Source organism: Inquilinus ginsengisoli (assembly GCF_031453975.1).
Lineage (GTDB): Bacteria > Pseudomonadota > Alphaproteobacteria > DSM-16000 > Inquilinaceae > Inquilinus > Inquilinus ginsengisoli_A.
In genome coordinates, this window is record NZ_JAVDPW010000007.1 from 394,956 (window position 1) to 478,253 (window position 83,298).

Below are 83,298 nucleotides of genomic sequence, written 5' to 3' on the forward strand. Positions count from 1 at the left end.
CGTCGAGGCGGCCGGTCTCGATCCCGATCCGCTCCACCGCCGCGACCAGCGAGGCGTCGTCGGTCAGGTCCAGCGCGACCGGCCGGGCGCCGGCGGCGGCCAGCGACAGCAGGCGGTCGGTCCGCCGCGCCGCGGCGTAGACGGTGTAGCCATCCGCCAGAAGCCGCTTCACGGTCGCCTCGCCGATCCCGGCCGAAGCGCCCGTCACCAATGCCGTCCGGTCCATGTCTTCCTGCTCACCATCCGAGGGAGCTGTCTCTATAAGTGTGGACCTAGGTCCATGGTCAAGGGGCGTTCGGCATGCTGATCTCGGAGTTCGCGCGGGCGGCGGGCCTGAGCACGGACACGGTGCGGTTCTACGTCCGCCGCGGGCTGCTGGCGCCCGAGACCAATGGCAAGGGCGGCCGCAACCCCTACCAGGTCTTCACCGCCGAACATGTGCGCACCGCACGGATCATCCGCCTGGCGCAGTCGCTCGGCATGTCGCTGAAGGAGATCGCCGCGATCGGCGAGGAGTATCGCGACGGCGGCATCACCCGCGAGCGCAGCATCGAGCTCATGAGCGCGCAGCTCGCCCGGCTGGAGCGGAAGGCGGCGGCGCTGGAGGCCGTGACCGGCTATCTCCGCGCCAAGGTCGCCTGGCTCGAGGGCGGCGAACAGGGGCCGGAGCCGGATTTCCCGATCGGAGGCCCGGACGGCGGATGCGCCTGAGGCGGCGATCCTAGCCCAGCCGCGCCCGCAGCCGGCGCAGCATCTTCGGCACGTCCGGCGGCTGCACGCTGGCGCCGCGGATCAGGCTGTCGAAATGCTCCGACAGCGCGCGGATGTGCTCGGTCGAATTGAACAGAAAGTACATGCCGCCGAGATAGATCACCGCCCGCAGCGGCCCGAACACGGTCAGCGGCACCGAATAATGCTGCCGCCCGTCGTAGAAGAACCAGCGGAAGGTCGGGTACAGCTCCTCCACCAGGGCGATCATGTGGTCGAGCTGGCGGGCCCGGATCGAATCGTCGAGGTCGTGCCAGATGCCCTCGCCGCGGGCGAAGCCCTCGATCGCCTGGATCGAGTTGCAGACCTCCATGTCGGTCTCCGGCCGCCGCTGATAGGCCAGGCGGGCGGCCGCGGTCTCGATCCGCTGCTCCGGCCGCGTCGCGGTGAAGTGCTCCAGCTCGTGCCGGATCACGTCGCGGTTCTTCAGCAGGTCGGGCAGGGTGGTGGGGACGTGGCGGATCTTGTAGCCGATCGCCTCGCGGTGCCACGCCACCAGCCGCTCGTCATCGGCCCATTGCGCGTCGCGCTCGATCGCCATGCGCTCGGGCAGGATGTCGGCCGACAGGGGGCCGCGCTGGCTCAGCCCCAGCAGCCAGTCGATGCTGACCTGGCGGGCGGCGGCGATCGCCGCCAGGGTCTCGGCCCGCGGCAGCCGGTCATTGGTCGGCGACAGGATCTGCGACAGGGTCGACCGGTCCATGCCGGCCGCGGCGGCGAAGGCGCTGCGGCTCTGGCCGGAGGCGGCGATGATCTCCTCCAGCCGGCCGCGGAAGGTCTCGATCATCTCGTGCCGGGTCTGTGCCATTGCGGTGTTTCCGAAACAATTCGTGCGAGATATCAACAGTTCGTTTGAGTATACAGCAGTCGAGTTGTTTCGTGCGCATTCTCGCGTTGTTCAGCATGGCATTTGGCGAGAGTCTTGATCCGAAGGGGACGGATCAATGGCGGAGACGGTGAAGAGAGCTCGGATCGAATGGCCCACTTGGGCGGTGGCGGCCGCGGCCTATGGCGGCTGGGTGGCGCTGCTCTCGTTCCACGCCTGGCTGCCCTGGCCGGCCTTCATCGCCATCGGCGCGGTGCTGCTGGCCTGGCACGGGTCGCTGCAGCACGAGACCATCCACGGCCATCCCACACGGTCGCGCCGGATCAACGCCGCGATCGGCTGGGTGCCCCTGTCGCTGTGGCTGCCCTATGCCAGCTATCGCGACCTGCACCTGCACCATCACCGCGAGGCGCATCTGACCTCGCCGGTCGAGGATCCGGAAAGCTACTACGTCACCGATGCCCGCTGGTCGTCGCTCAGCCCAGCGGGGCAGGCGGTGCTGCGCTTCAACCGCACCCTGCTGGGCCGCTTCCTGGTCGGCCCGGCCCTGGCTTGGTACGGGCTGTGGGCGGCGGAGCTGCCGCTGCTGCGCCGTGACCGGAAGGTCCGCGCCGTCTGGGCGCTGCATCTGGCCGGGGCGGCCGCCATCCTCGCCATCGTCACCGGCGTCTTCGGCGTCCCGCTGATGGTCTATGTCGCGACCTGCTACGCCGGCACCGCCCTGTCGCAGCTGCGCTCCTTCGCCGAGCACCGGGCCGGGCCGGAAGGCCTGCGCACCGCGGTGGTCTCGTCCGGGCCGTTCTTCTCGCTGCTGTTCCTCAACAACAACCTGCATGTGGCCCACCACGCCCGGCCTGGTCTGGCCTGGTACCAGCTGCCGCGCTTCGCCGCCGCCAACGACTCCGCCGCCGTGGCGCAGCGCGGCGCCGGGTTGTATCGTGGCTATGGCGAGATCGCCCGGCGCTACCTGTTCCGCCCGGTCGACGCGCCGGTCCATCCCGATTTCGACGAAGAGCGCCGCGCCCGATGACCTCCGTGCCCGGCACGGCCAGCCTGCTCCAAGCCAGTCCGCTCCAAGCCAGCTTGCCGATGTACGACCTGCCGGAGGTGCGCTGGGCCACCGATGCGCTGTGGTCGGCGGTGGCCGAACGCCTTTCGGCGGACCATGTCGCGGCGCCGCCGGCGCTGACCCGTGGCCCGGCGTTGCCCGATCTGTGGACCGACCCGGCGCTGCTGTTCAGCCAGACCTGCGGCAACCCCTATATCAGGCGCTTCCGTGACCGGCTGCGGCTGGTGGCGACGCCATGCTACGCCGCGCCCGGCTGCGACGGGCCGCGCTACCGCAGCCAGCTGGTGGCGCGGGCGGGCGGGCCGGAACGGGCCCTGGCGGATTTCCGCGGCGCCGTCTGCGCCGTCAACGAATGGGACAGCCTGTCCGGCTGGGTCGGCTTTGCCGCGGTGCTGCCGGAAGCGCCGGACCGGTTCTTCGCCGGCGCGGTGGTCACCGGCGCCCATGTCGCCAGCCTGGCCGCCGTGGCCGCTGGTGAGGCCGACATCGCCGCGATCGACTGCGTCACCCATGCGCTGCTGCAGCGCCACCGACCCGCCGCCCTGGCGGGGCTGCGCGTGATCGGCACCACCGCCCCGGCGCCCGGGTTGCCCTATGTCACGCGGCGGGGGATCGACGACGGCACCGTCGCGGCCCTGCAGCGGGCGCTGCGCGACGTGCTGGCCGACCCGGCGACGGCCGAGGCGCGGGCGGCGCTGCTGCTCGACGGGATCGAGATCCTGGGCGAGGCGGATTACGACGCCATCCCGGCGGTGCCGGTCAGCATTCCTCCTCCCGCTCCAGCTCCTCTTCGCCGCCGCGCCACATCGCCAGCGCCCTGAGGGTTTCGGCAACGCGGGCCTTGACCACCTTGGCCAACTCCTGCGGCCGGCCGGGCTGGCTTTCCGCCTTGCCGGCCAGGGTGTCGGCCAGGTCGATCAGGGTGCGGGCGCCGCAGATCGCGGCGCAGGATCGCAGGGCGTAGGCCTCCAGCGCAACCGCCTCGCGGTCGCCGGAACCGGCCGCGGCGCTGATCGCGGCGGCGCGCTCACCCAGCTCCTCCACCAGGTCGTCGATCATGGCGCGGCGGGCCGCCCCGTCGAAGCCCTGGAGGTTGCGCTCCAGCGCCGCAGGGTCGAACAGGTATCGCGGGTCGCTGCTGGTCGTCATGGCCGTGCTCCTCCGCCTCCCCTTCATATCGCTTCGCCGGGCCGGGAGTTCCAGGCGGCATGTGCCGCGATGCGGGTCGGCTTGACTTCCGGAACGACCAGTCCATATATCCGGCCATGGCTCAAACGCTCGGACGCCCCCGCGAATTCGACCCCGACGCCGCCCTCGACGCGGCGATGGCGGTGTTCTGGCGCCAGGGCTACGAAGCGACCTCGCTGGATGACCTGACGCGGGCGATGGGCCTCAGCCGCAGCAGCTTCTACGGCTGCTTCGGCTCGAAGCGTGACACCCTGGTTGCGGCGATCCGCCGCTACGGCGATCTGCGGCTGGCCGACCTGGAAAAACTGGTCGAGGCCGAGCCGGATGCCGGGCGGGCGCTGCGCACCGCCGTGGCCGCGCTCGCCGGTGTCGGCGGCGGCCGCGAGGGCTGTTTCCTGATCAACTGCACGGTCGAGCTGGCGCGGCAGGACCCGGAGGTCGAACGCCTGGGGCGCCGGCATCTCGAACGGCTCGAGGCCGTGCTGGCCAGGCTGCTCGCCCGCCATGTCGGGGCCGCGGACGCCGCCGCAGTCACGGCGCAGGCCCGGGCGCTGCTGTCGCTGGCCACCGGCGCGTCCGTCATGCGCAAGGCGGGCGCCGAGCCCACCACGATCGACGAACTTCTGGCCGCCGCCGAACCGCTGATGCGGTAGCGCGGGCCGGGGATTTTTGCGTTAACCCTTGCTCAATTATGGACTGACCAGTTCAAAAAGAGCGTCGACCTGGAGAGATTGATGTCCGTACCGAAGCTGTTCACGCCGACCCGGATCGGCGACCTGGAAGTGCCGAACCGGCTGGTGATGGCGCCGCTGACGCGCAACCGGGCGCTGCCCCAGGGCGACGTGCCGCACGCGCTGAACGCCGAATACTATGCCCAGCGCGCCACGGCAGGGCTGATCATCAGCGAGGGCACGCAGATCTCGCCGGAGGGCAAGGGCTATGCCTGGACCCCGGGCATCCACAGCGCGGAACAGGTCGCCGGCTGGCGGCTGGTGACCGACGCCGTGCACCAGGCCGGCGGCCGGATCGCGGCGCAGCTGTGGCATGTCGGCCGGGTCTCGCACACCGTGCTGCAGCCGGACGGCGCCGCGCCGGTCGCGCCATCGGCGATCACGCCGAAGGCGCGGGTCTATGACGGCGAAGGCTTCGTCCCGTCCTCGGCGCCGCGGGTGCTGGAGACCGATGAGATGCCGCGGCTCGTGCGGGACTTCGTCCATGCCGCGAAGCAAGCCCGCGACGCCGGCTTCGACGCGGTCGAGATCCACGCCGCCAACGGCTACCTGCTCGACCAGTTCCTGCGCGACGGCAGCAACCGGCGCACCGACGCCTATGGCGGCTCGATCGCCAACCGGGCGCGGCTGCTGTTCGAGGTGGCGGAAGCGGTGGCGGCGGTGTGGGACCCCGGCCGGGTCGGCGTCCGTCTCTCGCCATTCTCCAATTTCGGCGACATGACCGACAGCGACCCGGTGGCGACCTTCGGCCATGCCATCGAGGGGCTCAGCGGCCTCGGCATCGGCTACCTCCACATGGTCGAGGGCCAGACCGGCGGCACCCGCGAGCTGCCGCCCGGCGCCGACATCCAGGCGCTGCGCCGGCGGTTCAAGGGCAGCTACATCGCCAACAACGGCTATGACCGTGACCTGGCGATCGAGGCGGTGGAGACCGGCCGCGCCGACGCGATCGCCTTCGGCCGGCTGTTCATCGCCAATCCGGACCTGGTCGACAGGCTGCGCCACGGCGCGCCGCTGAACCCGGCCGACCAGGAGACCTTCTACGGCGGCACCGCCAAGGGCTACACCGACTATCCCGCCCTGAGGCAGGCCGCAGCCTGACCCTGGCTACTCCGACTTCGGCGCCAGTGCGGACGCCGCGTCACGCGCCGTGCTGACGCCGAGGTTGAAGCCGATGTAGAGGCCGATGCCGAGGCCGAAGATCAGGGCCCAGACGGCGAACCAGCGCATGCCGCGCAGCCGCTGCTGCAGCTTTTCGATCTCGGTCATCGGTGCTTCCCCCAAACGTCCTGAGCCGTGGCCCGTCACACCGGCCACGGCGACAGCTCCTCGTCATCGGCGGTCTGCAGCGCCCACAGCCGGGCATACAGGCCGCCGCCGGCGATCAGCTCGGCATGGCTGCCGATCTCGGCGACGCGGCCATGGTCGAGCACATAGATCAGGTCGGCGTTGCGCACGGTCGACAGGCGGTGGGCGATCATCAGCGTGGTGCGGCCGGCCATCAGCTGGGTCAGGGCCGCCTGGACCTGCCGCTCGCTTTCGGTGTCGAGCGCCGAGGTCGCCTCGTCCAGCAGCAGGATCGGCGCGTTCTTCAGCATGGCGCGGGCGATCGACAGGCGCTGGCGCTGGCCGCCGGACAGCTTCACCCCCTGTTCCCCGACCAGGGTGTCGTAACCCTTGGGCAGGCGCAGGATGAACTCGTGCGCCGCGGCGCCGCGGGCCGCGGCCTCGACCTCCTCCTGCGTCGCCGAGGGGCGGGAATAGGCGATGTTGGCGCGGACCGTGTCGTCGAACAGGGTGATCTCCTGGCTCACCAGCGCCATCTGCCCGCGCAGCGAATCCAGGGTCAGGCTGCGCACGTCGTGGCCGTCGATCGCGACCGAACCCCCGGTCGCGTCGTAGAAGCGCGGGATCAGGTTCAGGATGGTCGACTTGCCGGCGCCGGACGGGCCGACCAGCGCCGCCGTCTTGCCGGCCGGCACCTCCAGGGTCACGCCGCGCAGCGCCGGGATCTTCGGGCTGTAGGAGAACTGGACGTCGGTCAGGGTGATGCGGCCGCGGCAGCTTTCCAGCGCGATGGCGTCGGGCGCGTCGCGGATCGTCGGCACCTCGTCGATCGTCTCGAACACCCGCTCGGCGGCGGCGAAGCCGGAGGACAGGGTGTTGTGCAGGCTGGCCAGCCGCTTCAGCGGCTCATAGGCCATCAGCAGCGCGGCGATGAAGGAGAAGAACGACCCGGGGGTGCGCGAGCCGGAGACCACCTCGTTGCCGCCGTAGAGGATGACGATGACGATGGCCAGGCCGGACAGGGTCTCCAGGATCGGGTTGGTCGCCGAGCTGACCCGCATCGCCTTCTGCCGCAGCCGGGACACCTCGTTGATGATCTTGGCGGCCCGGTTGGTCTCGCGCTCCTCGGCGTTGTAGGCCTTGACGTGGCGGATGCCCTGGAAGACCTGGCCGAGATGGTTGTTGAGCGAGCCGTACTGGGTGAAGGTCTTGCCGGTGATCTTGCGGATGCGCTTGCCGATCTGCAGCACCGGCAGCACGGTCAGCGGGAAGATCACGAAGGTGGCCGCCGCCAGCTCGATGTCGGTGTAGAACATCACCGCGATCAGGGCGATCAACGACAGCAGGTCGCGGCCGATGCCGGTGATGCCGGTCGCGACGGCGCCGTACATCGACTGCACGTCGTTGGTGAAGTGGCTGACCATCCGGCCTGAGCTGGTGTCGTGGAAGCTGGCGAGGTCGGCCCGCACCCGGTTGCGGAACATCCGCACCTGCAGCTCCGCGATGATCAGCCGGCCGACATTGTTCAGGATCACGCCCTGGGCGTAGCCGGTGACGCCCTTGACCAGGAAGATCACCATCACCGCCGTGGCCAGCGGCCACAGCAGGGCGCCGTTCCGCTCGGTGAAGATGCCGTCGATCACCGGCTTCATCACCCAGGCCGAGGCCGCGGTGGTCGCCGCCGTCAGCGCCATGCAGACCAGCGCCATGACCACCTTCGGCCAATGCGGCCGGATGTAGTTGCGCAACAGCCGCTGCGAGATCTCGCGGTCGCTCAACCGCCGCGGCTGCGGCTTCTTGTCCTTGCGCTGGGCCAAGGTGATCCGTGGGCTGGTGTCGGGCGGGCCGTTAAACCACGCTATCGGCTGCCGTTCAACCTTGCGGCCGGAACCGATCGCCGATTACATCGCTGGGATAAGGCCGCGCGCCGGCCGGGTAAAGATCGTTTGGGGGAGAGACCGACATGACGGACGTGGCTGCCTCGGACCGCCCGCCCGCCTGGGCCAGGCTCTACCCGCCCGCCATCTCCTGGGACCGGCCGATCGAACCGCGTCCGCTCTACGCCATCCTCGACGACGCCGTCGCGCAGTTCGCCGGCCGGCCCTGCGCCACCTTCATGGACAAGACCTTCACCTACGGCCAGATCGGCGATCTGGTGGCGCGCGCCGCCAAGGGCTTCCAGGCCGCGGGCGTCATCAAGGGCAGCCGGGTCGGCCTGTTCCTGCCCAACTGCCCCTATTTCGTGATCTGCTACTTCGCGCTGCTGAAATGCGGCGCCGTCGTCGTCAACTTCAACCCGCTCTACGCCGAGCGCGAGCTGATCACCAACATCGACGACAGCGGCGTCGAACTGATGGTGACGCTCGACCTGGCGCAGCTGCACGCCAAGCTGGCGCCGCTCTTGGGACGCACAGCGCTGAAGCGCATCCTGGTCTGCCCGATGGCGGGCATCCTGCCGTTCCCCAAGAACCTGCTGTTCCCGATCGTCAAGCGGCGCGAGGTGGCGAAGGTGCCGCGCGACGGGCGATACCTGCGCTGGGCCGAGCTGGTCGGCAATGACGGCCGCTTCGCCCCGGTGCCGATCGCGCCGGTGGACGATCTGGCGGTGCTGCAATACACCGGCGGCACCACCGGCACGCCGAAGGGCGCGATGCTGACCCATGCCAACCTCTATGCCAACACGGTCCAGGCCGGCTGCTGGTTCGAGGGCATGGTGCCGGGCCAGGACCGCATGCTGGGCGTGCTGCCGTTCTTCCACGTCTTCGCCATGACCGTGGTGATGAACCTGTCGATCTGGGCGGGGGCGGAGATCATCATGCTGCCGCGCTTCGAGCTCGACACCGTGATGAAGACCATCGACGAGAAGAAGCCGACCCTGTTCCCGGCGGTGCCGACCATCTACACCGCGATCGCCAACTACCCCGACCGGGCCAAATACGACCTGTCGTCGCTGAAGCGCTGCATCTCCGGCGGGGCGCCACTGCCGCTCGAGGTCAAGAACGCGTTCGAGGCGGCGACCGGCTGCAAGCTCGTCGAAGGCTACGGCCTGTCGGAAAGCTCGCCGATCGCCACCTGCAACCCGCTCTACGGCATCAACAAGGCGGGGTCGATCGGCATCCCGCTGCCGCAGACCATGATCGAGATCGTGTCGCTGGACGACCGCACCACCGTGATGCCGACCGGCGAGCGCGGCGAGGTCTGCATCAGCGGCCCGCAGGTGATGAAGGGCTACTGGCACCGGCCAGAGGAATCGGCCGATGCGCTGTTCGGCGGCCGGCTGCACACCGGCGACGTCGGGTACATGGACGAGGACGGCTACACCTTCATCGTCGACCGGATCAAGGACATGATCCTGTGCTCCGGCTTCAACGTCTATCCGCGCAATGTCGAAGAGGCGATCTACCTGCACCCGGCGGTCGAGGAATGCGTGGTTGCCGGCCTGCCCGACGCCTATCGCGGCCAGACGGTGAAGGCCTATGTCCGGCTGCGGGCCGGCCAGGCGCTGACGGCCGAGGGGCTGGTCGCCTTCCTGCACGACAAGCTGTCGCCGATCGAGATGCCGAAGCTGATCGAGTTCCGCGACAAGCCGCTGCCGAAGACGCTGATCGGCAAGCTGTCGCGCAAGGCGCTGCTGGAGGAGGAGGCGGCGAAGGCGGCCCAGCCGGAGGTGGCGCGGGCCGCCACCTGATCGCCGCCGATTGACCGGATGCTCCGGCTGCGCTACTTTACGTTTACGTAAACGGCATGCCATCGCAACGCAGTCGGAGGCGGATCGGCCATGGAGGCGGAAACCCAGGAGAAGCGCGACGTCGAGCAGCGCAGCTACTCGATCGGCGACCTCGCCGCCGCGTTCGACATCACCCCGCGCAGCATCCGGTTCTATGAGGATGAAGGCCTGCTGTCGCCCGAACGGGCCGGGCTGACGCGCATCTACAGCCATCGCGACCGGGCCCGCCTGGCCCTGATCTGCCGCGGCAAGCGGCTCGGCTTCTCCCTGGCCGAAATCAAGGAGTTCCTCGACCTCTACGCCCGCGACCACCGCAAGGTCGAGCAGATGAGCTTCTTCCTCGGCCGCGCCCGCGCCCGACGGGCCTCGCTCGAGACCCAGCTGGTCGACGTGCAGCAGACCATCGAGGACCTGCGCGGCATCGAGGCCGAGATCACCGATTTCCTGAAACGCGAAGGGGCGCTGCCGGAAGGCTGAGCCGCCCGCCACCCGATCCGCACGGGGCGTGTTCGCGCGCCCACGACAAGAAGAGCTGAGGAGCCTGAGACCATCATGGACACGAGCGTCGTCATCGCCGGCTTCAAGCGGTCGCCCTTCCATCTCGCCAACAAGGGCGAGCTGCGCCGGGTGCGGCCCGACGATCTGGTCGCCACGGTCGTCAAGGCGCTGGTCGCCGAGACCGGGGTCGACCCCGCCGCGATCGAGGATCTGATCCTGGGCTGCGCCTTCCCGGAGGGCGAGCAGGGCTTCAACATGGCCCGCATGGTGGTGTTCCTGGCCGGCCTGCCGCAGTCGGTCGGCGGCGTCACCGTCAACCGCTACTGCGGGTCGTCGATGCAGGCGATCCACCAGGCCGCCGGCGCCATCCAGATGGGCGCGGGCGAGGCCTTCCTGTGCGCCGGGGTCGAGAGCATGACCCGGGTGCCGATGATGGGCTTCAACCCGGCGCCGAACCCGAAGCTGGCCGCCGAGATGCCGCAGGCCTACTTCAACATGGGCGTGACCGCCGAGAACCTCGCGGTGAAGTACCAGATCACCCGCGAGAGCCAGCAGGACTTCGCCATCCGCTCGCAGCAGCGCGCGGCCAAGGCCTGGACCGATGGCAAGTTCGCCGCAGAGGTCGTGCCGATCGCGACCCGGGACGGCACGGTCGAACGCGACGGCACCATCCGCCCCGACACCAGCCAGGAAGGCCTGTCGGGCCTGAAGCCGGCCTTCGACCAGAACGGCACCGTCACCGCCGGCACCTCAAGCCCGCTGACCGACGGCGCCTCGGCGACGCTGGTCACCAGCGAGGCCTTCGCCAAGGCCGCCGGCCTGCCGATCCTGGCCCGCATCAAGTCGATCGCGGTGGCGGGCTGCGCGCCGGAGATCATGGGCATCGGCCCGGTTGACGCCAGCCGCAAGGCGCTGAAGCGCGCCGGGCTGACCATCAAGGACATCGACGTGGTCGAGCTGAACGAGGCCTTCGCCGCCCAGGCGCTGGCGGTCGGCCATGACCTCGATCTCGACTGGGCCAAGACCAACATCGACGGTGGCGCCATCGCGCTGGGCCACCCGCTCGGCGCCTCGGGTGCCCGGATCACCGGCAAGGCGGCCTCGCTGCTGCAGCGCGAGGGCGGCCGGCTGGCGCTGGCCACCATGTGCATCGGCGGCGGCCAGGGCATCGCCACCATCCTCGAAGCCGCCTGACCATCTGACGATTTCCGTCCCACCCTTTCCCGTCATTCCCGCGCAAGCGGGAGTCTCGTCCAGGTCTGCATGAGATCCCCGCTTGCGCGAGGATGACGGCCAGGGGAAGCGAGGGCGACCAGGGAGCTGAGACCATGGATATCAAGCAAGTCGCGGTGATCGGCGCCGGGGTGATGGGCAGCGGCATCGCCGCACACTTCGCCAATGCCGGCGTGCCGGTGCTGCTGCTCGACATCGTGCCGAGGGATGCGCAGAACCGGAACGTGATCGCCGAAGGCGCGCTGGCGCGCATGGCCAAGACCGATCCGGCGCCCTTCATGTCGACGGCGGCCGCCAGGCTGGTCGCCACCGGCAACACCGAGGACGACCTCGGCAAGCTGGCCGGCTGCGACTGGATCGTCGAGGCGGTGCTGGAGGACCCGAAGGTCAAGCAGGACCTCTATGCCCGCATCGAGCAGGTGCTGAAGCCGGAGGCGGTGATCTCCTCCAACACCTCGACCATCCCGCTGGCGATCCTGACCGAGGGCCGGTCGGAGCCCTTCCGCCGCGCCTTCATGGTCACCCATTTCTTCAACCCGCCGCGCTACATGCGCCTCTTGGAGCTGGTGGTCGGGCCGGACAGCGACCCGGCCCTGGTCGCCGGCATCCGCCGCTTCGCCGACATCGCGCTCGGCAAGGGCGTGGTCGACTGCAAGGACACGCCCGGCTTCATCGCCAACCGCATCGGCACCTACTGGATCCAGGCCGCGGTCAACGCCGCCATCGATCTGGGCCTGACGGTCGAGGAGGCGGATGCGGTCGCCGGCCGGCCGATGGGCGTGCCCAAGACCGGCGTGTTCGGGCTGATCGACCTGGTCGGGCTCGACCTGATGCCGCACATCGCCAAGAGCCTGCTGGCCACCCTGCCGAAGGACGACCCGTACCGCGACATCTATCGGGTCGAGCCGGTGATCGAGAACCTGATCGCCGACGGCTACACCGGGCGCAAGGGCAAGGGCGGCTTCTACCGCCTCAGCAAGGCCACCGACGGTGCCCGGGTGAAGGAAAGCGTCGACCTCAAGACCGGCGCCTGGGCGAAGTCGGACAAGCCGAAGCTGGACAGCGTCGAGGAGGCACGCCGGGGCGGGCTGAAGGCGCTGGTCGGGTTCGACGACAAGGCCGGCCGCTTCGCCGCGACGGTGCTGGGCCAGACCCTGTCCTACGCAGCCGGGCTGGTGCCGCAGATCGCCGACACCGTGGTCGCGGTCGATGAGGCGATGCGCCTGGGCTACAACTGGGGCTTCGGCCCGTTCGAGCTGATCGACCAGGTCGGCGCCGACTGGCTGATCGGCTGGCTGGAAACCCAGGGCAAGCCGGTGCCGGCGCTGCTGAAATCCGCGCAGGGCCGCAGCTTCTACCGGGTCCAGGATGGCCGCCTGCAGTACCTTACCACCGGCGGCGACTACGCCGAGGTGAAGCGGCCGGACGGCGTGCTGCTGCTGGCCGACATCAAGCGCACAGCCAAGCCGATCGCGAAGAACGGCTCGGCGGCGCTGTGGGACATCGGCGACGGCGTCACCTGCTTCGAGTTCATCTCGAAGATGAACAGTCTCGACGACCAGACCATGGCCTTGCTGGGCGAGGCGATCCGCATCACCGCGTCGAAGTACAAGGCGATGGTGATCTACAACGAGGGCACCAACTTCTCGGTCGGCGCCAATCTCGGCCTCGCCCTGTTCGGCATCAACATCGCGCTGTGGCCGCAGATCGAGGCGCTGATCAAGGGCGGGCAGGACGCCTACAAGGCGCTGAAATTCGCTCCGTTCCCGACCGTGGCGGCGCCCGCCGGCATGGCGCTGGGCGGCGGCTGCGAGATCCTGCTGCATTCCGCCGCGATCCAGGCCCATGCCGAGACCTATTGCGGCCTGGTCGAGGTCGGGGTCGGGCTGATCCCCGGCTGGGGCGGCTGCAAGGAGATGCTGCTGCGCGCCAACGCTCAGCCGAAGCGCCCGGGCGGCCCGATGCCGCCGCTGGGCCAGGTGTTCCAGACCATCGGCACGGCCCAGGTGGCGAAATCGGCCTTCGAGGCGAAGGATCTGCTGTATCTCCGCCCCGCCGACGGCATCACCATGAACCGCGACCGGCTGCTGGCCGACGCCAAGGCCAAGGCGCTGGCGCTGGCCGAAGGCTACCAGCCGCCCAAGCCGGCGGTGGAGATCCGCCTGCCGGGCCCGACCGCCCGGACCGGCTTCGCGCTGGCGGTGGGCGACCTGGCGCGCACCGGCAAGGCGACGCCCTACGACGTCGTGGTCTCGGACAAGCTGGCCTATGTGCTCTCGGGCGGCGACACCGACATCACCGAGACGCTGACCGAGGATGACGTGCTGGCGCTGGAGCACGAGATGTTCAGCCAGCTTGTGCGCCTGCCCGGCACCATCGCCCGCGTCGAGCACATGCTGACCACCGGCAAGCCGCTGCGGAACTGAGAGGACTCGAGAGATGCCCAGCTACAAGGCCCCGCTCGACGACATCCGCTTCGTGCTGCACGAACTGCTCGATGTCGGCCAGCTCGCCAAGCTTCCCGGCTATGAGGAGGCGACGCCTGATACCGTCGACGCCATCCTGGAGGAGGCGGCGCGCCTCGCCGAGAACGAGCTGACGCCCCTGAACCAGCCCGGCGACGAGGAGGGCTGCCGCTTCGAGAACGGCGTCGTCTACACGCCGAAGGGCTTCAAGGAGGCGTACCGCACCTTCACCGCAGGCGGCTGGACCGGCCTGTCGGCCGACCCGGCCTATGGCGGCCAGGGCATGCCCAAGGCGGTCAACTTCGTGATGGAGGAGGTGCTGTCCTCGGCCAACATGTCCTTCGGCATGTATCCCGGCCTGTCGCAGGGCGCCTACAACGCGATCGAGGCCTATGGCGACGAATCGCAGAAGGCGACCTATCTGCCCAAGCTGGCCGACGGCATCTGGTCCGGCACCATGTGCCTGACCGAACCGCATTGCGGCACCGATCTCGGCCTGATTCGCACGAAGGCCGAACCTGCGGCTGACGGCGCCTGGAGCATCACCGGCACCAAGATCTTCATTTCGGCCGGCGAGCACGACCTGACCGAGAACATCATCCACCTGGTGCTGGCCCGGCTGCCCGACGCGCCGCCCGGCATCAAGGGCATCAGCCTGTTCGTGGTGCCGAAGTTCCTGCCGAAGGAGGAGGGCGGGTCGGTCGTCGCCGGCCCCCGCAACGGCATCGCCTGCGGCTCGATCGAGCACAAGATGGGGGTCAAGGCGTCGTCCACTTGCGTGATGAATCTCGACGGCGCCACCGGCTGGCTGGTCGGCGAGAAGCACAAGGGCATGCGGGCGATGTTCGTGATGATGAACACCGCCCGGCTCGGCGTCGCGCTGCAGGGGCTGGGCGTGGCCGAGGTCGCCTACCAGAACGCCGTGACCTATGCCAAGGACCGGCTGCAGGGCCGCTCGCTGGCCGGCACCCAGGCGCCGGACAAGCCGGCCGACCCGATCATCGTCCATCCCGACGTGCGCAAGAACCTGCTGACCGGCAAGGCCTTCGCCGAAGGCGCGCGGGCGCTGGGCTACCTGGTCGGCATCAACATCGACCTCTACACCAGGCATCCCGATCCGGCGGTGCGGCAGCAGTCGAACGACTTCGTGTCGCTGATGACGCCGATCCTGAAGGCCTACTTCACCGACATGGGGCTGGAGGTCGCCACCCGGTCGCAGCAGGTGCTGGGCGGCCACGGCTACATCAGGGAATGGGGGATGGAGCAGTTCGTCCGCGATGCTCGCATCGCCCAGATCTACGAGGGCGCCAACGGCATCCAGGCGCTCGACCTGGTCGGCCGCAAGATGCCGCAGGACATGGGCCGGCTGCTGCGCAGCTTCTTCCATCCGGTCGACGCCTTCATCCGCGAGGAGGCCGAGAACCCGGCGATGCTGGAATTCGTCGGCCCGCTGGCAAAGGCCTTCGGCAAGCTGCAGCAGGCCACCGCCTGGATCGCCCAGAAGGGGCTGAAGGACCCGGAGGAGGCGGGGGCCGCGTCGACCGACTACCTCAAGCTGTTCGCCCTGGTGGCGATGGGCTGGATGTGGGCGCGGATGGCCAAGCTGGCGCTGGAGAAGGCGCCGAAGGCCGAGGGCCGGGCCGGATTCTACGACGCCAAGCTGAAGACGGCGCGGTTCTTCATTCAGCGCATGCTGCCGGAGACCGGGTCGCTGTTCATCCAGATCATGGCCGGCAAGGCGCCCCTGATGGCGCTGGAGGCGGAGGCGTTCTGAGGGGCCTCTTCGCGCCGCGTGTAACTCTGACTGTCATTGCCCGGCTTGACCGGGCAATCCAGGGGCCACGAAGAGCCGCTCTGGTGGCCCCTGGATGCCACGGTCGAGCCGTGGCATGACAAACGGGCGGATGGGACGCCGATGAACCTCTATCTCCGCCTCATCCGGGTCATGCTGGCGGCGCTGTTCGGGCGCCGCATCGGCATGTTCGACGACAGCGTGGTCGCGTTCCGGGTGTGGCCGAACGACCTCGACCTCAACCTGCACCTCAACAACGGCCGCTACCTCACGGTGATGGACCTCGGCCGCACCGACCTGATGATCAGGGCCGGGCTGGTCGGCATCATCCGCCGCCAGGGCTGGATGCCGGTGATCGCGGCGGTGACCATCCGCTACCGCCGCTCGATCCCCGCCTTCGCCCGCTACAGCCTGCGCAGCCGGCTGCTGGGCTGGGATGGGAAGTGGCTGTATCTCGAGCAGAGCTTCGAAAATGCCTCCGGCGCGGCCGCGGCCCATGCCGTGGTCAAGGCCGCGTTCCGCCGCCGCGGCGGCGCCGTGCCGACCGCCGAGATCGCCGCCGCCTTCGGCTGGCAGGGCGACGCCCCGGACCTGCCGGCCTATGTGCTGGCCCTGCGCGACGGCGAGGAAGCGATGCGCGACGGCCTGCGCGGGGCGTCCCGGGCCGCCTGACCGCCTGCCTTGTTCTTGCCCCGACGCCGCGTCAGGCTGGCGCCGGAGTCGGATGGGGAGGGATGGATGAGGACCCTGGCGCATCTCGTCATCGGCGCGTCGCTGGCCGCCACCCTGGCCGCGGGCACGGCCCACGCGGCCGGCAGCCCCGATCCCAAGGCCGCGGCCCAGGCCATCACCACCGTCTATGTCCCGATCGGCCTGACCCGGGCGGTCGCCGCCAGCTGCGACAAGGTCGATGCGGCCGGCGCCGCGGCGCATGCGGCGGCGCTCGACGCCTGGCGCCGCGCCAACGACGCCGATCGTCTGGAGCGGCTGCTGGAGCGGGCGATGGCTGGGTTCGGCACCCTCGACCAGAACCGGTCGAAGCTCGACGGCGCGCTGACGGCCCAGGCCGACGCCCTGATCCAGAAGACGCCGCTCCTGTGCGCCGCCCTGCCGGCGCTGTTCGGCGACAAGACCTTCGCCCTGGCCGACAAGGCGCCGGCGGCCCGGGCGGTGCTGGAGGCGATGGCCGGGACGATGCCGCAGCCGAAGACGCTGTACACCGCCGGCCAGCTCTCGGCTCTGGCGGCCGAAGGGTGGCGCCAGGCGCCGCCCGGCGACGACACCGACCGGACCGACTGGGTGTCCAAGGTGCTGGGCCGGACCGGACTGATCGCCGTCTCCGGCCGGGCCATCGACAGCGACACCATCCAGCAATGGACCGCCGACCGGCAGTCGCTGTGGAGCGTCCGCTGCGACTTCGCCGACGACACCGAGGAGCGGCTGTTCCGGCAGCAGGAGGGGCGCGACGTCGTCGTCTCCGGCCACATCGACCGGGTCTACGACTTCGAGCTGGTCACGCTGGACGGGTGCCGGCTGCTCGACGGTGCCGACGGCATCGCCAAGGCCAACCTGCCCGACGATGCCGGCCTGACCCCGAAGCCGAAGACGCTGTTCAGCGTCGGCCAGCTGTCCGCGCTCGGCGCCGGCCTGCTGCAGCGCGTGCCGGGCAAGGACGACGACGAGAAGTCCGAGGCCGCCGTCGCTGCGATGCAGCAGCTCGGGCCTGTCGCGGTCGCCGGCCGAGTGATCGGCAGCGACGACCTGCAGCAATGGCTGCCGGAGCAGCGGTCGATCTGGACCGTCTCCTGCGACTTCGCCGACAAGACGGAGGAGGCGCGGTTCGAGCAGGCGCGGGGGCGGGACGTCACCATCCTCGGCCAGGTCAGCCGGGTCTACGCCTTCAAGGTGATCAAGCTGTCCGGCTGCCGGCAGCTGGCGGATGCGGGCGGCATCGCCCGGTCGGACCTGCCGGAGACGGACCTCCTGGAATACCGGCCGCCCAGCGCCGAGGAGGTCTATGCCGGGGCGGACAAGGGCGTGCCGGCCGACCAGATCGAGGCGGTGCTGTTCCGCGAGCAGTTCCAGATCGGGATCAATCCGATGGGCGGCGGCACCTACACCGACCGCAACGAGGAGAGCTACCTGCTGCTGAAGGACGGCACCGGCTACCGCTACGATTTCGCCTATCCGCCGACCGACCTGGACGCGGCGCAGGTGCGGCGCCGGGCGCCGCAGGACTGGTCGCGCTGGGAGCATCCGGACGACACCTATGTGATGACCGCGGCGGCGGGGCCGAAGGCGGACCTGCCCAGCTTCACCGTGCTGAAGCCGTTCCCGGCCGATGCCCGGCTCGACCATTCCTACTACTACCTGAACGTGTCGCAGGGCGGTGTCACCACGCGCATCACCTATGTCTTCCGGCCCGATGGGACCTTCGAGCGGCACCAGTCCGGCAGCTTCTTCATGCACAGCCTGGCAGGCACCGGCCCCGATGGCGGCTCGGTCGGGGTCTCGGGGGGCGGTTTCGGCGCCGTCATGAACGAGAATGGCTTCTCCGTCGGCGGGGCCACCAAGTCACATGATTCGGCCGGGCGCTATCGGCTCGACGGCTACGCGCTGCAGCTGACGGCGGAGGACGGCACGGTCACCCGGCTGCGGATCGGCGTCGCGGTCGGCGACGCCGCGGCGCCGGACACGCTCAACATCGGCGGCACCAGTTACTGGGACGCGGCGAAGGAATAGCCGGGCGGCGCGTGGAGAGCCTTACTCCACGTGCTCCTTCTTCCACTTCAGGACCTTCTTCAGGATCATGTTCCGGCGCAGCGCCGACAGGTGGTCGACGAACAGCACGCCGTCGAGATGGTCGATCTCGTGCTGCACGCACACCGCCAGGATGCCGGTGGCGTGCCGCTCCTGCTTCGCCCCGGTCTCGTCGAGATAGCGGAACTTGACCTCGGCCGGCCGCACCACCTCGGCCCATTGCTCGGGCAGGGACAGGCAGCCCTCCTCGGCGGTCTGCAGGTCTTCCGACGCCCAGGTGATCTCGGGGTTGATCAGGCGCAGCGGTGCCCGCGGCTCGTCCTTGCCGGCGACGTCGATCACCACGATCCGCTCCAGCACGCCGATCTGCGGCGCGGCCAGGCCGATGCCGGGCGCGTCGTACATGGTTTCCAGCATGTCGTCGGTCAGCTTGCGGACGCGGTCATCCACCTGCGCGACGGGCTTGGCCCTGGTCTTCAGGCGGGAATCGGGGGCGACGAGGATGGGAAGTTTGGACATCGTGCGGACCAGATAGGCATGTGCCGGACGGGGGTCAAGCTTCGCCATCGGCGGGGGGCTTGTGCTAGGGTGCCGCCGCGCCGCCGGGGCGCGACAGACAGGACGACCGACGTGACTGCGATTGCCAAGCCTGAGACGTCTTTGCTCGCCGATATGGCGCCGGAGGAACAGGAGCGGCTGCGGTCGATCGCCGAGGAGATCCGCAGCGGGGCCAACTGGGTGGTGCGCAAGCGCCGGCTGCTCGACACGCTGCTGGCGATCGAGGCGGCGATCGGCGGCAGCCCGAACGAGGCGCTGATCGGCGAGGGCAGCGACTTCGCGGCCCTGCGCGCCGAGATCCAGAAGATGGAGGAGGACGCGCACGCCGCCGCCGTCGCCGCCGGCGAGGCGCCGGACGAGCCGCTGGACGATGCCGAGCTGGCCGCCGCAGCGAACGAGATCGCCTTCCTCACCGGCCTGCCGACCTATGTCGGGTCGGTGCTCGAGCTCCTCGACGAGAGCGAGATCAACAGCGTCGAGCAGGCCGCCTTCTATCACCTGTCGGCCCATGGCGAGCACCAGCGGGCGGCCGATGCCTGGTTCGAGGCGGACCACCGCCACGACACCGCCTTTCGCAAGTTCCTGCGCGCCAACCGCGACTATTCCGACCTGCTCGACCGATTCGAGGAGATGCTCGATGTGGTCGAGGACGGCGCCGACGACGAGGATGATTTCGACGCGCCCGAGGTGACCAAGCACTGACCTTGCCCCGGCCCGTCGACCGTCCCGAAAGCGCATGATGAAGCCCGGAAACGCCCTCTTCTCCGGCCTTGGCACCACGGTGTTCGAGGTCATGTCCCGGCTGGCGCGCCAGCATGGCGCGGTCAATCTCGGCCAGGGCTTCCCCGACGGCCGCGGGCCGGAGGATGTGCTGCGGGTCGCGGCCACCGCCGTCACCGATGGCTGGAACCAGTACCCGCCGATGCTCGGCCTGCCCGAGCTGCGCAAGGCCGTGGCCGACCACGACAAGCGCTTCTACGGCCTCGAGGTCGATCCCGAGGCCGAGGTGGTGGTCACGTCGGGCGCCACCGAGGCGCTGGCCGCCGCCCTGTTCGCGCTGATCGAGCCGGGCGACGAGGTGGTGCTGTTCGAACCGCTCTACGACGCCTACCTGCCGCTGGTCCGCCGTGCCGGCGGCGTGCCGAAATTCGTGCACCTGACCCCGCCCGACTGGTCGTTCGACCGGGCGGCGCTGGCCCGCGCCTTCTCGCCCCGCACCAAGGCGGTGCTGTTCAACAACCCGCTGAACCCGGCGGCCAAGGTGTTCGGGGCGGCCGAGCTCGACCTCCTCGCCGAATTCATCACCGGCTCGAACGCCTATGCCATCTGCGACGAGGTCTATGAGCACCTGGTGTTCGACGGCCGGCGGCACCAGCCGCTGATCGCCCGGCCCGGCATGCGCGACCGCTGCCTGAAGATCGGATCGGCCGGAAAGACCTTCTCGCTGACCGGCTGGAAGGTCGGCTACGTCACCGCGGCGCCGCCTCTGGCGACGCTGCTGGGCAAGGCGCACCAGTTCCTGACCTTCACCACCCCGCCGAACCTGCAGGCCGCCGTGGCCTATGGCCTGGCCAAGGGCGACGACTACTATGACGGCGTGATTGCCGAACTGCAGGGCAAGCGCGACCGCTTCGCCGCCGGGCTGCGGCGGCTGGGGCTCGGCGTCCTGCCCTGCGACGGCACCTATTTCGTCAATCTCGACATCGGCTCGACCGGCTTCAACGGCGACGACCAGGCCTTCTGCCGCCACCTGATCGAGGATGTCGGCGTCGCCGCCATCCCGGTCTCGGCCTTCTATGCCGAGGATCCGCTGGCGACCGTGGCGCGGTTCTGCTTCGCCAAGCAGGATGCGGTGCTGGACGACGCGCTGGGGCGGCTGGCGAAGCGCTTCGGCTGAGCCGGCCGGATCGCCCGGCGCCACGCTTCCCCGGTGCCACGCTTCAAGGAGGCTGCCCTGCCCGAGCTGATCCGGAACCACCTGCGGCACCACCTCCGCTTCTATGCCGCGGCCCTGCTCGGGCTGGGGCTGTGGGTGGCGCTCGGCCGCCACAACGGCGCCCCGCTGTCGGTGATCGTCGCCGGCGACGGCTTCTTCGGCCTCTACCTGATCTGGACGGCGGTGCTGGTCCGCCGGGCGACGCCGGATGTGATCCGGCGCAAGGCGGATATCGAAGACGAGGGGATGCCGCTGATCGCGGCGATCACCGTGATCGGCATCGGCCTCAGCGTCGCCTCGATCTTCAGCCTGCTGAACCAGTCCGACTCGTCGACGCTGCATCTGCTGCTGGCGATTGCCAGCGTGCTGCTGGGCTGGGTCACCCTGCACACCATCATCGCCTTCCGCTACGCCCATCTCTACTACGCCCGGGCCGGGGGCGAGGGCGCGCCGGGCAAGCGCCGCGACGCCAAGGGGCTGGAGTTCCCCGGCGACGACGCGCCCGGGATCTGGGATTTCCTGTACTATTCCTTCGTCGTCGGCATGACGGCGCAGGTGTCGGACGTGCAGGTCACGAATTCCTACATGCGCCGCCTGACCCTCGGCCACGGCGTCGCGTCCTTCCTGTTCAACACCGTGATCCTGGCGCTGGCGGTCAATGTCGCGGCCGGTCAGGCCCATTGAGGCACCGGGGTTGACATCGCCGCCGTCACGTCCGACCTTTGTCGCAGGTGCAAACAACCGAAAGGAGGTGATCCGATGTCTAGCGCTCTGGTGAACCAGATCTCCGCGGCGGCCCTGATGGGACGTGCGTCGGATCGAGCGGCGTCGGCGACCTCCGGTCTGCCGGCCTGATATCGATCTCTTCGGCGCGGTGATCCGCGAGCGTCGGCATTCCAAGACCGGCGCCTCACCGAACGTTGAACTGGAGACCGCCGCCCCTCGGGGCGGCGGTTTTCCGTTGGTGGGCAGGGCCCTCGAAGCGGGCCGAGCCCGACCCCGAGACCAACCATTGTGCAATGCACCCATGCGAAGGGTCAGCGGCATTGACTTTTGATGCCGGCACCGCCACTTCTACGATCGAATTCAATCACCATCCCGGCATGGTTTTGCCGCTGCCCGCGAGACGCGACCCGCAGCGCAGGACGGCGACGTGCGCGCGTCCGGAAGGCGGCCATCTGGATCCAACGGGGATCCGCCGGGACCGGCTGATCAGCCGGCTTAACGAGGGAGAATAATACATGCAGCAGGACAAGCCTCTCGCCGGGAAGACGATTGCCATCCTCGTTTCCAATGGTTTCGAGGAAATCCAGATGACCGAGCCGCAGCGCGCTTTGCTGGCCGCCGGCGCCACGCTCAAGATCGTCTCGACCGAGCAGGGGCTGGTCAATGGCTGGCATGACAAGTCCTGGGGCCACTACTTCGCGGTCGACGTGCCGCTGTCGAACGCCCTGGCCGCGGATTTCGACGCGGTGCTGATCCCGGGCGGCGAGCGCGGCATTGCCAAGCTCTCCGCCAACCCGCACACCAAGCGCATCCTCCGTGGCTTCGCCGACGCCGGCAAGCCGATCGCGGCGCTCGGCGACGGCCCGCAGCTTCTGGCGCTGGCCGAACGCATCCAGGGCCGCACCGTCGTGGCCAGCGATGCGTCGCGTGAGATCCTCGAGGCCGCCGGCGCCAAGCTGGCCGACGACAGCGTGCTGGTCGAGGGCAACCTGATCACCGCGCGCGACGACCTCGACATGGACGCCTTCAAGGGCGCGATCGTCGAGCACTTCACCACGGTTGTGGCCTCGCTGGCCGCCGCCGCCTGATCCTCCGGGACAGGACGAACGCCAAAGGGCGCCGGATTTTCCGGCGCCCTTTTGCTATGCGGACGATGGCTCAGCGCGGCCGCGCGGCGCCAGATGGGCATAGGTGGCGTCGAGCCGCGACTGCAGGTAGTCCGCGCCCAGCACCGGCGGATAGCGCGCCGGCCGGTCCGGGGTGACGCAGCCGGGCAGGGATTCGACCCGGGCGTCCGGGTTGGGGTCGAGGAAGAAGACGACCGAGAAGCGCTCCCGCTCCGGCGGCTGCACGCGATGCGGCGTCGAGACGTAGACATCGTTGGTCCAGCGCATCAGGCAGTCGCCGATGTTGCACAGGAAGCCGCCGTCGACGGCCGGCGCGTCGAGCCACACCCCATCCCGACGCCGCACCTGCAGCCCCGCCACGCCGTCGGTCGCCAGGATGGTGACGTTGCCGTAGTCGGTGTGGGTGCCGGCTCCCATCTGGCCCGGCGCCACCTGCCCGGGCCGCGGCGGATAATGCAGCAGGCGCAGGATCGCCATCGGGGCGTCCAGCCGGCTCTCGAAATGGTCGGGGTCGAGGCCGAGATCGCTGGCGAAACCGCGATGCAACTGCCGGCCGAGGCGCCAGGCCGCGTCGAAATAGGCCAGCATGGCCTCGCGCCAGCCGGGAATGCCGGGCCACAGGTTGACCCCGCGGAACGGGCGCCCAGCCACCACCTCGGGGTGGTCCGCCGGCAGGTCGAGGCCGATGTTGAAGGCTTCCTTCAGATCGCTCGGCCGGGTCGTGTCCAGAGTCTCGGCGCCGATGCCGACATAGCCGCGGTTGTGGGGCGAGCCGGTGATCGACAGCGCCGTCTTCTCGGCCGCGGACCGGGCGAAGAAATCCCTTGAGGCGGCGAAGACCCGGCCGGTCAGATCCGAATCGATGCCATGGCCGGTGACGGCGAAGAATCCGACCTCGCGGCAGGCCTGGCCGAGCTGCCGCGCCACCGTCTTCAGCCCCGCCGCCCCGCCGCGGCGGAGCGGCGCCAGGTCGATCACCGGGATGTCTGTGGTCATGCGCGGCCCCGGCTGCGGAGGGGAGGTCCGATTACAGCGGGAATCGCGCGGACCACGCAAGCGTCGGCGGCGGACGGAGCGGCCTAAGCCGCCTCTTCCTGCCGCCGGGCCGGGGTCGGCGTGTCCCAGAAGTGGCAGGCGGCCTGGTGGCCGGGGCTGCCGACATCGATCAGCTGCGGCGCCACCTGGGCGCACAGATCCTGCGCCTTGGGGCAGCGGGTGCGGAAGTAGCAGCCGGTGGGCGGGTTCAGCGGGCTCGGCAGGTCGCCGGTCAGCACAATCCGCTTCTTCGCCCGCTCCGCATCCGGGTCGGGCAGGGGCACCGCCGAGATCAGCGCCTGGGTATAGGGATGGCGCGGATTGTCGTAGATGTCGTCGCGGTCGGCGACCTCCACCAGCTTGCCGAGATACAGCACCATGATGCGGTGGCTGATGTGGCGCACCACCGACAGGTCGTGGCTGATGAAGATCAGCGACAGGCCGAACTGGCGCTGCAGCCGCATCAGCAGGTTGACGATCTGGCTCTGGATCGAGACGTCCAGCGCCGAGACCGGCTCGTCGCAGATGATCAGCTTGGGGTTCAGGATCATCGCCCGGGCGATGCCGATGCGCTGGGCCTGGCCGCCGGAGAATTCGTGCGGGTAGCGGTTGATCATCTCGGGCCGCAGGCCCACCAGCGCCATGATCTCCTCGACCTTGGCCCGGCGCTCCTTCTTGGTCAGCTTGGCCTCGAACACGTCCAGCGGCTCGCCGATGATGTCGCCGACCGTCATGCGCGGGTTCAGCGAGGCCAGCGGATCCTGGAAGATGATCTGCAGGTCCTGGCGCTTCTCGCGCATCGTGTTGCTGTCGAGATTGGCGATGTTCTCGCCCATCCACACCACCTGGCCCGCGGTCGGCGGGATCAGCTGCAGCACGGCGCGGCCGAGGGTCGACTTGCCGCAGCCGGATTCGCCCACCACGCCCAGCGTCTCGCCGGCCTTGAGGTCGAAGCTGACGCCGTCGACCGCCTTGAGGTAGTCGCGGTGGCCCGACCACATGTGCCGCTTCGGCATGGCGAAGTGCACGCGCAGGTCGCGCACCGAGAGGATGGGCTTGCCGTCGGACTGGAAGCTGTCTGTCATGGCACGGGCCTCAATGACGGGTGCGGGCGGCGCGGTCGGCGTCGATGACGGCGCGGTCGGCCTCGGTCAGGGGCAGCTGCTCGAGATGGCAGGCCTTGGCGCGCAGGGCGGCCGGGTCGCCGCAGGGGCGCAGCGCCGGCTCCTCGGCCAGGCAGCGCGCATGGGCGTAGCGGCAGCGCGGCTGGAAGTTGCAGCCCGGTGGCAGGTCCTGCAGGTTCGGCGGCTGGCCGCCGATCGACGGCAGCTCGGCATGCCGGTCCGAGTTCAGCCGCGGCATGCTCTGCAGCAGGCCTTCGGTGTAGGGGTGCTGCGGGTCGTAGAAGATGTCCCGCACCGACCCGGCCTCGATCACATTGCCGGCATACATCACCATCACCCGGTCGGCGAGGCCGGCGATGACGCCGAGATCGTGGGTGATCAGCACGATCGAGGTGTTGAACTCGCGCTTCAGGTCGCGCATCAGGTCCAGGATCTGGGCCTGGACGGTGACGTCGAGCGCGGTGGTCGGCTCGTCGGCGATCAGCAGGTCCGGCTGGCACAGCAGCGCCATGGCGATCATCACGCGCTGGCGCATGCCGCCGGAGAATTCGTGCGGGTACATGCCGATGCGCCGCTTGCCCTCGGGGATGCGGACCAGGTCCATCATCTCGATCGACCGCTTCATCGCTTGGGACTGGGTCATCCCCTTGTGCTGCACCAGCACCTCGGTCATCTGCCGGGCGATGGTCAGATAGGGGTTCAGCGACGTCATCGGGTCCTGGAAGATCATCGACATCTTCGAACCGCGGACCCGGTTCAGCTTGGCCGGCGGCAGGCCCAGGATCTCCTGCCCGCGGTACTTCACGCTGCCGGTGGCGCGGCCGTTGGAGGCCAGGAGGCCCATCACCGACATGAACAGCTGGCTCTTGCCCGAGCCGGATTCGCCGACGATGCCGATGGTCTCTCCCGCGGCGATGTCGAGCGAGATGCCGTTCACCGCGGCGACCATGCCGTCGCCGGTCTTGAACCGGGTGACGAGGTTGCGGATCGCCAGGATGGTCTCGGTCTGGACGGCCGGGGTGGCCACGGTGCCGGTCATGGCGCTCGGGGGGGTGAGGAGTGTTGCGGTCATGGTTCCGATGGCCTTGGGCTCAGCGATCGCGCGGGTCGAGGGCGTCGCGCAGGCCGTCGCCGATGAAGTTGAGGCAGAATAGGGTGACGGCCAGGAACACGGCCGGGAACACCAGCATCCACCAGGCGATGGTCATGCTGCGGGCGCCTTCGGAGATCAGCACCCCCCAGCTGGTCATCGGCTCCTGCACCCCGAGGCCGAGGAAGGACAGGAAGCTCTCCAGCAGGATCACCTGCGGCACGGTCAGGGTCATGTAGACGATGACCGGGCCGAGCGTGTTCGGGATGACGTGCTTGCGGATGATGCCCCAGCTCGACACGCCGCAGGCATGCGCCGCCTCGATGTATTCCTTGCGCTTGATCGACAGGGTCTGGCCGCGGACAATGCGCGCCATGTCCAGCCAGTTGACCGCGCCGATGGCGACGAAGATCAGCAGGATGTTCCGGCCGAAGAACACCATCAGCAGGATGACGAAGAACATGAAGGGCAGGGAATAGAGCACGTCGACCAGCCGCATCATCATGCTGTCGACCCGCCCGCCCAGGAAGCCCGAGGTGGCGCCGTAGGTGACGCCGATGATCAGGCTGACCAGGGTGCCGACGATGCCGACCATCAGCGAGATCTGGCCGCCGTACAGGGTGCGGACCAGCAGGTCGCGGCCGTTGGCCTCGGTGCCGAAATAATGCGCGGCCGTGCCGTCGGCCGAGGCCGCGAAGCTGGGCGCCGTGGTGAAGGCGGCGTAGTCGACATCGTCCAGCCCGTAGGGCAGCAGGTACGGCCCGACCACGCAGGCGACGGCGATCAGGGCCAGCACTGCGAGGCTGACGATGGCGGCCTTGTTGGTGCGCAGGCGCCGCCAGGCGTCCTGCCACAGGCTGCGGCCCTTGATCGGCTTGGCGGCCGGGGGAAGGGATCCGATGGTGGCGTCGGTCATCGGCGCGTCCTCAATCGTAGCGCACGCGCGGGTCGAGTGCGCCGTACAGCAGGTCGACCAGCAGGTTGAACAGGATGATCAGGACGGCGAAGAAGATCACCGTTCCCATCACCAGCGTGTAGTCGCGGTTCAGCGCGCCCTGGATGAAATAGCGGCCGATGCCGGGGATGCCGAAGATCTGCTCGATCACGATCGAGCCGGTGATGATGCCGGCGGTGGCGGGGCCGAGATAGGAGACCACGGGCAGCAGCCCGGCCTTCAGCGTGTGCCGCATGATGGTGATCCGCTCCGGCAGGCCCTTGGCCCGGGCGGTGCGGACGAAGTTCGAGCGCAGCACCTCGATCATGCTGGCGCGGGTCAGCCGGGCGATGTAGGCAGTCGGCGGCAGCGACAGTGCCACGATCGGCAGGATGAACGAGGTCCAGCCGGCGGTGATGCCGCCGGCCGGCAGTATTCGCCAGGTGACGGCCAACAGCAGGACCAGAAGCGGGGCGACGACGAAGTTGGGTATGGTGATGCCGATCATGGCGATCGCCATGGTGCCGTAGTCACCGGGCGTGTTCTGCTTCAGGGCCGCGATGGTGCCGAACAGGATGCCGAAGAAGCTGGCGATCACCACCGCGATCAGGCCGATCTGCAGCGAATACGGGAAGCCCTGGCGCAGCAGCTCGTTCACCGAATAGTCGCGCATCCGGAACGAGGGGCCGAAATCGCCCTGCAGGACATTGCCCATGTAGCGGCCGAACTGCATGTAGAGCGGCTCGTCCAGATGGTACGCCTTTTCCAGGTTGCGCTTGATCTCGATCGGCAGCGGCTTGTCGCTGGCGAACGGGCCGCCCGGCGCCAGGCGGATCATGAAGAAGGCGAGCGCGATGATCGCCAGGATGGTCGGGATCGCGCCCAGGATGCGGCGCACGGCATAGCTCAGCATGGCATCAGATCCTCGCCCGGCGGGAGATGTCGGACGTATCCCGGGGGCCGAAAAGGTCGATGCCCGCCCTCCGGCGGGTCCGGTGGGCGGGCATCGTCACAGACTCATCCTCAGCGCTGGACGGACAGCCAGCGCGACAGGTGGTAATCCGACACGTTGTCCACCCAGCCCTTCAGGGCGGGGGAGACGGCGTGGTGGGTGGTGTAGAAGTACAGCGGCAGCACCGGCAGGTCGGCGATCATCAGCTTCTCCGCCTCCTGCATCAGCTCGCCGCGCTTGGTCGCTTCGGTCGCCTTGGCGGCCTGGGCCATCAGGTCGTCGAACTTCGGGTTGGAGTAGCCCGAGGTGCTCTGCTCGCCGACATCGCCCAGCTCGAGCTGCAGGAAGCCATAGGCGTCGTTGTAGTCGCCGATCCAGCCATGGCGCGCGATGTCAGGGAATTCCTTCTTGTCGCGGGTGTCCTGGAAGGTGCCCCATTCCTGGTTCACCAGGCTGACGTTGACGCCCAGCTTCTGCTTCCACATGGCGGCGATGAACACGGCCACCTTCTTGTGGTTCTCGCTGGTGTTGTAGGTCAGCTCCAGCTTCAGCGGCTTGTCCGGGCCGTAGCCGGCCTTGGCGTACAGCTCCTTGGCCTTGGCGTCGCGCTCGGCCTGGGTCAGCTTGGCGACATCCGGCTCCCAGGTCGGGAAGTTGATCGTGCCCGGCGGCACGAAGGTGTAAGCCGGGATCTGGCTGGCCTGGGTGACGTTCTTGATCAGCGAGTCACGGTCGACCGCGAGCGACAGGGCCTGGCGCAGCTCCGGGCTGCTCTTCCACGGCTCATGGGTCAGGTTGTACGCGTAGAAGTAGACGCCGAGATACGGGGCGATGTGGATCTGGTCCGGCATTTCCTTCTGCAGCGTCGGGATCTGCTGGCTCGGCAACTCGTAGGTCATGTCCAGCTCGCCGGCCTTGAAGCGCTGCAGCTCGGCGTCGATGTCCTCGGTGGGATAGACCATCACCGTGTCGATCTTGACGTTGTCCGCATCATGGAAATGCGGGTTCTTCGTCAGCTTGATGTAGCCCTGCGGCACGGCCTCGGCCAGCTGGTAGGCGCCGTTCGAGATCAGGTTGCCGGCCTTGATGAAATCGTCGCCGAACTTGTCGTAGTTGGCCTTGCTGATGGCATAGGTCGACTGATGCACCAGGGACGACAGGAAGTACGGCGTCGGGGCAACCAGCTTCACTTCCAGCGTGTGGTCGTCGATCGCCTTCACGCCGACCTGGTCCACCGACCCCTTGCCGAGACGGGCATCCTTGGCGCCGACGACCTGGTCCAGGAAGTAGGCGTAGTCGGCAGCGGTCTTCGGGTCGATCAGGCGATGCCAGGAGAACACGAAGTCGGCGGCGGTCACCGGGGTGCCGTCGGACCACTGCTCGTTCTGGCGCAGCTTGAAGGTGTAGGTCAGGCCATCGTCCGACACCGTCCAGCTTTCCGCCGCGCCCGGCGAAGGCTCGCCCTTGGCGTCGGGCGTCAGCAGGCCCTCGAACAGATCCATGGCCACGTTCGATTCCGGCACGCCGGACAGCTTGTGTGGGTCGAGCGTCAGCGGCTCGGCGCCATTGCCCTTGTTGAAGACGATTTCGGCCATCGCAGCGCTCGAGACGCCGCCCATCAGGGCAGCGGCGAGCAGCCCGCGCGCCAGGATCTTGGTGAAACTGTGCATGTGTTCGCCCCTACTGTTTCCGGTTTCGGTCCCGGTCGCTGGTTTGTTTGCATCAAACGCGTCGCAATCAGACGCGCATTTCGTCCGTCTCCCACCAGCGAGGAGTGATGGCGTGGACGGTATCGACTCGACCGCCCTTCGGCAATCGAATTCGCGGGTCTGCTATGATTCTGGAGCAGGTTTGGCGCCTTGCAAAAGTCGCAAAAAGGAAAGTGTCGAATCAGCCCTTCGGTTGTACTTTAAGTTCTTCTTGGGCTCATTTGGGCCGTGATTCCGAAACCGGCCGGGTTACGAAACGCAACGCCAGCAGCAGGGCCAGCAGCACCAGGGCCCCCGCCTGGTGCATCGCGCCCAGCCCGACCGGCACCTGCGTCAGCAGGGTGGAGATGCCCAGGCCCACCTGGACCAGCACCATCAGCCCGACCAGATGGCCCCAGCCGGCGACGGGCGTGCGGGTGGTGCGGACCGCCAGGGCCAGCACCACCAGGGCGGTGCCGATCGCCAGCCAGCGATGGGTAAACTGGACCAGGGCGGTGTTGTCGAACAGGTTCAGCCAGCCCGGGATGATGCTGAACGCCTCGGGCGGCAGGAAGCGGCCGTCCATCAGCGGGAAGGTGTTGTAGACCTGCCCCGCATCCAGCCCGGCGACGAAGGCGCCCCAGCACATGGTGACGGCGACGCAGCCGATGGCGATGGCGGCGTGGCGGCGCAGCGACGGCGCGGCGGCGAAATTGCCCTGGCGGGTCAGCACCAGCCCGTAGGCGGCCCACAGGATCAGGGCGTACAGCAGAACGGCCAGGCCGAGATGCGCGGCCAGCAGGTAGTGGCTGACCGACGGCCGGTGGTCCAGCCCGCTCCGCACCATCACCCAGCCCAGCACGCCCTGCAGCCCGCCGACCACCAGCAGGGCCAGCAGGCGCAGGCCCAGGTTCCAGCCCAGCGCCCGGCGCCAGGCGAACCAGGCCAGGCCGGCGGCGAAGACCAGGCCGCTCAGCCGGTCCCATGCCCGATGCAGCCATTCCCAGAAGAAGATCCCCTTGAACGCGTCCAGCGACATGCCGCTGTTGGTGTAGAGGTATTGCGGCGTCGCCTTGTAGGCGGCGAAGGCGTCGACCCAGGCCTGGTCCGACAGGGGCGGCACGATGCCCTTGATCGGCGCCCATTCGACGATCGACAGGCCGCTCTCGGTGAGCCGGGTGATGGCGCCGATCACCGCCGCGGCGAAGACCATGGCGGCGGACAGGAACAGCCAGGCGGCGACGGAGCGTCTGGCCGGTTGGGCAACAGTGGGGCGCAGGGCCGCGGCGGCTGGGGTCGATTGCATGGGGCCGGCTTATCGCGCCGGCGTGCCGCCGCGTCAAACCTGCAGATGTCGCAGGGCAGGAGGGGCCGTCGCGGTCGCGGATCAGATGCCGGTTTCGACCAGATCCAGCCGCCGTTCGATCCGCTCCAGGCGCGCCTCGACGCGGTCGATGCGCCGATGGACGCCGGCGAGGTTCTCTTCGACCGCCGTCATCCTGACCTTGAGGTCATGCACGTCTTCCGCCAGCCGATCGACCTTCTGATCGATCTGGCGGAGATAGCGCAGGACCAAGCTGTCGGGTGCGTCGGTCATGGGAAGAATATGGCGATTGCGGGCCCGCCTGTCCATGCGGGCCCGCCATGCCTCAGCGCGCCTTGCCGGCGCGGGGGTCGTAGGGATGGGCCACGGCCCACTCCTCGAGGAAGCGGGCGAGGTCCGGGTCCATCGGGTCCGGCAAGGTCACGGCGAGCCGGACATACTGGTCGCCGCGGCTGTCGCCGGTGGGGTTGCGCACGCCCTTGCCCTTCAGCCGCAGCACGGTGCCGCTGTTCGACCCCTTGGGGATGGTCACCACCACCGGGCCCAGCAGCGTCGGCACCTCGACACGTCCGCCCAGCACCGCCTCCGGCAGCGACACCGGCAGGATCATGCGGATGTCGTTGCCGTCGCGCTCCAGCACCGGGTCGGGGATGATGCGGACCTCGATCAACGCGTCGCCGGCGACGCCGCGCGGGCCCTTCTCACCCTGGCCGCGCAGGCGGATGGTCTGCCCGTCGGTCAGGCCGACCGGCAGGGTGACCTTGAGCGAGCGGCCGTCGGCCAGGGTCACTGTGGTCTCGCCGCCCTCGATGGCGCGGCGGAACTCGACCCGCAGCGCATAGGTGACGTCGCGGCCCTTGCCGCCGCCGGCGCGCGCATTCGCGCCCTGGCCGAACATGCCGCGCAGCACGTCGTCGAGGTCGCCGGCGTCGGTGAAGGCGTCGTAGTTGTCGTAGCGCTGGTAGCGGGTGCCGCCTCCGCCCATGCCGGCGCCCATCCCCGGTCCCGGGCCGGCGCGGCGGGCATAGGGGCGCTCGGCCCCGGTGGCGTCGATCTCGCCGGCGTCGAAGCGTTTGCGCTTGGCGGCGTCGCCCAGCAGGTCGTAGGCGGTCGACACCGACTTGAAGCGTTCCTCGGCCCGCGGGTCGCCCTGGTTCAGGTCGGGGTGGTGCTTCTTGGCGAGCTTGCGATAGGCCCGCCGGATGTCGTCGTCGCTGGCGGTACGGGGCACGCCGAGCACGGTGTACGGGTCATCCATGAAGGGGATCTCGGGGGAACGGATCTTGGGAGATAAGCCTTTGATCCAGATAGATGATGTCGCACCCCTTCGGTTTCAACGCATCCCCCTTCGCCCACGCCTTCAATTTGCAGTTGCGTCGCCGTCCTCGAAGCGCCGACGCCAGTCGGCCAGCTGGTGCGTGATCTCGAGGGCGGCAGCCAGCGCGGCCCGGCCCTCGGGGCCGCTGACCGCCGGCGGGCCGCCATTGCCGACGCTCTGCAGGAAGCTCTGGATCTCCAGCTTCAGCGGGTCGCCGGCCTCGAACTGCTGTTCTTCCTGGTACAGCTCCGGCTGGCCGTCGCGCCCGCGGGTCTTGCGGATGAAGGTCAGCTTGGCCTCGCTCAGGTCGACCATGATGTAGCCGTCCTGCTGGAAGATCCGCATGGTGCGGTGGCGCTTCCAGCTGACCCGGCTGGCGGTCACGGTCGCGGTGCAGCCATTGGTGAATTGCAGCCGGGCATTGGCGATGTCGTCGGCCTCGCTCAGCACCGACGCGCCGACCGCGTCGATCCGCTCCAGCGGCGCTCCGACGATCTTCAGCACCAGGTCGATGTCGTGGATCATCATGTCGAGCACGACATTGACGTCGGTGCCACGCGGCTTGAACGCCGAGATGCGCTGGCATTCGATGTAGCGCGGCCGGTTCAGGATCTTGGCCAGGCCCTGCACCACCGGGTTGAAGCGCTCGAGATGGCCGACCTGCAGCACCAGCTTGCGGTCGGCGGCCAGGCGGCTCAGCGCGTCGGCCTCGTCCAGCGTGTTGCTGATCGGCTTCTCGATCAGCACATGGATGCCGGCCTCCAGGCAGATCCGGGCGGTGTCGAAATGGGCGTTGGTCGGCACCGCGACGCTGACGGCGTCGACCTGGCCGATCAGGTCGGCCAGCGCGGTCACCGGCCTGGCGCCGTGCTTGGTCGCCAGCGCCTCGGCCCGGCTGGGGTCGGTGTCGCAGATCGCGACCAGTTCCGCCTCGGGCAGCTCCGCGTGCTTGGCTGCGTGCAGGCTGCCGAAATAGCCCGCGCCGATCACCGCGGTCCGATACCGCTTCATGACGTCTCCACGCTCATCACCGACTATGCTCCGCTTTCCTAGCGCCGATGCCCAGGCTTTGACCAGCGATGATGCGCTTCCGGCTTGACGGCGGCCATGCCTCGGGGCGAGGAATACGTCCGACTTAACAACGGGGCATCCGAAGATGGCTGGCAGGCTGGCGGGCAAGACGGCGGTGCTGACCGCGGCGGGGCAGGGGATCGGCCGGGCGGTGGCGCTGGCCTTCGCCCGCGAAGGCGCGACGGTGCATGCCACCGACATCAACGCGGCGGCGCTGGAGACCCTGGCGGCCGAGGTGCCCGCGATCAAGACCACCCGGCTCGACGTGCTGAGCCACGACGCGATCAAGGCCTATGCCGCCGAGCGCGGCGCGGTCGACGTGCTGTTCAACTGCGCCGGCTTCGTCCATGCCGGCACCATCCTCGACTGCGAAGAGAAGGACTACGACTTCTCCTTCGACCTCAATGTCCGCTCGGCCTACCACATGTGCCGGGCCTTCCTGCCGGCGATGATCGCGGCCGGCGGCGGCTCGATCGTCAGCGTCGCCTCGGTCTGCTCCTCGATCAAGGGCCTGCCCAACCGCTTCATCTACGGCGCCACCAAGGCGGCGCTGCTGGGCCTGACCAAGTCGATCGCCGCCGATTTCGTCGGCCAGGGCATCCGCTGCAACGCCATCTGCCCCGGCACGGTCGAGACGCCCAGCCTGCACGACCGCATGGCGGCGCAGGGCGATGTCGAGAAGGCGCGGGCCGCCTTCGTGGCGCGCCAGCCGATGGGCCGCCTCGGCACCGCCGAGGAGATCGCCTCGCTTGCGGTCTACCTCGCCTCGGACGAGAGTTCCTACATCACCGGCCAGGCCATCGCCGTCGACGGCGGCATCACCATCTGAACCAGGCCCGTGAGGCCTGCCATGAGAGTTCCAGGGAGCGAACACCGATGAAGCTGCTGCGCTATGGCCCCGTGGGCCAGGAGAAGCCCGGCCTGCTCGATGCCGAGGGCCGCATCCGCGACCTGTCCGGCGCCGTGCCCGACATCGCCGGCGAGGCGCTGACCCCGGCCGGCATCGCCCGGCTGAAAGCGATCGACCCGGCCACGCTGCCGGTGGTCACCGGCAACCCGCGGCTCGGCCCTTGTGTCACCGGCACCGGCAAGTTCATCTGCATCGGGCTGAACTACTCCGACCACGCCGCCGAGACCGGCGCCACCGTGCCGCCCGAGCCGATCATCTTCATGAAGGCCACCAGCGCCATCGTCGGGCCGAACGACGACGTCGAGATCCCGCGCAACAGCGAGAAGACCGACTGGGAGGTCGAGCTCGGCATCGTCATCGGCAAGCCGGCGAAGTATGTCTCCGAGGCCGATGCGCTCAGCCACATCGCCGGCTTCTGCGTGATCAACGACGTGTCCGAGCGCGCCTTCCAGACCGAGCGCCACGGCCAGTGGACCAAGGGCAAGAGCGCCGACACCTTCGGCCCGACCGGCCCGTGGCTGGTGACGCCGGACGAGGTCGGCGACTACGACAACCTGCACATGTGGCTCGAGGTCGACGGCCACCGCTACCAGAACGGCTCGACCAAGACGATGGTCTACAAGGCGCCGTTCCTGGTCAGCTACCTCAGCCAGTTCATGAGCCTGCGGACCGGCGACATCATCTCCACCGGCACGCCGCCGGGCGTCGGCATGGGGCAGAAGCCGCCGAAGTACCTCAAGGCCGGCCAGACCATCCGCCTCGGCATCGAGAAGCTGGGCGAACAGGCCCAGAAGACCGTCCAGGCCTGAGCCGCCGGGGCGCATTTCGCGAAGCAAAGGGCGTCGTCCAGTGGGCGGCGCCCTTTGTGTTACGGCATTAAATTCCATTCATTCCTTGTCACCGGCGACGGCGAGACCCCATCTCTTCGTGTAGGACACAGAGACACGCCCCGTCCGGCGTGCCGCGTTCAGCAGAGATGGTGTTCACCATGTTGAAGGTGCTCCACGTCAACCCCCGCCGCGCCGCGGTCTTCGCGGCCCTCGGCGCCGCGCTGGCCCTTCCGATGATGATGTCGACCCCGGCCGAGGCCTGGTGGCGCGGCGGCGGATGGGGCGGTGGCTGGCATGGCGGCGGCTGGTGCTGCCATTCCGGCGTCAGCATCGGCATCGGCCTGCCGCTGGTGGCTCCGCCGGTCTATTACGCCCCGCCCCCGGTCTACTACGCGCCGCCGCCGGTCTATGCCCCGCCGCCCGTGGTCTATCAGCAGGCGCCAGTCTACGGGCAGGCGCCGGTCTACGCCCAGCCGCGGGTGGTCTATCAGCAGGCACCGCAGCGGATCTGGGTGCCGGGCTACTGGCGCGGCGGTGGCTGGGTCGAGGGCCATTGGCGCTGACGCGCCGGCCCCTGGTCCTGCCCTCCTGACGTGACGGCCTGAGCCTGCCTCGCCCTGCTTCCGCGGGGCGAGGTCGGGTGCCGTCGGCTCCAGGACCTGCGGCCGACGGCACCCGACCTTCCGAATTTCCGCAAAAATCTGCTTTCGCGGCCCTCGTCTGTGGCGCAGGTCACACCCTCGGGCTGCCGGAACCGTCATATCTGGTGGTGCGCGTCGGCCGAGGACATCCGGGACCGGGGCGCAGCATTGCAGATTGATGTGCGGAGAGTGAGATGAGCCTCATCGGAATGACCGGCGTCGAGCCGGACGATTCGGTGGTGCAGAGATGCCGCCGAGTGGCGTCGGAGACGCGGTCCCCCACCGTGTCATGGTCGGAGGTCGCGGCCGCCTGGGTGATGGCTGCGGTCGGCCTGGCCGGACTGGCGGCGGTTTGCCTCGTGGTGACGGCCGTCGCCCAGCTGTGGTGACGGCCGCCCGTTCCCCCATGTGAGCACCCTTTAGCGTCCACCGCCGCGGCAGGCCCCGGAGCCCGATGCCGCAGAATTCCCAAATCCATCCAAGCCCTTGTCCGGCCACGCCCAGGTTAGGCGGTGGCCGACTGCCTCGGCGGGCCGGCGGGCTTGGCTATGCCTCCAGCGTCGCGGCGAAGCGCAGCCGGACGTAGTCGGCGGTCCAGCGGCCGGACTGGTCGCGCAGGCTGGGCGCCAGCAGCGCCGCGACCTCGTCCAGCACCGCGACCCGCGCCGGCCCGTCGAGGCCTTCGAGGAACGGGCTGGCGAAGGTGTCCAGCCAGCCGCGCATGCCGGTCGGCAGCGGCGTCGGGCGCGGCACCAGGCCGATGGTCTCGACGGTGAAGCCCTGCGCCTCCAGCTTCGCGGCGTATTCGGCCGGGGTCGGGAAGAACCACGGGACGCGCGCGGCGCCGTCGATGCCGCGGGCGCTCAAGGCCGCGATCAGCGCGGTGGCGATGGCCGCGACATTGCCGTGGCCGCCGAATTCGCCGACGAAGCGGCCGCCCGGCTTCAGCGCCCGTTTGACCCCTGCGATGACCGCGTCGGCGTCGCGCATCCAGTGCAGCGCGGCGTTGGTGAAGACGGCGTCGAACTCGGCGTCGAAGGCCAGGGCCTGGCCGTCGGCGATGCGGGCGTCGAGGCCCAGCGCCCGGGCCGCGGCCACCAGCTCGGCCGAGGCATCGGCGCCGACCACGGTGGCGCCGGCGGCGACCAGCTTGGCCGTCAGGGCGCCGTCGCCGCAGCCGAGGTCGAGGATGCGCTCGCCCGCCTGCGGCGCCAGCAGGTCGAGCACCGGCTGGCCCAGATCGGCGACGAAGCGCGCGTTGCGGGCATAGCCCTCGGCGCTCCACGACTGCACTTCCTTGATCCCGCTCATGGCAGTTCCCCCTGTTTTGCGGCCCGCATCATCGCGCCCGGCGCGGCCGGACACCAATGCCGCGCCGGTGTATCGGACCGGACGGCGCAATCGGCCCCCGATCCGTAGCCAGGCGGCCCACGGGATGTGTACGATCGCCGCGCCTGTCGCAGAGCATGGGTGGCTGCTTTGGCCGATGATGCCGCGGAGACCGGGCCAACACGAACGCGGCGCCGCCGACGCCAGGAGGTTTCCGTTCCCGGATATGCTAGCGGGGCGGATGCACCGCTGCGGGCGACCGCCGATGCGCTGGAGCGTGCCCGGAACGCCCGCTCCGTCGTGCTGGTCGAGGGCATCAGCGACCAGATCGCGGTCGAGACCCTGGCCGGCCTCCAGGCCAGGGACCTGGCGAAGGAGGGCGTGGCGGTGGTGCCGATCGGCGGCGCGCAATCGGTGGCGAAGTTCCTGGCCCGTTTCGGGCCTGCCGGCGTCGGGCTGCGCGTCAGCGGCCTGTGCGATGCCGCCGAAGCCCGGCACTTCTGTCGCGCCCTGGCGCGGTCCGGCCATACACAGCCCGAGACGCGCAGCGACCTCGAGCGCGAGGGCTTCTTCGTCTGCGACCGCGACCTGGAGGACGAGTTGATCCGCGCCGTCGGGCCCGACGCCATCGAGGCGATCCTGGCGGAAGAGCGGGACCTCACGGCGTTTCGCACGCTGCAGAAGCAGGCGGCCTGGCGGGACGCCGGCTTCGTCGACCAGTTCCGCCGGTTCCTGGGTGCGGGCGCACGCCGGAAGCTGCGCAATGCCGGCCTCTTCGTCGGCGCGCTGGACCTCGACCGCCAGCCCCGGCCGCTGCGGGATGTCCTGAGCCGGGCCTGGCTCTACGGATAGGCCTCCCTGCCCACCGCCATGATGGTGTCGCACAGCCAGCGATGCGCGGGGTCGGCATCCAGGCGGGGATGCCAGATGGCGGAAATGGCGAATTCGGGCGTCCGGACCGGTAGCTCGAAGCTCTGGAGCCCCAGAATGGCGGCGTGATCGGCCGCCAGGGCATTCCCCAGGCACGACCGCGGCACCAGCGCGACCAGGTCCGAGCGGCTGGCGATCCGCATCGCATCGGGATGTCCCGGGACCACGAGGCGCACCGTCCGCTTCAGGCCCAGGGCCTCCAGGGCATGGTCGACCGGTTCGATGAAGTCTCCCTCGCGCGACGCCACGACATGGCTGCAGGCGGCATAGCGCTCCGGCGTCACGCCCCCGGGCCCCAGCAGCGGATGCCCGGTCCGGGCGACCCCGACGGACCTGTCCCGGAACAGCAGCTGGGTCCGCACCTCCGGCGCCGCGGTTCCGAGCACCCCGATCTCCAGATCGATCCGCCCGTCCCGCAGCGGCTGGGCATCCTTGTCGGGCTTCGGCGCGAAGCGGAGGCGGACATGCGGCGCGGCCCGGGTGATCGCCGCCATCAGCGGGGCGGACAGCAGCTCCACGAACCCCTCGCCGGCGCGGATGGTGAAGGTGCGATGCAGGGCCGCCAGGTCCAGCCGGCTGGCCGGCGGCCGCAGCACCGCCTGGACGTCCCGGGTCAGCGCGGGAACCCGCCCGCCCAGCTTTTCGGCATAGGGCGTGGGGACCAGGCTGCGGCCGGCCTGCACCAGCAGCGGATCGCCGGTGGCATGGCGCAGCCGTGCCAGCGCCCGGCTCATGGCGGAAGGGCTCAGGCCCAGCCGGCGGGCCGCCCCGGTCACGCTGCGCTCGGTGAGCAGCGCGTCCAGCGCAATCAGCAGGTTCAGATCCACGCTTTGCATGGCCCAGGATAGGCCGCGGGCGCATGCAGGCATAGCGCCACATGCAATCGTTCATTGAATCTTGTGCGTCTGGTGCAAGCCCGCGCGGTCCGCCACATCAGCGGCAGACCCCACCAGCGAAAGCATCGACCCCATGCCCCTCTCTGAACCCCATCAGCCCCGCCGCACCCTTCTGCTCATCGGCGCGTCCCGCGGCCTCGGCCACGCCATGGCGGCTGAATTCCTGAAACACGGATGGAACGTCATTGGCACGGTGCGCGGGGAAAGCCGCACCCTGCTGCACGACCTGGCGGACGAGCACCGCGGCCGGGTCGAGATCGAGACCCTGGATATCTGCGACCCCGATCAGCTCGCGGCGCTGCACCACCGCCTGTCGGGGCGGGTGTTCGACATGCTGTTCGTCAATGCCGGGACCGCCAACCGGGACCCGAACCAGACCATCGGCGAGGTCTCGACCGACGAGTTCGTGCACCTCATGGTCACCAATGCCCTGAGCCCGATGCGGGTGATCGAACGCCTGGAGCCCTGCGTCGCGGCGACCGGCCTGATCGGGGTGATGTCGTCCGGGCAGGGCAGCATCGCCAACAACGAATCCGGCCAGCGGGAGCTGTATCGCGGCACCAAGGCGGCGCTGAACATGTTCATGCGCAGCTTCGCGGCCCGCCAGGCCGGGACGGCGCGCGCCATGGTGGTGATGGCGCCGGGCTGGGTCCGCACCGCCCTGGGCGGCCCGGATGCAAAGCTCTCGATCGAAGAGAGCATTCCCAGCCTGGTCAACGTCCTGCTCGCGAAGCAGGAGACGCCCGGGCTGCAGTATCTCGACTATCTCGGCCGCACCGTCCCGTGGTGAGCTGCCTCTAGGGATAACGCCCGCGCTCTCGCACCATTCGGCGGAAGCGACGGCCCTTTGGACGCTAAGGAATCTCGTAGAGCGTCAGCTCGTCCGCGATGCCGCGCAGCGTGTGGCGTTGTGCGACCGGCTCGATGCCGCTGGTCTGCAGCAGTTTTGCGGTGGCGGAATCGGTCACGACCGACTCCGTCGCGAAGATGGCGCGCGAATTCACCAGGGTCTGCACGCGGGCGGCGATGTTGACGGTCTGGCCGAAATAATCCTGCCGCTCGTTGAGCGAGACCGCGAGGCACGGCCCTTCGTGGATGCCGATCTTGAGCACCAGGTCTTCGTTCGCGTGCGCGTCGTTGAGGCGGCCCATGGCGTCGCGCATGCGCAGCGCGGCGGCCACGGCGCGGTCGGGTGTCGGGAAGGTGGCCATCACGGCATCGCCGATGGTCTTGACCACGGCGCCGGCCTCGGCCGCGACGATCTCGTGCAGCACGCGGAAATGGGCGCGCACCAGGTCGAACGCGGCCAGGTCGCCGACGCGCTCGTACAGCGCCGTCGACCCTTTGAGATCGGTGAACAGGAACGTCATGCTGGTGATCTTGAGCCGCTGGTCGATATCCAGCGTGTCGGTCCGGTAGATGTCGCGGAACGTCTGGTTGGTGAGCAGGCGCTTGGCCGTCAGGAACGGCTTGCGCCGGCCGAGGAGCTCGTGCATGGCGTGCCCGGCGATCCACACCCCTGCCAGCACCCGGCGATGGGTGCGGTTCTCGACCGAGAGGCGCAGCGGGCCGGGCCGCAGCGGGATGGTTTCGTTCGGCCGATGCACCGGATCGATGATGAAGGACAGCGTCTGGCGATCGCGCGTCGGCTCGCCCTTCACGTCGAGGAACTGGGTCGCGTGGCTCACGGGGTCGAAGACGATGAGGAACTCCGCCGGCAGCTGCAGCGACAGCAGCGCCTTCTCGCCGGCCGGCAGCTCGACGAAGTCGAGCGTGATGTCTTCGACCAGCTGCTCGAAATTCGGCGGCAGATCGATGCCGGATCCCCAGAACATCTGGCGGCAATACTCCACCGGCGGCAGCGTGTCGGGGTCGTGGGCGCCGATCCGGCGCACCCGCGGGCTCACGGTGAAGGCCACCTCCACCATCTCGTCGAGCGTGGCCTCGTAGCCTGCGGCGCAGAGGGCGCAGTTGTACTCGTCCCGGTCCAGCGTCTTCAGCGTGGCGCCGGCGTCGAGAACGCCGCCGCAGCCGGGGCAGAGCACGTTCCACGACAGCTCGAACAGCCCGAGGCGGGCGGCGTGCAGGAACGCCGCGATGGCGCGTTCGACGTCGATCCCGGTCTCGGCCGCGAAGTCGAGAACATTGACCCGACACAGCGCGCGGTCCGGCCCGTCCCGCACCAGCCGCTCCACCGCCGCCGCGGCCTCGCCGTCGGCAGACTGCCGCAGGGCCGCGAACAGGGCCTGGACGTCGCTCATGGCGCGATTTTACGCCAAAATCGAAGGAAATGCCAAAGGTGTCGGTGGGGCGCTGGTGAGGGGCCGACAACGCGGTCCGCGCCTCTCCGGCCGGCCCGAATGGTTCCGCCAAACCGGCACGGCCCCTAAGAGTGCACTGTCACCGCAATTCGTCACCGCTGTCTCATTTATGGGGTGCAGTCCAGAGCTATTCCATAGAGATAATTTTCGCACGAAAGGAGCCGGTGGCCGGCAGTTTCCCCCGTTTCGGCACCCCTGCGCCGGCGGGGACGGCAGGCGGGGAACCGCGTATCCGTGAGATGGGACTAGCTTAACTTCTATTTTTTGTTCATGATATGTTCCATGAATGAGGCGCCGCCCGACATCGCTCCCGCCGAGACCCCTCCGGTCGATCCCGACCGGGAGTGGACGGTGTGGGCGCTGGGCACGCTGCGCGAGCTGGTCGACATCGACATGCGCACCGCCCGCCGGCTCGAGGGCCAGCACATCGTGGCCGGGAACCGGTTCGAGCCGCCGGTGATCGACTTCGCCTTGTCGCAGGCGCGGATCGCCCGTGCCGTGCGCCTGACCATCGCCATGACCGAGCGCATCCGCGAGGCCTACCGGGCCCGCAAGGACGCGGCGGAGAAAGCCGCTGTCGAGGTGGCGGAACGCCGGCAGCGGCGGCGGGCGCAGGTCGCCCGCGCCGTGGCCGCGGCGCTGGGGCCCGAGCGGCCGGATGGCGCCACCAAGGTCGCCGCGAGCCCGAGCGTCACACCGCGCGAGAGCCTGACCGAGACCGAGCCGCTGGACGTCGAACTCGACACCCTGCCGATCGATGAGATCGTTCGGCGCATCTGCCGCCGCCTCGGCCGCGAGCCGCACCGGCTGCCGCAGGGCTGGGACGACGTCGTCGCAGAGGACGAGGCGGCCGAGCCGCTCGACGAACCGCTGACCGACCCCGCCCCCGAGGCGGCCGAACCGTCCGCCGACGCGGAGGAGGCCGGCCGCCCGGCCCGCAAGCCGCCGGACAGCAGTTGAGCCGACGGGATGGTGACCACCTCTCCGAGCCCTGTCAGGACTGCGTGTGTCGCCTCTCCCGCTTGCTTTCCATCCGCCGGTGCCACCCCCTCACCCGAAATCGCCAGGCGATTTCGACCTCTCCCCAAGGAGAGGTGAATGGGCCGGCTCTTCCTTTCCCTCTCCTTGGGGAGAGGGAGGGGCCCGGCCCGCTTGGGCCGGGAGGGTGGGGGGCGCCGCCCGTGCCGGCCCTCGCCGTGCGGGAGAGGCGACGCGCCCGGCCACGCCGCCATGCCGATTTTCTACAAGACGCCTCCGGGCCGGGCCTTATGATCGGGGCGATGGACACGGTGACCCAGGAACAGGCGGTGGAGGGCGAGCCGCTCGCGCAGAACGAGCGGGCGCGGTTCTTCACGGCTGCGGATTTCGACGGGCTGGACTGCCTGGAAGCGACCTTCCGCACCCATCGCTACGCCCTGCACACCCACGAGACCTATGTCGTCGGCGGCATCTTCGCCGGCTGCGAGACCTGGTTCGCCCGCGGCGCCCAGCATTATGGCGGCCCCGGCGACCTGACCCTGGTCAACCCCGAGGACGTGCATGACGGGGCGCCGCATGGCGGCGGCTACCGCTACCGCATGACCTACCCCTCGGTGGCGCTGATGCGCCGCCTGGCGTCGGAGATCGCCGGCCGGCCGGTGACCGAGACCCCGTTCTTCCCCGAGCCGGTGGTGCACGACCCGGACACGCTGGCCCTGTTCGCCGCCGCCTTCGCCGCCATGACCGATGGCGGCGACCCGATGGCGGCGGAGGAGCTGTTGCTGCGCGCCTATGGCCGCTGCCTGGTCCGCCACGCCGCGCTGCAGCCGGAGACGCCGCCGGGGTCGGACCGCATCGCCCGGGTGACGCGGCTGATGCGCGACCGCCACGCCGACGACCTGTCGCTCGACGACCTCGCGGCCGAGGCCGGGGTGTCGCGCCACCACCTGATCCGCGCCTTCCGGCGCGAGATGCAGATGACGCCCCACGCCTATCTCCTCAGCCTGCGGGTCCAGGCCGCCCGCCGCCGGCTGCAGGCGGGCGAGACGCTGGCCGAAGTCGCCGCCGCCACCGGCTTCTGCGACCAGGCCCATCTGACCCACGCCTTCAAGGCCCGGCTCGGCGTCGCCCCCGGCGCCTACCGGTCCGGCCTCCGCCTCTAACCGCACGGCTCCCGCATGACCCGATCTCCCTGGCGCGATGCCGCGGACGGCATCCGCGACATCCTTCCACCCGCCATCGCCGCGATCCCGATCGGCCTGCTGTGCGGCGCGCTCGGCGCCGCCAAGGGCCTGTCCCCGGCCGAGATGGCGCTGATGTGCGCGCTGGTCTTCGCCGGCGGGGCGCAGTTCGCCGCCATCGACCTGTGGTCCTGGCCGGTGCCGGTGGCGACGCTGGTGGTCTCGACCCTGCTGGTGAACTCCCGCCACATCCTGATGAGCCTGTCGCTGGCCCGCCGCACCGGCGGCTTCACCTGGGCGCAGCGGCTGCTGGGCTATGCCGTGCTGGCCGACGAGAACTGGGCGATGGCGGAGCGGCGGGCCGCTTCGGGCGCCATGACTCCGGTCTACTTCCTGGCGATGGGCGGCTTCTTCTGGCTGAACTGGGTGGTGTGGGGGACGCTGGGCGCCGCCGTCGGCGCCATCATCGGCGACCCCAGCCGGATCGGCGCCGACTTCGCCTTCACCGCCCTGTTCATCGGCCTGGTCGCCGGCTTCTGGCGCAGCCACCGCAGCACCGCCACCATCGGCGCCAGCCTGGTGGTGGCCGCCCTGGTCTACCGCTTCGCCGGGCCGCCCTGGCATGTCGCGGCCGGCGCCCTGGCCGGCATCGGCGCGGCGTGGCTGACCGCCGCGCCGGAGGAGGTGACGGCATGAGCGTGGACCTCACGACCCTCGCCGCCATCCTCGGCATGGCGGTGGTGACGTACCTGACCCGGATCTCCGGCCTGTTCCTGGTTGGCCGGCTGCGGCTGGAGGGCCGGCTGAAGGCCGCGTTCGACGCCGCGCCGCCGGCGGTGCTGACCGCGGTGATCGCGCCGATGGTGCTGGCCACCGGCTGGCCGGAGACCCTGGCGGCGCTGGTCACCGCGGTGGCCGCCACCCGGCTGCCGCTGCTTGCCACCATCCTGGTCGGCGTGGTCGCCGTGGTGGCGCTGCGCGCGGTGATGTAGGCGTGCGGCTACCCGATCCGCGCGAACTTCACGCACATCGGCGTGCCGATGGCGATGTCGCGGCCGGCCGGGGTCAGCGCGCCCGTGGCCGGGTCGATGGCGAAGACCGAGATCACGTCGCTGTCCTGGTTGCAGACCATGAGGAAGCGGCCGGACGGGTCGATCGTCATGTCGCGCGGCGTCTTCCCGCCGCAGGGAGTGTGGCCCAGCGGGGTCAGACGGCCGCTGTCGGCGTCGAGGCCGAACACCGCGACGCTGTCATGGCCGCGGTTGGCGCCGTAGACGAAGCGGCCGTTGGGGTGGATCTGGATGCCGGAGCAATGGCTGCCGCGGACGCCTTCGGGCACCGCCGAGACGATGCCGATGGTCTCGAACCGGCCGCTCGCCGGGTCGTAGCGCAGCGACGCCACGGTCGAATCGAGCTCGCAGATCAGCACCGCCAGCCGGCCGTTGCCGTGGAAGGCGAAATGGCGCGGGCCGCTGCCGGCGGGCAGGGGGCTGCGCACCACGCCCGCCGCATCCAGCCGCCCGTCCGCGTCGAAGGGATAGGCGAACAGCGCGTCGAGGCCGAGATCGGCGACCACGACGAAGCGGTTGTCCGGCGCCGCGAACACGCAATGCGGGTGCGGCCGCTCCTGCCGGTCGGGGTTCGGGCCGGTGCCTTCGTGCAGCACGCTGGAGACCGCGGGCCCCAGCCGGCCGTCGGCGCCGACCGGCAGCACCGCGATGGCCTGGTTCGAGCCCTCGTCCATCGGCCCCAGGCTGTAATTCGCCACCAGCAGGAACCGCCCGGTGGCGTCGAAGCTGCTGTGGGCGGTGATGCTGCCCACGCTCGACTGCAGGTTCAGCGCCCGCAGCCGCGGCGCCGCCGCATCGATGGCATAGGCGGTGACGGTGCCCTCGGGCCAGCCGGAGACCTCGCTGTTGGCGTAGAGGAAGCGGCCGTCGGCGCTGATCGAGAGGTAGCTCGGATTGTCGATGCCGGTGACCTCGCACAGCGGCGTCGCCGTCGCGTCGGCCTCGTCGAAGGCGAAGAGGCTCAGGCCCCTTCCATGCGCGTCGGCGAAATAGGGCGCGGAGCGGTTGAGGCCGCCGACGACCATGATGGTTCTGCTCATGTCGGGTCCTTACGCCTTGATCTCGAAGCGGGAGCCGGCGACGGTCTGCTGGTCGATCGCCGCCAGGTCCCATTTGATGCCCAGGCCCGGCTCGGTGCTGGGCACGGCATAGCCGTCGCGGATGGTCATGCCCTCGGTGGTCAGGCTGTCCAGCTGCGGGATGTACTCGACCCAGCGGGCGTTCGGCACCGCGGCGCACAGCGCGACATGGATCTCCATCAGGAAATGCGGGCAGACCGCCACGTTGAAGCACTCGGCGAGGTGCGCCACCTTCAGCCACGGCGTGATGCCGCCGATGCGGCCGACATCGACCTGGACGATCGAGCAGGCGCCGCGCTGCAGGTAGTCGCGGAAATGCAGGTGGCTGTACAGGCTCTCGCCCACCGCGATCGGCAGGTTGGTGGCGTTGGACAGCCGGACATGGCCCTCGACGTCGTCGGCCGGCAGCGGCTCCTCCAGCCAGCCGATGTCGAGCGGCTCGTAGTGGCGGGCGCGGCGGATCGCGTCGTCGACCGAGAAGGCCTGGTTGGCGTCGGTGAAGATCTCGAAGCCGGGGCCGACCGCCTCGCGCACCGCGGCGATGCGGGCGACATCCTCATGGATCGGCCGGCCGACCTTCAGCTTGGCGCCGCCGAAGCCCGCCGCCTTCTGGCGCAGCGCGTCCTCGACCAGCGCCGCCGGCTCCAGGTGCAGCCAGCCGCCCTCGGTGGTGTACAGGCGGATCTTCTCCTGCGCCCCGCCGGCCATGACATGCAGCGGCAGCCCGGCCTTGCGGCAGCGCAGGTCCCACAGCGCGGTGTCGATCGCCGCCAGGGCGATGGCGGTGATGGCGCCGACGGTGGTGGCGTGGGTCAGGAACAGCAGGTCGCGCCAGACCTGCTCGACCATGCCGGCCTCGCGGCCGATCAGGGCGGGGCCCAGCGTCTTCTCGATCAGCTTCATCACCGACGGGCCGCCGGTGCCGATGGTGTAGCTGTAGCCCATGCCGACCGCGCCATCGGCATCGGTGATGCGGATGATCGGGGTTTCCTGGCTGACGAAGGACTGGATCGCGTCGACCCGCTTCACCTTGGGCACGAGGTCGAGCATCAGGGCTTCGACGCGGACGATTCTGGCCATGGCGGTGCCTCGGTGTCGGGTGCCCCGGGGTTCCCGCGGCGCGTGACATTCCTTATATTTGTAAGACGTATGCGCAGGCAATCACGGGGTGCGGACATGCAGCGTATGGGGATGTGCCTGCGGCTGAAGCCGGACAAGGTCGCCGAATACAAGCGTCTGCACGCCGCGGTGTGGCCCGCGGTGCTGGCGCGGATCAGCGCCTCGAACATCCGCAACTACTCGATCTACCTGAAGCAGCCGGAGAACCTGCTGTTCGGCTGCTGGGAGTATCACGGCACCGATTTCGCCGCCGACATGGCGGCGATGGCGGCCGATCCGGCGACGCAGGAATGGTGGGCGGTCTGCATCCCCTGCCAGGAGCCGTTCGAGACCCGCGCCGAGGGCGAGTGGTGGGCGATGATGGAGGAGGTGTTCCACCTGGACTGAGCGGCGTGCCGGCCAGGCGGTCGCGGATCCAGGCCAGCTTTGCCGGATCGATTGATGCAAACACGGCATCACTGCTGCCGCTGCTGGGGTGCATGCTGGCGGGCGAGACACGAAGACCCGGAGAACCGCCGTGCCGGCCCCAGCGCGAACGCTCTACGACAAGCTGGTCGACAGCCACACCGTCCGCCGCCTCGACCCGGACGGCGGGCAGGTGCTGCTGTACATCGACCGCACAGTGCTGAACGAATACACCAGCCCCCAGGCCTTCACCGGGCTGCGCGAGGCCGGTCGGCCGCTGTGGCGCCCCGCCGCGGCGCTGGGCACCGTCGACCATGTCAACCCGACCGCGGCGCGGCGCACCGCGGCGATGCCCGATGCCGGGGCGGCGCAGCAGGCCTCCTACTTCGCCGAGAACTGCCGCGACTTCGGCATCGAGCTGTTCGACGTGCTGCACCCGCTGCAGGGCATCGAGCATGTGGTGATGCCGGAGCTCGGCCTGGTGCTGCCGGGCATGGTGATCGCGGCGGGCGACAGCCACACCACCACCTATGGCGCCTTCGGTGCCTTGGGCTTCGGCATCGGCACCTCCGACATCGAACACTACCTGGCCACCCAGACGCTGGTGTACCGCCGCCTGAAATCGATGCGCGTCACCGTCGACGGGCCGCTGGGACCGGGCGTCCGCGCCAAGGATGTGGTGATGGCGCTGATCCGGCGGATCGGGGCGTCCGGCGCCACCGGCTTCGCCATCGAATTCGCCGGCAGCACCATCGCCGGCCTCGGCGTCGAGGGGCGCATGACCCTGTGCAACATGGCGGTCGAATGCGGTGCCCGCGGTGCCCTGGCGGCGCCGGACGAGCGGGTGTTCGACTATCTCCACGGCCGGCCCCGCGCGCCGCAGGGCGCCTTGTGGGACCAGGCCGTCGCCGCCTGGCGCGGGCTTAACAGCGACCCCGACGCCCGCTTCGATCGCGAGGTGGCGTTGGACGCCGCCGGGATCGAGCCGATGGTCACCTGGGGCACCAGCCCGGATCAGGCGGCGCCGATCGGCGCCCGCATCCCGGATCCGGCGGCCGAGCCCGACCCCGACCGGCGCCGGGATATGGAGCGGGCGCTGGCCTATATGGGCCTGGCGCCCGGTATGAAGCTCAGCGAGATCGCGATCGAGCGGGCCTTCATCGGCTCCTGCACCAACGCCCGGATCGAGGATCTGCGCGACGCTGCATCCGTGGTCCGCGGTCGCCACGTCGCCGCGGGCGTGCGGGCGATGGTGGTGCCGGGGTCCAGCGCGGTGAAGCGGCAGGCCGAGGCCGAAGGCCTGGACCGGGTGTTCACCGAGGCCGGCTTCGAATGGCGGCAATCCGGCTGCTCGATGTGCCTGGCGATGAACGACGACGTGCTCGGCAGCGGCGAGCGCTGCGCCTCCAGCACCAACCGCAACTTCGAGGGGCGGCAAGGGGCGGGCGGCCGCACCCATCTGATGAGCCCGGCCATGGTCGCCGCCGCCGCCATCAATGGCCGGCTGGCCGATCCCCGGCAAGCCGGCGATGGAGCCTGACTATGCAGCCCTTCACCCTGCTCTCCGGCCCGGCGGCGGCGCTGCCGGCGGCGAATGTCGACACCGACGTGATCATGCCCAAGCAGTACCTCAAGGGCATCGACCGCAGCGGCCTGCGCGACGGCGTCTTCCGCGACCTGCGCTTCGACGAGTCCGGCGCCGAGCGGCCGGGCTTCGTGCTGAACCGGGAGGGCTGGCGCGACGCCAAGGTGCTGGTGGTCGGCCCCAATTTCGGCTGCGGCTCCAGCCGCGAGCATGCGGTCTGGGGCCTCGGCCAGCTCGGCGTCCGGGCGCTGATCGGCACCAGTTTCGCCGGCATCTTCTTCGACAACTGCGCCCGCAACGGACTGCTGGCCGTCACCCTGGACGCGGCGGCCGTCGACCGGCTGATGGTGCTGGCCTCCGACGCCGCCACCAACCGGCTGACCATCGACCTGCCGGGGCAGCGCATCGCGGCTTCGGACGGGACGGCCATCGCCTTTGAGATCGAGCCGGGCCGGAAGGGGGCGCTGGTGCTGGGTCTCGACGCGGTCGGCGCGACCCTGCAGCATCGCGCCGCCATCAAGACCTTCGAACGGGACTATCTCGCGGAGAACCCATGGCTGGCCTGACCGACGCCATCGCCGAGCGCGGCGCCTCGCCCTTCCTGGCCGGGTTCCGGCTGGTCGACGCCACGGTGGCGCCCGACCTGACCATCCGCGCCGCGGTCGGCGGGGAGGGGCCGCCGCTCCTGCTGCTGCACGGCCATCCGCAGACCCATGCCACCTGGCGCAAGGTGGCGCCGGTGCTGGCGCGGCGCTTCACCGTCGTCGCCGCCGACCTGCGCGGCTATGGCGACAGCAGCAAGCCGGACGGCGGCGCCAACCACATCGCCTATTCCAAGCGCTCCATGGCGGCCGACCAGGTGGCGCTGATGCGGCTGCTCGGCCATCACCGCTTCGGCGTCGTCGGGCATGACCGCGGTGGCCGGGTGGCGCACCGCATGGCGCTGGACCATCCCGACGCGGTCACGCGCCTCGCGGTGATCGACATCGCACCGACGGCGACGATGTACGCCCGCACCGACAAGGAATTCGCCACCCGCTACTTCTGGTGGTTCTTCCTGATCCAGCCGGAGCCGCTGCCGGAACGGATGATAGGCGCCGACCCGGAGTTCTTCCTGCGCAAGCACATCGACGGGCAGAGCAAGACGCCCGGCGCGACCGAGCCGGCCGCCTTCGCCGAGTACCTGCGCTGCTACCGCGACCCGGCGACGCGCCACGCCATCTGCGAGGACTACCGCGCGGCAGCGACCATCGACCTCGACCACGACGCCGCGGATGCCGACGCCCGGGTCACGGCGCCGCTCCTGGCGATCTGGGGCGGGCAGGGCACGGTCGGGGCGCTGTACGACGTGCTGGAGACCTGGCGCGAGAAGGCCCGCGACGTCCGCGGCCGCGCCTTCGACTGCGGCCACACCCTGCAGGAAGAGCGGCCGGAGGAGACGGCGGCGGAGCTGCTGGCGTTCTTCTCGTAGTCGGTCGGCGCTCAGGCTTGGCGGCTCAGCGTCACCGCCCGGTCCCAGAAGGTCTCGGCGGCGGGGCTCTGGCGGGCCCTGGGGCGGAACAGGCGGATTTCCATCGGCACCTCGTCGGCCGCGGTGCCGACCCGCGCCAGCCGTCCCGACTCCAGGTCCTCGGCCACCAGGCTCAGCGGCGACCAGCTGATACCGCGGCCGTCGCGCGCCATGGCTGCGAGCACGCTGGCGAGGTGCGAGGAGAAGGCCGGCTCGGCCGGCGCCGTTCGCCCGGCCTGCGCCCAGGCGGCGGCCAGGATGCGGCCCATGCCCGATTCCGCGGTGTAGGCCAGATAGGGCGCGGCCGCCCCGCCGGCCAGCACCGGCGCCGCGACCGGCAGCAGCACGTCCTGGCCCAGCGCGATCGACGGGAAGCTGTCGCCGGCCAGCCGCCGCGGCGCCGCCGGATGGTCGTGGCACAGCAGGAACTGGGCCCGGCCCTCCACCATCAGCCGCTCGCACGCCACCATGGTGTCGGCGGTCAGCTGCACCGTCATCGTGGTCGGCGCTGCCGCCTCCAGGGCGCGCAGCCAAGCCGGGAAGAAGGTCAGCGCCAGCGCATGGGTGGCAGCGAAGCGCAGCGTCTCCGAGCCCGCCTGGGCGGCGCTCAGCGCGTCCTGCCGGCCGATCTGCAGCCGCCGCAGCATCTCCTCGGCGGCCGGCCGGAAGCGCTCGCCCGCCGGGGTCAGGCGGACCGAATGGGTGCTGCGGTCGAACAGGGTGGTGCCGACCCAGTCCTCCAGCGCCCGGATGCGGCGGCTGAAGGCCGGCTGGCTGACGCCCCGGCGCTCCGCCGCGCGCGAAAAGCCGCCCTCGTCCAGCACCGCCAGGAAATCCTCGAGCCACGCGGTCTCGAGGGATCGGCCGCGATGCGGCTCCGCCATCGCCGGCGGCGCTACCCTCGGTTCATCCGGTTGTCGACCAGGTCGGTCACCACGGCGGGATCGGCCAGGGTGCTGGTGTCGCCCAGCGTCTCCTGCTCATTGGCGGCGATCTTGCGCAGGATGCGGCGCATGATCTTGCCCGACCGGGTCTTGGGCAGGCCCGGCGCCCACTGGATCAGGTCCGGCGTCGCGATCGGCCCGATCTGCTTGCGCACCCACTGCGCCAGTTCCTTGCGCAGCTCCTCGGTCGGCTGCTCGCCGGCGATCAGGGTGACATAGGCATAGATGCCCTGGCCCTTGATGTCGTGGGGATAGCCGACCACCGCGGCCTCGGCGACCTTGGGGTGGGCGACCAGCGCGCTCTCGACCTCGGCGGTGCCCATGCGGTGGCCGGAGACATTGAGCACGTCGTCCACCCGGCCGGTGATCCAGTAGTAGCCGTCCTCGTCCCGGCGGCAGCCGTCGCCGGTGAAGTACAGGCCCTTGAAGGTGGCGAAATAGGTCTGGATGAAGCGCTCATGGTCGCCGAACACGGTGCGCATCTGGCCGGGCCAGCTGTCCGATATGCACAGATTGCCCTCAACCGCGCCGTCCAGCGGCTTGCCCTCGCCATCGACGATCAGCGGCTTGACCCCGAAGAAGGGCAGGGTGGCCGAGCCGGGCTTCTGCGCGATGGCGCCGGGCAGCGGCGTGATCAGGATGCCGCCGGTCTCGGTCTGCCACCAAGTGTCGACGATCGGGCAGCGGCCGTCGCCGACCACGCGGTGGTACCACAGCCAGGCCTCGGGGTTGATCGGCTCGCCGACCGAACCCAGCAGCCGCAGCGAGGCGCGGCTGGTCTTTTTCACCGGGCCTTCGCCGTCGCGCATCAGGGCGCGGATGGCGGTGGGGGCGGTGTAGAAGATGTTGACCTTGTGCTTGTCGACCACCTGCCAGAACCGCGAGGTGTCGGGATAGTTCGGCACGCCCTCGAACATCAGCGTCGTCGCGCCGTTCGCCAGCGGTCCGTACAGGATGTAGCTGTGGCCGGTCACCCAGCCGACATCGGCGGTGCACCAGTAGATGTCCCCGTCATGGTAGTCGAAGACGTATTGGTGGGTCATGGCGGCGTAGACCAGATAGCCGCCGGTGGTGTGCAGCACCCCTTTCGGCTTGCCGGTCGAGCCCGAGGTGTAGAGGATGAACAGCGGGTCCTCGGCGCCCATCTCCTCGGGCGGGCAGTCGGCGGAGACCTGGGCCGAAGCCTCATGCAGCCAGAGGTCGCGGCCCTCGGTCCAGCCGATCTTGCCGCCGGTGCGGCGCACCACGATGCAGCTGGTGACGTCGGGGCAGCTCTTCAGCGCCTCGTCGGCATTGGCCTTCAGCGCCACCGCCCGGCCGCCGCGCAGCCCCTCGTCGGCGGTGATCAGGATGGTCGAGCCGCAATCGAGGATGCGGTCCTTCAGGCTGTCGGGCGAGAAGCCGCCGAACACCACGGAATGGACCGCGCCGATCCGGGCGCAGGCCAGCAGGGCATAGGCCGCTTCCGGGATCATCGGCAGGTAGACCGTGACGCGGTCCCCCTTCTTCACCCCGCGCGCCTTCAGCACATTGGCCAGGCGGCTGACCTGTTCATGCAGCTCGCGATAGGTGATGTGGCGGCTGTCCTTGGGGTCGTCGCCCTCCCAGATGATCGCGGTCTGGTCGGCGCGCTTGGCCAAATGCCGGTCGATGCAGTTGGCGGACGCGTTCAGCGTGCCGTCCTCGAACCAGCGGATGTGGACGTCGCCGGTGAAGCTGGTGTCCTTGACCTTGGTGAAGGGCCTGATCCAGTCTACGCGCTTGCCGTGCTCGGCCCAGAAGCCCTCCGGATCATTGACCGAACGCTCGTACAGCGTTTTGTACCGCGCGGAATTCACCCAGGCGCGCTTGGCCCAGTCGTCGGACACGGGGAAGAGGCTGGTGTCGCTGCTCATGGGGTCTCCCGCTCGATCGTCTTCTCAGTGCGCGTCTCGATATACCGGCAATGCCGGCCGAGGTCTTTGATTCATATCAAGAGGATCGGGCCTCTGGCCACGGCTTGATCCACGAATCCTGAGTGCGACGGGGCGCATTGCTGCTGCGACGATCGGCGGGCTCGCCTTCTTGTCGCCGCTTTGGCATGGAAAGAGACGTATCCCCCATTGCATCAGGTGCCGGTTCGGCCGCCCATGACCTTTCGCGCCCTGTTCCCCCGCCTGTTCCTGCTGCTGGCTCTCGTCTGCGCCGCCCTGCCGGCCGCGGCCCAGACCAACCCGGATTTCGACAAGCAGAGTGCGGGGTGGCAGGACACGATCAAGCGGCTCTATGTCCAGCTGTCGGCGCAGAATCTGTCCGACGATGGCTACAACGCGCTGCGCATCCAGTTGGCTGCGGTGGTCGATCAGGCCCAGGCCGCGTCGGCTGCCGCGAATGACACCCTCGGCAAGATCAAGCAGGTCAGCGACGCGCTGGGGCCGCCGCCGGCCGAAGGCGCCCCGCCGGAGTCGCCAGATGTGGTGAAGCAGCGGCAGGAGCTGGCGGACGCCCTCGCGAAGTTCGACGGGCAGGTCCGGCAGGCCGAAGCGGTCAAGACCCAGGCCAACCTGCTGCAGCAGACCGCCGATGCCGCGCGCGTCGACCGGTTCCGGCGCGATCTGCTGACGGTGGCTCCCGCCGCCTTCGACCCGCAGCTCTGGGGCTCGGTCCCCGATCAGGCCACTTATCTCGCCACACGGCTGCTGCTGCCGTTCCAGGACCAGGCCGGCGCCGGCTGGGATGGGGTGGGCGAGATGGCCCGGCGCATCCTGTTCGCCGGCATCGTCCTCGGCCTCGGCTGGCTGGCGCGGCGCTGGCTGCTGCGACGCTTCGGCCGCCGTTTGACCGAAACCGTGCCGTCCCTGAGGCGGCGGGCGGCCGCGGCCCTAGTTTACACCATCGCCCATGGCGTGCTGCCGGCGATGATGACGCTGGCGGTGGCGGTGATCTGCGCCGGCTGGCTCGGCGACCGGCCGGCCAGCTACGTCGCCATGATCACCCTGGGCGTCCTGGCCTGGGGAATCGTCGCTTATTTCCTCGCATCGGCCGCGATCTCGGCCGCGCTGACACCCGACGATCCGGCCTGGCGCCTGATCGACCTGACCGACGCCTCGGCCCGCACCCTGTGCCACAGGCTGCGGCTGGGCGCGGCAATCTGGGCCGTCGCCGGGGTGACGCTGGCGATGGCCGATGGCCGCATCCTGATGCAAAGCGAGCTGCGTGCCGTGCTGGTTGCGGCGTCGCTGGCCGCGGGGGCGCTGGCGCTGCTGGCGCTGCTGCCGGGATCGCTGTGGGGGTATCGCGCCGACCTCAAGGCGCTGCCGGAAGGCGAGCCGACCGACGATCAGCCGGCGCCGGCCCGGCCGGCCGGACGCTGGCCGCGGCTGCGGCTGGTGACCGCGCTGCTGGCCGTGGTGGTGCTGGTCGCCGGGCTGATCGGCTATCAGAAGCTGGCGCTGTACATCACCTATCTCCTCGTCACCTCGATGGGTATCGGTGCCGCCTTCCTGGTCCTGCGCGGCATGGTGCATGAAGCGATCGGCCGGTTCCTGACCCAGCCGGTCGGGCCGATGGCCAGGGTGCGCCACTCGCTGTTCCCGGCCGATCGCGGATTGTGGGTGTTCGAGACCGGCGCCGCCCTCTGCACCGACATCGTCCTCGGCCTGGCCGCCCTGCTGGTGCTGGCGCCTGTCCTGGGGCTCAGCACCAGCGACATCTCGGCGATCGGCACCACCATCCTGGAGGGGGCGAAGGTCGGCGGCGTCCGTATCGCGCCGCTCGACATCCTCGGCGCCATCGTCGCCTTCACCGTCGGCATCACCGCCACCCGCTTCCTGCAGCGGCGGCTTGACGCCCGCTTCCTGGAAAAGCTGCAGATCGACCGCGGCCTGAAGAATTCGATCCGCACCGGCATCGGCTATCTCGGGGTGCTGATCGCGGCGCTGCTCGGCGTCGGCGTGCTCGGGCTCGACCTGTCGAACCTGGCGCTGATCGCCGGCGCCCTCTCGGTCGGCATCGGCTTCGGCCTGCAGAACATCGTGCAGAACTTCGTCGCCGGCCTGATCCTGCTGGTCGAGCGCCCGGTGAAGGTGGGCGACTGGGTGGTGATCGGCGGCGCCGAGGGCGTGGTCCGCCGAATCAGCGTCCGCGCCACCGAGATCCAGACCTTCCAGCGCTCCTCGGTGATCGTGCCGAACGGCAATCTGATCTCGTCCCAGGTCGTGAACTGGACGCATAAGGACAAGAACGGCCGGGTCGACATCCCGGTCGACATCGCCGCCTCGGCGGATGTCGAGCAGGCGCGCGATATCCTGCTGCAGATCGCCAAGGCGGACAGCCGGGTCAGCGCCTTCCCGGCCCCGGTCGTCGCCTTCAAGGGCTTCAGCACCACGACGCTGGATCTCGAGTTGCGCTGCCACATCTCCGACGTCGACAATTTCGCCGGTGTCGGCACCGATCTGCGATTCGCCATCTGGAAGGCGTTCCGCGAGGCCAAGATCGCGTTCCAGCCGGCGGCGTCGGACATCTCGCTGCCGCAGGCGGTGCAGGTGCTGGCCACGGCGGTGCGCGAGCGCGACGGCGCAGTGGCAAAGCCGGGCGCGGATCGAAGCGAGGCCGCCCGGGAGGTCCCCCGCGAGGCCGAGGAATCCTCGAATGCTGCATGACCTCGGCCGGGTCGTCGGGGACATCGCCCGCGACCGGCTGGACGAGGCGGCGATCTATCGGCGGGAACGGCTGCATGCCCGGCCCCAGGTGCAGGCGGGCCCGGCCGGGGTGCTGGAATGCCCGATCTGCGGCACGCGGGCCGGCCGCTTCCTGCGCTTCGGCCTGGACGGGCGGCGCAACGCCATGTGCCCGGCCTGCGGCAGCGTCGAGCGGCACCGTTTCCTCTGGCTGTACCTGACCGCCCACACCGACCTCCTGACCGGCCGGCACCGGGTGCTGCATGCGGCGCCCGAACCGTGGCTGGAGCAGCGGCTGCGGGGCCTGCCCAACCTGCGCTACCGCTCGGTCGACCTGTTCGACCCCTCCGCCGACATCCAGGCCGACCTGGCGGCGCTGCCCTTCGCCGACGCCAGCTTCGACTGGGTGCTGGCGAACCATGTGCTGGAGCACATCCCCGGCGACGGCGCGGCGATCGCCGAGCTGGCGCGGGTGCTGCGGCCTGGCGGCCATGCCATCATCATGGTGCCGTTCGATCCCAAGGGGCCGACCCAGGACGGGGCCGACATCGTCGACCCGGTCGAACGGATGCGGCGCTTCGGCCACCCCTACCACTACCGCATCAACGGGCGGGAGTTTCCCGGCCGGCTGGCTGCCGCCGGGCTGGTGCCCATCATCGTCGACAGCCGCCGCCTGCTGGGCCCGCACCGCCGCCGCCGGTTCCGGGTGAACCGCAACCACCTGTTCGACTGCCGGCGCCAAGGATAGGGCCCCCCGTCCGTCCCCAGCGAATCACGACGTCAGAGATTCAGCGGCCGGCCCTGATCCGGGCCCGCCGTCGCCGCTGCGGCATGTCCAGGATTGCCATGCAATCGTGGAGAATTCCGACTAAATACGATCTTGTCGTCATGACGGCATCTCCAGGGTTGCAGTCCAACCAGATTCGGCCGGGATTCTCGCTCAAGACTTTACCTTTTCATGAAGATTTAAAATGGCATGGTTCTCGTGAATTCTTTGATTTCGGGTTGATCAGCTATCGAAGCCTTCGTAATGATGCGAGGGGCCTGGATAAAACCCTGCAGTGGGGCGTCGGGGAGGGCGCGGCCTTCGGTTTGACTCTGATCAGGAAGGCGGCAGATGAAAACTCTGGCAGTGTTTGTTGCGGGCGCCGTGGTCGCGCTGCTGGCCACGCCCGGGATGGCCCAGCAGGCGCGAGGCATCTATCTCGGCACCGGGGCGGGGGTGAACATCCCGCAGACTCAGGGTTGGGACTTCTCGAACCCGACCACCAAAGGCCGTGCCGATGTCTCCCTCGATGCGGCGGTCGCGGGTGATGTCTACATCGGCTACGATTTCGGCGCGTTCCGCACCGACCTCGAGGCCAGCTTCCGCCAGAACGACATCAGTAACGTGCTGTTCGGCTTCGATTCCTTCCGCCGGGGCCGGTTCGCGGTCCCGGGTGCCAGCGACGTCAAGGTCGACGTCGACGGCCATGAGCGGACGATCGGGCTGATGGCCAACGTCTATTACGATTTCGAGTTCGGCTCGCCCTTCGTGCCCTATGTCGGCGGCGGCATCGGCGTCGGCTTCAACACCTGGAAGGTCAAGGTCAAGGACGCCGACATCGACACCGAGTTCAGCTCACCGCTGTTCGCCTACCAGGGCATCGCCGGCGTGTCCTACTCCATCACGCCGAACTGGGCGGCGAATCTGGAGTATCGCTATTTCGGCGAGACCGAGGGCAACACCACCTCGGGCGACACCAAGATCAAGGTCGGCGCCCCTAACAACCACACCATCCTGGCCGGCTTCAAATACACCTTCGACTTCGGCCAGGCCGCGGCGCAGACCGTGCCGGACAGCCCGGTCACCACCGGCGAGCGCAGCTATCTCGTGTTCTTCGACTTCGACAGTTCGAAGCTGACGCCCGAGGCGACGTCGATCGTCGCCTCCGCCGCCACCGACGCGCTGCGGGGCGAATCGACCCGCATCGGCGTCACCGGCCACACCGACCGGTCCGGAACCGACGCCTACAACCAGGCGCTGTCGGTGCGCCGGGCGGATGCGGTCCGGCGCCAGCTGGTCGCCGACGGTGTCGACGACACCCTGATCGCGGTCCGCGGCGTCGGCGAGGCCGATCCCCTGGTGCCGACCGCCGACGGCGTCCGCGAACCGCAGAACCGCCGGGTCGAGATCGTGATGAACTGAGGAGAGGAGGGGAGCCGGGGGCCGACCGCTTCCGGCCCTGCCTGGGCGCCTACAGAACGACCAGCGCCGTCCAGCCGCCCCACAGGATCAGGCCGACTCCGGTGACGCGGCTGAGCCAGCGGCCGGCCGGCACCGTCTTTTCGAGCAGCACGAACAGCGTGTTGACGCCGATCCAGGTGAGATCCATCACGCCGCCGACGAACAGCAGCAGCATCAGCGCCCAGCAGCAGCCGAGGCAGAAGAGGCCGTGGCGAAGGCCGAGGCCGAACGGTCCGGACCGATGGTGGCGGGTGAGGAACTCGACCGGTGACCGGCAGCGGACGAGACAGCCGCGCTTCAGCGGGGTGAGCTGGTAGGCGCCGGCGATCACAAGGGCGCCGCCGGCCAGGACCGTGTTGGCGGTCGCCATCGCCGGGGACAGCAGGGCCAGAGCATCGAGGCGCCATTGCAGGGTGGCGGCCAGGATGCTGAAGCCGGCCCAGATCGTCAGGTAGCCGAGCGTAAACAGGGCGGTCGCCGCTTGTGGCGCGGCCCGCCGGCGATGGCGCTGCAGCGCGGCATAGGTGAGCACCATCGGCGCCGCCCCGGGCAGCATCATCGCCACCATCATCGCCGCCCACATCGCGACGATCAGGGCGAAATAGGCGCCGGTCCAGGGCATCGGCATGGACATCGCCGTGCCAGGCATCTCCATGCCGGGCATTTCCATACCGGGCATTTCCACGCCGATGCCGAGGCCGACATAGATCCAGGCCGCAATGCAGACACAGGCGAGGGCGACGAGCGTCACCAGACGGTCGCGGCGGAGCACCGCCTCGATCGCGGATGGGGCAGCACCCGTGTCCATCGCCGCCGGTTACGCCACAATGCCGGCGTTGTTGAGATGGATGTGCGCGAACTGGGCATAGGTGCCCGCCAGGTCCAGCTCGATCCCGCCGGCCGCCTTGGTCGTGCCGCTGCCGATCTCGGCCAAGCGGTATTCGAAGCCGTTCGGCAGGTCGATGCGGACGCGGTGCTCGGCGCCGGTCACCGGGTTGCGGATCGGCTCGCCGGTCGTCTCGACCAGCCCCGGCACGACGAACCGGCCGCGTCGGCGGTCGACATCGATCTCGATCTCGATCGGCCGGAACAGCGGCTCGAGCCGGGTCGGGCTCATGGCGGCGAACACCCACCACATGGTGGCCATGTCCTCGGTCTCCTCGCCGGTCATGATCTTGAGCAACGCGTCCCGCTGGGCGGCGTCGGCCCGCTCGTCGATGACCAGCTGCATGGTGCCTTTGCCCTCATGCACCGGCCCGGGCCAGGCGTAGAGGCCAACGGCCCGCAGCCCGTCGAGGCTGACATCGCCGAAATGTCCCGTTTCGATCAGAAAGCCGACCACGGCACGGCAATGCCCATGCGTCGGCAGGTCGTTGAACTGGCAGGGGCAGCCATAGGCGCAGTTGCAGTTGGCAAGCTCCGTCGCCTTCACGACCCAGCTCACTTTCGTCATTTCGGCCTCCCTGAACGGTGTCAGTCCTCGTCGAACGGCTTCTCATCGCGTCGGCGGGCGGCGGCCCTGCCCATCCATGCATGGGAACGCGCCTCGCCGGCGATCTGCCGTCCGCCAACGATAAGGACCGCCTTGTGATCAAAAGATGTCATGGCCCGACGGAAGAGCTACGGCTGCAACAAGCTGCAGAGCGGTCGCCGGGCCCATCACCGGACCTGGCCCGACGATCGATCGGATTATCGGATAATCCTACGCTTCCTCGCCGATGGCGACAATGCCGGCACCAAGAGCGGGCGCTACCGCCCCTCGCGTCGCCAGGCCGCCATCAGCCCGCCGAGGCCCAGGAACAGGGCGACGAGCGGTGGCAGCAGCGGCGTCTCGGTCATGCCGGTGACGGTGTAGTCGCCGTTGCCGCGCAACCCGATCCAGCCGGTGCCCGCGGCGGCACGGTCCGGCCGGGTGCGGCGGATGCTCGGCACCCCGTCGGTCGCCAGCCAGGCGACACCGCCGCCGCTGGTCTCGGTCACCGGTGCCAGCTTGTCGGGCACGGCGCGCATGTCGCTCAGCTCCGGCGGGTTCAGCGTGCCGACCACCGCCAGGGCGGTCTTGTCGCCGTCGCTGACGCGGTAGATGCCCGGCCCCTGGGCGGTGAGGCGGCCGGTGTAGAGGCCGGGCGTGGCCTCGGTCAGCGCCAGGCTCTGGGTCTTGCCGTCGGGATCGGTCACGGTCACCGGCGGGTTGCTGCGGTCGAGGCTGCGGCGGTGGATCTCGATGCGCTGGCCGGCGGCCTCTGCCCGCAGCACGTTCTCCTCCAGCTCGGGCTCGCGCATCAGCCAATGCGCCAGGCGGCGCAGCAGCTCGGCCTGTGGGCCGCCGCCCTCGAAGCCGCGGCTCCACAGCCAGATCTGGTCCGACGCCATCTGCGCCACCCGGCCCTCGCCGACCCGGTTGAGGATCAGGAGGGGCCGGCCGCCCACCCCGGTCATCACCACGTTGCCGCCATGCGGCACCACGTCGATCTGGCGGAACCAGCGGCCCCAGCTCGGCCCGCCGCCCGGCCCGTCGGTGGCGCCCTGCAGCGTCGCCGTCACCGGATGGCGCTGGCCGAGTTCGGTGACGGTCGGGCGGTAGCCTTGCTCCAGCACCTCGCCGGTCGGTTCGGCCGGCAGGATGTTGCCGATCGGGGTGCGGTACAGGCTCAGGGGTTCGGCGAAGGCCTCGCCGGAGACCTCGAGGAAGGCGCCGCCCTCCTGCACGTAGCGGGCGATGTTGCCGAGATAGAGGTTGGGCAGCACCCCCATCCGCCGGTAGCGGTCGAAGATGATGAGGTCGAAATCCTTGAGGTTGGTCTCGAACAGCTCGCGGATCGGGAAGGAGATCAGTGAAAGCTCGTTGATCGGCGTGCCGTCCTGCTTCTCCGGCGGGCGCAGGATGGTGAAGTGGACGAGGTCGACCGACGGGTCGGACTTCAGGATGTTGCGCCAGGTTCGCTCGCCCGGATGCGGCTCACCCGACACCAGCAGCACGCGCAGCCGGTCGCGCACGCCGTTGACCACGATGGCGGCGCGGTTGTTGGCCTGGCTCAGCTCGCCCGGCAGGCCCTCGACCGCGAATTCGAACACGGTCGGCCCACCATGGTCGAGGCGGAAGGTCACCTGGGTGTCGCGCCCGACCGGCAGCTGCAGCGCCTCCGGGGCGCCGGCGTCCTTGGTCGCGGTCACGGTGGCGACGGCACCGGGTTCGCCCTTCGGCAGGTCGTCGACCCGCAGGGTCACGGTGACGTCCTGGCCGACCAGGCCGAAGCTCGGCGCCTGGGCGACCACGATGCGGCGGTCGATCTCGTCCTTGCGGCCGGTCAGCAAGGTGTGGACCGGGCCGAAGGCGGTGCGGGCCGCCGGGTCGGTCGGCACGTCGTGCACCTGGCCGTCGGTGACCAGGATGGCGCCGGCCAGCCGCCGCCGCGGCACGTCCGCCGTGGCCGCGCCCAGCGCTTCGAACAGCCGGGTCTCGTCCAGCGAGGCGTTGGCGCCCTCGCCGACGGTGACGAAGCGGGTGTCGAGGTCGGGGAAGGCGGCCAGCTTGGTGCGCAGCTCGGCCACGGCCGAATCGATCCGGGCCGGGCGGTCCTCGATCTGGTCCGAGGGCGAGCGGTCGACCACCACCACCGCGACGTCGTGGATCGGGTCGCGCTTCTCCTCGACCAGCGACGGGTTCAGCAGCGCGGCCGCCAGCATGGCGGCGGCCAGGGTGCGCCAGCCCAGCCCCGGGGCGCGGCGCCAGGCGCCGACCAGCAGGGCCAGCACGGCCAGCCCCAGCAGCGGCCCCAGGACGATCCAGGGCAGTAGGGGTGAGAGGGCGACGGAGGCGGCGTCGGTCATCTATTGGCCCAGCCGTTCCAGAATCGCCGGGACATGCACCTGGTCCGACTTGTAGTTGCCGGTCAGGGCGTACATCACCAGGTTGACGCCGAAGCGGAACGCCATCTCGCGCTGGCGCTCGCCGCCCGGCACCACCGGCAGCATCGGCGTGCCCCCGGCATCGATCGCCCAGGCGCCGGCCCAGTCATTGGCGCCGATGATGATGGTCGACACGCCGTCATTGACGGTGGCGTCCCCGGTCTCGACCCACAGGTCTCCGCCGGCGTAGCGGCCCGGGAAATCCTGCATCAGGTAGAAGGCGCGGGTCAGGATGTGGTCGGGCGGCACGGGTGTCAGCGGCGGAATGTCGAGGCCGCGGGTCAGCTCGCGCAGCTTCTGGGCGCCCGGGCCGGCTAGGGCGCCGCCACCCCCGACCGCCTGGTCGCGGGTGTCGAAGAAGATGGTGCCGCCGGTGCGCAGGAAGGCGTTCAGCCGGGCGATCGCGGCATCGGACAGCGCCGGCTGGGCCGTGGTCACCGGCCAGTACAGCAGCGGGAAGAAGGCCAGCTCGTCGCTCTCGACATTGACCCCGACGGCGCCCTCGGCGTTGACCGAGGTGCGGTCGCGCAGCACCTGGGCCAGGCCCTCCAGCCCGGCCTGGCTGACGCTGTCGACATCCTGCTGCCCGGTCTCGACATAGGCGAGGCGGACATGGTTGGCCATGGCGATGATCCGGGCGTCGTCCTGGGCCCGCGCCGGCGCCGGACCCAGCAGCGACGCGGCGGCGAGGCCGGCGACCAGGACCGAGGCGACGGTGGTGCGCCGCGGCGGCGTCAGCAACCCGCGCATGACCAGGGCGATGATGCCGTCGATGATCAGCAGCGCCATCGCCGCACCGAAGATCCAGGGCCGCAGGTCGACCTCCACCGGGGCTTGGTAGCTGGACACCGTGACGCCCGCGGGCAGGTCGGGGAACGGCTCCAGGCTGGTCACGGCGGCTCCCAGATTAAGGGCGCGGCGGTTGTCCTCGGTGCCGTAGAAGCCGGGCGGATGCTCCGGTCCCGGCACGGTGGTGGCGAAGGCGGGGCCGGCGATCGGCAGCGCCAGGGGCGGCGGGGGGATCAGCCGGCCATAGCCGTCCAGCACCCGCACCGGCGGCAGGCTGGCCTGGCCGCTGTCGCCGCCGACGCCGCTGCCCAGCGCCACCACGCGGCGCAACATGTCGACGAACAGGCCGGAGAAGGGCAGGTTCGACCAGCCTGGGCCGGCGGTGGTGTGGATCAGCACCAGCCAGCCGCGGCCGCGCCGCTCGGCGGTGACGATCGGGGTGCCGTCGGTCAGCCGGGCCCAGGTCTTGTCGGCCAGGTCCGGCGACGGGTCGGCCAGTACCTGGCGCTGGATGCGGATGTCCGATGGGATGGTCAGGCCCTGGAACGGGCTGGCGGCGTCGAACGGCGCCAGCGGCATCGGCTCGGTCCAGGACATGGCGCCGGACAGGGTGCGGTCGCCGAAGCGCAGCGGCACCGGCACCAGCGCGTCCGGGTTGGCGGCCAGGATCGGCCCGGCAAAGCGGATCAGGGCGCCGCCGCCCTCCATCCAGCGGTCGGCGGCCTCGCGGTCGGCGTCGGAGGACAGTGCCCCGTCCGGCAGCAGCAGCGCCGCCAGCCGGTCGGTCGGCTGGGTGCCGCCCAGCAGCTCGGCGACACTGCCGCGGCGGATCTCGGCGAAGGGCTCCAGCGCCCGGTCCAGATAGTAGCTCTCGGTCAGCAGCGGCTGGGCCCGCGCGGTGTCCTGCGGCGTGGCCAGGCCGACCGGGCGGCGGCGCCAGCGCTCGTCGACCAGCACCGTGGCCCCGGCCGTGGCCTCGCTCTCGATCGAGACCGAGGCGATGGCGTTGCGCGCGGCCGACGGCAGGTCGAACCGGGCCTCGGCCTGACGCTGCCCGGCGGCGAAGCGCAGCTCGGTCCGGGCCAGCGGCCGGCCGTCCTCGGCCGTGGCCCGCAGCACCAGCGGCACGTCGCCGACGGCGGTGGCGCGGCGGACCGGCACGGTCAGGGCGGTGTCGACCACCTCGGGCGTCCCGACCAGATGCGCCAGGTCGAAGGCCGGCGGGGTCAGGACCTCGAGGCCGCCGAAACGCTGCAGCCGCGCCGCGAAGTCGCGGACGCCGGCCGCATCCTTTTCGGTGGTGATGCCGTCGCCGGCCCAGACGACATGGGTGCCGCCGGACAGGCGCAGCGCGTCGACCGCCTTCAGCGCCGCGGCCCGGTCGGTCGGCCAGGGGCTGGGAGCCAGGCCGTCGATCACGCCGCGCGCCTCGCCGGGACGCAGCAGGCGGCTGACCGCGACCGGCTCGCCCGGGGCGGTCGGCGCGGTGGGCAGCAGCAGCAGTTCGCGGCCGGCCCGCTCGGCCTTGTCGACGGCGGCGCGCAGGGCGTCCTGGCGCTGCGGCCAGGCCTTGCCGGCGGCCCAGCCGTTGTCGACCACCAGCAGCACCGGGCCGTTGCCCGGCAGCGCCGCGGCGGGGTTCAGCACCGGATGGGCCAGGGCGACGATGATCAGCGCGGCCAGCGCCAGGCGCATCACCAGCAGCCACCAGGGCATCCGCTCCGGCGTCTCCTCCTGGGCGTCGAGGCCCAGCAGCAGGCGGATCGCGGGGAAGCTCAGGCGGCGCGGCGCCGGCGGGGTGACCCGCAGCAGCCAGTAGATCACCGGCAGCAGGATCAGCGCCGCCAGGATGGCCGGGGCCAGGAACACGAGCGCGCCGAGGATCACCATCTGGCCCTGCCGGTCGTGGCCCCGGACATGATCGCCCACAGGCCCAGCAGCGCGGCCTCGGGCGACCGGTCGGTGCGGTGGATGGCGAAGCTCCAGCCGGCGGTCCTGGCGATCGCGGCGAGACCGTCCTGATGCGCCGCAAGGCGGTCGCGATAAGCGTCGCGCACCGACCGCACCCGCGGGATCAGCGCCGACTGGACCTCCTCGATGCCTTCGAAGCGGATGCGACCCTCGAAGGGCAGCGTCGCCTCGGCCGGGTCCAGGATCTGCAGGATGTGGCCGCGGACGCCGCGTGCGGCATAGGCCGCGACCGACTGCCCGATCTCCTCCAGCGGGGCCAGGCAGTCGCTCAGCAGCACCATGGCGGCGTGGCGCGGCACCCGCAGCTCCCACGGCACCGCCTTGGTGCCGTCATCGGGCGCGGAATGGTCGAGCGCCGCGGCGAGGCGCAGCAGGTTGGCCCGCCCGGTCGCCGGCGGTGCCCCGCCGCCGATCAGCGCCACCCGCTCGCCGGCGCGGTTGAGCAGGGAGGCGAGGGCCAGCAGCAGCACCTCGCCGCGCTCGCGCTTGGTCGGCAGGGCGTTGGAGGAGCGGTAGTCCATCGAGGGCGAGGCGTCGCGCCACAGCCAGGCGGTCTGCACCGCCGCCCATTCGGTCTCGCGCTGGAACAGGCCTTCGGTCTTGCCCGACTGGCGCCAGTCGATCCGGCCGACCGGTTCGCCCGGCTGGTAGCGGCGGAACTGCCAGAAGCTGTCGCCGACCCCGACCCGGCGCCGCCCGTGCACACCCTGGGCCACCGTCGCGGCGATGCGGTCGGCGGCGACCAGCAGGGGCGGCAGCGTGGCCGCCAGCGCATCGGCGGCCTTGCGCCGCGCAGCGCCGGTCAGGGGCGGGGGGGCGAGCGCCATCGCGGCCTCAGCCGAGACGCGCGACCAGCCGGTCGATCACATCGGTGATCGTCGCGCCATCCGCGCGCGCCGCGAAGGTCAGGGCCATGCGGTGCTGCAGGATCGGATGGGCCAGCGCCGCGACGTCGTCGATCGACGGCGACGGGCGGCCGGTCAGCAGGGCGCGGGCGCGGCAGGCCAGCATCAGCGACTGGCTGGCGCGCGGGCCGGGGCCCCAGCCGACCATGCGCTGAACCTCGGGCAGGTCGGTCGAATCGGGCCGGGCGGCGCGAACCAGCGACAGGATCGCCTCGATTACGGTCTCGCCGACCGGCAGGCGGCGCACCAGGCGCTGGGTCCGTTGCAGCGAATCCGGGCTCATCACCGGCTCGATCTGGGCCTCGGCGACGCCGGTGGTGGCGAGCAGGATGCGCCGCTCGGCCGCCAGGTCGGGATAGCCGACATCGACCTGCATCAGGAAGCGGTCGAGCTGTGCCTCGGGCAGCGGGTAGGTGCCTTCCTGCTCCAGCGGATTCTGGGTGGCGAGGACATGGAAGGGTTCGGGCAAAGGCAGATACCGGCCGGCGATCGACACCCGGTGCTCCTGCATCGCCTGCAGCAGCGCCGACTGGGTGCGCGGGCTGGCGCGGTTGATCTCGTCGGCCATCAGCAGCTGGCAGAACACCGGGCCGGGCAGGAAGCGGAAGCTGCGGCGCCCGTTCTCGGCCTCCTCCAGCACCTCGGAGCCGAGGATGTCGGCCGGCATCAGGTCCGGCGTGCACTGCACCCGCCGCTCCTCCAGGCCCAGCACGGTGCCCAGTGTCTCGACCAGCCGGGTCTTGGCCAGGCCGGGCAGGCCGACCAGCAGGACGTGGCCGCCGGCCAGGATGGTGATGAGGCTCTGGTCGATCACCTCTTGCTGGCCGAAGATGACCCGGCCGATCATGGTGCGCACGGCGGACAGGCGTTCACCCGCCGCATCGATGTCGCCGGGCGTGGCCGGCGTGTCGAGCTCGGGCGAGGACGAAACGGTCGTTTGCATGGGCGGGCCGCTCTGCCGGTGGTCTGACGGATCTATTGCAAGAGTATGGCGGAATTGAGCGAAGACGAGTCGAACAAAACGCAGGCGGGCAAAACGTCGCCGGGTCAGACTCCAGCCCCCGCGGCCGATGTCGGCGCTGCGCTGGCCGGGGCCCGGCGCGATCCGACCGCCGCCGACGAGGCCTACGACATCCGCATCGGCCGTGACGGCACCTGGTACTATCATGGCGGCCCGATCCGCCGGATCGCCCTGGTCAAGCTGTTCGCCACCGTGCTGCGACGCGATGCCGCCGGGGACTACTGGCTGATCACGCCGGCCGAGCGCGGGCGGATCACGGTCGACGACGCGCCCTTCGTCGCCGTGGCGGTCGAGGCCGAGGGTTCCGGCGAGGACCAGGTCCTGACTTTCCGCACCAATCTCGATGTGTTGTGCCAGGCCGGGCCCGACCACCCGATCCGCGTCGCCTTCGCCCCCGACACCGGCGAGCCGTCGCCCTATGTCCACGTCAAGGACGGGCTCGAGGCGCTGCTGACGCGCCCGGTGTTCTACGAGCTGGCCGACATCGCCGTCAGCCATGACGGCCGGATGGGGGTGTGGAGCCATCGGATCTTCTTCCCGCTGGACCAGGCGTGACCGCGGAGGGCCCCTCGGCACCGGTCGATCTGGACCGGCTGCGGCGCTACCGGCCGAGCCAGTCACGTAGCGACCATGGTTCCGGCCCGCGCGGCGACCACGACCTCAACCCGGACCTCAAGCCGCTGGCGGCGCTGCGGCCGGCCGCGGTGCTGGTGCCGATCATCCGGCGGCCGGACGGCGACACCATCCTGCTGACCCTGCGCACGCCGCACCTGACCGCCCATGCCGGGCAGATCAGCTTTCCCGGCGGCGGCATCGACCCCGGCGACCCCGACCCGCTGTCCGCGGCGCTGCGCGAGACCGAGGAGGAGATCGGGCTGACGCGTGACCGGGTCGAGATCGTCGGCCGGCTCGACACCTATGTCAGCCGCACCGGCTTCGAGATCCATCCCTTCGTCGGGCTGCTGGTGCCGCCCTTCGAGACCGCGCCCGACCCGTTCGAGGTGGCTGAGATCTTCGAGGTGCCGCTGGCCTTCATCCTGGCCCCCGGCAACCCGAAGCTGCACCGCATCACCGTGCAGGGGGTCGAGCGGCAGTACTACGCCTTCCCGTATCGCGACCGCTATGTCTGGGGCGTGACCGCGGGCATCCTGCGCAATCTGCGTGACGTGCTGCTCGGAACCGCATCTTGACCGCCTACGACATGCCCTCGCACCACCTGATGTCGCTGCCGGGCTGGGCCACCGATCCCGCCGCCCGGGCGGTGATCGCCGCCCTGTCGATCCCGGGCTTCGACCCGCGCTTCGTCGGCGGCTGCGTGCGCAACGCCCTGCTGGGCCGTGACGCGGCGGATGTCGACATCGCCACGCCGCTGCGGCCGGAGGCGGTGATGACCGCGCTGCGCAACGCCGGGCTCGGCTTCATCCCCACCGGGCTGGAGCACGGCACCGTCACCGCGCGGTCGGGCGGCAAGAGCTTCGAGGTCACCACGCTGCGGGTCGATGTCGAGACCGACGGCCGGCATGCGGTGGTCGAGTTCACCGCCGACTGGCGGGCCGACGCGGCCCGGCGTGACTTCACCATGAACGCGCTGTCGGCCGAACCCGACGGCGCCGTCCACGACTATTTCGGCGGGGTGGCGGATGCCCGCGAGGGGCGGGTGCGATTCGTCGGCGACCCGGCGCAGCGCATCGCCGAGGATGCTCTGCGGATCCTGCGCTTCTTCCGCTTCCACGCCCATTACGGCCAGGGCGACCCCGACCCGGCGGCGCTGTCCGCCTGCGCCGCGGCGGCGGGCGGCCTCGACCGGCTGTCGGGTGAGCGGGTCCGGGCCGAGCTGCTGAAGCTGCTGGCCGCGCCGGACCCGGTGCCGGTGTGGCAGGTCATGGCCGATGCCGGCATCGCCCGGCATGTGCTGGGTGAGGACGGCGACATCGCACGGCTGCAGGGCCTGGTCCGGGTGGCGCCCGGCGCCGATCCGGTGCTGCGGCTGGCGGCGCTGCTGCGCGGCGATGTGGCGCCGGTGGCCGCCCGGCTGAAGCTGTCAAACGAGGAGCGCGACCGGCTGGCGGGGCTGCGGGCCGATGCCATGGCGGACGCGCCCGACGAGGCCGGGGTGCGGCTGCTGCTGTACCGGCATGGCCGCGGCGGCGCGCGCGACCGCATCCGCCTGGCCTGGGCGGCGGCGCCGAAGCGCCGGAGCTTCAAGCGTGCCTTGGCGGCCGCGGAGAAGGAGCCGGTGCCGACGCTGCCGGTGCGCGGCCGCGACATCGTCGCGCTCGGCCTGTCCGGCCCGGCGGTCGGCCGTGCCTTGGCCGAGGTCGAACGCTGGTGGATCGGCCAGGGCCTGCGGCCGGGCCGGGCCGAAAGCCTGGGCCGGCTGCGCGAGCTGGCCGGAGCCTAGGACGGCCGGCTCGCCCGGGTATCGACGGAGGAGGGGGGAGATGAGCGAGAAGACGGTCAGGGCCGACGGCGTGGAGATCGCGACCGAGGCCTTCGGCGACCCGACCCACTCGCCGGTGCTGCTGATCATGGGCGCCATGGCCTCGATGCTGTGGTGGCCGGACGAGTTCTGCCGGCGCCTGGCGGGCCAGGGGCGCCACGTGATCCGCTACGACAACCGCGACACCGGCCTGTCGACAACCTACCCGCCGGGCGAACCGCCCTACGGGTTCGACGACATGGCCGAGGACGCGATCCGCGTGCTCGACGGCTATGGCCTGCGCCGCGCCCATCTCGTCGGCATGTCGGCCGGAGGCATGATCGCGCAATTCGCCGCGCTGGCGCATCCGGCCCGGATCGCCTCGCTGACCGCGATCAGCTCCACCCCGGTCGGCGTCGACAGGCCGGATCCGCCGGAGACCGCGGCGGCCGATCCCGAGGATGCCGCGACCGGCCCGGCCGTCGACTGGTCGGACCGCGGCCAGGCGATCGACGCCATCACCGGGGACGCGCGCATGATCGCCGGCAGCGCGCATCCGCATGACGCGGCCGCCGCCCGCCGGCTGGCCGAGCGCGACTATGATCGGGCCAGGAATTTTGCCAGCGCGACCAACCATTTCCTGCTGAAGGGCGGCGAGCGGTGGCGGGGCCGCCTGGGCGAGCTGCAGGCGCCGCTGCTGGTCATCCATGGCACGGCGGACCCGATCTTCCCGGTCGAGCGCGGCGCCGCGCTGGCGAATGCGGTGGTGGGGGCAAGGCTGGTCCGCATCGACGGCGGCGGCCACGAGCTGCATCCCGACGACTGGGATCTCATCATCGCCGCGATGGCGGAGCACACGGCGGCGGTGCTTTAGCCCCGAACATTGCGCTCCCCGGGCTGGGCTGACGCCCGATCCCGGCACCAATTCTCATCCGAGGGACCAATAGAGATTTCGTCGCGCATGTCCGAAACTCCCACCGGAACGACCATCCGGGACAACAAACCTCAGGGGAGAACGCTATGAGCGGCCAAGTTTCCATACACCCGGTCGTCGATGGCGGCGTGCGCCGCGGGTCCGGCAGCTTCCAGGGCGGGACGCTGACCTGTGCCTGCACCGACCGTCCCGTCAAAGTGCGCATCGAGGGCGATGTCGCCCACAACCATGCCTGCGGCTGCACCAAATGCTGGAAGCCGAAGGGCGTCGCCTTCTCGATCGTCGCGGTGGTGCCGTCCGACAAGGTGACGGTGCTGGAGAACGGCGACAAGCTGGCGGTGGTCGATCCCAGCGCCCTGATCCAGCGGCACGCCTGCAAGCAGTGCGGCGTCCACATGCACGGGCCGGTCGAGCGCGACCACCCGTTCAAGGGGCTGTCCTTCATCCATCCGGAGCGGTTCGACCGGGACGGCTATGCCGAGCCGGGCTTCGCCGCCTTCGTGTCGTCGATCATCGAGTCGGGCGTCGATCCCAGCACCATGGACGGCGTGCGGGCCCGGCTGCGGGAGCTGAAGCTCGAACCGTATGACTGCCTGTCGCCCGGGCTGATGGACTACATGGCCACCTGGACCGCCAAGCGCTCCGGCGCCTTGCCCGCGTAGCGGCCGTCACCGCCGCGGAGGGCGCCCGGCCGGCGCCCTCCGCGGCGGTGGTTGCCACCGAACAATATCCGGCGGCAGGCCGAGGGTGGATTTGCCGCTTCGGTTCGGCGGCGTATCGTCGGCGGCGAGTCCCGATGCCGCCGAGGTCCCGATGTCCCTGCTGAACCGCTACGTGGCCTTCGGGCTGCTGGTCCTGATCACCCTGGCCACCCTGCCGCTGCTCGGCCAGGTCCACTGGCTGTGGCCGGTGACGGCGGTCGCCGGGCTGCTCAGCCTGCTCGGGGTCTGGGATCTGGTGCAGGCGCCGCATGCGGTGCGGCGCAACTATCCGGTGATCGGCCACATCCGCTACCTCGTGGAGGGCATCCGGCCGGAGATCCGGCAGTACCTGCTGGAATCCGACAACGAGATGCTGCCCTTCTCGCGGGCCCAGCGCTCGCTGGTCTACGCCCGCGCCAAGAACGAGGGCGGGGAAAAGCCGTTCGGCACGCTGCTCGACGTCTACCAGCCGGGCTACGAGTTCATCGGCCATTCCACCCGGCCGGCGCCGGTGGCCGACCCCGCGACCTTCCGCATCACCGTCGGCGGGCCGCAATGCACCAAGCCCTATTCGCATTCGGTGTTCAACATCTCGGCGATCAGCTTCGGCGCGCTCAGCGCCAACGCCATCCGGGCGCTGAACCGCGGCGCCAGGCTGGGCGGCTTCGCCCATGACACCGGCGAGGGCAGCATCAGCCCCTACCACCGCGAGAACCAGGGCGATCTGGTGTGGGAGCTGGGCAGCGGCTATTTCGGCTGCCGCACCGCCGACGGGCATTTCGACCCGGAGCGCTTCGCCGAGCAGGCGCAGAGCGACCAGGTCAAGATGATCGAGATCAAGCTCAGCCAGGGGGCCAAGCCCGGCCATGGCGGCATCCTGCCGGCGCGCAAGGTGACGCCGGAGATCGCCGAGACCCGCGGCGTGCCGGTCGGGCAGGACTGCATCTCGCCGTCCAGCCACAGCGCCTTCTCCACGCCGGTCGAGATGATGGGCTTCATCGCCCGGCTGCGCGAGCTGTCCGGCGGCAAGCCGGTCGGCTTCAAGTTCTGCCTCGGCCATCCCTGGGAGTTCATGGGCATCGTCAAGGCGATGCTGGAGACCGGCATCCTGCCTGACTTCATTGTGGTCGACGGCGCCGAGGGCGGCACCGGCGCGGCGCCGGTCGAATTCACCGACCATATCGGCGTGCCGATGCGCGAGGGCCTGCTGTTCGTCCACAACGCCCTGGTCGGCGCCAATCTGCGCAGCAAGATCCGCATCGGCGCCGCCGGCAAGGTGGTCAGCGCCTTCGACATCGCCAGCCTGCTGGCGATCGGCGCCGACTGGGCCAATGCGGCGCGCGGCTTCATGTTCGCGATCGGCTGCATCCAGTCGCAGAGCTGCCACACCAACCGCTGCCCGACCGGCGTGGCCACCCAGGACCCGTTGCGCCAGCGGGCCCTGGTGGTGCCGGACAAGGCCGAGCGGGTGCGCAGCTTCCACCGCAACACCCTGAAGGCCCTGGCCGAGATGCTGGCGGCGGCGGGTCTGGAGCACCCCTCCCAGCTCGGCCCCCACCACCTGGTGCGGCGGACCGGCACGGCCGAGGTTCGGTTGTTCTCCCAGCTGCATTACTTTGCCAAGCCGGGCGAACTGGTCGACGGCGAGTCGAAGAGCACGCTGTACGCCGACAGCTGGAACCTCGCCCGGTCCGACAGCTTCGATCCGAAGCCGGTGTAGCAGCAGCCGGTGTAGCCGCCGGGGCCGGGCCGCAATTCCGACGCGTCGCGCGGCAGTATCTTGAGGGCTTCCGCTTCGGCCCGGTGGGGTGGCGCATGTCCCGGTGCTGGTGCCCGGCCCGCTGTACGGCGCGCCGGATCGACGCCGTGGTCATCGGCGCCGACCGGTCGCGCTTCGTCCGCCTGAGCTTCGCCCCGCGGAAATAGTGCCGGCCGGACCCATGGTCCGACCGGCCTGATGTCACCCCTTGTTCAGCACCGCGACGAAGCTGGCGGTGTAGCCGGCCGGCCTGCCGTTGTGCGGCTTGACCCGGACGATCGACCCGACCAGGGAGGGGACTTGGTCGATCCCCTCCGGCCATGTGTAGGGCAGGCAACCGTTATAGGCGTATTCCCAGCCGTCGGTGGAGGTGCCCTGCCGGCCGTAGCCGACGATGGCGAAGGCCACGGGCATGTCGGGGCTGCCTTCGATCATTTTGCCCTTTAGGTCCATGCCGCCACCGTCCCAATCGAGCAGGCCGGCGAAGTCGACATTATTGAGCGGCCGCAGCAGCAGCGCGGCCTCGGCGAAGATCAGGGCGAGCGCCTTCTTCGGGTCGTCCCCGACCTGCACGGGATCGTTGTTGAAGCTGCGATAGGTCCACTTGCCGGCAATGTCGGAGCTTGAACGGGCCATCGGGAAATCTCCTTCGGTTGAAAATGCAGTTGCGGAAATGACGGGCCCTACCAGGAGAACATGCAGTTTGCCGGGGCCTTCAGGTCGCTGCGGAACGGCGGCTTCGGGTAATACTGGATGGTGCGCTGGACCTCGCGCGCCGCGTCATCTCCCTTTAACAGCCGGACGAGATGTAGCGATTCGTCGAGCCCGGACGAGATGCCGCCGCCGGTCAGGCGGTTGCGGTCTTGGTGGAAGCGCGGAAATCCCTTCACGACGGAGACCTTGTCGAACTCCTTCAGGCACGGGATGAATGCCCAGTGCGTGGTGGCGTGGTAGCCGTCGAGCAGCCCGGCGGCCGCAAGCAGCAGGGCACCCTCACACACCGAGCAGACCCAGCCCGCATGCGGGCCGATGCGACGCAGGAAATCCAGGACGTCGCGCGGCTCCTTTCCGCTCATGATCGGCGCCAGCGCCTTGGGATCGCCGCCGGGGACCCAGAGGATGTCGAGCTTCTTCGTGTCGGCGAACCGATGCGTGGCCAGGAAGCGAAAGCCGTCGCGCGTCACGATCGGCTCCTCGGTCGAGCCGGCGAGCAGCCGCACCTCGACATCCGGGCCCACCCATTTGAACACCTCGTGCGGTGCGGTGACGTCGAGCAGATCGACCTGCTGGTAGACGGGAATCCCGACGATCATCCGGTGACCTCCACGGAATGCGCAGGCTGCGGCAGACGAGGTCTGGCACCAGAGCAACAGGATCGTCTGGAGGGGGCAGCCAAACTGACGAAGCCACAGCGCGACGACGAAAATTAGTCGCTTCTCAAAATTGCCCAACGGTCGATGTCAATTGCACACAGGGGCACGAATAGTGAAATCAGATGTGCGATCCACAATTATCGGGTCGTGAATTCAGAACAAAATGCCCGGGGAGAATAATCCCACGTGATCGAAATTGCAATTCTTCAAAGAGATCGTTTGGAAACGCGCTGGTGTGAGTCGGCTGGTGGTGGCTTCGAGAACCGGAGCGCAGCGGACATGCTCGTCCGTAAGCGCCGGAAGCGGAGAAGCCGCCGCGAGACGGCCGCACCAGTAGCGTTTACAGGCGGTCTCTAAGGCCAGGTCACCATCGGCGGCAGGGACATCAGGATCGCCTCGGTGTTGCCGCCGGTCTTCAGGCCGAAGGTGGTGCCGCGGTCGTAGAGCAGGTTGAACTCGACATAGCGGCCGCGGCGCTGCAGCTGATGGGCACGCTGCGCCTCGGTCCAGGGCCTGTCCATGTGGCGGCGGACGATGCCGGGATAGCAATCCAGGAAGGCCAGGCCGACATCGCGGGTGAAGGCGAAATCGGCGTCCCAGTCACCGGTGTCGAGATTGTCGAAGAAGATGCCGCCGACGCCGCGCGGCTCGTCGCGGTGCGGCAGGTAGAAATACTTGTCGCAGGCCTCCTTGAAGCGCGGGTGGTACGCCGGATCGTGCCGGTCGCAGGCCGTCTTCAGCGCGGCGTGGAAGTCCCGGGTGTCGGTCTCGTCGGGCACCATCGGGGTCAAGTCGGCGCCGCCGCCGAACCAGCCGATCGAGGTGACGATGCGACGGGTGTTCATGTGCACCGCCGGCACCAGCGGGCTGTGCAGATGCGCCACCAGGCTGATGCCGGCCGCCCAGAACCGTCCGTCGCCGGCGGCGCCCGGGATCTGCGCCCGGAAGGCTTCGGAGAATTCGCCGTGGACGGTCGAGATATTGACCCCGACCTTCTCGAACACCCGGCCGCGCATGGTCGACATCACACCGCCGCCGCCGCCCGGCCGGTCCCAGGTCCGGCGCTCGAATCGGCCGGCCGGCCGGCCGGCGAACGGCCCGGCATGGTCGTCCTCGATCGCTTCGAAGGCGGCGCAGATCCGGTCGCGCAGCTCGGCGAACCAGGTCGCGGCCTCGGTCTTCTGCGCCTCGACTCGCTGCGGATCGGGGGCGGCGGGCGATGTCGTGCTCATGCGGCGGGCCTTCACGGGTGGGCGGGCACCTTAGCGGGGGCGGGAAGGGGCGGGAATCGGCGTTTCAGCCGCAGGCCTATCTCCGAGCGATCATAGATAACGTGGTCTGGCGAATCGCCTCACCCAGCACCATCGCCGCCGCGGTGGCGACGTTGATCGAGCGGGCCTCGGGCCGCAGCGGGATCACCAGCCGGGCCCCGGCCGCGTCATGCACCGCGTCGGGCACGCCGGCGCTTTCGCGCCCGACCATGATGCGGTCGTCGGCGGCGAAGGCGAATTCGGTATAGGGCTGCGCCGCGCGGGTGGTCAGCAGCACCAGGCGGCCGGCGTGGCCGGCCTCGGAATAGCGCCGCCAGCTGGTCCAGCGGGTGAGGTCGAGGAAATCGGCATAGTCCATGGCGGCGCGCCGCAGCCGCCGGTCGTCGATCAGGAAACCGCAGGGTTCGATCAGGTCGACGGCGACCCCGAGAGCCGCCCCGAGGCGCAGCATGGTGCCGGTGTTTTGCGGAATATCCGGCTCATAGAGGACGAGGCGCATGAATTCCCGTTGCGGCGACTGGTCGATATTGGTTCTAGCGAATTGCCAGGGTCGGGTCGGCATTGTATAGACCCGGGGCCGCCTTCTGCCAGGGATGCGGCGCCCTGTCCCGTTGCCGAAGCCAGCCTTCGACGCGGGTAATGGGTAACAACAAGGTCGAGCAGCTACCCAAGGACCGTTGCAGCGATGTCGGACACCACCCTCCAGGGCGCACCCGGCCCGAGCCACACGCCGTCTGGCCACCATGCTTCCGGGGAGGGGGGCACCCGCCGTGACTTCCTGTATCTCCTGACCGGCGCGGTCGGCGCGGTCGGCGTGGGCAGCGTCGCCTGGCCGCTGATCGACAGCATGAACCCGTCGAAGGACGTGCTGGCCCTCGCCTCGGTCGAGGTCGACCTGGCGCCCGCCGCGGTCGGCCAGTCGCTGACGGTGAAGTGGCGCGGCAAGCCGGTCTTCATCCGCCACCGTCCGGAAGACCAGATCAAGGCCGCCCAGGACGTCGATCTCGGCGTGCTGCCGGACCCGCAGCCCGACTCCGCGCGGGTGCAGAAGGCGGAGTGGCTGGTGGTCGTTGGCGTCTGCACCCATCTCGGCTGCATCCCGCTGGGCCAGAACCCGGGCGACAACCGCGGCCCCTACGGCGGCTGGTTCTGCCCTTGCCACGGTTCGATCTACGACACCTCGGGGCGCATCCGGCAGGGCCCGGCGCCGGCCAACCTGGTCGTGCCGACCTACGCCTTCACCACCGACACGAAGATCAAGATCGGCTGAGCCGCTCGTTCCGGAGACTACCCTCATGGCCCATGGCTCGAACGGCTCGGCTGAGTCGACCTTCCAGAACCCGGCGATCCGTTGGATCGACGCGCGGCTGCCGATCTTCTCCATGCTCTCCAAGGAGTATGGCGAATATCCGGCGCCGCGGAACTTCAACTACCTGTGGAACTTCGGCGCCATCGCCGGGATGATGCTGGTGATCATGATCGCCAGCGGCCTGTTCCTGTCGATGCAGTACACGCCGCATGTCGACTTCGCCTTCCAGTCGGTCGAGCGCATCATGCGCGACGTCAACTACGGCTGGCTGTTGCGCTATATCCATGCCAACGGCGCGTCGATGTTCTTCATCGCCGTCTACATCCACATCTTCCGCGGCATGTACTACGGCTCCTACAAGTCGCCGCGCGAGCTGGTGTGGATCTTCGGCGTGGTGATCTTCCTGCTGATGATGGCCACCGCCTTCATGGGCTACGTGCTGCCCTGGGGCCAGATGAGCTTCTGGGGCGCCACCGTCATCACCAACCTGTTTTCGGCCATCCCGCTGGTCGGCGAGAACATCGTGACCTGGCTGTGGGGCGGCTTCGCAGTCGACAATCCGACGCTGAACCGCTTCTACTCGCTGCACTTCCTGATGCCCTTCGTGATCCTGGGCGTGGTCGTCATCCATATCGGCGCGTTCCACGTCACCGGCTCGAACAACCCGTCCGGCATCGATCCGAAGGGCCCGCAGGACACGCTGCCGTTCCACCCGTACTACACGGTCAAGGACAGCTTCGGCATCGTCGTGTTCCTGGTCTTCTACGCCTTCATGGTGTTCTTCATGCCGAACTTCATGGGGCATGCGGACAATTACATCCAGGCCAACCCGCTGCAGACGCCGGCGCACATCGTGCCCGAATGGTACTTCCTGCCGTTCTACGCGATCCTGCGCTCGATCACCTTCAGCCTGTTCGGCATCCCGGCGAAGCTGCTGGGCGTCATCGCCATGTTCGGCGCCATCGCGGTGCTGTTCGTGCTGCCCTGGCTCGACACCAGCCGCGTCCGCAGCACCCGCTTCCGCCCGGTCTACCGCTGGTTCTTCTGGCTGCTGGTGATCTCGGTGATCGGCCTTGGCTATGCCGGGTCGCAGCCGCCGGAAGGGCCGGCCGTGGTGATCGGCCAGGTCGGCATGGTCTACTACTTCCTGCATTTCCTGGTGATCCTGCCGATCCTGGGCAAGATCGAGCGGCCGCTGCCGTTGCCCCGTAGCATCAGCGAATCCGTCCTCGGCCCGTCGGCCGCTCCGAACACGGTGAAGGCGTGACCATGCCGCTCTTCGACAAGATCATGCTGAAATCCGCCCAGCTGAAGATCATCGGCGCCGCCGCTGCCGTGGTGCTGTCGCTCGGAACCATCGTCCCGGCCGCCCAGGCGGCCGAAGGCGAGGCCGCCCCGAAGGAGCAGAACTGGTCGTTCGGCGGCTTCTTCGGCACCTTCGACCGGGCCTCCGCCCAGCGCGGCTTCCAGGTCTACAAGGAGGTCTGCTCGAACTGCCATTCGATGAAGCTGATGTACTTCCGTGACCTCACGGGGCTCGGCTTCAACGAGAACGAGGTCAAGGCGATCGCCGCCGAATACAAGGTCGCCGACACCAACGACGCCGGCGAGCCGATCGAGCGCACCGCACTGCCGGCCGACCCGTTCCACAACCCGTTCCCGAACGACAAGGCGGCGGCTGCGGCCAATGGCGGGAAGACCCCGCCGGACCTGTCGCTGATGGCCAAGGCGCGCGGCGAGGGTGGCGAGACCGATGGCCCGAACTACATCTACGCCTTCCTCACCGGCTTCCATGACGCGCCCGAGGGCTTCAAGGTCCCGGACGGGTTGAACTACAACGCCGCCTTCCCCGGCCATGTCACGGCGATGCCGAACATGATTACCGACGACGCCGTCACCTACACCGACGGCACCAAGGCGACGCATGAACAGGAAGCCTGGGATGTCGTCAACTTCCTGATGTGGACAGCCGAACCCTCGCTCGAGGACCGCAAGCACATCGGCATCAAGGTGATCCTGTTCCTGATCGTCTTCGCCGGGCTGCTCTATGCCGTGAAGCGCAAGGTCTGGGCCAACGCCCATTGAGCTGCCCTGCGGCGGCAATGATCCTGGACGAGGCGGCGCTTGCGCCGCCTCGTGCTATTTTGGGCCGGTGCTTTTCTCGGAGGCTGCTGTCATGGATCGGATCGAGACCCGGCCGCTGGACGCCCCGCCCGCGGTGCGCGGCCTGAACCTCTTCACCCGCGACCGCGACCTCATCCGCCGCCTGGTGCGGCGCAGCCCGGACCTGCTGCCCCGCTTCGGCGACCGGCTGGCGGAGTTCGGCGCCTGGGTCGGCGACACCGTCGAGGCCCAGGCCGACTACACCAGCCGGCACGCGCCGCCGCGGCTGGAGACCCATGACGGCCAGGGCCGGTCGACCAGCCGGGTGGTGCTGAACGCCGAATACCGGGCCTGCCATGCCGAAGCCTATTGCCGCGGCATCATCGGCCTGGCCTTCGGGTCCGAGGTGGGTGGGCCGGGGCGGGCGCCGCATCTGCTGTCCTTCGTCATGGGCGGCGTGCTGTCCCAGGCCGATGTCTCGCTGCATTGCCCGGTGACCCTGACCGGCGCCGTCGCCTGGGTGCTCGACCGGCTGGCGCCGGATGCTGTCCGCGCCGACTGGCTGCCCCAGCTCGCGCGGATGGACGGGCAGGCCCTGACCGGCGGCACCTGGGCGACCGAGCTGCATGGCGGCACCGATGTCGGCGCCACCACCACGGTGGCGGAGCCGGACGGATCGGCCTGGCGACTGACCGGCCTCAAATGGTTCACCAGCAACGCCGGCGCCGGGGTGGCCCTGGCGACCGCCCGGCCGCGCGGCGCACCGGACGGGGCCCGCGGCCTAGGCTGCTACCTCGTGCCCTCGGCCCTGCCCGACGGCACGCCGAACCGGCTGCATGTCCGCCGGCTGAAGGACAAGATCGGCACCCGTGGCCTGGCCACCGGCGAAACCGTGCTCGACGGCGCCTGGGCGCTGGAGGTGGCGCCGCCACCGCATGGGCTGAAGGCGATGCTCGAGGCGCTGGAATACAGCCGGGTGCACAACGCCTTCGGCGCCGCCGGGATGCATCGCCGCGCCTTGCTCGAATCGCTGGCCTGGACCAGCCACCGCACGGTCGGCGGCACGCTGCTGCGGACGACTCCGATGATGCGCGACGCGCTGCTCGACCTCGCCGCGACCCAAGAGGCCGCGGCCGCGCTGGCCTTCGAGGCCGCCGAGGCGTTCGAGGCGCCGGGCGAGGATCCGGCGGTCGAGGGCTGGCGCCGCGGCGTGGTCGCCCTGGCCAAGTACTGGACCGCAGAGCAGGCCACCGTGGCTGCGGCCCGGGCGGTCGAGATCGTCGGCGGCAACGGCTACACCGAGGAATGGCCGACCGCCCGGCTGTACCGCGACGCCCTGGTCACCGCGGTGTGGGAGGGGCCGGCCAATGTCCAGGCGCTGGAGTTCCTGCGCGCCACCATCGGTAAGCTGCCGGGCGATCGGGCCTTCCTCGACCGGGTCTCCGGCATTCTCGACGCCGCGCCGGCCGCCCTGGCGGGAATCGCGGCCCAGCTGCGCCCGACGCTCGACTCGTGCCGCGCCGGCTTCGCCCATCTGCGGGCTCGGCCGGAGGATGGGCCGCGTCTGGCCCGCAAGCTGCTGCAGCCCGCGGCGAAACTACTGGCCGCGGCGCTGATGCTGGAGGAGGCCGTGGCCGATCTCGCCGCCGGCGACCGGCGCAAGGCGCTGATGGCCGACCGATTCGCCCGCCGGCTCGATCCGGTCGCGGGGCTGGACCTGGCCGAGGATCCGCTGCATGCCGTCTTCGACGACGCCATCGGCTACGGAGTGTGCCCGGCATGACCCTTCTGTCCGTCGCTGCCAGCGACGTGCTGTCCTTCTGGTTCCAGCCGTCGGGCAAGGAGCGCTGGTTCGGCGGCGATGCCGGCTTCGATGCCGAGATTCGCGCCCGGTTCCTCACCCTGCATGAGGAGGCCGCGGCCGGCCGGCACGACGATTGGGGCGGGACGCCGCTCGGCGCCGTCGCGCTGTGCATCGTGCTCGACCAGGTCCCGCGCAACCTGTTCCGAGGCACGCCACGCGCCTTCGCCACCGACGCCCGGGCGCTGGCGACCGCCAAGGCGGCGGTGGACCAAGGTTTCGACCGCGATCCGTCGATCGGCGAGGACCACCGGCTGTTCCTGTACCTGCCCTTCGAGCACAGCGAGGACCTGGCCGATCAGCATCGCAGCGTCGCGCTGTCGGCCGCGGGGTTGAGTGATCCGGAATATGTCGACTACGCCCGGCGCCATCTCGCGGTGATCGAACGCTTCGGCCGCTTCCCGCACCGCAACCCCATTCTGGGGCGGGACAGCACACCGGATGAGGCGGCGCATCTGGCCGAACATGGGGGCTTCTGATGCCGGCGATCACCGGGCTCGACCATGTCATCCTGGCGGTCGCGGCGCTGGACCAGGCGCGTGACACCTGGCGCCGGCTCGGCTTCACCGTGACGCCGCGGGGCCGGCACATCGGCTGGGGCACCGCGAACTACTGCATCATGCTGGCCACCGACTATGTCGAGCTGCTCGGCGTGCTCGACCCCACGCAGTTCGACAACGGCCTGGGCGAGCGGCTGGCGGGGGAGGGCGAGGGCCTGCTCGGCATCGCGCTGGCGACCGGATCGGCCGATTCGGCGGCGGCGGCTTTCGCGGCGGCCGGGGCAGGGGCGGAGCCGCCGCGCCATCTCGCCCGGCTGCTGGACCTGCCCGACGGCCCGGTGCAGCCCGCCTTCCGGCTCGCCCATCCGGCCCGGCGCGACGCCTTCGGCCTGCCGCTCTTCGCCTGCGAGCACCGGACGCCGGAGCTGCTGCGCCGGCCGGAGTGGGAGCGCCACCCCAATGGCGCCACCGGGATCCTCGGTCTCGACCTGGCCGGGCCGCTGACCGAATCGGCGGCCGCGGCCTGGGCGGCGCTGGACGGAGCGTCGCGCGACGGCGATTCGGTCGGCGTCGGCGGATTCACCCTCGGATTCGGCGCCGCGCCGGTGCTTCACCTCGCCAGCCGTGACTTGGCGGCGTGCGAGGCCTGCCTGGTCGCGGGCCATGTCGCGCATGTCCGACAGCAGGGTGAGGTGGTGGTGCCGCCTTTGCCGGGAACCGGCCTGACGCTGCGCTTCGCCGAAGCGGCCTAGCCACCGGCGCGGGGATTGGCGGCGACCGGCGCTTGTTCGGTCAGCCGCGTGAACCGGCGGTCGATCTCCTCGATCCGGCGGCGGAACTCGGCGCGGTCGCGGCCCTCCAGTGTGTTGCCGGTCGGCAGGTCGACGCTCAGCGGGTTGACCTGGGCGCCGCCGACCAGCACCTCGTAGTGCAGATGCGGCCCGGTGGCCTGGCCGGTGGCGCCGACATAGCCGATCACCTCGCCCTGCCGCACCCGCGCCCCCTTCGCCAGCTTGGCGAAGCGGCTCATATGGGCATAGGCGGTCGACAGCCGGTTGCTGTGGCGCAGCCGGATATAGCGGCCATAGCCGCGCTGGGTGCCGATGATCTCGACCATCCCGTCGCCGGCGGCATAGATCGGGGTGCCGCGCGCCGCCCCGAAATCGACGCCGCGATGCATCCGGGTGTAGCCCAGGATCGGGTGGCGCCGGGCACCGAATCGCGAGGTCAGCCGCGCCCCGTCGACCGGGGTGCGCAGCAGCAGGCGGCGCACGCTGGTGCCGTCGCGGTCGTAATAGTCGACCGTGCCGTCGCGGCTCTCGAACCGGTACATGGTCAGCGTCTTGCCGGTGAGTTCGAGCCGGGCCATCTCGACCGGCCCGAGTCGGGCGACACTGCCGTCGGCGTTGTGGTCCTGGGAGAACAGCACGGCGAATCGGTCGCCCGGCTGCAGGTCGCGCTGGAAATCGACCGAATAGGCCCAGGTCTGCAGCAGTGACAGCACCACCGCGTCGGGCACCCCGGCGGCGGTGGCGTCGGCATACAGGCTCGATTCGATCTGGCCCTGAACCCCGACCGGCCGGCTCTCCAGCTCCATTTCCGCTTCGCTGCTGCGGAAGCCGCCATCGGGCGCGCGGCGGGCGGTGACGGTGCGGTCGACCTCCGGCATCAGCGTCACCGCCCGCAGCACCCGGTCATGGCCGCGGCGGTCGAAGGTCAGGGTGACCGGCTGGCCGATCTTCAGCCGGGTCGGGTCGTACAGCCCATCGAGGGCGGAGACGGCGGCATGGGCATCGCCCTCATCGACTCCGGCCTCGGTCAGCAGGCCGCCCAGCGTGTCGCCCTCGGCGACCTCCAGTACCTTGCGCTCCGGGCCGCTGCGGCCGCGGCGGGCCAGCAGCCCTTCGGCGACATTCGACAGCATCCAGTCCGACAGCCCGGCCGGCGCCGGGCGCAGCGCCTGATAGGCGATCTGGTCGCGCAGCTCGGACCGCAGCGACGGGGCCTCGGTGGCCGCATCGGCCTCGGGCGGGGATCCGGGGAGGAGGAACGCGCCGATGCCGAATCCGGCCAGCGCGAGAAAGGACAGGGCTGCGATCGGCGCGAGTCGCAATGGGCCGGTCTCCAATGGGGCGGGGTGGGGCGCCGCCCGTTCGGCATGGGCGCGCCCGGATCGACGGCCGAAGATGCGGGACCGGCGGATCGAGGTCAACCGATGGGGCCGTTTTCGCCTGACAAGCGCATGCCCTTGCGCGCGCCCGCGTAGAGAACCATCTAGGTGGGGCTGGACCGGGCCGTACCGACCTGGTCCATCGATGTCAGACGGCCCTTCTGCCTTGCGCGGGAAAGCGCCTCGCGGGGAGAAATCGGTGTCCGCATTTTTTTCGTCACAAAGCGTTTGACAGGGTGTGGTGACCTCCCTATAAACCGCTTCACCGACGGCGACACGGCGGCGAGCGAAAGCGAAGCGGCGGTGACGAGACGGTGGGCCGGATGAAAATTCGGTTGCACTAAGAAGTCGGAGAGATTACATCGTTGCCTCTGCCCTGGCGGGCCGTCCCTTGAAGGGGGAAGGCGCGGCGGGCGGATGCGGCTCTGAAGCTCGGGAAATCGAGTGGTGAGCCACGGATCTT

Annotated in this window: 79 protein-coding genes (1 of these 79 cut by a window edge); 45 read left to right on the top strand and 34 right to left on the bottom strand. The window is 69.9% G+C overall.

The window, feature by feature from the left end; all coding sequences use genetic code 11:
• Positions 1–226 carry the 5' portion of an oxidoreductase gene (locus E9232_RS21460; RefSeq protein ID WP_309797295.1) on the bottom strand. 602 nt of this gene lie to the left of the window's left edge, so 226 of the gene's 828 nt are visible here — the first part of the coding sequence; the start codon lies at positions 224–226; the stop codon falls past the left edge of the window.
• Positions 227–300: 74 nt separating this feature from the next.
• Between E9232_RS21460 and E9232_RS21465 the strand changes: the two genes are divergently transcribed.
• On the top strand, positions 301–711 hold the full coding sequence (locus E9232_RS21465; RefSeq protein ID WP_309797297.1) for a MerR family transcriptional regulator: 411 nt from the start codon (positions 301–303) through the stop codon (positions 709–711).
• Between the two features lie 10 nt (positions 712–721).
• Here the strand turns inward: E9232_RS21465 and E9232_RS21470 are convergent, their stop codons facing one another.
• Positions 722–1,576 (bottom strand): helix-turn-helix domain-containing protein, encoded by an 855-nt coding sequence (locus E9232_RS21470; RefSeq protein WP_309797299.1) that lies wholly within the window; start codon positions 1,574–1,576, stop codon positions 722–724.
• Positions 1,577–1,712: 136 nt separating this feature from the next.
• Between E9232_RS21470 and E9232_RS21475 the strand changes: the two genes are divergently transcribed.
• Both E9232_RS21475 and E9232_RS21480 read left to right on the top strand, forming a co-directional pair.
• Positions 1,713–2,624: a fatty acid desaturase gene (locus E9232_RS21475; RefSeq protein ID WP_309797301.1), complete on the top strand. Its 912-nt coding sequence runs from the start codon at positions 1,713–1,715 to the stop codon at positions 2,622–2,624.
• Positions 2,621–3,484: a phosphate/phosphite/phosphonate ABC transporter substrate-binding protein gene (locus E9232_RS21480; RefSeq protein ID WP_309797303.1), complete on the top strand. Its 864-nt coding sequence runs from the start codon at positions 2,621–2,623 to the stop codon at positions 3,482–3,484. Before E9232_RS21475 ends, E9232_RS21480 begins: the two co-directional genes overlap by 4 nt.
• Here E9232_RS21480 and E9232_RS21485 read toward each other — a convergent pair.
• Positions 3,423–3,812, bottom strand: coding sequence for an Hpt domain-containing protein (locus tag E9232_RS21485; protein WP_309797306.1), 390 nt, complete (start codon positions 3,810–3,812; stop codon positions 3,423–3,425). The two genes, E9232_RS21480 and E9232_RS21485, sit on opposite strands and share 62 nt — an antisense overlap.
• A 116-nt stretch (positions 3,813–3,928) precedes the next feature.
• Here E9232_RS21485 and E9232_RS21490 point away from each other — a divergent pair, with 116 nt between their 5' ends.
• The gene (locus E9232_RS21490; protein WP_309797308.1) at positions 3,929–4,504 is read left to right on the top strand and encodes a TetR/AcrR family transcriptional regulator; all 576 of its coding nucleotides are present in this window, start codon (positions 3,929–3,931) and stop codon (positions 4,502–4,504) included.
• A gap of 81 nt (positions 4,505–4,585) precedes the next feature.
• Entirely contained in the window at positions 4,586–5,683 is a 1,098-nt protein-coding gene (locus E9232_RS21495; RefSeq protein WP_309797310.1) for an alkene reductase, read from the top strand.
• Between the two features lie 6 nt (positions 5,684–5,689).
• On the opposite strand, the gene E9232_RS21500 is transcribed toward E9232_RS21495, so the two are convergent.
• Positions 5,690–5,851, bottom strand: coding sequence for a hypothetical protein (locus E9232_RS21500; protein ID WP_309797312.1), 162 nt, complete (start codon positions 5,849–5,851; stop codon positions 5,690–5,692).
• 35 nt (positions 5,852–5,886) lie between these two features.
• Positions 5,887–7,686 carry an ABC transporter ATP-binding protein gene (locus E9232_RS21505; RefSeq protein WP_309797313.1) on the bottom strand — a complete coding sequence of 600 codons (1,800 nt, stop codon included), beginning with the start codon at positions 7,684–7,686 and terminating at the stop codon, positions 5,887–5,889.
• Positions 7,687–7,832: 146 nt separating this feature from the next.
• Between E9232_RS21505 and E9232_RS21510 the strand changes: the two genes are divergently transcribed.
• The 7 genes from E9232_RS21510 (at position 7,833) to E9232_RS21540 (ending at position 18,326) form a co-directional block, all read left to right on the top strand.
• Positions 7,833–9,557 carry a long-chain-fatty-acid--CoA ligase gene (locus E9232_RS21510; RefSeq protein ID WP_309797314.1) on the top strand — a complete coding sequence of 575 codons (1,725 nt, stop codon included), beginning with the start codon at positions 7,833–7,835 and terminating at the stop codon, positions 9,555–9,557.
• A gap of 90 nt (positions 9,558–9,647) precedes the next feature.
• Positions 9,648–10,073, top strand: a complete 426-nt coding sequence (locus E9232_RS21515) for a MerR family transcriptional regulator (protein WP_309797315.1) — start codon at positions 9,648–9,650, stop codon at positions 10,071–10,073.
• Positions 10,074–10,148: 75 nt separating this feature from the next.
• Positions 10,149–11,288: a thiolase family protein gene (locus tag E9232_RS21520; protein WP_309797317.1), complete on the top strand. Its 1,140-nt coding sequence runs from the start codon at positions 10,149–10,151 to the stop codon at positions 11,286–11,288.
• 134 nt (positions 11,289–11,422) lie between these two features.
• Positions 11,423–13,753, top strand: coding sequence for a 3-hydroxyacyl-CoA dehydrogenase/enoyl-CoA hydratase family protein (locus E9232_RS21525; protein WP_309797318.1), 2,331 nt, complete (start codon positions 11,423–11,425; stop codon positions 13,751–13,753).
• Positions 13,754–13,766: 13 nt separating this feature from the next.
• Positions 13,767–15,566 carry an acyl-CoA dehydrogenase C-terminal domain-containing protein gene (locus E9232_RS21530; protein ID WP_309797320.1) on the top strand — a complete coding sequence of 600 codons (1,800 nt, stop codon included), beginning with the start codon at positions 13,767–13,769 and terminating at the stop codon, positions 15,564–15,566.
• Between the two features lie 141 nt (positions 15,567–15,707).
• A complete protein-coding gene (locus tag E9232_RS21535; RefSeq protein WP_309797321.1) occupies positions 15,708–16,256 on the top strand; it encodes a thioesterase family protein in 549 nt (182 codons plus the stop codon).
• 66 nt (positions 16,257–16,322) lie between these two features.
• Positions 16,323–18,326 carry a hypothetical protein gene (locus E9232_RS21540; protein ID WP_309797323.1) on the top strand — a complete coding sequence of 668 codons (2,004 nt, stop codon included), beginning with the start codon at positions 16,323–16,325 and terminating at the stop codon, positions 18,324–18,326.
• Between the two features lie 21 nt (positions 18,327–18,347).
• On the opposite strand, the gene def is transcribed toward E9232_RS21540, so the two are convergent.
• A complete protein-coding gene (def, locus tag E9232_RS21545) occupies positions 18,348–18,863 on the bottom strand; it encodes a peptide deformylase (protein WP_309797325.1) in 516 nt (171 codons plus the stop codon).
• A 111-nt stretch (positions 18,864–18,974) separates the two neighbouring features.
• On the opposite strand from def, the gene E9232_RS21550 reads away from it, so the two are divergent.
• The 4 genes from E9232_RS21550 to E9232_RS21565 all read left to right on the top strand — a co-directional run bounded on the left by E9232_RS21550 (position 18,975) and on the right by E9232_RS21565 (position 22,652).
• Complete coding sequence (locus E9232_RS21550; RefSeq protein WP_309797327.1) at positions 18,975–19,604, top strand: hypothetical protein; 630 nt, start codon at positions 18,975–18,977, stop codon at positions 19,602–19,604.
• 37 nt (positions 19,605–19,641) lie between these two features.
• Positions 19,642–20,799 (top strand): aminotransferase, encoded by a 1,158-nt coding sequence (locus E9232_RS21555; protein WP_309797455.1) that lies wholly within the window; start codon positions 19,642–19,644, stop codon positions 20,797–20,799.
• 33 nt (positions 20,800–20,832) lie between these two features.
• Positions 20,833–21,522 carry a DUF1345 domain-containing protein gene (locus tag E9232_RS21560; RefSeq protein WP_309797329.1) on the top strand — a complete coding sequence of 230 codons (690 nt, stop codon included), beginning with the start codon at positions 20,833–20,835 and terminating at the stop codon, positions 21,520–21,522.
• A gap of 557 nt (positions 21,523–22,079) precedes the next feature.
• Positions 22,080–22,652, top strand: coding sequence for a DJ-1/PfpI family protein (locus tag E9232_RS21565; RefSeq protein WP_309797331.1), 573 nt, complete (start codon positions 22,080–22,082; stop codon positions 22,650–22,652).
• A gap of 54 nt (positions 22,653–22,706) precedes the next feature.
• Here the strand turns inward: E9232_RS21565 and E9232_RS21570 are convergent, their stop codons facing one another.
• The 10 genes from E9232_RS21570 to E9232_RS21615 form a co-directional block, all read right to left on the bottom strand.
• Positions 22,707–23,687 (bottom strand): isopenicillin N synthase family dioxygenase, encoded by a 981-nt coding sequence (locus tag E9232_RS21570; RefSeq protein WP_309797334.1) that lies wholly within the window; start codon positions 23,685–23,687, stop codon positions 22,707–22,709.
• A gap of 83 nt (positions 23,688–23,770) precedes the next feature.
• On the bottom strand, positions 23,771–24,811 hold the full coding sequence (locus tag E9232_RS21575; RefSeq protein WP_309797337.1) for an ABC transporter ATP-binding protein: 1,041 nt from the start codon (positions 24,809–24,811) through the stop codon (positions 23,771–23,773).
• A 10-nt stretch (positions 24,812–24,821) separates the two neighbouring features.
• A complete protein-coding gene (locus E9232_RS21580) occupies positions 24,822–25,922 on the bottom strand; it encodes an ABC transporter ATP-binding protein (RefSeq protein ID WP_309797339.1) in 1,101 nt (366 codons plus the stop codon).
• A 19-nt stretch (positions 25,923–25,941) separates the two neighbouring features.
• Complete coding sequence (locus tag E9232_RS21585; RefSeq protein ID WP_309797341.1) at positions 25,942–26,856, bottom strand: ABC transporter permease subunit; 915 nt, start codon at positions 26,854–26,856, stop codon at positions 25,942–25,944.
• A 10-nt stretch (positions 26,857–26,866) separates the two neighbouring features.
• Positions 26,867–27,787: an oligopeptide ABC transporter permease OppB gene (oppB, locus tag E9232_RS21590; RefSeq protein WP_309797343.1), complete on the bottom strand. Its 921-nt coding sequence runs from the start codon at positions 27,785–27,787 to the stop codon at positions 26,867–26,869.
• Between the two features lie 110 nt (positions 27,788–27,897).
• On the bottom strand, positions 27,898–29,496 hold the full coding sequence (locus E9232_RS21595) for a peptide ABC transporter substrate-binding protein (RefSeq protein ID WP_309797345.1): 1,599 nt from the start codon (positions 29,494–29,496) through the stop codon (positions 27,898–27,900).
• Positions 29,497–29,752: 256 nt separating this feature from the next.
• Entirely contained in the window at positions 29,753–30,820 is a 1,068-nt protein-coding gene (locus E9232_RS21600) for a COX15/CtaA family protein (protein ID WP_309797346.1), read from the bottom strand.
• Between the two features lie 81 nt (positions 30,821–30,901).
• Complete coding sequence (locus E9232_RS21605; protein WP_309797348.1) at positions 30,902–31,147, bottom strand: hypothetical protein; 246 nt, start codon at positions 31,145–31,147, stop codon at positions 30,902–30,904.
• Between the two features lie 16 nt (positions 31,148–31,163).
• Positions 31,164–32,096 carry a DnaJ C-terminal domain-containing protein gene (locus E9232_RS21610; RefSeq protein WP_309797350.1) on the bottom strand — a complete coding sequence of 311 codons (933 nt, stop codon included), beginning with the start codon at positions 32,094–32,096 and terminating at the stop codon, positions 31,164–31,166.
• Positions 32,097–32,198: 102 nt separating this feature from the next.
• Positions 32,199–33,167 (bottom strand): Gfo/Idh/MocA family protein, encoded by a 969-nt coding sequence (locus E9232_RS21615; protein ID WP_309797352.1) that lies wholly within the window; start codon positions 33,165–33,167, stop codon positions 32,199–32,201.
• 145 nt (positions 33,168–33,312) lie between these two features.
• On the opposite strand from E9232_RS21615, the gene E9232_RS21620 reads away from it, so the two are divergent.
• The 4 genes from E9232_RS21620 to E9232_RS21635 all read left to right on the top strand — a co-directional run bounded on the left by E9232_RS21620 (position 33,313) and on the right by E9232_RS21635 (position 35,997).
• On the top strand, positions 33,313–34,056 hold the full coding sequence (locus tag E9232_RS21620; RefSeq protein WP_309797354.1) for an SDR family oxidoreductase: 744 nt from the start codon (positions 33,313–33,315) through the stop codon (positions 34,054–34,056).
• A gap of 47 nt (positions 34,057–34,103) precedes the next feature.
• Positions 34,104–34,946: a fumarylacetoacetate hydrolase family protein gene (locus E9232_RS21625; RefSeq protein ID WP_309797356.1), complete on the top strand. Its 843-nt coding sequence runs from the start codon at positions 34,104–34,106 to the stop codon at positions 34,944–34,946.
• 179 nt (positions 34,947–35,125) lie between these two features.
• Positions 35,126–35,530, top strand: a complete 405-nt coding sequence (locus tag E9232_RS21630) for a hypothetical protein (protein ID WP_309797358.1) — start codon at positions 35,126–35,128, stop codon at positions 35,528–35,530.
• Positions 35,531–35,802: 272 nt separating this feature from the next.
• The gene (locus E9232_RS21635; protein WP_309797359.1) at positions 35,803–35,997 is read left to right on the top strand and encodes a hypothetical protein; all 195 of its coding nucleotides are present in this window, start codon (positions 35,803–35,805) and stop codon (positions 35,995–35,997) included.
• Positions 35,998–36,154: 157 nt separating this feature from the next.
• Here E9232_RS21635 and E9232_RS21640 read toward each other — a convergent pair whose 3' ends face one another.
• On the bottom strand, positions 36,155–36,919 hold the full coding sequence (locus tag E9232_RS21640) for a class I SAM-dependent methyltransferase (RefSeq protein ID WP_309797361.1): 765 nt from the start codon (positions 36,917–36,919) through the stop codon (positions 36,155–36,157).
• 168 nt (positions 36,920–37,087) lie between these two features.
• Between E9232_RS21640 and E9232_RS21645 the strand changes: the two genes are divergently transcribed.
• Positions 37,088–37,789, top strand: coding sequence for a TOPRIM nucleotidyl transferase/hydrolase domain-containing protein (locus E9232_RS21645; protein WP_309797363.1), 702 nt, complete (start codon positions 37,088–37,090; stop codon positions 37,787–37,789).
• On the opposite strand, the gene E9232_RS21650 is transcribed toward E9232_RS21645, so the two are convergent.
• Positions 37,780–38,703 carry a LysR family transcriptional regulator gene (locus tag E9232_RS21650; protein ID WP_309797365.1) on the bottom strand — a complete coding sequence of 308 codons (924 nt, stop codon included), beginning with the start codon at positions 38,701–38,703 and terminating at the stop codon, positions 37,780–37,782. The genes E9232_RS21645 and E9232_RS21650 overlap by 10 nt on opposite strands.
• A gap of 133 nt (positions 38,704–38,836) precedes the next feature.
• Between E9232_RS21650 and E9232_RS21655 the strand changes: the two genes are divergently transcribed.
• The gene (locus E9232_RS21655) at positions 38,837–39,553 is read left to right on the top strand and encodes an SDR family oxidoreductase (RefSeq protein ID WP_309797366.1); all 717 of its coding nucleotides are present in this window, start codon (positions 38,837–38,839) and stop codon (positions 39,551–39,553) included.
• Positions 39,554–39,617: 64 nt separating this feature from the next.
• Here the strand turns inward: E9232_RS21655 and E9232_RS21660 are convergent, their stop codons facing one another.
• Positions 39,618–41,024: an adenylate/guanylate cyclase domain-containing protein gene (locus E9232_RS21660; RefSeq protein WP_309797368.1), complete on the bottom strand. Its 1,407-nt coding sequence runs from the start codon at positions 41,022–41,024 to the stop codon at positions 39,618–39,620.
• A 342-nt stretch (positions 41,025–41,366) separates the two neighbouring features.
• Between E9232_RS21660 and E9232_RS21665 the strand changes: the two genes are divergently transcribed.
• From E9232_RS21665 to E9232_RS21680, 4 genes are all read left to right on the top strand, one after another.
• A complete protein-coding gene (locus E9232_RS21665; RefSeq protein ID WP_309797370.1) occupies positions 41,367–42,044 on the top strand; it encodes a hypothetical protein in 678 nt (225 codons plus the stop codon).
• Positions 42,045–42,364: 320 nt separating this feature from the next.
• Positions 42,365–43,225 carry an AraC family transcriptional regulator gene (locus E9232_RS21670; RefSeq protein WP_309797372.1) on the top strand — a complete coding sequence of 287 codons (861 nt, stop codon included), beginning with the start codon at positions 42,365–42,367 and terminating at the stop codon, positions 43,223–43,225.
• A gap of 15 nt (positions 43,226–43,240) precedes the next feature.
• Positions 43,241–43,939, top strand: coding sequence for an AzlC family ABC transporter permease (locus E9232_RS21675; RefSeq protein ID WP_309797374.1), 699 nt, complete (start codon positions 43,241–43,243; stop codon positions 43,937–43,939).
• Positions 43,936–44,235: a branched-chain amino acid transport AzlD family protein gene (locus E9232_RS21680; protein ID WP_309797376.1), complete on the top strand. Its 300-nt coding sequence runs from the start codon at positions 43,936–43,938 to the stop codon at positions 44,233–44,235. The genes E9232_RS21675 and E9232_RS21680 overlap by 4 nt, the downstream gene beginning before the upstream one ends.
• An 8-nt stretch (positions 44,236–44,243) precedes the next feature.
• On the opposite strand, the gene E9232_RS21685 is transcribed toward E9232_RS21680, so the two are convergent.
• Both E9232_RS21685 and E9232_RS21690 read right to left on the bottom strand, forming a co-directional pair.
• Complete coding sequence (locus tag E9232_RS21685; RefSeq protein ID WP_309797377.1) at positions 44,244–45,353, bottom strand: lactonase family protein; 1,110 nt, start codon at positions 45,351–45,353, stop codon at positions 44,244–44,246.
• Positions 45,354–45,362: 9 nt separating this feature from the next.
• Complete coding sequence (locus E9232_RS21690) at positions 45,363–46,472, bottom strand: mandelate racemase/muconate lactonizing enzyme family protein (RefSeq protein WP_309797380.1); 1,110 nt, start codon at positions 46,470–46,472, stop codon at positions 45,363–45,365.
• 96 nt (positions 46,473–46,568) lie between these two features.
• Between E9232_RS21690 and E9232_RS21695 the strand changes: the two genes are divergently transcribed.
• From E9232_RS21695 to E9232_RS21710, 4 genes are all read left to right on the top strand, one after another.
• On the top strand, positions 46,569–46,898 hold the full coding sequence (locus E9232_RS21695; protein ID WP_309797382.1) for an L-rhamnose mutarotase: 330 nt from the start codon (positions 46,569–46,571) through the stop codon (positions 46,896–46,898).
• A gap of 130 nt (positions 46,899–47,028) precedes the next feature.
• Complete coding sequence (leuC, locus tag E9232_RS21700; RefSeq protein ID WP_309797385.1) at positions 47,029–48,456, top strand: 3-isopropylmalate dehydratase large subunit; 1,428 nt, start codon at positions 47,029–47,031, stop codon at positions 48,454–48,456.
• 2 nt (positions 48,457–48,458) lie between these two features.
• Complete coding sequence (gene leuD / locus E9232_RS21705; protein ID WP_309797388.1) at positions 48,459–49,067, top strand: 3-isopropylmalate dehydratase small subunit; 609 nt, start codon at positions 48,459–48,461, stop codon at positions 49,065–49,067.
• Entirely contained in the window at positions 49,055–49,972 is a 918-nt protein-coding gene (locus E9232_RS21710) for an alpha/beta fold hydrolase (RefSeq protein ID WP_374710642.1), read from the top strand. Before leuD ends, E9232_RS21710 begins: the two co-directional genes overlap by 13 nt.
• Positions 49,973–49,983: 11 nt before the next feature.
• Here E9232_RS21710 and E9232_RS21715 read toward each other — a convergent pair whose 3' ends face one another.
• Positions 49,984–50,895, bottom strand: coding sequence for a LysR family transcriptional regulator (locus E9232_RS21715; protein ID WP_309797390.1), 912 nt, complete (start codon positions 50,893–50,895; stop codon positions 49,984–49,986).
• A gap of 11 nt (positions 50,896–50,906) precedes the next feature.
• Positions 50,907–52,850 (bottom strand): acetate--CoA ligase, encoded by a 1,944-nt coding sequence (gene acs / locus E9232_RS21720; RefSeq protein ID WP_309797392.1) that lies wholly within the window; start codon positions 52,848–52,850, stop codon positions 50,907–50,909.
• 234 nt (positions 52,851–53,084) lie between these two features.
• Here acs and E9232_RS21725 point away from each other — a divergent pair, with 234 nt between their 5' ends.
• From E9232_RS21725 to E9232_RS21735, 3 genes are all read left to right on the top strand, one after another.
• Entirely contained in the window at positions 53,085–55,595 is a 2,511-nt protein-coding gene (locus E9232_RS21725; RefSeq protein ID WP_309797394.1) for a mechanosensitive ion channel family protein, read from the top strand.
• Entirely contained in the window at positions 55,585–56,361 is a 777-nt protein-coding gene (locus E9232_RS21730) for a methyltransferase domain-containing protein (RefSeq protein ID WP_309797395.1), read from the top strand. The genes E9232_RS21725 and E9232_RS21730 overlap by 11 nt, the downstream gene beginning before the upstream one ends.
• Positions 56,362–56,730: 369 nt before the next feature.
• The gene (locus tag E9232_RS21735; protein ID WP_309797397.1) at positions 56,731–57,801 is read left to right on the top strand and encodes an OmpA family protein; all 1,071 of its coding nucleotides are present in this window, start codon (positions 56,731–56,733) and stop codon (positions 57,799–57,801) included.
• 49 nt (positions 57,802–57,850) lie between these two features.
• On the opposite strand, the gene E9232_RS21740 is transcribed toward E9232_RS21735, so the two are convergent.
• The 6 genes from E9232_RS21740 to E9232_RS21765 all read right to left on the bottom strand — a co-directional run bounded on the left by E9232_RS21740 (position 57,851) and on the right by E9232_RS21765 (position 66,357).
• On the bottom strand, positions 57,851–58,648 hold the full coding sequence (locus E9232_RS21740; protein ID WP_309797399.1) for a DUF2182 domain-containing protein: 798 nt from the start codon (positions 58,646–58,648) through the stop codon (positions 57,851–57,853).
• Positions 58,649–58,657: 9 nt separating this feature from the next.
• Positions 58,658–59,293 (bottom strand): DUF1326 domain-containing protein, encoded by a 636-nt coding sequence (locus tag E9232_RS21745; RefSeq protein WP_309797401.1) that lies wholly within the window; start codon positions 59,291–59,293, stop codon positions 58,658–58,660.
• A 296-nt stretch (positions 59,294–59,589) separates the two neighbouring features.
• A complete protein-coding gene (locus tag E9232_RS21750; RefSeq protein WP_309797402.1) occupies positions 59,590–61,671 on the bottom strand; it encodes a hypothetical protein in 2,082 nt (693 codons plus the stop codon).
• Complete coding sequence (locus E9232_RS21755; RefSeq protein ID WP_309797404.1) at positions 61,672–64,428, bottom strand: DUF4159 domain-containing protein; 2,757 nt, start codon at positions 64,426–64,428, stop codon at positions 61,672–61,674.
• The gene (locus E9232_RS21760; RefSeq protein ID WP_309797407.1) at positions 64,422–65,336 is read right to left on the bottom strand and encodes a DUF58 domain-containing protein; all 915 of its coding nucleotides are present in this window, start codon (positions 65,334–65,336) and stop codon (positions 64,422–64,424) included. The genes E9232_RS21755 and E9232_RS21760 overlap by 7 nt, the downstream gene beginning before the upstream one ends.
• Positions 65,337–65,343: 7 nt before the next feature.
• Positions 65,344–66,357, bottom strand: a complete 1,014-nt coding sequence (locus tag E9232_RS21765) for an AAA family ATPase (protein ID WP_309797409.1) — start codon at positions 66,355–66,357, stop codon at positions 65,344–65,346.
• Between the two features lie 54 nt (positions 66,358–66,411).
• On the opposite strand from E9232_RS21765, the gene E9232_RS21770 reads away from it, so the two are divergent.
• From E9232_RS21770 to E9232_RS21795, 6 genes are all read left to right on the top strand, one after another.
• Positions 66,412–66,990: a DUF1285 domain-containing protein gene (locus E9232_RS21770; RefSeq protein WP_309797411.1), complete on the top strand. Its 579-nt coding sequence runs from the start codon at positions 66,412–66,414 to the stop codon at positions 66,988–66,990.
• Positions 66,987–67,625: a CoA pyrophosphatase gene (locus E9232_RS21775; protein WP_309797413.1), complete on the top strand. Its 639-nt coding sequence runs from the start codon at positions 66,987–66,989 to the stop codon at positions 67,623–67,625. Before E9232_RS21770 ends, E9232_RS21775 begins: the two co-directional genes overlap by 4 nt.
• A complete protein-coding gene (locus E9232_RS21780) occupies positions 67,622–68,836 on the top strand; it encodes a CCA tRNA nucleotidyltransferase (RefSeq protein ID WP_309797415.1) in 1,215 nt (404 codons plus the stop codon). The genes E9232_RS21775 and E9232_RS21780 overlap by 4 nt, the downstream gene beginning before the upstream one ends.
• Before the next feature lie 40 nt (positions 68,837–68,876).
• A complete protein-coding gene (locus E9232_RS21785) occupies positions 68,877–69,728 on the top strand; it encodes an alpha/beta fold hydrolase (RefSeq protein WP_309797417.1) in 852 nt (283 codons plus the stop codon).
• A 146-nt stretch (positions 69,729–69,874) separates the two neighbouring features.
• Positions 69,875–70,450, top strand: coding sequence for an S-(hydroxymethyl)glutathione synthase (gfa, locus tag E9232_RS21790; RefSeq protein WP_309797419.1), 576 nt, complete (start codon positions 69,875–69,877; stop codon positions 70,448–70,450).
• A 151-nt stretch (positions 70,451–70,601) separates the two neighbouring features.
• Complete coding sequence (locus tag E9232_RS21795; RefSeq protein WP_309797421.1) at positions 70,602–72,209, top strand: FMN-binding glutamate synthase family protein; 1,608 nt, start codon at positions 70,602–70,604, stop codon at positions 72,207–72,209.
• 240 nt (positions 72,210–72,449) lie between these two features.
• Here E9232_RS21795 and E9232_RS21800 read toward each other — a convergent pair whose 3' ends face one another.
• The 4 genes from E9232_RS21800 to E9232_RS21815 all read right to left on the bottom strand — a co-directional run bounded on the left by E9232_RS21800 (position 72,450) and on the right by E9232_RS21815 (position 75,391).
• Positions 72,450–72,884, bottom strand: coding sequence for a hypothetical protein (locus E9232_RS21800; RefSeq protein WP_309797423.1), 435 nt, complete (start codon positions 72,882–72,884; stop codon positions 72,450–72,452).
• A gap of 47 nt (positions 72,885–72,931) precedes the next feature.
• Positions 72,932–73,561 carry a DJ-1/PfpI family protein gene (locus tag E9232_RS21805; protein WP_309797426.1) on the bottom strand — a complete coding sequence of 210 codons (630 nt, stop codon included), beginning with the start codon at positions 73,559–73,561 and terminating at the stop codon, positions 72,932–72,934.
• A 413-nt stretch (positions 73,562–73,974) separates the two neighbouring features.
• On the bottom strand, positions 73,975–74,853 hold the full coding sequence (gene hemF / locus E9232_RS21810; protein WP_309797428.1) for an oxygen-dependent coproporphyrinogen oxidase: 879 nt from the start codon (positions 74,851–74,853) through the stop codon (positions 73,975–73,977).
• Between the two features lie 76 nt (positions 74,854–74,929).
• Positions 74,930–75,391: a tRNA (cytidine(34)-2'-O)-methyltransferase gene (locus E9232_RS21815; protein WP_309797430.1), complete on the bottom strand. Its 462-nt coding sequence runs from the start codon at positions 75,389–75,391 to the stop codon at positions 74,930–74,932.
• A gap of 186 nt (positions 75,392–75,577) precedes the next feature.
• Between E9232_RS21815 and petA the strand changes: the two genes are divergently transcribed.
• From petA to E9232_RS21845, 6 genes are all read left to right on the top strand, one after another.
• A complete protein-coding gene (gene petA, locus E9232_RS21820; protein WP_309797431.1) occupies positions 75,578–76,162 on the top strand; it encodes a ubiquinol-cytochrome c reductase iron-sulfur subunit in 585 nt (194 codons plus the stop codon).
• Positions 76,163–76,187: 25 nt separating this feature from the next.
• Complete coding sequence (locus tag E9232_RS21825; RefSeq protein ID WP_309797433.1) at positions 76,188–77,468, top strand: cytochrome b; 1,281 nt, start codon at positions 76,188–76,190, stop codon at positions 77,466–77,468.
• A gap of 2 nt (positions 77,469–77,470) precedes the next feature.
• A complete protein-coding gene (locus E9232_RS21830) occupies positions 77,471–78,286 on the top strand; it encodes a cytochrome c1 (protein WP_309797435.1) in 816 nt (271 codons plus the stop codon).
• A gap of 91 nt (positions 78,287–78,377) precedes the next feature.
• Positions 78,378–80,087, top strand: coding sequence for an acyl-CoA dehydrogenase family protein (locus E9232_RS21835; protein WP_309797436.1), 1,710 nt, complete (start codon positions 78,378–78,380; stop codon positions 80,085–80,087).
• Positions 80,084–80,644, top strand: coding sequence for a DUF924 family protein (locus E9232_RS21840; RefSeq protein WP_309797438.1), 561 nt, complete (start codon positions 80,084–80,086; stop codon positions 80,642–80,644). Before E9232_RS21835 ends, E9232_RS21840 begins: the two co-directional genes overlap by 4 nt.
• Positions 80,644–81,417 carry a VOC family protein gene (locus tag E9232_RS21845; protein ID WP_309797439.1) on the top strand — a complete coding sequence of 258 codons (774 nt, stop codon included), beginning with the start codon at positions 80,644–80,646 and terminating at the stop codon, positions 81,415–81,417. Before E9232_RS21840 ends, E9232_RS21845 begins: the two co-directional genes overlap by 1 nt.
• On the opposite strand, the gene E9232_RS21850 is transcribed toward E9232_RS21845, so the two are convergent.
• Positions 81,414–82,778: a peptidoglycan DD-metalloendopeptidase family protein gene (locus tag E9232_RS21850; protein WP_309797441.1), complete on the bottom strand. Its 1,365-nt coding sequence runs from the start codon at positions 82,776–82,778 to the stop codon at positions 81,414–81,416. The two genes, E9232_RS21845 and E9232_RS21850, sit on opposite strands and share 4 nt — an antisense overlap.
• Positions 82,779–83,298 lie beyond the last annotated feature (520 nt).

Excerpts from the sequence above, each read along its gene's own strand:
- E9232_RS21465 (WP_309797297.1), top strand. The coding sequence starts at position 301 with ATGCTGATCTCGGAGTTCGCGCGGGCGGCGGGCCTGAGCACGGACACG.
- E9232_RS21470 (WP_309797299.1), bottom strand. The coding sequence starts at position 1,576 with ATGGCACAGACCCGGCACGAGATGATCGAGACCTTCCGCGGCCGGCTG.
- E9232_RS21475 (WP_309797301.1), top strand. The coding sequence starts at position 1,713 with ATGGCGGAGACGGTGAAGAGAGCTCGGATCGAATGGCCCACTTGGGCG.
- E9232_RS21480 (WP_309797303.1), top strand. The coding sequence starts at position 2,621 with ATGACCTCCGTGCCCGGCACGGCCAGCCTGCTCCAAGCCAGTCCGCTC.
- E9232_RS21485 (WP_309797306.1), bottom strand. The coding sequence starts at position 3,812 with ATGACGACCAGCAGCGACCCGCGATACCTGTTCGACCCTGCGGCGCTG.
- E9232_RS21490 (WP_309797308.1), top strand. The coding sequence starts at position 3,929 with ATGGCTCAAACGCTCGGACGCCCCCGCGAATTCGACCCCGACGCCGCC.
- E9232_RS21495 (WP_309797310.1), top strand. The coding sequence starts at position 4,586 with ATGTCCGTACCGAAGCTGTTCACGCCGACCCGGATCGGCGACCTGGAA.
- E9232_RS21500 (WP_309797312.1), bottom strand. The coding sequence starts at position 5,851 with ATGACCGAGATCGAAAAGCTGCAGCAGCGGCTGCGCGGCATGCGCTGG.
- E9232_RS21510 (WP_309797314.1), top strand. The coding sequence starts at position 7,833 with ATGACGGACGTGGCTGCCTCGGACCGCCCGCCCGCCTGGGCCAGGCTC.
- E9232_RS21515 (WP_309797315.1), top strand. The coding sequence starts at position 9,648 with ATGGAGGCGGAAACCCAGGAGAAGCGCGACGTCGAGCAGCGCAGCTAC.
- E9232_RS21520 (WP_309797317.1), top strand. The coding sequence starts at position 10,149 with ATGGACACGAGCGTCGTCATCGCCGGCTTCAAGCGGTCGCCCTTCCAT.
- E9232_RS21525 (WP_309797318.1), top strand. The coding sequence starts at position 11,423 with ATGGATATCAAGCAAGTCGCGGTGATCGGCGCCGGGGTGATGGGCAGC.
- E9232_RS21530 (WP_309797320.1), top strand. The coding sequence starts at position 13,767 with ATGCCCAGCTACAAGGCCCCGCTCGACGACATCCGCTTCGTGCTGCAC.
- E9232_RS21535 (WP_309797321.1), top strand. The coding sequence starts at position 15,708 with ATGAACCTCTATCTCCGCCTCATCCGGGTCATGCTGGCGGCGCTGTTC.
- E9232_RS21540 (WP_309797323.1), top strand. The coding sequence starts at position 16,323 with ATGAGGACCCTGGCGCATCTCGTCATCGGCGCGTCGCTGGCCGCCACC.
- def (WP_309797325.1), bottom strand. The coding sequence starts at position 18,863 with ATGTCCAAACTTCCCATCCTCGTCGCCCCCGATTCCCGCCTGAAGACC.
- E9232_RS21555 (WP_309797455.1), top strand. The coding sequence starts at position 19,642 with ATGAAGCCCGGAAACGCCCTCTTCTCCGGCCTTGGCACCACGGTGTTC.
- E9232_RS21565 (WP_309797331.1), top strand. The coding sequence starts at position 22,080 with ATGCAGCAGGACAAGCCTCTCGCCGGGAAGACGATTGCCATCCTCGTT.
- E9232_RS21570 (WP_309797334.1), bottom strand. The coding sequence starts at position 23,687 with ATGACCACAGACATCCCGGTGATCGACCTGGCGCCGCTCCGCCGCGGC.
- E9232_RS21575 (WP_309797337.1), bottom strand. The coding sequence starts at position 24,811 with ATGACAGACAGCTTCCAGTCCGACGGCAAGCCCATCCTCTCGGTGCGC.
- E9232_RS21580 (WP_309797339.1), bottom strand. The coding sequence starts at position 25,922 with ATGACCGCAACACTCCTCACCCCCCCGAGCGCCATGACCGGCACCGTG.
- E9232_RS21585 (WP_309797341.1), bottom strand. The coding sequence starts at position 26,856 with ATGACCGACGCCACCATCGGATCCCTTCCCCCGGCCGCCAAGCCGATC.
- oppB (WP_309797343.1), bottom strand. The coding sequence starts at position 27,787 with ATGCTGAGCTATGCCGTGCGCCGCATCCTGGGCGCGATCCCGACCATC.
- E9232_RS21595 (WP_309797345.1), bottom strand. The coding sequence starts at position 29,496 with ATGCACAGTTTCACCAAGATCCTGGCGCGCGGGCTGCTCGCCGCTGCC.
- E9232_RS21600 (WP_309797346.1), bottom strand. The coding sequence starts at position 30,820 with ATGCAATCGACCCCAGCCGCCGCGGCCCTGCGCCCCACTGTTGCCCAA.
- E9232_RS21605 (WP_309797348.1), bottom strand. The coding sequence starts at position 31,147 with ATGGACAGGCGGGCCCGCAATCGCCATATTCTTCCCATGACCGACGCA.
- E9232_RS21610 (WP_309797350.1), bottom strand. The coding sequence starts at position 32,096 with ATGGATGACCCGTACACCGTGCTCGGCGTGCCCCGTACCGCCAGCGAC.
- E9232_RS21615 (WP_309797352.1), bottom strand. The coding sequence starts at position 33,167 with ATGAAGCGGTATCGGACCGCGGTGATCGGCGCGGGCTATTTCGGCAGC.
- E9232_RS21620 (WP_309797354.1), top strand. The coding sequence starts at position 33,313 with ATGGCTGGCAGGCTGGCGGGCAAGACGGCGGTGCTGACCGCGGCGGGG.
- E9232_RS21625 (WP_309797356.1), top strand. The coding sequence starts at position 34,104 with ATGAAGCTGCTGCGCTATGGCCCCGTGGGCCAGGAGAAGCCCGGCCTG.
- E9232_RS21630 (WP_309797358.1), top strand. The coding sequence starts at position 35,126 with ATGTTGAAGGTGCTCCACGTCAACCCCCGCCGCGCCGCGGTCTTCGCG.
- E9232_RS21635 (WP_309797359.1), top strand. The coding sequence starts at position 35,803 with ATGAGCCTCATCGGAATGACCGGCGTCGAGCCGGACGATTCGGTGGTG.
- E9232_RS21640 (WP_309797361.1), bottom strand. The coding sequence starts at position 36,919 with ATGAGCGGGATCAAGGAAGTGCAGTCGTGGAGCGCCGAGGGCTATGCC.
- E9232_RS21650 (WP_309797365.1), bottom strand. The coding sequence starts at position 38,703 with ATGCAAAGCGTGGATCTGAACCTGCTGATTGCGCTGGACGCGCTGCTC.
- E9232_RS21655 (WP_309797366.1), top strand. The coding sequence starts at position 38,837 with ATGCCCCTCTCTGAACCCCATCAGCCCCGCCGCACCCTTCTGCTCATC.
- E9232_RS21660 (WP_309797368.1), bottom strand. The coding sequence starts at position 41,024 with ATGAGCGACGTCCAGGCCCTGTTCGCGGCCCTGCGGCAGTCTGCCGAC.
- E9232_RS21665 (WP_309797370.1), top strand. The coding sequence starts at position 41,367 with ATGAATGAGGCGCCGCCCGACATCGCTCCCGCCGAGACCCCTCCGGTC.
- E9232_RS21670 (WP_309797372.1), top strand. The coding sequence starts at position 42,365 with ATGGACACGGTGACCCAGGAACAGGCGGTGGAGGGCGAGCCGCTCGCG.
- E9232_RS21675 (WP_309797374.1), top strand. The coding sequence starts at position 43,241 with ATGACCCGATCTCCCTGGCGCGATGCCGCGGACGGCATCCGCGACATC.
- E9232_RS21680 (WP_309797376.1), top strand. The coding sequence starts at position 43,936 with ATGAGCGTGGACCTCACGACCCTCGCCGCCATCCTCGGCATGGCGGTG.
- E9232_RS21685 (WP_309797377.1), bottom strand. The coding sequence starts at position 45,353 with ATGAGCAGAACCATCATGGTCGTCGGCGGCCTCAACCGCTCCGCGCCC.
- E9232_RS21690 (WP_309797380.1), bottom strand. The coding sequence starts at position 46,472 with ATGGCCAGAATCGTCCGCGTCGAAGCCCTGATGCTCGACCTCGTGCCC.
- E9232_RS21695 (WP_309797382.1), top strand. The coding sequence starts at position 46,569 with ATGCAGCGTATGGGGATGTGCCTGCGGCTGAAGCCGGACAAGGTCGCC.
- leuD (WP_309797388.1), top strand. The coding sequence starts at position 48,459 with ATGCAGCCCTTCACCCTGCTCTCCGGCCCGGCGGCGGCGCTGCCGGCG.
- E9232_RS21710 (WP_374710642.1), top strand. The coding sequence starts at position 49,055 with ATGGCTGGCCTGACCGACGCCATCGCCGAGCGCGGCGCCTCGCCCTTC.
- E9232_RS21715 (WP_309797390.1), bottom strand. The coding sequence starts at position 50,895 with ATGGCGGAGCCGCATCGCGGCCGATCCCTCGAGACCGCGTGGCTCGAG.
- acs (WP_309797392.1), bottom strand. The coding sequence starts at position 52,850 with ATGAGCAGCGACACCAGCCTCTTCCCCGTGTCCGACGACTGGGCCAAG.
- E9232_RS21725 (WP_309797394.1), top strand. The coding sequence starts at position 53,085 with ATGACCTTTCGCGCCCTGTTCCCCCGCCTGTTCCTGCTGCTGGCTCTC.
- E9232_RS21730 (WP_309797395.1), top strand. The coding sequence starts at position 55,585 with ATGCTGCATGACCTCGGCCGGGTCGTCGGGGACATCGCCCGCGACCGG.
- E9232_RS21735 (WP_309797397.1), top strand. The coding sequence starts at position 56,731 with ATGAAAACTCTGGCAGTGTTTGTTGCGGGCGCCGTGGTCGCGCTGCTG.
- E9232_RS21740 (WP_309797399.1), bottom strand. The coding sequence starts at position 58,648 with ATGGACACGGGTGCTGCCCCATCCGCGATCGAGGCGGTGCTCCGCCGC.
- E9232_RS21745 (WP_309797401.1), bottom strand. The coding sequence starts at position 59,293 with ATGACGAAAGTGAGCTGGGTCGTGAAGGCGACGGAGCTTGCCAACTGC.
- E9232_RS21750 (WP_309797402.1), bottom strand. The coding sequence starts at position 61,671 with ATGACCGACGCCGCCTCCGTCGCCCTCTCACCCCTACTGCCCTGGATC.
- E9232_RS21755 (WP_309797404.1), bottom strand. The coding sequence starts at position 64,428 with ATGGTGATCCTCGGCGCGCTCGTGTTCCTGGCCCCGGCCATCCTGGCG.
- E9232_RS21760 (WP_309797407.1), bottom strand. The coding sequence starts at position 65,336 with ATGGCGCTCGCCCCCCCGCCCCTGACCGGCGCTGCGCGGCGCAAGGCC.
- E9232_RS21765 (WP_309797409.1), bottom strand. The coding sequence starts at position 66,357 with ATGCAAACGACCGTTTCGTCCTCGCCCGAGCTCGACACGCCGGCCACG.
- E9232_RS21785 (WP_309797417.1), top strand. The coding sequence starts at position 68,877 with ATGAGCGAGAAGACGGTCAGGGCCGACGGCGTGGAGATCGCGACCGAG.
- gfa (WP_309797419.1), top strand. The coding sequence starts at position 69,875 with ATGAGCGGCCAAGTTTCCATACACCCGGTCGTCGATGGCGGCGTGCGC.
- E9232_RS21795 (WP_309797421.1), top strand. The coding sequence starts at position 70,602 with ATGTCCCTGCTGAACCGCTACGTGGCCTTCGGGCTGCTGGTCCTGATC.
- E9232_RS21800 (WP_309797423.1), bottom strand. The coding sequence starts at position 72,884 with ATGGCCCGTTCAAGCTCCGACATTGCCGGCAAGTGGACCTATCGCAGC.
- E9232_RS21805 (WP_309797426.1), bottom strand. The coding sequence starts at position 73,561 with ATGATCGTCGGGATTCCCGTCTACCAGCAGGTCGATCTGCTCGACGTC.
- hemF (WP_309797428.1), bottom strand. The coding sequence starts at position 74,853 with ATGAGCACGACATCGCCCGCCGCCCCCGATCCGCAGCGAGTCGAGGCG.
- E9232_RS21815 (WP_309797430.1), bottom strand. The coding sequence starts at position 75,391 with ATGCGCCTCGTCCTCTATGAGCCGGATATTCCGCAAAACACCGGCACC.
- petA (WP_309797431.1), top strand. The coding sequence starts at position 75,578 with ATGTCGGACACCACCCTCCAGGGCGCACCCGGCCCGAGCCACACGCCG.
- E9232_RS21825 (WP_309797433.1), top strand. The coding sequence starts at position 76,188 with ATGGCCCATGGCTCGAACGGCTCGGCTGAGTCGACCTTCCAGAACCCG.
- E9232_RS21830 (WP_309797435.1), top strand. The coding sequence starts at position 77,471 with ATGCCGCTCTTCGACAAGATCATGCTGAAATCCGCCCAGCTGAAGATC.
- E9232_RS21835 (WP_309797436.1), top strand. The coding sequence starts at position 78,378 with ATGGATCGGATCGAGACCCGGCCGCTGGACGCCCCGCCCGCGGTGCGC.
- E9232_RS21840 (WP_309797438.1), top strand. The coding sequence starts at position 80,084 with ATGACCCTTCTGTCCGTCGCTGCCAGCGACGTGCTGTCCTTCTGGTTC.
- E9232_RS21845 (WP_309797439.1), top strand. The coding sequence starts at position 80,644 with ATGCCGGCGATCACCGGGCTCGACCATGTCATCCTGGCGGTCGCGGCG.